Origin of the sequence: Actinomycetospora sp. TBRC 11914, from assembly GCF_012933465.1 — a bacterium.
Taxonomy (GTDB): Bacteria; Actinomycetota; Actinomycetes; order Mycobacteriales; family Pseudonocardiaceae; genus Actinomycetospora.
Window position 1 is genome coordinate 341,097 of the sequence record NZ_JABBND010000001.1, and the last position, 113,364, is coordinate 454,460.

113 protein-coding genes (2 of these 113 running past the window's edge) are annotated in these 113,364 nt (G+C 75.4%); 79 read left to right on the plus strand and 34 right to left on the minus strand.

Annotated elements, in window-relative coordinates:
• Nucleotides 1–54 carry the final stretch of an AraC family transcriptional regulator gene (locus HH311_RS01625; RefSeq protein ID WP_169181837.1) on the plus strand. Its footprint begins 810 nt before the window's first position, so only the last 54 of its 864 coding nucleotides appear in the window; the start codon falls outside the window, past its left edge; its stop codon occupies nt 52–54.
• Nucleotides 55–106: 52 nt separating this feature from the next.
• Nucleotides 107–919, plus strand: a complete 813-nt coding sequence (locus HH311_RS01630) for a methyltransferase domain-containing protein (protein ID WP_169181838.1) — start codon at nt 107–109, stop codon at nt 917–919.
• Between the two features lie 371 nt (nt 920–1,290).
• On the opposite strand, the gene HH311_RS01635 is transcribed toward HH311_RS01630, so the two are convergent.
• Both HH311_RS01635 and HH311_RS32475 read right to left on the minus strand, forming a co-directional pair.
• The gene (locus HH311_RS01635; RefSeq protein WP_169181839.1) at nt 1,291–1,437 is read right to left on the minus strand and encodes a hypothetical protein; all 147 of its coding nucleotides are present in this window, start codon (nt 1,435–1,437) and stop codon (nt 1,291–1,293) included.
• A gap of 70 nt (nt 1,438–1,507) precedes the next feature.
• The gene (locus tag HH311_RS32475; RefSeq protein ID WP_169181840.1) at nt 1,508–2,125 is read right to left on the minus strand and encodes an Lsr2 family protein; all 618 of its coding nucleotides are present in this window, start codon (nt 2,123–2,125) and stop codon (nt 1,508–1,510) included.
• Nucleotides 2,126–2,398: 273 nt separating this feature from the next.
• Here HH311_RS32475 and HH311_RS01645 point away from each other — a divergent pair, with 273 nt between their 5' ends.
• Complete coding sequence (locus HH311_RS01645) at nt 2,399–3,292, plus strand: mechanosensitive ion channel family protein (RefSeq protein ID WP_169181841.1); 894 nt, start codon at nt 2,399–2,401, stop codon at nt 3,290–3,292.
• Between the two features lie 34 nt (nt 3,293–3,326).
• Here the strand turns inward: HH311_RS01645 and HH311_RS01650 are convergent, their stop codons facing one another.
• Nucleotides 3,327–3,938 carry a TetR/AcrR family transcriptional regulator gene (locus HH311_RS01650; RefSeq protein WP_169181842.1) on the minus strand — a complete coding sequence of 204 codons (612 nt, stop codon included), beginning with the start codon at nt 3,936–3,938 and terminating at the stop codon, nt 3,327–3,329.
• 62 nt (nt 3,939–4,000) lie between these two features.
• Here HH311_RS01650 and HH311_RS01655 point away from each other — a divergent pair, with 62 nt between their 5' ends.
• On the plus strand, nt 4,001–4,777 hold the full coding sequence (locus HH311_RS01655; protein ID WP_169181843.1) for an SDR family NAD(P)-dependent oxidoreductase: 777 nt from the start codon (nt 4,001–4,003) through the stop codon (nt 4,775–4,777).
• Between the two features lie 68 nt (nt 4,778–4,845).
• Here the strand turns inward: HH311_RS01655 and HH311_RS01660 are convergent, their stop codons facing one another.
• Nucleotides 4,846–5,259, minus strand: a complete 414-nt coding sequence (locus tag HH311_RS01660; RefSeq protein WP_169181844.1) for a DUF4333 domain-containing protein — start codon at nt 5,257–5,259, stop codon at nt 4,846–4,848.
• A 287-nt stretch (nt 5,260–5,546) separates the two neighbouring features.
• Between HH311_RS01660 and HH311_RS01665 the strand changes: the two genes are divergently transcribed.
• The 11 genes from HH311_RS01665 to HH311_RS01715 all read left to right on the plus strand — a co-directional run bounded on the left by HH311_RS01665 (nt 5,547) and on the right by HH311_RS01715 (nt 14,176).
• Nucleotides 5,547–6,422, plus strand: coding sequence for a CHAD domain-containing protein (locus tag HH311_RS01665; RefSeq protein ID WP_169181845.1), 876 nt, complete (start codon nt 5,547–5,549; stop codon nt 6,420–6,422).
• Nucleotides 6,423–6,564: 142 nt separating this feature from the next.
• Entirely contained in the window at nt 6,565–7,332 is a 768-nt protein-coding gene (locus tag HH311_RS01670; RefSeq protein WP_169181846.1) for an alpha/beta fold hydrolase, read from the plus strand.
• The gene (locus tag HH311_RS01675; protein ID WP_169181847.1) at nt 7,329–7,844 is read left to right on the plus strand and encodes a hypothetical protein; all 516 of its coding nucleotides are present in this window, start codon (nt 7,329–7,331) and stop codon (nt 7,842–7,844) included. Before HH311_RS01670 ends, HH311_RS01675 begins: the two co-directional genes overlap by 4 nt.
• A gap of 93 nt (nt 7,845–7,937) precedes the next feature.
• Complete coding sequence (locus HH311_RS01680; RefSeq protein WP_169181848.1) at nt 7,938–9,548, plus strand: NAD(P)/FAD-dependent oxidoreductase; 1,611 nt, start codon at nt 7,938–7,940, stop codon at nt 9,546–9,548.
• A 366-nt stretch (nt 9,549–9,914) separates the two neighbouring features.
• Complete coding sequence (locus HH311_RS01685; RefSeq protein WP_169181849.1) at nt 9,915–10,415, plus strand: Na+/H+ antiporter subunit E; 501 nt, start codon at nt 9,915–9,917, stop codon at nt 10,413–10,415.
• Entirely contained in the window at nt 10,412–10,666 is a 255-nt protein-coding gene (locus HH311_RS01690) for a monovalent cation/H+ antiporter complex subunit F (protein WP_169181850.1), read from the plus strand. The genes HH311_RS01685 and HH311_RS01690 overlap by 4 nt, the downstream gene beginning before the upstream one ends.
• The gene (locus HH311_RS01695) at nt 10,663–10,998 is read left to right on the plus strand and encodes a hypothetical protein (RefSeq protein ID WP_169181851.1); all 336 of its coding nucleotides are present in this window, start codon (nt 10,663–10,665) and stop codon (nt 10,996–10,998) included. The genes HH311_RS01690 and HH311_RS01695 overlap by 4 nt, the downstream gene beginning before the upstream one ends.
• Nucleotides 10,995–11,264, plus strand: a complete 270-nt coding sequence (locus HH311_RS01700) for a hydrogenase subunit MbhD domain-containing protein (protein ID WP_169181852.1) — start codon at nt 10,995–10,997, stop codon at nt 11,262–11,264. Before HH311_RS01695 ends, HH311_RS01700 begins: the two co-directional genes overlap by 4 nt.
• The gene (locus HH311_RS01705) at nt 11,261–11,998 is read left to right on the plus strand and encodes an MnhB domain-containing protein (RefSeq protein ID WP_312029873.1); all 738 of its coding nucleotides are present in this window, start codon (nt 11,261–11,263) and stop codon (nt 11,996–11,998) included. The genes HH311_RS01700 and HH311_RS01705 overlap by 4 nt, the downstream gene beginning before the upstream one ends.
• The gene (locus HH311_RS01710; protein ID WP_312029874.1) at nt 11,995–12,348 is read left to right on the plus strand and encodes a sodium:proton antiporter; all 354 of its coding nucleotides are present in this window, start codon (nt 11,995–11,997) and stop codon (nt 12,346–12,348) included. The genes HH311_RS01705 and HH311_RS01710 overlap by 4 nt, the downstream gene beginning before the upstream one ends.
• Before the next feature lie 7 nt (nt 12,349–12,355).
• Complete coding sequence (locus tag HH311_RS01715) at nt 12,356–14,176, plus strand: complex I subunit 5 family protein (protein ID WP_312029875.1); 1,821 nt, start codon at nt 12,356–12,358, stop codon at nt 14,174–14,176.
• Between the two features lie 406 nt (nt 14,177–14,582).
• On the opposite strand, the gene HH311_RS01720 is transcribed toward HH311_RS01715, so the two are convergent.
• The 3 genes from HH311_RS01720 to HH311_RS01730 all read right to left on the minus strand — a co-directional run bounded on the left by HH311_RS01720 (nt 14,583) and on the right by HH311_RS01730 (nt 19,236).
• Nucleotides 14,583–14,915 carry a helix-turn-helix domain-containing protein gene (locus HH311_RS01720; protein WP_169181853.1) on the minus strand — a complete coding sequence of 111 codons (333 nt, stop codon included), beginning with the start codon at nt 14,913–14,915 and terminating at the stop codon, nt 14,583–14,585.
• A 1-nt stretch (nt 14,916) separates the two neighbouring features.
• Nucleotides 14,917–17,217: an endopeptidase La gene (gene lon, locus HH311_RS01725; RefSeq protein ID WP_169181854.1), complete on the minus strand. Its 2,301-nt coding sequence runs from the start codon at nt 17,215–17,217 to the stop codon at nt 14,917–14,919.
• Nucleotides 17,218–17,298: 81 nt separating this feature from the next.
• On the minus strand, nt 17,299–19,236 hold the full coding sequence (locus HH311_RS01730; RefSeq protein WP_312029876.1) for an APC family permease: 1,938 nt from the start codon (nt 19,234–19,236) through the stop codon (nt 17,299–17,301).
• Nucleotides 19,237–19,465: 229 nt separating this feature from the next.
• On the opposite strand from HH311_RS01730, the gene HH311_RS01735 reads away from it, so the two are divergent.
• The 6 genes from HH311_RS01735 (at nt 19,466) to HH311_RS01760 (ending at nt 27,314) form a co-directional block, all read left to right on the plus strand.
• Nucleotides 19,466–19,894, plus strand: coding sequence for a hypothetical protein (locus HH311_RS01735; protein WP_169181855.1), 429 nt, complete (start codon nt 19,466–19,468; stop codon nt 19,892–19,894).
• A gap of 163 nt (nt 19,895–20,057) precedes the next feature.
• Complete coding sequence (kdpF, locus tag HH311_RS01740; protein ID WP_169181856.1) at nt 20,058–20,147, plus strand: K(+)-transporting ATPase subunit F; 90 nt, start codon at nt 20,058–20,060, stop codon at nt 20,145–20,147.
• Entirely contained in the window at nt 20,147–21,811 is a 1,665-nt protein-coding gene (kdpA, locus tag HH311_RS01745; protein WP_169181857.1) for a potassium-transporting ATPase subunit KdpA, read from the plus strand. The genes kdpF and kdpA overlap by 1 nt, the downstream gene beginning before the upstream one ends.
• On the plus strand, nt 21,808–23,949 hold the full coding sequence (gene kdpB, locus HH311_RS01750) for a potassium-transporting ATPase subunit KdpB (RefSeq protein WP_169181858.1): 2,142 nt from the start codon (nt 21,808–21,810) through the stop codon (nt 23,947–23,949). Before kdpA ends, kdpB begins: the two co-directional genes overlap by 4 nt.
• 2 nt (nt 23,950–23,951) lie before the next feature.
• On the plus strand, nt 23,952–24,662 hold the full coding sequence (locus HH311_RS01755) for a potassium-transporting ATPase subunit C (protein ID WP_169181859.1): 711 nt from the start codon (nt 23,952–23,954) through the stop codon (nt 24,660–24,662).
• A gap of 18 nt (nt 24,663–24,680) precedes the next feature.
• Nucleotides 24,681–27,314, plus strand: coding sequence for a DUF4118 domain-containing protein (locus tag HH311_RS01760; protein WP_169181860.1), 2,634 nt, complete (start codon nt 24,681–24,683; stop codon nt 27,312–27,314).
• Between the two features lie 244 nt (nt 27,315–27,558).
• On the opposite strand, the gene HH311_RS01765 is transcribed toward HH311_RS01760, so the two are convergent.
• Complete coding sequence (locus tag HH311_RS01765; protein ID WP_312029877.1) at nt 27,559–28,446, minus strand: DUF72 domain-containing protein; 888 nt, start codon at nt 28,444–28,446, stop codon at nt 27,559–27,561.
• Between the two features lie 78 nt (nt 28,447–28,524).
• Between HH311_RS01765 and HH311_RS01770 the strand changes: the two genes are divergently transcribed.
• From HH311_RS01770 to HH311_RS01790, 5 genes are all read left to right on the plus strand, one after another.
• Nucleotides 28,525–30,267, plus strand: coding sequence for a Na+/H+ antiporter (locus tag HH311_RS01770; protein WP_169181861.1), 1,743 nt, complete (start codon nt 28,525–28,527; stop codon nt 30,265–30,267).
• A 103-nt stretch (nt 30,268–30,370) separates the two neighbouring features.
• Nucleotides 30,371–31,360, plus strand: a complete 990-nt coding sequence (locus HH311_RS01775) for an acyl-CoA dehydrogenase family protein (RefSeq protein ID WP_211189466.1) — start codon at nt 30,371–30,373, stop codon at nt 31,358–31,360.
• The gene (locus HH311_RS01780) at nt 31,357–32,205 is read left to right on the plus strand and encodes a PIG-L deacetylase family protein (RefSeq protein ID WP_169181862.1); all 849 of its coding nucleotides are present in this window, start codon (nt 31,357–31,359) and stop codon (nt 32,203–32,205) included. The genes HH311_RS01775 and HH311_RS01780 overlap by 4 nt, the downstream gene beginning before the upstream one ends.
• Nucleotides 32,202–32,840: a bifunctional 2-polyprenyl-6-hydroxyphenol methylase/3-demethylubiquinol 3-O-methyltransferase UbiG gene (locus HH311_RS01785; protein ID WP_211189467.1), complete on the plus strand. Its 639-nt coding sequence runs from the start codon at nt 32,202–32,204 to the stop codon at nt 32,838–32,840. The genes HH311_RS01780 and HH311_RS01785 overlap by 4 nt, the downstream gene beginning before the upstream one ends.
• Nucleotides 32,837–33,577, plus strand: coding sequence for a glycosyltransferase (locus tag HH311_RS01790; RefSeq protein ID WP_211189468.1), 741 nt, complete (start codon nt 32,837–32,839; stop codon nt 33,575–33,577). Before HH311_RS01785 ends, HH311_RS01790 begins: the two co-directional genes overlap by 4 nt.
• A gap of 33 nt (nt 33,578–33,610) precedes the next feature.
• Here HH311_RS01790 and HH311_RS01795 read toward each other — a convergent pair whose 3' ends face one another.
• Nucleotides 33,611–34,438 (minus strand): GAF and ANTAR domain-containing protein, encoded by an 828-nt coding sequence (locus tag HH311_RS01795; protein ID WP_169181863.1) that lies wholly within the window; start codon nt 34,436–34,438, stop codon nt 33,611–33,613.
• Nucleotides 34,439–34,765: 327 nt separating this feature from the next.
• On the opposite strand from HH311_RS01795, the gene HH311_RS01800 reads away from it, so the two are divergent.
• Both HH311_RS01800 and HH311_RS01805 read left to right on the plus strand, forming a co-directional pair.
• Nucleotides 34,766–35,557 carry a DUF1990 family protein gene (locus HH311_RS01800; RefSeq protein ID WP_312029878.1) on the plus strand — a complete coding sequence of 264 codons (792 nt, stop codon included), beginning with the start codon at nt 34,766–34,768 and terminating at the stop codon, nt 35,555–35,557.
• Between the two features lie 73 nt (nt 35,558–35,630).
• Complete coding sequence (locus tag HH311_RS01805) at nt 35,631–36,215, plus strand: type 1 glutamine amidotransferase domain-containing protein (RefSeq protein WP_169181864.1); 585 nt, start codon at nt 35,631–35,633, stop codon at nt 36,213–36,215.
• 71 nt (nt 36,216–36,286) lie between these two features.
• On the opposite strand, the gene HH311_RS33030 is transcribed toward HH311_RS01805, so the two are convergent.
• Together HH311_RS33030 and HH311_RS01815 are read right to left on the minus strand one after the other, a co-directional pair.
• Nucleotides 36,287–38,563: an FUSC family protein gene (locus HH311_RS33030; RefSeq protein ID WP_169181865.1), complete on the minus strand. Its 2,277-nt coding sequence runs from the start codon at nt 38,561–38,563 to the stop codon at nt 36,287–36,289.
• Nucleotides 38,564–38,611: 48 nt separating this feature from the next.
• Nucleotides 38,612–39,442: an IclR family transcriptional regulator gene (locus HH311_RS01815; protein ID WP_248291988.1), complete on the minus strand. Its 831-nt coding sequence runs from the start codon at nt 39,440–39,442 to the stop codon at nt 38,612–38,614.
• Nucleotides 39,443–39,489: 47 nt separating this feature from the next.
• Here HH311_RS01815 and HH311_RS01820 point away from each other — a divergent pair, with 47 nt between their 5' ends.
• The 3 genes from HH311_RS01820 to HH311_RS01830 are packed head-to-tail and all read left to right on the plus strand — an operon-like array spanning nt 39,490 to nt 42,581.
• Nucleotides 39,490–40,026, plus strand: coding sequence for a quercetin 2,3-dioxygenase (locus HH311_RS01820; RefSeq protein ID WP_169181866.1), 537 nt, complete (start codon nt 39,490–39,492; stop codon nt 40,024–40,026).
• Nucleotides 40,007–40,921, plus strand: coding sequence for an alpha/beta hydrolase (locus HH311_RS01825; RefSeq protein WP_169181867.1), 915 nt, complete (start codon nt 40,007–40,009; stop codon nt 40,919–40,921). Before HH311_RS01820 ends, HH311_RS01825 begins: the two co-directional genes overlap by 20 nt.
• A gap of 43 nt (nt 40,922–40,964) precedes the next feature.
• Nucleotides 40,965–42,581: an FAD-dependent monooxygenase gene (locus tag HH311_RS01830; RefSeq protein ID WP_169181868.1), complete on the plus strand. Its 1,617-nt coding sequence runs from the start codon at nt 40,965–40,967 to the stop codon at nt 42,579–42,581.
• Between the two features lie 62 nt (nt 42,582–42,643).
• On the opposite strand, the gene HH311_RS01835 is transcribed toward HH311_RS01830, so the two are convergent.
• A complete protein-coding gene (locus HH311_RS01835) occupies nt 42,644–42,898 on the minus strand; it encodes a hypothetical protein (protein WP_169181869.1) in 255 nt (84 codons plus the stop codon).
• Between the two features lie 125 nt (nt 42,899–43,023).
• On the opposite strand from HH311_RS01835, the gene HH311_RS01840 reads away from it, so the two are divergent.
• The 7 genes from HH311_RS01840 to HH311_RS01870 all read left to right on the plus strand — a co-directional run bounded on the left by HH311_RS01840 (nt 43,024) and on the right by HH311_RS01870 (nt 52,485).
• The gene (locus HH311_RS01840; protein ID WP_169181870.1) at nt 43,024–43,284 is read left to right on the plus strand and encodes a hypothetical protein; all 261 of its coding nucleotides are present in this window, start codon (nt 43,024–43,026) and stop codon (nt 43,282–43,284) included.
• 505 nt (nt 43,285–43,789) lie between these two features.
• Nucleotides 43,790–45,091 (plus strand): serine hydroxymethyltransferase, encoded by a 1,302-nt coding sequence (gene glyA, locus HH311_RS01845; protein WP_169181871.1) that lies wholly within the window; start codon nt 43,790–43,792, stop codon nt 45,089–45,091.
• Nucleotides 45,088–46,341 carry a sarcosine oxidase subunit beta family protein gene (locus HH311_RS01850; protein WP_396027412.1) on the plus strand — a complete coding sequence of 418 codons (1,254 nt, stop codon included), beginning with the start codon at nt 45,088–45,090 and terminating at the stop codon, nt 46,339–46,341. Before glyA ends, HH311_RS01850 begins: the two co-directional genes overlap by 4 nt.
• A 25-nt stretch (nt 46,342–46,366) precedes the next feature.
• Nucleotides 46,367–46,630 (plus strand): sarcosine oxidase subunit delta, encoded by a 264-nt coding sequence (locus HH311_RS01855; protein ID WP_169181872.1) that lies wholly within the window; start codon nt 46,367–46,369, stop codon nt 46,628–46,630.
• The gene (locus tag HH311_RS01860) at nt 46,627–49,410 is read left to right on the plus strand and encodes an FAD-dependent oxidoreductase (RefSeq protein WP_169181873.1); all 2,784 of its coding nucleotides are present in this window, start codon (nt 46,627–46,629) and stop codon (nt 49,408–49,410) included. Before HH311_RS01855 ends, HH311_RS01860 begins: the two co-directional genes overlap by 4 nt.
• Complete coding sequence (locus HH311_RS01865) at nt 49,403–50,032, plus strand: sarcosine oxidase subunit gamma (protein WP_169181874.1); 630 nt, start codon at nt 49,403–49,405, stop codon at nt 50,030–50,032. The genes HH311_RS01860 and HH311_RS01865 overlap by 8 nt, the downstream gene beginning before the upstream one ends.
• On the plus strand, nt 50,029–52,485 hold the full coding sequence (locus tag HH311_RS01870) for an FAD-dependent oxidoreductase (RefSeq protein WP_169181875.1): 2,457 nt from the start codon (nt 50,029–50,031) through the stop codon (nt 52,483–52,485). Before HH311_RS01865 ends, HH311_RS01870 begins: the two co-directional genes overlap by 4 nt.
• 276 nt (nt 52,486–52,761) lie before the next feature.
• On the opposite strand, the gene HH311_RS01875 is transcribed toward HH311_RS01870, so the two are convergent.
• Complete coding sequence (locus HH311_RS01875; RefSeq protein WP_169181876.1) at nt 52,762–52,941, minus strand: hypothetical protein; 180 nt, start codon at nt 52,939–52,941, stop codon at nt 52,762–52,764.
• A gap of 22 nt (nt 52,942–52,963) precedes the next feature.
• Nucleotides 52,964–54,133 (minus strand): SRPBCC family protein, encoded by a 1,170-nt coding sequence (locus HH311_RS01880; RefSeq protein ID WP_169181877.1) that lies wholly within the window; start codon nt 54,131–54,133, stop codon nt 52,964–52,966.
• Between the two features lie 361 nt (nt 54,134–54,494).
• Here HH311_RS01880 and HH311_RS01885 point away from each other — a divergent pair, with 361 nt between their 5' ends.
• On the plus strand, nt 54,495–54,845 hold the full coding sequence (locus HH311_RS01885) for a bifunctional 3-phenylpropionate/cinnamic acid dioxygenase ferredoxin subunit (protein ID WP_169181878.1): 351 nt from the start codon (nt 54,495–54,497) through the stop codon (nt 54,843–54,845).
• A complete protein-coding gene (locus tag HH311_RS01890) occupies nt 54,842–56,068 on the plus strand; it encodes an FAD-dependent oxidoreductase (RefSeq protein WP_169181879.1) in 1,227 nt (408 codons plus the stop codon). Before HH311_RS01885 ends, HH311_RS01890 begins: the two co-directional genes overlap by 4 nt.
• Before the next feature lie 14 nt (nt 56,069–56,082).
• Here the strand turns inward: HH311_RS01890 and HH311_RS01895 are convergent, their stop codons facing one another.
• The gene (locus HH311_RS01895) at nt 56,083–56,739 is read right to left on the minus strand and encodes a GntR family transcriptional regulator (protein ID WP_312029968.1); all 657 of its coding nucleotides are present in this window, start codon (nt 56,737–56,739) and stop codon (nt 56,083–56,085) included.
• Nucleotides 56,740–56,799: 60 nt separating this feature from the next.
• Here HH311_RS01895 and HH311_RS01900 point away from each other — a divergent pair, with 60 nt between their 5' ends.
• On the plus strand, nt 56,800–58,179 hold the full coding sequence (locus HH311_RS01900) for an L-serine ammonia-lyase (RefSeq protein ID WP_169181880.1): 1,380 nt from the start codon (nt 56,800–56,802) through the stop codon (nt 58,177–58,179).
• Here the strand turns inward: HH311_RS01900 and HH311_RS01905 are convergent.
• Nucleotides 58,176–58,634, minus strand: coding sequence for a helix-turn-helix domain-containing protein (locus HH311_RS01905; RefSeq protein WP_169181881.1), 459 nt, complete (start codon nt 58,632–58,634; stop codon nt 58,176–58,178). The genes HH311_RS01900 and HH311_RS01905 overlap by 4 nt on opposite strands.
• A gap of 91 nt (nt 58,635–58,725) precedes the next feature.
• On the opposite strand from HH311_RS01905, the gene HH311_RS01910 reads away from it, so the two are divergent.
• The 5 genes from HH311_RS01910 to HH311_RS01930 all read left to right on the plus strand — a co-directional run bounded on the left by HH311_RS01910 (nt 58,726) and on the right by HH311_RS01930 (nt 62,433).
• The gene (locus tag HH311_RS01910) at nt 58,726–59,322 is read left to right on the plus strand and encodes a dihydrofolate reductase family protein (protein ID WP_169181882.1); all 597 of its coding nucleotides are present in this window, start codon (nt 58,726–58,728) and stop codon (nt 59,320–59,322) included.
• Between the two features lie 42 nt (nt 59,323–59,364).
• On the plus strand, nt 59,365–59,748 hold the full coding sequence (locus tag HH311_RS01915; RefSeq protein ID WP_169181883.1) for a TIGR03618 family F420-dependent PPOX class oxidoreductase: 384 nt from the start codon (nt 59,365–59,367) through the stop codon (nt 59,746–59,748).
• Between the two features lie 77 nt (nt 59,749–59,825).
• On the plus strand, nt 59,826–60,524 hold the full coding sequence (locus HH311_RS01920; protein WP_169181884.1) for a response regulator transcription factor: 699 nt from the start codon (nt 59,826–59,828) through the stop codon (nt 60,522–60,524).
• Nucleotides 60,521–62,014, plus strand: a complete 1,494-nt coding sequence (locus HH311_RS01925) for a HAMP domain-containing sensor histidine kinase (protein ID WP_169181885.1) — start codon at nt 60,521–60,523, stop codon at nt 62,012–62,014. Before HH311_RS01920 ends, HH311_RS01925 begins: the two co-directional genes overlap by 4 nt.
• A 41-nt stretch (nt 62,015–62,055) precedes the next feature.
• Entirely contained in the window at nt 62,056–62,433 is a 378-nt protein-coding gene (locus tag HH311_RS01930) for a DUF1707 domain-containing protein (protein ID WP_169181886.1), read from the plus strand.
• 47 nt (nt 62,434–62,480) lie between these two features.
• Here the strand turns inward: HH311_RS01930 and HH311_RS01935 are convergent, their stop codons facing one another.
• The gene (locus tag HH311_RS01935; protein ID WP_312029879.1) at nt 62,481–64,469 is read right to left on the minus strand and encodes a glycosyltransferase family 39 protein; all 1,989 of its coding nucleotides are present in this window, start codon (nt 64,467–64,469) and stop codon (nt 62,481–62,483) included.
• 213 nt (nt 64,470–64,682) lie between these two features.
• Between HH311_RS01935 and HH311_RS01940 the strand changes: the two genes are divergently transcribed.
• The 5 genes from HH311_RS01940 to HH311_RS01960 all read left to right on the plus strand — a co-directional run bounded on the left by HH311_RS01940 (nt 64,683) and on the right by HH311_RS01960 (nt 68,594).
• Nucleotides 64,683–65,114, plus strand: a complete 432-nt coding sequence (locus HH311_RS01940; RefSeq protein WP_169181887.1) for a hypothetical protein — start codon at nt 64,683–64,685, stop codon at nt 65,112–65,114.
• A gap of 141 nt (nt 65,115–65,255) precedes the next feature.
• Nucleotides 65,256–65,882 carry a hypothetical protein gene (locus tag HH311_RS01945; RefSeq protein ID WP_169181888.1) on the plus strand — a complete coding sequence of 209 codons (627 nt, stop codon included), beginning with the start codon at nt 65,256–65,258 and terminating at the stop codon, nt 65,880–65,882.
• Nucleotides 65,879–67,300: a ferredoxin reductase family protein gene (locus HH311_RS01950; protein WP_312029880.1), complete on the plus strand. Its 1,422-nt coding sequence runs from the start codon at nt 65,879–65,881 to the stop codon at nt 67,298–67,300. The genes HH311_RS01945 and HH311_RS01950 overlap by 4 nt, the downstream gene beginning before the upstream one ends.
• An 8-nt stretch (nt 67,301–67,308) precedes the next feature.
• Complete coding sequence (locus HH311_RS01955; RefSeq protein WP_248291989.1) at nt 67,309–67,830, plus strand: FMN-binding protein; 522 nt, start codon at nt 67,309–67,311, stop codon at nt 67,828–67,830.
• Nucleotides 67,827–68,594 (plus strand): FAD:protein FMN transferase, encoded by a 768-nt coding sequence (locus HH311_RS01960; RefSeq protein ID WP_211189470.1) that lies wholly within the window; start codon nt 67,827–67,829, stop codon nt 68,592–68,594. The genes HH311_RS01955 and HH311_RS01960 overlap by 4 nt, the downstream gene beginning before the upstream one ends.
• 16 nt (nt 68,595–68,610) lie before the next feature.
• Here HH311_RS01960 and HH311_RS01965 read toward each other — a convergent pair whose 3' ends face one another.
• The 4 genes from HH311_RS01965 to HH311_RS33035 form a co-directional block, all read right to left on the minus strand.
• Entirely contained in the window at nt 68,611–69,234 is a 624-nt protein-coding gene (locus HH311_RS01965; protein ID WP_169181890.1) for an SDR family NAD(P)-dependent oxidoreductase, read from the minus strand.
• Entirely contained in the window at nt 69,231–70,445 is a 1,215-nt protein-coding gene (locus tag HH311_RS01970) for a thiolase family protein (RefSeq protein ID WP_169181891.1), read from the minus strand. The genes HH311_RS01965 and HH311_RS01970 overlap by 4 nt, the downstream gene beginning before the upstream one ends.
• 90 nt (nt 70,446–70,535) lie before the next feature.
• Complete coding sequence (locus HH311_RS01975) at nt 70,536–71,615, minus strand: putative sulfate exporter family transporter (RefSeq protein ID WP_169181892.1); 1,080 nt, start codon at nt 71,613–71,615, stop codon at nt 70,536–70,538.
• Entirely contained in the window at nt 71,612–71,791 is a 180-nt protein-coding gene (locus tag HH311_RS33035; RefSeq protein WP_169181893.1) for a hypothetical protein, read from the minus strand. The genes HH311_RS01975 and HH311_RS33035 overlap by 4 nt, the downstream gene beginning before the upstream one ends.
• Before the next feature lie 647 nt (nt 71,792–72,438).
• Here HH311_RS33035 and HH311_RS01985 point away from each other — a divergent pair.
• The 7 genes from HH311_RS01985 (at nt 72,439) to HH311_RS02015 (ending at nt 78,557) form a co-directional block, all read left to right on the plus strand.
• Nucleotides 72,439–73,368, plus strand: a complete 930-nt coding sequence (locus HH311_RS01985) for a TauD/TfdA family dioxygenase (protein WP_169181894.1) — start codon at nt 72,439–72,441, stop codon at nt 73,366–73,368.
• An 82-nt stretch (nt 73,369–73,450) separates the two neighbouring features.
• On the plus strand, nt 73,451–73,861 hold the full coding sequence (locus HH311_RS01990; RefSeq protein WP_169181895.1) for a VOC family protein: 411 nt from the start codon (nt 73,451–73,453) through the stop codon (nt 73,859–73,861).
• A gap of 52 nt (nt 73,862–73,913) precedes the next feature.
• Nucleotides 73,914–75,671 carry a dihydroxy-acid dehydratase gene (gene ilvD, locus HH311_RS01995; RefSeq protein WP_169181896.1) on the plus strand — a complete coding sequence of 586 codons (1,758 nt, stop codon included), beginning with the start codon at nt 73,914–73,916 and terminating at the stop codon, nt 75,669–75,671.
• Between the two features lie 39 nt (nt 75,672–75,710).
• Nucleotides 75,711–76,334 carry an RNA polymerase sigma factor gene (locus HH311_RS02000; protein WP_169181897.1) on the plus strand — a complete coding sequence of 208 codons (624 nt, stop codon included), beginning with the start codon at nt 75,711–75,713 and terminating at the stop codon, nt 76,332–76,334.
• Nucleotides 76,331–76,945 (plus strand): methylated-DNA--[protein]-cysteine S-methyltransferase, encoded by a 615-nt coding sequence (locus tag HH311_RS33040; protein WP_169181898.1) that lies wholly within the window; start codon nt 76,331–76,333, stop codon nt 76,943–76,945. The genes HH311_RS02000 and HH311_RS33040 overlap by 4 nt, the downstream gene beginning before the upstream one ends.
• Entirely contained in the window at nt 76,942–77,661 is a 720-nt protein-coding gene (locus HH311_RS02010) for a 2OG-Fe(II) oxygenase (protein ID WP_169181899.1), read from the plus strand. The genes HH311_RS33040 and HH311_RS02010 overlap by 4 nt, the downstream gene beginning before the upstream one ends.
• Nucleotides 77,662–78,110: 449 nt before the next feature.
• Nucleotides 78,111–78,557, plus strand: a complete 447-nt coding sequence (locus tag HH311_RS02015; RefSeq protein WP_169181900.1) for an ANTAR domain-containing protein — start codon at nt 78,111–78,113, stop codon at nt 78,555–78,557.
• On the opposite strand, the gene HH311_RS02020 is transcribed toward HH311_RS02015, so the two are convergent.
• On the minus strand, nt 78,529–78,732 hold the full coding sequence (locus tag HH311_RS02020) for a hypothetical protein (RefSeq protein ID WP_169181901.1): 204 nt from the start codon (nt 78,730–78,732) through the stop codon (nt 78,529–78,531). The genes HH311_RS02015 and HH311_RS02020 overlap by 29 nt on opposite strands.
• Nucleotides 78,733–78,959: 227 nt before the next feature.
• On the opposite strand from HH311_RS02020, the gene HH311_RS02025 reads away from it, so the two are divergent.
• Entirely contained in the window at nt 78,960–79,514 is a 555-nt protein-coding gene (locus tag HH311_RS02025; protein WP_169181902.1) for an NADPH-dependent FMN reductase, read from the plus strand.
• Between the two features lie 76 nt (nt 79,515–79,590).
• Nucleotides 79,591–81,192 carry a molybdopterin-dependent oxidoreductase gene (locus tag HH311_RS02030; protein WP_312029881.1) on the plus strand — a complete coding sequence of 534 codons (1,602 nt, stop codon included), beginning with the start codon at nt 79,591–79,593 and terminating at the stop codon, nt 81,190–81,192.
• A gap of 15 nt (nt 81,193–81,207) precedes the next feature.
• Here the strand turns inward: HH311_RS02030 and HH311_RS02035 are convergent, their stop codons facing one another.
• Together HH311_RS02035 and HH311_RS02040 are read right to left on the minus strand one after the other, a co-directional pair.
• Nucleotides 81,208–81,648, minus strand: a complete 441-nt coding sequence (locus HH311_RS02035) for an ATP-binding protein (protein ID WP_169181903.1) — start codon at nt 81,646–81,648, stop codon at nt 81,208–81,210.
• A gap of 98 nt (nt 81,649–81,746) precedes the next feature.
• Nucleotides 81,747–82,589, minus strand: coding sequence for a MerR family transcriptional regulator (locus tag HH311_RS02040; protein ID WP_312029882.1), 843 nt, complete (start codon nt 82,587–82,589; stop codon nt 81,747–81,749).
• Nucleotides 82,590–82,638: 49 nt separating this feature from the next.
• On the opposite strand from HH311_RS02040, the gene HH311_RS02045 reads away from it, so the two are divergent.
• Nucleotides 82,639–82,962: a nuclear transport factor 2 family protein gene (locus HH311_RS02045; protein WP_169181905.1), complete on the plus strand. Its 324-nt coding sequence runs from the start codon at nt 82,639–82,641 to the stop codon at nt 82,960–82,962.
• Here the strand turns inward: HH311_RS02045 and HH311_RS02050 are convergent.
• Nucleotides 82,959–83,783, minus strand: coding sequence for an SDR family oxidoreductase (locus tag HH311_RS02050; RefSeq protein ID WP_312029883.1), 825 nt, complete (start codon nt 83,781–83,783; stop codon nt 82,959–82,961). The genes HH311_RS02045 and HH311_RS02050 overlap by 4 nt on opposite strands.
• A gap of 100 nt (nt 83,784–83,883) precedes the next feature.
• On the opposite strand from HH311_RS02050, the gene HH311_RS02055 reads away from it, so the two are divergent.
• Both HH311_RS02055 and HH311_RS02060 read left to right on the plus strand, forming a co-directional pair.
• Entirely contained in the window at nt 83,884–84,081 is a 198-nt protein-coding gene (locus tag HH311_RS02055) for a hypothetical protein (RefSeq protein WP_169181906.1), read from the plus strand.
• Nucleotides 84,082–84,278: 197 nt separating this feature from the next.
• Nucleotides 84,279–84,638 carry a hypothetical protein gene (locus HH311_RS02060; protein WP_169181907.1) on the plus strand — a complete coding sequence of 120 codons (360 nt, stop codon included), beginning with the start codon at nt 84,279–84,281 and terminating at the stop codon, nt 84,636–84,638.
• 106 nt (nt 84,639–84,744) lie between these two features.
• Here HH311_RS02060 and HH311_RS02065 read toward each other — a convergent pair whose 3' ends face one another.
• The 3 genes from HH311_RS02065 to HH311_RS02075 form a co-directional block, all read right to left on the minus strand.
• A complete protein-coding gene (locus tag HH311_RS02065; protein WP_169181908.1) occupies nt 84,745–84,963 on the minus strand; it encodes a hypothetical protein in 219 nt (72 codons plus the stop codon).
• Between the two features lie 186 nt (nt 84,964–85,149).
• A complete protein-coding gene (locus HH311_RS02070; RefSeq protein ID WP_312029884.1) occupies nt 85,150–86,664 on the minus strand; it encodes an MFS transporter in 1,515 nt (504 codons plus the stop codon).
• Nucleotides 86,665–86,807: 143 nt separating this feature from the next.
• On the minus strand, nt 86,808–87,668 hold the full coding sequence (locus HH311_RS02075; protein ID WP_312029885.1) for a 3-keto-5-aminohexanoate cleavage protein: 861 nt from the start codon (nt 87,666–87,668) through the stop codon (nt 86,808–86,810).
• 277 nt (nt 87,669–87,945) lie between these two features.
• Between HH311_RS02075 and HH311_RS02080 the strand changes: the two genes are divergently transcribed.
• The gene (locus HH311_RS02080; protein ID WP_312029886.1) at nt 87,946–89,718 is read left to right on the plus strand and encodes a CocE/NonD family hydrolase; all 1,773 of its coding nucleotides are present in this window, start codon (nt 87,946–87,948) and stop codon (nt 89,716–89,718) included.
• Nucleotides 89,719–89,750: 32 nt separating this feature from the next.
• Nucleotides 89,751–90,866 carry a hypothetical protein gene (locus HH311_RS02085; protein ID WP_169181909.1) on the plus strand — a complete coding sequence of 372 codons (1,116 nt, stop codon included), beginning with the start codon at nt 89,751–89,753 and terminating at the stop codon, nt 90,864–90,866.
• Here the strand turns inward: HH311_RS02085 and HH311_RS02090 are convergent.
• Both HH311_RS02090 and HH311_RS02095 read right to left on the minus strand, forming a co-directional pair.
• Nucleotides 90,844–91,911: an acyl-CoA dehydrogenase family protein gene (locus HH311_RS02090; RefSeq protein WP_169181910.1), complete on the minus strand. Its 1,068-nt coding sequence runs from the start codon at nt 91,909–91,911 to the stop codon at nt 90,844–90,846. The two genes, HH311_RS02085 and HH311_RS02090, sit on opposite strands and share 23 nt — an antisense overlap.
• A complete protein-coding gene (locus HH311_RS02095) occupies nt 91,908–93,050 on the minus strand; it encodes an acyl-CoA dehydrogenase family protein (protein ID WP_169181911.1) in 1,143 nt (380 codons plus the stop codon). The genes HH311_RS02090 and HH311_RS02095 overlap by 4 nt, the downstream gene beginning before the upstream one ends.
• Before the next feature lie 65 nt (nt 93,051–93,115).
• On the opposite strand from HH311_RS02095, the gene HH311_RS02100 reads away from it, so the two are divergent.
• Complete coding sequence (locus HH311_RS02100; RefSeq protein WP_169181912.1) at nt 93,116–93,931, plus strand: thioesterase family protein; 816 nt, start codon at nt 93,116–93,118, stop codon at nt 93,929–93,931.
• A 574-nt stretch (nt 93,932–94,505) separates the two neighbouring features.
• Here HH311_RS02100 and HH311_RS02105 read toward each other — a convergent pair.
• Nucleotides 94,506–95,102 (minus strand): TetR family transcriptional regulator, encoded by a 597-nt coding sequence (locus HH311_RS02105; RefSeq protein ID WP_169181913.1) that lies wholly within the window; start codon nt 95,100–95,102, stop codon nt 94,506–94,508.
• Nucleotides 95,103–95,220: 118 nt separating this feature from the next.
• Between HH311_RS02105 and HH311_RS02110 the strand changes: the two genes are divergently transcribed.
• The 11 genes from HH311_RS02110 (at nt 95,221) to HH311_RS02160 (ending at nt 107,207) form a co-directional block, all read left to right on the plus strand.
• A complete protein-coding gene (locus HH311_RS02110) occupies nt 95,221–96,771 on the plus strand; it encodes an AMP-binding protein (protein WP_169181914.1) in 1,551 nt (516 codons plus the stop codon).
• Nucleotides 96,768–97,559, plus strand: a complete 792-nt coding sequence (locus HH311_RS02115) for an MBL fold metallo-hydrolase (RefSeq protein ID WP_169181915.1) — start codon at nt 96,768–96,770, stop codon at nt 97,557–97,559. The genes HH311_RS02110 and HH311_RS02115 overlap by 4 nt, the downstream gene beginning before the upstream one ends.
• A 27-nt stretch (nt 97,560–97,586) precedes the next feature.
• Nucleotides 97,587–98,351, plus strand: a complete 765-nt coding sequence (locus tag HH311_RS02120) for an SDR family NAD(P)-dependent oxidoreductase (RefSeq protein ID WP_169181916.1) — start codon at nt 97,587–97,589, stop codon at nt 98,349–98,351.
• Entirely contained in the window at nt 98,351–100,699 is a 2,349-nt protein-coding gene (locus HH311_RS02125; protein WP_169181917.1) for a xanthine dehydrogenase family protein molybdopterin-binding subunit, read from the plus strand. The genes HH311_RS02120 and HH311_RS02125 overlap by 1 nt, the downstream gene beginning before the upstream one ends.
• Nucleotides 100,696–101,514 (plus strand): xanthine dehydrogenase family protein subunit M, encoded by an 819-nt coding sequence (locus HH311_RS02130; protein WP_169181918.1) that lies wholly within the window; start codon nt 100,696–100,698, stop codon nt 101,512–101,514. The genes HH311_RS02125 and HH311_RS02130 overlap by 4 nt, the downstream gene beginning before the upstream one ends.
• The gene (locus HH311_RS02135; RefSeq protein ID WP_169181919.1) at nt 101,511–101,999 is read left to right on the plus strand and encodes a (2Fe-2S)-binding protein; all 489 of its coding nucleotides are present in this window, start codon (nt 101,511–101,513) and stop codon (nt 101,997–101,999) included. Before HH311_RS02130 ends, HH311_RS02135 begins: the two co-directional genes overlap by 4 nt.
• The gene (locus HH311_RS02140) at nt 101,983–102,873 is read left to right on the plus strand and encodes an alpha/beta hydrolase (protein ID WP_312029887.1); all 891 of its coding nucleotides are present in this window, start codon (nt 101,983–101,985) and stop codon (nt 102,871–102,873) included. Before HH311_RS02135 ends, HH311_RS02140 begins: the two co-directional genes overlap by 17 nt.
• A 9-nt stretch (nt 102,874–102,882) precedes the next feature.
• A complete protein-coding gene (gene fgd, locus HH311_RS02145; protein ID WP_169181920.1) occupies nt 102,883–103,893 on the plus strand; it encodes a glucose-6-phosphate dehydrogenase (coenzyme-F420) in 1,011 nt (336 codons plus the stop codon).
• 161 nt (nt 103,894–104,054) lie between these two features.
• Nucleotides 104,055–105,569 carry a methyltransferase domain-containing protein gene (locus HH311_RS33045; protein WP_169181921.1) on the plus strand — a complete coding sequence of 505 codons (1,515 nt, stop codon included), beginning with the start codon at nt 104,055–104,057 and terminating at the stop codon, nt 105,567–105,569.
• 13 nt (nt 105,570–105,582) lie between these two features.
• Nucleotides 105,583–106,194 (plus strand): AAA family ATPase, encoded by a 612-nt coding sequence (locus HH311_RS02155; RefSeq protein WP_169181922.1) that lies wholly within the window; start codon nt 105,583–105,585, stop codon nt 106,192–106,194.
• A 164-nt stretch (nt 106,195–106,358) separates the two neighbouring features.
• Complete coding sequence (locus HH311_RS02160) at nt 106,359–107,207, plus strand: hypothetical protein (protein ID WP_169181923.1); 849 nt, start codon at nt 106,359–106,361, stop codon at nt 107,205–107,207.
• A gap of 52 nt (nt 107,208–107,259) precedes the next feature.
• Here the strand turns inward: HH311_RS02160 and HH311_RS32490 are convergent, their stop codons facing one another.
• The gene (locus HH311_RS32490; protein ID WP_282439453.1) at nt 107,260–107,382 is read right to left on the minus strand and encodes a hypothetical protein; all 123 of its coding nucleotides are present in this window, start codon (nt 107,380–107,382) and stop codon (nt 107,260–107,262) included.
• A gap of 188 nt (nt 107,383–107,570) precedes the next feature.
• On the opposite strand from HH311_RS32490, the gene HH311_RS02165 reads away from it, so the two are divergent.
• The gene (locus tag HH311_RS02165) at nt 107,571–107,939 is read left to right on the plus strand and encodes a hypothetical protein (protein WP_169181924.1); all 369 of its coding nucleotides are present in this window, start codon (nt 107,571–107,573) and stop codon (nt 107,937–107,939) included.
• Between the two features lie 86 nt (nt 107,940–108,025).
• Here the strand turns inward: HH311_RS02165 and HH311_RS02170 are convergent, their stop codons facing one another.
• A complete protein-coding gene (locus HH311_RS02170) occupies nt 108,026–108,487 on the minus strand; it encodes a RidA family protein (RefSeq protein ID WP_248291992.1) in 462 nt (153 codons plus the stop codon).
• 266 nt (nt 108,488–108,753) lie between these two features.
• Nucleotides 108,754–112,002, minus strand: coding sequence for a hypothetical protein (locus tag HH311_RS02175; RefSeq protein WP_169181925.1), 3,249 nt, complete (start codon nt 112,000–112,002; stop codon nt 108,754–108,756).
• Nucleotides 112,003–112,650: 648 nt separating this feature from the next.
• Here HH311_RS02175 and HH311_RS02180 point away from each other — a divergent pair.
• Nucleotides 112,651–113,364, plus strand: the 5' portion of a protein-coding gene (locus HH311_RS02180) for a helix-turn-helix transcriptional regulator (RefSeq protein ID WP_169181926.1). The gene runs 186 nt beyond the window's last position; 714 of the gene's 900 nt are visible here — the first part of the coding sequence; its start codon is at nt 112,651–112,653; its stop codon lies beyond the right edge, outside the window.

The window sequence follows — 113,364 nt, forward strand, 5'->3', positions numbered from 1 at the left end:
CGGTTCCGCGCCGCCCACGGGCTCGCCCCGCAGGAGTGGCGCCGGGCCGGCTGACCGGACCCGCCGGACCTGGTGGAGCGGGCGCTCGGCCTGGAGGATCCGGCCCGTGCCCGACGACCCGGGGCCCGGCGACACCGGCTACCTCCTGCGCAACGCGCAGCCGGAGGCCGGCTCCCGCTTCGCGTCGCTCGCCGCGCTGTTCGACGACACCACGTTCCGCCACCTCGACCGGCTCGGCGTCGGGCCGGGGTGGCGCTGCTGGGAGGTCGGCGCCGGGAGCCGCGGCGTGCCGGACGGGCTCGCGGCGCGCGTCGGCCCGGACGGGCTGGTGGTCGCCACCGACCTCGACACCGCCTGGCTCGAGGGCCCCGGACCGTCGTGGCTGCGGGTACTGCGCCACGACGTCGGCGTCGACGAACCGCCCGCCACCGACCTCGACCTGGTCCACGCCCGGCTGGTGCTCACCCACGTCCCCCGCCGCGAGGAGGCCCTCGCCGCGATGGTCGCGGCCCTGCGCCCGGGCGGATGGCTGCTCGTCGAGGAGGCCGACCCCGGGCTGCAGCCGCTGCTGTGCCCCGACGAGTACGGGCCCGCCCAGGAGCTCGCGAACCGGCTGCGCCACGGCTTCCGCACCCTGATGGCCGGGCGCTCGGCCGACCTGGCGTACGGGCGGACGCTCCCCCGGCGGCTGCGGGAGCACGGCCTGCACGACGTCGGGGCGGACGCGTACTTCCCGATCACCGCGCCGGCCGCCACCGCGCTCGAGATCGCGACCGTCGAGCAGATCCGCGACCGGCTCGTCGCCGCCGGGCTCGCGTCCGACGCCGAGGTCGACCGGCACCTGCGGAACCTCGCCGACGGTGCCGTCCCCGACCTCGCGACCTCTCCGCTGGTCTCCGCCTGGGGCCGCACACCCTGATACCGCGGCCGGGTCTCGCCGGAATTCCTCGGCGGCACCGTTCGCCTGTGTCGGCGGCCCGACCACGACGGCGTCTTGTCCCGGGAACGCGACGTGGGTTACCCCGATCTGCAGCGGTTCGGTCTCGTTCACGAAACCGGAGATCGACGATCTCGCAGCGCAGCAGCATCGTCGCCCTGTTCGCACGACAGATTCCCGGGACCGGAGCGGGCGGGCTCGGCACGGATGAGCACCGCCATCGTCCCGCCGACCACGGAGAACGCGAACGACGTGACCGGGGAGAGGAGGGCGGCGTCCTCCCGGATTCGCCACGCGCGCCACGCGGGCCACCACGGAAACCGCGCCTCGTCTCCCGCGGCACGATCCGGCGGTCAGGCGTCGGGGCTCGTCGTGGCCGACGAATCGGCGTCCTCGTCGCGGGAGTCGATGGCCGGGTCCTCCTCGAGCGCGCCCTCCCAGGTCGCCGACGAGTCGCCGTCCTCCGCCTCGCTCTGGCGTCGCATCGACGTCGGGTCCATCAGCACCTCCGGAGCAGTGGTTCGGGAGGGCCGGGGCTGCCCGACGGGCGCCGACGCCACACGCGCGGACCTACCGCCGCGACTCCCACGCCCGGTAGTTGCTGATCAGGTCCTTGCGCAGCTGGCCCCGCGGCTTCACCTCGATGCCCTGCTCCACGGCCCAGGAACGAATCTGTTCCCGCTCGCTGGACGTCAGGCCGTCCCGGCCACGGGTCTCGCCGCCGTCCGCGGAGGACGCCGACGACGCGGCGGGTGCCGGTTCGGGCTCCGGGGCCGCCCCGTCCGACCCCGCCCCGTCCGACGCCGTGCCGTCCGAGCTGGGCAGCCGGGAGGGGTCGCCCGCCTCGAAGGCCTCGATGACGCGGCCGGGCAGCCGGCCGCGCTCGGCCAGCGTGACGCCGTGCTCGGCGGCCCACGTGCGGATCTGGGCGTTCGTGCTCCGCGACCGGGCGGGGGCGGCCCCGTCGGAGCCCGACGACGCCGGGCGCGGCGCGGTGCGCGCGCCCCGCCGACCACCGGTGCGCCGGGCGGCCGCCGCGTACGGCTCCAGCACGCCGCGCAGCGCCTCGGCGTGCTCGGCCGACAGGTCGATCTCGTACTCGACGCCGTCGAGGCCGAAGGAGACGCTCTCCTCGGCGGTGCTGCCGTCGACGTCGTCGACGAGGGTCACCACGGTTCGTGTCGCCATCGCGGGGTTCTGCTCCCATCGTTCGGTGAATCGGAGCGCGGGTTTGCGTGCGCCCGATCCCGGCAATGCCGTGCGGCTGGATCCCCCTCGGGCGTGATTCTTAGCAGAAGTGCCGTCGGGATGCTCCCTCGCCGTGACCGGGATCCTCGGACGGTCATCACCAGGCGTTCACGGGGAGTTCGACCGGATCGGCGCGAAAGGACGGTTCGGGCTCGCGGTGCCGCGGGAACCACCGGCGGGACCACGGCCTCCGACGCCCGAGGAGAACGATCGATGTCGACTCTGCCTGCGCAGGCACCGCCCGACGGTGGCGGCGGGTTCAACGCCCTGCAGTCGCTGCAGAACGCCTTCACGACGCTGCTGAATTACGTGCCGAACATCATCGGCGCGCTGCTGGTGCTCGTCATCGGCTACATCATCGCGCGATTGATCCGCGCGGGGATCTCGCGTCTGCTGCACCGCGTCCACGTCGACGACAAGCTCACCCACGGCCGCGGCGGCGAGTACGTCGCGCGGTTCTCCCCGAAGGGCCAGCCCTCACAGCTGGTCGGGCTGGTGGTGCAGTGGGTGCTGCTGGTGTTCGTGATCGTCTCGGCGGTCGGGACGCTGAACATCCCGGCGGTCACCGGGTTCGTGAACCAGGTGCTCTCCTACCTGCCGAACGTGCTCGCCGCCCTGCTGATCTTCCTGATCGCCGCCGCGGTCGCCGCCGCGGTCGGTGGGCTGGTGCACCGCACCATGGGTGACACTCCGACCGGGCGCGTGGTGCGCTCGGCCGCGCCGACGCTGGTCATGGCCATCGCGGTCTTCATGATCCTCAACCAGCTCGGCATCGCGCCGGTGATCGTCAACGCCACCTACATCGCGCTGATCGGTGCGGTCGCCCTCGGCGCCGCGCTCGCGTTCGGTCTCGGTGGCCGCGACGCCGCCAAGGACCTCATCGACTCGGGCTACCGCAGGGCCCAGGACGAGTCCGACCAGGTCCGCGCCGACCTCGAGGCCGGCCGCCAGCGCGGCCGCGCCGACGCCGAGCGCGCCCGCCAGTACGCCGCCGCGAACGACCCGGCGGCCCCGGCGACCCCGCCGACCGGCACCGCCGCGCCGCAGTTCGCCGACCCGGCCGAGCCGACGGTGCAGATGACGCCGCAGGAGAACGGCCGGCGCTGACCCCTCCGGGGCACGCGGCGAGGGGCCGGCAGACCTACGGGTCTGCCGGCCCTTCTCGTGTCCGGGGCGGACGGAGTGCCTCGATCCCGAGGTCGAGCGCCGCCTCGAGGTGCCGACTGCTGCCCGTGGACCGGAGCACCTGCACCCCTCCCTGGACGCCGGCCAGGAGCGCCGCGGCGTGGCGGCCGGCGTCGAGCGCGGGGTCGACCTGGTCGCGGGCCTGCATCGCCTCGATGCCCCGCCGCAGGTGGCCCTCCCACTGCCCGAGGAGGGTCGAGACCACCTCGGCGGCCCCGGGGGTCGAGTGCACCTGCCCGAGCAGGGAGCCGAGGGGGCAGTGCGCGCCCTGCGCGCGGTACCGGGCGACGACGGCGTCGCGCCAGCGCCGCCACGCCGCCCAGCTGGTGAGCGCCCCGAGGTGGGGCTGCTGGTCGTCGAGGACCCGGTCGGCCTCGAAGCGGGCGACGGCGAGCAGCAGCTCCTCCTTCCCGCCCGGGAAGTAGTGGAAGAGCTGGCCCTTGCTGGTGCCGGTGATCGCGCGGACGTCGTCGAGGGTGAGCGTCCCGGGCTCGGTGCCGCGGAGGTGGACCGCCGCGCCCTCGACGATGCGCTGCCGCGTCGCCCGGCCCTTGGTCGTGATGCCCACGATCTCAGCGTACGGCTTTCCTGGACTCGACGGTCCAGAAAATTCTCCCTAGCGTCGCCGTCGTGACCTCACTCCTCGAGGGCCGCAGCGCCCTCGTCACCGGCTCCACCAGCAACATCGGCCGCGCGATCGCGACCGCCCTCGCCGCCGAGGGCGCCCACGTGGTCGTCTCCGGACGCGACGAGGCGCGCGGCGCCGACACCGTGGCGGCGATCCGGGCGGCGGGCGGGGAGGCCGACTTCGTCGCCGCCCGGCTCGACGGCACGGCGGCGGCGAGCCACGCCCTGGCGCGGGCGGCGTCCGACGTCGCCGGCCCGCTCGACGTGCTGGTGAACAACGCGGGCATCTACCCGGCGGCCACCACGCTCTCGGCCGACGACGACCTCGCCGACCGCCTCTGGGCGGTCAACGTCAAGGCACCGTTCTTCCTGGTTCAGGCCGTGGTGCCCGGGATGGTCGAGCGCGGCTCCGGCGTCGTGGTGAACCTCGGCTCCTGGGGCGCTCGTCTCGGCCTGCCCGTCGGCTCGCTCTACGCGTCGACCAAGGGCGCCCTGGAGACTCTGACCCGGGCGTGGGCCGCGGAGTTCGGGCCGCGCGGGGTGCGCGTCAACGCCGTCTCGCCCGGGGTGATCCGCCCGCCCGGACTGGACCCGTCGGTCGAGTTCCGGGGTGAAGGGCTGATGGTCGGCACGCCGGCCGGACGTGCGGGTGATCCGAGCGCGATCGGCGCCGCGGTCGTCTACCTCGCCTCCGACGCGGCGGCCTTCACCCACGGCACCGTGCTCGACGTGGACGGCGGGCGGACGGGTGTCGCCGTGTCGGCGGTCGGGGCCGTCTGACGGTGCGCAGCCGGACGCCCCGCTACGTCGTGGTGACGGGGCGGGGCGACCGGACCGTTGCGCCGGGGTCAGTCCTGCACCGTGCCGGTGAAGTCCACCTGCGTCCCGTTCACCGACGTCGCGGTGACGAGCACGTGGTGCACGCCCTGGTCGTCGGTGCCGGTGCACGTGGTGGTGGCGCCGACCGTCGCGGGCAGGTCCTGCGTGCAGGTCACCGGGGCGCCGAACTGCGCGGAGAGCTTCTCGCCCACGGTCGCGGCGGGCACGTTCGTCGTGCCGCCGAGGAACGCGAGCACCGCGACGACGATCGCGGCGAACAGCGCGGCCACCGACGCCACGACGGCGACCACCAGCCCGGTCCGTCGGCGCCGCGGCCCCTGGCCCGGGATCCGGGGATCGCCCTGCGCGCCGGCGGACGGAGCCGACGGACCGGCCGGGGCGGAGGCGGAGGTGGGGACCGAGGGGACGGTGGGGACGGACATGGCGGGCTCCTTCGTGGGGGTGACGCCGCGGTCGGCGTCGACGGATCGAAGAGTGCTCCGCCACCGCGTCGCGGTCTGCGCCCGTCGCGACGGTCGTTGTGTCAGCGTCGCGACAGTCGGGCCCTCCCCGACCTCGAGCTCGGCATGATCACCACGACGACGAGGCGGTGGACGCGGGGCGTCCAGGAGCTCGTCGGGTCGGCGATCACGACGACCGGATCGATCCGGTCCCCCCGGCTCCTCCCCGCTGCGGTGGGATGGACGGTGTCGGGGGCCGGAGGTGGCTGATGGGTGCTGTGCCGACCGGCAGCGCGGCCGCAGTGGTGCTCGCCTACCTGCGCGAGCAGGCCGACGCGGTGCGCACCCAGGAGCCGCTGGTGCGCCGCGACGCCGAGGACGCCGTCCACCAGATGCGGGTCGCGACCCGGCGGGCGCGCAGCGCGCTGCGGACGTTCGGACGGGTGCTCGAGCGCGAGCGGACGAGAGCCCTGACCGACGAGCTCCGCTGGCTCGCCGGCGAGCTCGCCCCCGCCCGCGACGCCGAGGTGGTCCACGCCCGGCTCGCCGAGCTCCTCGCAGCGGTCCCCGAGGAGCTCGTCCCCCGCAGCCTCGGGGCCGAGCTCGACGCCGTCTTCGCCTGCCGCGGGGCGCACGCCCGGGCCCGCGCGGTCGCGGCGCTCGACAGCCCGCGGTACCGGGCGCTGCTCGACGCGCTCGACGCCCTGGTGGCCGACCCGCCGCTCGCCCGGCGCGGTACCCGGCCCGCCCGCCGGGTGCTCGACGCCGAGGTCGCCCGCGCCCGCCGCCGCCTCGTCGCCGCCGTGGCGACCGCCCTCGACGTCGCACCCGGGACGGCCCGCGACGAGGCCCTGCACGAGGCGCGCAAGGCCGCCAAGCGCCTGCGCTACGCGCGGGAGGCCGCGGGGCCGGCGCTCGGGAAGCCGGCCAAGCGCTGGCGGCGGCGGATGGCCGCGCTGCAGGACCTCCTGGGCGCCCACCAGGACTCGGTGGTCATGCGCGCGACGGTGCTGGAGCTCGCGGCCGGGCGCCTCGGGCGGGACGGGTTCGCGCTCGGGCTCGTGCACGGCGACGAGGCGCTGCGGGCCCGGGAGGTCGAGGCGGCGCTGCCCGGGGTGTGGGCGAGGTGGCCTCCGGCCCCGTGAGCACTTTCTGGTGTCATGGCACCAGAAAGTGCTCACAGGCGCGTCAGCGCACCTCCGGTTGGGGCACGACCGGGTCCGGGTAGGCCTCCGCCACCGCGGTTGATGTCGCCAGCCGTCCGTCGAGTGACTCGAGGAGGCGGCGATGATCGCGAGAGACCGGGCCGAGGGCATGGTGGTGGCCGGGATGGAGTGGCTGGGACGGGCCGCGCTGCGGGCCCTGCCCGACCCCGTCGTGGACGCGGCCGCACCGCCCGCGGCGGACCCCGCCGCCCCCGTCGTCGTGACGGGCGGGTTCGGCGCCACCGCCCCGGTCATGGCACCACTCGCCGAGGCACTCACCCGGCGCGGCCACCGGGTCACCGTGGTGGTCGACGGCGCCGGGACCGGGTGCGCCCAGCGGGCCGCCGTCGGGCTCGCCCGCCGGGTCGAGGTGCTCGCCGAGCAGAGCAGGCGCCGCGTCCACCTCGTCGGGCACAGCCGCGGCGGCCAGTTCTGCCGCGTCGTGGCCGCCCGGTCCCCACGCTCGGTGGCCTCGCTGACCACGCTCGGCGCCCCGGTCGGTCTGTACGGGCTCGGGCCGGTCGCCCTCGGGCTGAGCACCGCGGCCGCGCTCGCGGGCAGCCTCGGCGTCCCGGGGCTCGCCACGCTGACCTGCCTGCTCGGCGACTGCTGCCGGGACTACCGCGACGAGCTCGACGGCGACTGGCCCGCCGAGGTGCCGTTCACCCGGATCACCGGCACCGGGGACCGCACCGTGCCGAGCGCGGCGAACCACGAGCCGGCTGCGCGGGAGGTGGTCGTCGAGACCACCCACCTCGGGCTGCTCACCTCGCCGGACTCGCTCGCCGAGGTCGGCCGGGCGATCGACGGCGCCCCGGCCGCCGGGGAGCTCGTGGGGGCGGTCGCGTGAGCGGCACGAGCCGCGTCGTCGGGGCCCCGGCGCGCCCGTCCCGGCGGGCCCTCGGGCCGGTCGAGCTCCTGCGCGAGGCCCTGCTCGGCGCCGCGACCGGCGCCCGCAGCACCTTCGGTCCGACCGCGCTCGCCCTGCGCGCCCGGCCCGACGATCCCCGCGCCGCCGGGCGGGTCGCGCGCTGGGCGCCGGCGGTCGCGGTGGGCGCGCTCGGCGAGGTGGTCGCCGACAAGACCCCGGTGGTGCCGCCGCGGAACGGCATCGTCGGGCTCGCGCCACGGATCCTCCTCGGCGGCGCCTCGGGCCGGGTGCTCGCGACCCGCGACGGCCGCGCGGTCCCGACGTCGGGCGTGGTCGCGGCCCTGGCCGCGGTCGGCGCGGCCCTCGGCGGGGTGCGCTGGCGCGCGGCGGCCTCACGGCGGTGCGGCTCGGACCTGCCGGGCGCGCTCGCCGAGGACCTCGCCGCGGCCGCGTGCGCCTGGTGGGCCACCAGGCGCGCTGCGCGCCCGTGAGCAGGACGTGTCGCCACACCGACCTCTTCTGGTCACGAGCGCGGAGCGCACCTGGCCGTTTGCCGGGCGCGGCGTGACGGGCACGGTCCCGCCATGACCCCTCCCTCCGGCGATGCCGAGCGCGCCGACGCCGTCGTCGTCGGCGCCGGTCACAACGGGCTCGTCGCGGCCAACCTGCTCGCGGACGCGGGCTGGCGCGTGCACGTGCTCGAGGCCGCCGACGAGCCCGGAGGAGCCACCCGCAGCGCCGAGCTCGCCGCCCCCGGCTGGAGCACCGACCTCGGCAGCGCCTTCTACCCCCTCGGCGCCGCGTCGCCCGTGCTGCGCGGTCTCGACCTCGGCGCCCACGGGCTGCGCTGGTGCCACGCACCGCACCCGATGGCGCACGTGCTGCCCGACGACCGCGCCGCGCTCGTCTCGCGCGACCTCGACGTCACCGCCGAGTCGCTGGAACGGTTCGCCCCGGGCGACGGGGCCGCCTGGCGCCGGCTCGCGCGCCAGTGGCAGGAGATCCGCGAGCCGCTGCTCGAGGCGCTGCTCGCGCCGTTCCCGCCCGTGCGCCCGGCCGCCCGCCTGCTGCGCACCACCGGGACCCCGGACGCGCTGCGGCTCGCGCGCCGGCTGCTGCTGCCCGCGCAGCGCTTCGGCGAGGAGGAGTTCGACGGCGAGGGCGGCCGGGTCCTCGTCGCGGGCAACGCCATGCACGCCGACGTCCCGACGACCGCGGCCGGCAGCACCGCCTTCGGCTGGCTGCTGACGATGCTCGCCCAGGACGTCGGCTTCCCGGTGCCCGAGGGCGGGTCGAGCGCGCTCACCGGCGCCCTCGTCGCGCGGCTCCGGGCCCGCGGCGGCCGCGTCGACCGCTCCCGCCCGGTGGCGCGCGTCCTGGTCGAGGGCGGGCGCGCCGTGGGCGTCGTGGACACCGGGGGTGGCACCGTCCGGGCCGACGAGGCCGTGCTCGCCGACGTTGCCGCGCCGGTCCTCTACGGCGAGCTCGTCGGCGTCGAGCACCTTCCGTGGCGGATGCGGGAGGACCTGCAGCGGTTCCAGTGGGACCACGCGGTGCTCAAGGTCGACTGGGCGCTCTCCGGGCGGATGCCGTGGACCGCCGCCGAGGCCCACGGCGCGGGAGCGGTGCACGTCGGGGCTGACACCTCGGGGCTCGCCCACCTCGGGGGCCACCTCGCCGCGGGGCAGGTGCCGAACGACCCGTTCCTCATCCTCGGCCAGCTCACCACCGCCGACCCGTCGCGCTCGCCGGCGGGCACCGAGTCGTTGTGGGCCTACACCCGCGTCCCCCACGACCGGCTGCGCACCGCGGACGAGGTCGCGGCCCACGTCGGGCGGATGGAGGCGGTGCTCGAGCGGCACGCGCCGGGCTTCCGCGACCTCGTCGTCGGCCGCGCGGTGTCCGACCCGGACACGCTGCAGCGTCGCGACCCCAGCCTCGTCCGCGGCGCCCTCATGGGCGGCACGGCCCACCTGCACCAGCAGCTCGTGTTCCGGCCGACCCCAGGCCTCGGGCGACCCGACACCCCCGTCGACCGGCTCTTCCTCGCGGGGGCGTCCGCGCACCCCGGCGGCGCCGTGCACGGCGGGCCCGGGGCGTCGGCGGCGCGAGCCGCCCGGGCGCGGGCCGGTCGGCTCGGCCCGGCCTACGCCGCGCTCGTCCGCGGCGGGCACCGGCTCGTGCACGGGGGTTGACCTCGGCGGGTGGCTCCTGGTGCCCTGATGGGCGCACCACACGCTCGCGCTCGCGGTGTACTCCCCGCTGCCCTGCGCTCCTCGCCCGAGGAGGCCATCCACGGTGTTCGCCGACCACGCCGGAGCCGGAGTGCCCCAGGCACCCCCGGACGACTGGCTCCACGCCATCACCCGCCGGCCCGACTCGCCCCCCGAGCGGTCCCGCCCGTCCGAGGAGCGGCCCGCCCGGGAGTCCGACGCCCCGAGGTGCGCTCCGCGCTCGTGAGCACAAAGTGTCGCTATACCGACACTTTCTGCTCACGAGGCCGAAGGCCACCTCGAGGGAACCCGTTTCCGGGGTGAGCCGGGCGGGGAAGCACCCCGCCCATGGCCGACCGACAGCCCGCCCGCGTCCGCCGGGTCACCCTCGCGGCCGTCGAGCTCGTCGCCTGGGTCGTCGTGCTCACCGCCGTGTGGGTCGCCACGCTGACGAGCGTCGGGCTCCTGGAGGTCGTGGTGGCCGCCGTGGTGTCCGTGCCGATCGCGGTGCTCGCCCTGGCCGCGCGGCGCGTCCTCGATGCCCCCACGGCGCTCCCGCCGGACGGGTGGCGGTGGGCCGCCCGCCTGCCCGGCGCGGTGGTGACGGACACCGGGCGGCTCGCCGTCGCCGTGGTGCGCGCGGTGCGGTCCGGGAGGCCGCTCGGCCAGGAGCGCCGCCTGCCCCTCGCCGACCCGCCCGACGCGGTCCCCGACGCCCGCGGCTCCGTCGGCGCGGTGACGATCTCGACGACGCCCGGGGCCTACGTCGCCGACGTCCGCCGCGACGCCCTCGTCGTGCACGCGCTCTCGCCGACCCCGTCGGCGCTGGAGCGGGCGGTGGCCCGGTGAGCCCGTTCGTGCTGCTGGCGGGCGTGCTGCTGGTCGTGCTCGCCGGTCCTGGGCTCCTGCTGGCCTCGCGGGGCACCGCCGTCGCGCGCCTCGCCGGGCTGCAGCTGGCCCAGGCGGTGGCCGTCCTGCTCCTGACGGTGCTCGCCCTGGCGCTGGGACAGCCCAGCATGCTGATCGTGCCGCTGGTGACCGTGCTGCTCTCGTTCGCCGGCACGCTCGTCTTCACCCGGCTGCTGCGGGGCGTGGTGTGACCGCGCCGCCGGGAGCGCTCGGCGTCGTCGTCTGGGTGCTCTGCGCACTCGCCGCGGTCACCGTCGTCGGCGCCGCAGGCGCCGCGCTCGTGCTGGGGTCGGTCGCCGAGCGGCTGCACCTGGTGACGGTGGTGACCTCGGTGGCGGGCCCCGCGACCGGCCTGGCGTGCGCGCTCGCGCTCGGGGCCTCGACGTCGACGGCCGCCGTCGTCGTCGTGGTCGTGCTGCTCGCCGCGACGGCGCCGGTGCTGCAGACCGCGATCGCCCGCGCCGACCGGGAGGGACGCCGCGAGGCCGGCGCGCTCGACGACGAGCAGGGGGCGCCGCGGTGACCGTCCTGCTGATCATCGCCCTGCTGGCCACCGGGGTCGCCGGCACCGTCGTGGCGCTGACCCCCGACCCGCAGCGGCAGGCCGTGACGCTCTCGGTGTACGGGCTGCTCCTCGGCACCGTGTTCGTGCTGGCCGCCGCGCCCGACGTCGCGCTCTCGCAGCTGTCCGTCGGGACCGCCCTGGTGCCGCTGCTGGTGCTGCTCACCGTGCGGACCGTGCGCCGCCGCGGGGGCCGGTCCGGGGGTTCCGGGAGCGACGGCTCGTGAGCCGGCTCCGGCTCGTGCTGTTCGGGCTCGGCGCCGTCGGGCTCGCCGTGCTGTGGGTGGTGGCGACGACGGGTCTGCCCCCGGTCGGCACGGACGTGCACCCCTACCGCGACGCCGCCGTCGCCGCGGCGGCGGCGCACGCCACCGCGAACGTCGTGTCCTCGATCAACTTCGACCAGCGCACGTTCGACACCCTCGGCGAGGAGACGATCCTGCTCGCCTCGGTCGTCGCGGTCACGACGCTGCTGCGCCCGGCGGACGACGAGCGGGTCGAGCCGCCGGACCCGCCGCCCGCCGTCCTGCCGGCCACCCGGCTCGCCGGCTGGGCGCTGCTGCCGGTCACGCTGCTGGTGGGGGCCGACGTCGTGCTCCACGGGCACCTCACGCCGGGCGGCGGGTTCCAGGGCGGGGTCGTGCTCGCCACCGCGCTGCACCTGCTCTACCTCGCGGGCAGCTTCCCGGCGCTGCAGTGGGTCCGGCCGACCCGCTGGGCGCCGCTGCTCGAACCCGCGGGCAGCGGGCTGTTCGTGGTGGTCGGCCTGGCGGGGCTCGTGGTCGGCGCCGGGTTCACCGCGGAGTTCCTCCCGCCCGGCGTGCTCGGCGCTCCGTTGTCCTCCGGGACCGTCCTGCTGCTCAACGTGGTCGCGGGGGTCGGGGTCGGCGCGGCGGTCGTGTCGCTGCTCGGCCAGTTCCTCCGCCAGGAGATCGTCATCGGGCCGGGGGCGGCCCCGTGACCCTGACCGTCGTCGCGTGGACCGTCGCGGGCTGGCTCGTCCTGGTCGGCGCGCTGGGCATCGTGCGCAGCCGCGACCTCGTCCACACCGTCGTCGCCCTGTCGGTGGCACAGTCCGGCACGTACGTCCTGCTCATCGCGGCCGGCTTCCAGCGGGGCGCCACCGTCCCGATCCTCGGCGCCGGCGGCGCCGGGTCCTCCCCCGTCGTCGACCCGCTCGTCCAGGCCATGGTCCTCACCGACATCGTGGTCTCGGCGACGGTGACGGCGCTGCTGCTGGCGCTGACGATCCAGATCGCCAAGCGGCACGGCACCGTCGACCCCGACGAGCTCCGCGCGCTGCGCGGGTGAGCCCGCCGTGAACACCGTGGACGTCCTCGCCCCGGTCGCCGTCACCGGCCCGGTGCTCCTGGCGTGCCTGGTCCTCGTCGCCGGCCGGTGGCTGCCCCGGCCGGTGATCGACGCCGTCGCCCTGGCCGGCGCGGTGGGCCTCGCGGTCTGCGGCGCCCTGCTCGTGCACGCCACCCTCGCGGGCGACGCGGTGACCTGGCTCGGCGGCTGGACGCCGCCGCCGGGCGCGCACCCGGTGGGGATCGCGCTGGTCGTGGACCCCGCCGCCGGCGGCCTGGTGGTCCTCGTCGGGGTGCTGGCGGCCGGGGCGCTGCTGTTCAGCTGGCGGTACTTCGCGTCCGTCGAGGCCCGGTTCCACGGGCTGGTGCTGCTCTTCAGCGCCGGGATGACCGGCTTCGTGCTGGCCGGCGACCTCTTCACGATGCTCGTGTTCTTCGAGCTCATGGGGGCGGTGGCCTACGCGCTGGCCGCCTACAAGATCGAGGAGCCGCGCTCGCTGCAGGGTGGGCTGACGTTCGGGGTGGTCAACTCCCTGGGCGCCTACCTGGCGCTGTGCGGGATCGGGGTGCTCTACGCGCGGACCGGGCAGCTCTCCCTGGCCTACGTCGGCGAGACCCTGGCGGGCGCGCGGCCCGACGGGCCGGCCGTGGTCGGGATCGTGCTCGTCCTTGTCGGATGGCTGGTCAAGGCGGCGGCCGTGCCCTTCCACTTCTGGCTCGCCGACGCGCACGCCGTCGCCCCCACCCCGGTGTGCGTGCTCTTCTCCGGTGTGATGGCGCCGCTCGGGGTCTACGGCGTCGTGCGGGTCAGCGCGGTCGCGGCCCCGGAGGTGCCGGCGCTGCGGGGTGTCCTCGTCGTCGTCGGGGCCGTGACCGCCGTGCTCGGCGCCGTGCTGTGCGTGGTCCAGCGCAACCTCAAGCGGCTGCTCGCCTACTCGACGATCGCCCACATCGGGCTCTTCCTCGTCGGCGCCACCGACGGCGGTGCCCGCGCGTGGCTGGTCTACCTCGCCGGGCACGCCGGGGTGAAGGCGGCGCTGTTCCTGCTGGTCGGCGGGCTGCTGGCGCGGTTCGGCAGCGTGGACGAGATCGATCTGCACGGCGCCGGCCGCACCGGGGACCCCGCCGACCGCGTCGCCGCCGCGCTCTACGTCGTGGCCGCGCTCGCGCTGGCGGGGCTGCCCCCGTTCGGGGCCGGGCTCGGGAAGGCCGCGCTGGAGGAGTCGGTGCCCGGGGCGCTCGTGCCGGTGGTCGTCGGGACCTCCGTGGTCACCGCCGCGGCGGTGCTGCGCGCGGGGCTGCGGGTGTTCTACGGCGTCGGCCCGCGCCCGGAGCGCCGGGTGGACCTCGAGCGCACCAGCGGCGAGGGCGAGGAGCGGGAGACCACCGGCCGCCTGCGCCACGCGACCGCGACGATGCTCGCGGCCCCGGCCCTGCTGCTCGCCGCGGCCGCCGTCGTCGGGGTCCTCCCGCTGATCGGTCGGGTGGGCGCCCTCGCCGGGGAACGGCTCGCCGACGGCGGGGCCTACCGGGCGGCGGTGCTCGGGACCGGCGCCGTCGCGGGCGCGGTGCCCGAGCCGGTGAGCTGGCACCCGCCGGGCGTCGTCACCGGGGTGCTGACCACCGCGGCGGCGGTCGTGCTCGCGCTGCTCGTCCTGGTCTCCGGGCGGGTGCCGGCCCGACGACGGCGGCCGGTGCGGCGCGCGATCGGGCCGGTCGTGCTGGGCCTGGAGCGCCTGCACTCCGGCCACGTGGGCGACTACGTCGCCTGGTTGCTGTTCGGGGCCGCCGTCATCGGGATCGCGGTCGCGGCACCCACGCTGGGGTGAGACGGCCACCGACGCGCCGGACACACGGCGCGTCGCACCGACGTGCGGGTGTGCGACGACCGACGTGCGACGCACACGTTCTCCGCGCGCCGACGTTCGAGTGCGCCACCACCGACGCGCGGGACACACACTCGCCCCCCGCCGACCCGGCTAGGGCGTGTCTCCTGAATCTAAGCGACCACGGATCCGCGGCGGCCACGCCGTGACGGGCTCGCTCCCGCGAGGGAGTCATCGCGCGCGGGCCGGGTCCCACGCGCGAGGGGAACCCTCGGCCGCTCTAGCCGATCGAACCTTCCCCTCGCGCGACGGCGTCTCGCCGGGCGAGGGGACAATTCAGCCGCTCTAGCCGCACGAGGGTTCCCCTCGCGCGAGGACGTGCCGGCCCGGGCCGACGGGGCACCAGCCCCTAGCGACCGGCCCGCGGGGGGCCGCCGCGACCGCGGCTGCAGGTGGTGAGCGCCTCCAGCAGGGGCGCCAGCCGGCGACCCTCCGCGGAGAGCGAGTACTCGGTGCGGGGCGGCCGGGTGTCGAGCACCCGCCGCTCCAGGAGCCCGGCCCCCTCCAGGTCCGCCAGCCGCGCGGCGAGCGTGGCCGGCGGGACCTGGCCGAGGGCCTGCTCGAACTCGGAGAACCGGACCGCACCGAGGTGCGCGGCGTAGAGCACCGAGAGCGACCAGCGTCGCTCCAGCAGTGCCGTCAGCGCGCGCACCTCGGGCGGTACCGGCTCCCGCGAGCACATGTCAGGCCGCCACCCCGAGCTCGGCGGCCACCGGCTCCAGGGCGACGTCGAGGACCTCGGTGATGGTCATCGACGGGTGGAACTCGAGCTGCCCCGCGACGTCGGCGGGGACGTCGTCGAGGTCGGCCCGGTTGCGCTCCGGCACGACGATCTGCGTCAGGCCCGCCGCATGCGCGGCCAGCACCTTCTGCTTCACGCCGCCGATGGGCAGCACCCGGCCCTGCAGCGTCAGCTCCCCGGTCATCGCGACGGTGTGCCGCACCGGCCGTCCGGTCAGCAGCGACACCAGCGCGGTGGCCATCGTGACCCCGGCCGACGGACCGTCCTTCGGGATCGCGCCCGCGGGGACGTGCACGTGGAACGAGCGTCCCGTGAACGCCTCCTCGGCGATGCCCAGGTCCGCGGCGTGCGAGCGCACCCACGACAGGGCGATCCGGGCGGACTCCTTCATGACGTCGCCGAGCTGGCCGGTGAGGACCAGGCCCTCGTCCCCGGCCATCGAGGCGGCCTCGACGAAGAGGACGTCGCCGCCCGCCCCGGTCACGGCCATGCCGGTCGCGACGCCGGGCACAGCGGTCCGCTCGACGGACTCGGTGAAGACCTTCTGCCGCCCGAGGTGCTTGCGCACCACGGCGGTGTCGACGACGACCGGGTCAGAGCCCGACGCCACCTCGGTCGCGATCTTGCGGGTCAGCTTGCCCAGCGCGCGGTCGAGCTGCCGGACGCCGGACTCGCGGGTGTACTCGGACACCACGAGCCGTAGCGCCGACTCGTCGGCGGTCACGTCGTCGGTCGTCAGACCGGCGGCACGGACCTGCCGCGGCAGCAGGTGGTCGCGCGCGATGGCGACCTTCTCCTCGACGGTGTAGCCGTCGAAGGAGATGACCTCCATGCGGTCGAGCAGCGGGCCGGGGATCGTGTCGAGCTGGTTGGCCGTGGCCAGGAACACCACCTGCGAGAGGTCGATCTCGACGTCGAGGTAGTGGTCGCGGAACGCGTGGTTCTGCGCCGGGTCCAGGACCTCCAGCAGCGCGGCGGACGGGTCGCCGCGCCAGTCGGCGCCGACCTTGTCCACCTCGTCGAGCAGGATCACCGGGTTCATCGTGCCCGCGTCGCGCAGCGCCCGCACCAGACGGCCGGGCAGGGCGCCGACGTAGGTGCGCCGGTGACCGCGGATCTCGGCCTCGTCGCGGACGCCGCCGAGCGACATCCGGACGAACTCGCGACCCATCGCGCGGGCCACGGACTCGCCGATCGAGGTCTTGCCGGTGCCGGGCGGCCCGACGAGCGTGAGGATCGTGCCAGCCTTGCCGCCGTCGTCCTCGACCCCGCGGTCACGCCGCAGCTTGCGGACGGCCAGGTACTCGACGATGCGGTCCTTGACGTCCTCCAGGCCGGTGTGGTCCGCGTCGAGCACGGTGCGTGCCCCGACCGGGTCCAGCTGCTCCTCGGAGCGCTTCGCCCACGGCAGCGCCAGCAGCCAGTCCAGGTAGGTCCGGATCATCGACGACTCGCCGGACTGCTCGCCGCTGCGCTCCAGCCGGGCGAGCTCGCGCTCGGCCTGCTCGCGCACGTGGTCGGGCATGCCGGCCTCGGCGATCTTGGCGCGGTAGTCGTCGCCGGCGGCACCGTCGGGGTCGGACTCCCCGAGCTCCTTGCGGATCGCCTCCAGCTGGCGGCGCAGCACGTACTCGCGCTGCTGCTTCGCGGCGCCGGACTCGACGTCCTCGCGCAGCGTCTTGCGGACCTGCAGCTCGGCGAGCCGCTCGCGCTGCAGGCGCAGGGCCAGTTCGAGGCGCTCGCGCACGTCGAGCGTCTCGAGGACGGCCACCTTGTCCTCGTAGGAGACCTCGGGCGCCCACCCGGCGGTGTCCGCCAGGGCCCCGGGCTCGTCGATGCCGCGCAGCATCGCGCCGACGCGGCCGTCGTCACCGCGCAGCTCGAGGATCTCCTCGACCACGGCGCGGTAGGTGTTCTCCAGCTCGCGGATCCGGCCGTCTCGCTCGGTGGCGTCCGGGAACGGCGTCACGTCGACGCGCAGGTGCCCCGCGTCGTCGGCGCTGCCCGTCCCGGCCTTCCCGCGGTGCGCGCCGGTCAGCTGCACGGCGGTCACGCCGTTCGGCAGCCGGGTGCGGCCCGTGACGTCGGCGACGGTGCCGACGGCGGCGAAGCGCCCCTCGTGGCGCGGGACGAGCAGGACCTGCTCGCCCTCGGCGGCGCCGACCTCGGCGGCCGGCACCACGAGGCTCATCCCGGGGAAGATCACGTTGTCGTCGACGGGGACCAGCAACAGCTCGGTCATCTCGTCACCCCATCACTCGTGCTTGGTAGCAGCTACAAGTGTTGAAGCGGCTTCGTTATTCCTGGCACACTCCCGGCCCGGTCAGGACGCGTCGTGGACGGCGGCGACCGGGGCCACCGCCGCCGAGCGCAGGTGCCACGGCACGTCGATGACCACCACGCTGGGCTGGAAGAGCAGGCGGGCCTTGAGGCGCAGCGCGCTCTGGTTGTGCAGCAGCTGCTCCCACCAGTGCCCGACGACGTACTCGGGGATCACCACCGTGACGACGTCGCGCGGGCCCCGGCGCGGGAACTCCTTGACGTACGCGAGGATCGGCCGGGTGATCTCCCGGTAGGGCGAGTCGATCACCGTGAGCGCGACCCCGGTGTCCGCGGCGTCCCACGCGGCGCGCATCGACTCCGGGTCGTCGTCGACGGGCACCGTGATCGCCGTGAGCGTGTCGGGGCGCAGGAAGCGGGCGTACGCCAGCGCGCGCAGGGTGGGCCCGTTGACCGACGAGACGAGCACGAACACGTGGTTGCGGCTCGGCCCCAGGGGCCGGTCGGGTCCGACGGCGGTCTCGTCGGCCACCGTCGCGTAGTGCCTCGACACCGCCCGCATGAGCACGAACAGCAGCGGGACGGCGAGCACGACGATCCACGCGCCGTCGAGGAACTTGGTGACGAGCACGACGACGAGGACCGTCGCGGTGCTGACCGCGCCGACCGCGTTGATCGCCTGGGACCGGCGCATCCGGGCGCGCCCCTCGGCGCCCGGCTCGGCGAGCCGGCGCTGCCAGTGCCGCACCATGCCGAGCTGGGACAGCGTGAACGCGATGAACACGCCGACGACGTAGAGCTGGATGAGCGCGTTGACGGAGGCGTCGAACGACCAGATCAGCACGATCGCGAACAGCGCGAGCAGCACGATGCCGTTGGAGAACACCAACCGGTCCCCGCGCGTGTAGAACTGCCGCGGCAGGTAGCGGTCCCGCGCGAGGATCGAGGCGAGCACCGGGAAGCCGTTGAACGAGGTGTTCGCCGCGAGGACGAGGATCCCCGCCGTGAGGGCCTGCACGGCGTAGAAGCCGACCGTCCCGTCCCCGAACACCGCGGCCGCGACCTGCGCGAGGACGGTGCGCGGGGTGGCGCCCGCGGGCAGCCCGAGCTGGGTCGGGTCGGCGGCGGCGTGCACCCCGGAGACGACGGCGAGGACGGTGATGCCCACGCCCATGGTGACCGCCAGGGTCGCGAGCAGGCCCAGCGTGGTCGCGGCGTTGCGGGCCTTCGGCGGCTGGAACACCGGCACGCCGTTGCTGATGGCCTCGACGCCGGTGAGCGCCGTGCAGCCCTGGGCGAAGGCCCGCAGCACGAGGAACACCGCGAGCAGGCCGGTGGCGTGCTCGGTCGGCAGCACCGGCAGCCCGGCGCTCTCCGCGACGAGGTGGTGCCCCGACAGGGCGCGCACCGCCGCCCAGCCGAACATCACGAAGACGATCACGACGAAGCCGTAGGTCGGGGCCGCGAACGCCGTCCCGGTCTCGCGCAGGCCGCGCAGGTTCACCACGGTCAGCACGACGACGAGCCCGACCGCGATCGCGACGGTGTGCGGCCCCGCGGCCGGGATCGCCGAGGTGATCGCGGCCGTGCCCGCGACGACCGAGACGGCCACGGTCATCACGTAGTCGACCAGCAGCGCCGCCGCCGCGACCAGACCCGCCGACGGCCCGAGGTTCTCGTGGCTGACGATGTACGACCCGCCGCCCCGCGGGTAGGCGCGGCAGGTCTGGCGGTAGGAGGCCACGACGATCACCAGGACCGCGGCCACCACGACGGTGATCCACGGGGCGCCGGCGAAGAACGCGAGCCCGCCGGCGGAGAGCGCCACGAGGATCGACTCGGTGGCGTAGGCGACCGAGGAGAGCGCGTCGCTGCAGAAGATCGGCAGCGCGAGCTTCTTGGGCAGCAGGGTGTCGTCGAGCCGGGTCGAGGCCATCGGCCGCCCGACCAGCAGCCGCTTCGAGAACGTCGCACCCCACACGGTGGGCGAGCGTAGGAACGGCGGGCCCTCCCGATCGGGCCCGCCGCGACAAGAACGCGTCAAAACTTCCCGGCCGCGGCGGGGCGACGACGCGGACTCCGTGCCCCGGTGTCGGGAATCCTGCCGCGTTCGGCCCGGACGCCCGATTCCCGGTGCCGTCAAGGATGTGTAGACGGTTCCGCCACCGCGTAGGCGCCCGGCCACGATCCGGGCGTCGAAGGAGGACGCCGTGACCGGAGCGTCGGGCGCGGGAGCGCCGGGACCGTCCGCCGGCCTGCTCGTGCCCCCGGCCGCGGCGGTCGGGTTCGTCGCCGCCGTCGGCCTCGGGGCCCTGACCCCGGCGGGCTCGGCGTGGGCGCTCGCGGCGCTCGTCGTCGGGTGCGCGCTCACGGCGACGATCGGCACCCGGCGGGCGGCGGTCGCCATCGGGCTGCTCTGGGCCCTGTCGGCGGACGGGTTCGTGGCGCACCGCTACGGGCGGCTGGTGCCGGCCGACCCGGGCGAGCTCGCCTGGCTGGCCGCGTTCGTCGGCGCGGCGCTCTGCGGAGCCTGGTGCCGGCTCCCCCGGCGCCTCGTGGCGGACCGCGTCGAGGCCCTCCTGGCGGAGCCGTCAAAGAAGCCCACGGTGGTCGTCAACGACGCGTCAACGTCGCGCTGAGGGCGCCGGGCGCGGGCGCAGAGTCGGCTCCGACGCCCGCGGTGACCCGCCGCGGGCACCGACGCGTGAAAGGACGGCATGTGGTGGCCGACCTCCTGTATGCGGTGGTGGTGATCGCGGTGTTCGCGGTCCTGCTGCTCGCGGTCCGCGGACTGGACCGGCTGTGACCGCCGCGAACGTCGTCGGCGGCCTCGTCGCCCTGGCGCTGCTGATCTACCTGACCGTCGCCCTCGTCCGCCCGGAGAGGTTCTGATGGGCGACACGGCGGCGGGGCTGCTGCAGCTCCTGGCCCTCCTGGTCGCCCTGGGTGTGGTGTGGCGCCCGCTCGGGGACTGGATGGCCCGCGTCTACACCGCCGAGGGCCACTGGCGCGGCGAACGCCTGATCTACCGCCTCACCGGCGTCGACCCCGACTCCGACCAGCGCGCCGGCACCTACGCGGTGGCGGTCCTGGCGTTCTCGCTGCTCGGGATCGTGCTGCTGTACCTGGTCCAGCGCCTGCAGGGCGTGCTCGGGTTCGACCAGGGGCACGGCGCGGTGGACCCCGGCGTCGCGTTCAACACCGCGATCTCGTTCGTGACCAACACGAACTGGCAGTCCTACGTGCCCGAGACGACGATGGGTGCGGTCACCCAGATGATCGGGCTGACCGTCCAGAACTTCGTGTCGGCGGCGGTCGGGATGGCCGTCGCGGTGGCGCTGGTCCGCGGGTTCGTCCGGTCGCGGGCGGGCGGGCGCATCGGCAACGCCTGGGTCGACATCGTCCGGGGCTGCACCCGCATCCTGCTGCCGATCTCGGTCGTCGTCGCACTCGTGCTGCTCGCGCTCGGCGTCGTCATGAGCCTGCACGCCGGCGCCGACGTCGTCGGGGTCGACGGCCGCGCGAGCACCATCGCCCTCGCCCCGGCCGCCTCCCAGGAGGCGATCAAGGAGCTGGGCACCAACGGCGGCGGCGTCTTCAACGCCAACTCGGCGCACCCGTTCGAGAACCCGAACGGTGCCACCAACTGGATCGAGATCTTCGCGCTGCTCGTCATCCCGGTCGCGCTGACCCGGACGTTCGGGCGGATGGTCGGGAACCAGCGCCAGGGCGTGGCGCTGCTCGGCGTCATGGCGACGCTGTGGGGTGCGATGCTCGCGATCATCTGGGTCGCGGAGGCCCACGCCTCAGGGCCCGCGGCGGTCGCGGCCGGGGCGAACCTCGAGGGCAAGGAGGCCCGGTTCGGCGTCCCGTCCTCGGCGCTCTTCGCGAACTCGACGACGGCCACGTCGACCGGCGCGGTCAACTCGATGCACGACAGCTACTCGGCCTTCGGCGGCGGCGGAACCATCCTGAACATGCTGTTCAGCGAGATGACGCCGGGCGGGGTCGGGACCGGGCTCTACAGCATCCTCGTCGTCGCGATCATCGCGGTGTTCCTGGCCGGGCTGATGGTCGGGCGCACCCCCGAGTACCTGGGCAAGAAGCTGGGGCGCCGCGAGGTGACCTGCGCGGTCGTCGTCGTGCTGGCGATGCCCGCCGTCGTGCTGCTGGGGACCGGCCTCGCGATCGCGCTGCCCTCGACCGGTGACGCGCTGGGCAACTCCGGCCCGCACGGGCTCTCCGAGGTGCTCTACGCGTTCGCGTCGGCCGCGAACAACAACGGCTCGGCCTTCGCCGGGCTCACCGTCACCGGCCCGTTCTTCCAGACCGCGCTCGGCGTGGCGATGCTCCTCGGCCGGTTCCTGCCGATCGTGGCCGTCCTCGCGCTGGCCGGCCTGCTCGCGCGGCAGCCCCGGGTGCCGCCGAGCGCCGGGACGCTCGCCACCGACAAGCCACTGTTCTCGGTGCTCGTGGTCGGGACGATCGTCCTGGTCGCCGCGATCACCTTCCTCCCCGCACTCGCGCTCAGCCCCATCGCGGAGGGCCTGTCATGACCGTCCACCCCGAGACCCTGCGCCCCGTCGGCCACGGCACGGAACGGCCGCCGGACCACCAGGAGCACGTCCACGCCGAGCGCGCCGGCCGGGTCGGGGCGGGCGCGTTCCGGCCGGCCCAGCTGCTCGAGTCGCTCCCCGAGGCCCTGCGCAAGCTCGATCCCCGCGTCCAGGTCCGCAACCCCGTCATGTTCGTGGTGTGGGTCGGGTCGGTCGTCGTCACGGTGTCGGCGATCGTCTCGCCGAGCGTGTTCGCGTGGCTGATCGCGATCTGGCTGTGGTTCACCGTCGTCTTCGCGAACCTGGCCGAGGCCGTGGCCGAGGGCCGCGGACGGGCCCAGGCCGACGCGCTGCGCCGGACCCGCACCGACACCACGGCCCGGCGCCTGACCGGCGACGACTCCTCCGGCCCGCTCGAGGAGGTCCCCGCGACGACGCTGCGCCTCGACGACCGCGTGGTGGTCGAGGCCGGGCAGACGATCCCCGGCGACGGCGAGGTCGTCGAGGGCATCGCGACCGTCGACGAGTCGGCCATCACCGGCGAGTCGGCCCCGGTGGTCCGCGAGTCCGGCGGGGACTTCTCCTCGGTCACGGGCGGCACCACGGTCCTCTCGGACCGCATCGTCGTGCGGATCACCGCGAAGCCGGGCGAGTCCTTCGTCGACCGGATGATCGCGCTGGTCGAGGGCGCTCAGCGGCAGAAGACCCCCAACGAGATCGCGCTGACGATCCTGCTGGCGGCGCTGACGATCGTGTTCCTGCTCGCCGTGGTCACCCTCCAGCCGATGGCGATCTACTCCGGGGGCCCGCAGTCGCTGGTGGTGCTCGTCGCGCTGCTCGTCTGCCTCATCCCGACGACGATCGGGGCGCTGCTCTCGACGATCGGGATCGCCGGGATGGACCGGCTGGTGCAGCGCAACGTGCTGGCCACCTCGGGCCGGGCGGTCGAGGCGGCCGGCGACGTGTCGACGCTGCTGCTCGACAAGACCGGCACCATCACCTACGGCAACCGGCGCGCGACCGCGCTGCATCCCCTGCACGGCGTCGATACCGGCGAGCTGGCGCGCCAGGCGCGGCTGTCGAGCCTGGCCGACACCACCCCCGAGGGCCGCTCGGTGGTCACGCTCTGCGCCGAGCTGCACGGGCTGCCCGACGAGGCGAGCGCCGACGAGGCGGTGGCCGAGTTCGTGCCCTTCAGCGCGACCACCCGGATGTCGGGGATCGACCTCGACGGCGAGTCGGTCCGCAAGGGCGCGACGTCGTCGGTGCTGGCGTGGGTGCGCGGGCACGGCGACGACGAGTCGGCGCGCGCCCAGGTCGAGGCGATCGCCCAGGAGATCTCCGAGCGCGGAGGGACCCCGCTGCTCGTCGCCCGCCGCGGCGCCGACGGCCCCGCCCGCGCCGCGGGCCTCGTCGAGCTCTCCGACGTCGTCAAGCCCGGCATCGCCGAGCGCTTCGCCGAGCTGCGCACGATGGGCATCCGCACCGTGATGATCACCGGGGACAACCCGGTCACCGCGCGGGCCATCGCCGAGCAGTCCGGGGTCGACGACGTCCTGGCCGAGGCCACCCCCGAGGACAAGCTGGCCCTGATCCGGCGCGAGCAGTCGGGTGGGCGCCTGGTCGCCATGACCGGCGACGGCACCAACGACGCGCCGGCGCTGGCCCAGGCCGACGTCGGGGTGGCGATGAACTCCGGGACCGCCGCGGCCAAGGAGGCCGGCAACATGGTGGACCTCGACTCGGACCCGACGAAGCTCATCGGCGTCGTCGAGATCGGCAAGCAGATGCTGGTGACCCGCGGAGCGCTGACCACGTTCTCGGTGGCCAACGACCTGGCGAAGTACTTCGCGATCCTCCCCGCGATGTTCCTGGTGATCTTCCCGCAGCTCGCCGCGCTCAACGTCATGCACCTGGCGACGCCGGAGTCGGCGATCCTCTCGGCGGTCGTCTTCAACGCGCTCGTCATCGTCGCGCTCATCCCGCTCGCCCTGCGCGGCGTGCGGTTCCGGCCGATGGGCTCCGACGCGATGCTGCGGCGCAACCTGCTCGTCTACGGGCTCGGCGGCGTCGTCGTGCCCTTCGTCGGCATCTACCTCATCGACCTCGTCGTCCGGTTCATCCCGGGGATCGGCTGATCATGTCCACGCTGCGCGAGCACAGAGAACACACCGACACCACCGACGAGCCCACCCCCGTCCACCCGGTCACCGGCTCGGCGCTGCGCCGCCAGGGGCTCGCCGCCCTGCGCCTGCTCGTCGTGCTCACGATCCTGCTCGGCGTGGCCTACCCCCTCGGGATCTGGGTGGTCAGCCGGGTCCCCGGCCTGCACGACCAGGCCGAGGGGTCCCTGATGACGGCGGACGGGACCGCCACGGGGTCCTCGCTCATCGGCATCGACCCGGTCCCGGCGGACCCCTCCGGAGCCACCGACCCGTGGTTCCACACACGGCCCTCGGCCTCGGCCCCCGACAGCGCGACGGCGGGGCTGGGCCCGGCGGACCCGAGCACCTCGGGCGGGTCCAACGAGGCCGCCGACTCCGACGGCCTCGTCAAGGCCGTCGGCGAGCGGCGCGCCGCGATCGCGGCGCGGGAGGGCGTCGACCCGGCCGCGGTGCCCCCGGACGCGGTGACCGCCTCGGGCTCCGGGCTCGACCCCGACATCAGCCCGGCCTACGCCGCGCTGCAGGTCCCGCGCGTCGCCCGGGTGACGGGCCTCGGCCCGGACCGCGTCCGGGCCCTCGTCGAACAGGCCACCTCTGGGCGGACGCTCGGGTTCCTCGGCGAGCCGACGGTGAACGTGTCCGAGCTGGACGCCCTGGTCCACGGCGCCGCGCCCTCGGCCCGCTGATCGGAGGAAGCTGGGGACATGAGCAGGGAGGACGCCGCCGACGCGAGGCTCGGGTCGGGAGACCCGGCCGGCGCCGGGAGCGAGCGGCGCGGTGAGCTGCGCATCCACCTGGGTGCGGCGCCCGGCGTCGGGAAGACCTACGCCGCGCTGGCCGAGGCGCGCCGGCGGCTCGACCGGGGCACCGACGTCGTCGTCGGGCTGGTCGAGACGCACGGTCGTCCCAGGACGGCGGAGCTGCTCGACGGGCTCGAGGTCCTCCCCCGGAAGCCGGTCGAGTACCGGGGGACCGAGCTGAGCGAGCTCGACGTCGAGGGGGTCCTGGCCCGGGCCCCCGAGGTGTGCGTGGTGGACGAGCTCGCCCACACCTGCGCCCCGGGGTCCCGGCACGCCAAGCGCTGGGAGGACGTCGACGAGCTCCTCGACGCCGGCATCGACGTGATCTCGACGGTGAACGTGCAGCACCTCGAGTCCCTCGGCGACGTCGTCGAGCGCATCACCGGGGTCCGCCAGCAGGAGACGATCCCCGACGCGGTGGTCCGGGCCGCCGACCAGCTCGAGCTGGTCGACATCACCCCGGAGGCGCTGCGCCGGCGGATGGCGCACGGCAACATCTACCGGCCCGAGAAGATCGACGCGTCCCTGGCGAACTACTTCCGGACCGGCAACCTGATCGCGCTGCGGGAGCTGGCCCTGCTCTGGGTGGCCGACCAGGTCGACGTCGCCCTCCAGCGCTACCGCACCGAGTCCGACATCTCCGAGGTCTGGGAGGCCCGGGAGCGGGTCGTCGTGGCGGTCACGGGAGGACCCGAGAGCGCGACGGTGCTCAAGCGGGCGGCGCGCATCGCGCGGCGGGCGGGGTCGGCCGACCTGCTCTGTGTGCACGTACTGCGCGGCGACGGGCTGGGCCGATCAGGGGTGGGTCGATCAGGGGTGGGCGGCCCCGGCGGCGGCTCCGCCGGGGACCTGCGACGCATCGCGTCGGACCTCGGGGCCTCCTTCCACACGGTCGTCGGCGACGACGTCCCGGCGGCGCTGCTCGAGTTCGCGCGGGGGGTCAACGCGACGCAGCTGGTCCTCGGGACCTCCCGGCGCTCGCGCTGGGCCCGGCTGGTCGACCCCGGCATCGGGGCCCGCGCCGTGGCGGAGTCCGGCGCGATCGACGTGCACCTGGTGACGCACGCCGAGGCCGCCGGGCGGCGCACCGAACGGCGGAAGCTCTCGATCCCCGCGCGCCGGCGCGCCGTCGGCTGGCCGGCGGCCGTGCTCCTCCCGGCGCTGGCGACGGTGCTGGGTGTCCTGATCTCCGACCGGGTCGGGCTCTCGACCGACATCGTGGTCTTCTTCCTCGCCACCGTGGTGACCGCGCTGCTCGGCGGGCTCGGGCCGGCCCTGCTCGCCGCCGTCCTCGGCGGGCTGCTGCTCAACTTCTTCCTCACCCCGCCGGTGCACACCTTCACCGTCGCCGAGCCGGAGAACCTCGTCCAGATCGTGGCGATGGTGCTCGTCGCGGTCCTCGTGGCCCTCGTGGTGGACCGCGCGGACCGCCGCGCCGCCCAGGCCGCCCAGGCCCGCACCGAGGCGACCCTCCTGGCCTCGTTCGCCCGCGTGGTGCTGTCGCGGTCCGACCCGCTGCCCAAGCTGCTCGAGCGGGTCCGGGAGGCCTTCGGGCTCACCGCGGTGGCCCTGCTCGAACGCGGCGCCGGGGGGAAGTGGGACGTCACCGCCTGCACCGGGACGGCGCCCTGCGCCCGCCCGGAGGACGCCGACGCCGACGTCGAGGTCGACGAGGGCGTGCACCTGGTCGCCGGGGGCCGGGCGCTGACCCCCACCGAACGCTCCCTCTTCGCCACCGTGAGCGGGCAGGCGCTGCTCGCCCTGCGGAATCGGCGCATGGCCGCGGAGGCCTACGAGGCCCAGCGCCGCGCCGACGCCGCGGGCCTGCGCACGGCGCTGCTCTCGGCGGTGGGCCACGACCTGCGGACCCCGCTGGCCGCGATCAAGGCGGCGGCCTCGAGCCTGCGCGATCCGACGGTGACGATGTCGGCGACCGACCGCACGGAGCTCCTCGCGACGGTGGAGGAGTCGAGCGACCGGCTCACCACGCTGGTGGACAACCTGCTGGACTCGTCGCGCCTGGCGACCGGCGCGGTCACCCCGCAGCGGCGCCCGGTGGGCTACGACGAGATCGTGGCGATGACCCTGGCCACGGTCCCGGCCGACGACGACCGGGTCCGGGTGGAGGTCCCCGACGACCTCCCCGACGTCCTCGCCGACCCCGGGCTCGCCGAGCGGGTGGTGGCCAACCTCGTCGACAACGCCCTGCGCTACGGCGGCCCCGACCCGGTGACCCTGCGCGCGAGCGCCTACGCCGACCGCGTCGAGCTCCGGGTGGTCGACACCGGCCCCGGGCTGCCCCGCGGCCGGGCCGAGCGGCTCTTCGTGCCCTTCCAGCGCCTCCACGACCACCCGGCGGACACCGGGATCGGGCTCGGGCTCCACGTGGCGCAGGGGTTCGCCGAGGCGATGGGCGGGACGCTGGCGACCGAGGACACCCCGGGAGGCGGGCTGACCATGGTCCTGACGCTGCCCGCGGCCGAGCCCGGGACGGCGAGCGCCCCGGCCCCGTCGGCCTGGTCGGAGACGACGGCCTGACGCGCCACCGCAGTCCGACCGTCCGCCGCCGCGCGAGGGAGTCCCCACGCCTCGATCGGATCTCCACCGGACGCGCAGCGGCTCCTTGATCTTCGACCCGCTCCCCTCGCGGCTGCGCCGACCGCCCGAGTGGGTTGCTCTCGCACCAGGCGGCAACGATCGTGTGCGCGGCGCGGTGGTCCTCCGGGAGCCCATCGACGTCGCTGCCGGAGTGTGTGCGCGGCGCACACACTCCCCGCCCGCATCAGCGGCGGGCGGCCACCGCGTCCCGCAGCGCCACCGCGTCGTGCGGGGCGTGGCCCTCGGCGTCGTTGTCGAAGAAGACGAGGACCTCCCGCGGCGCGACCGGCGGCGGGGCCGAGGGCGCGATGGTGTCGCCCGAGACCGGCGCCTCCCCCGCCGCCCACGCGGTGACCTTGGCGGCCCAGCCGTCGAGCGCCGCCGCGTCGTACCCGCTGCGGTAGAGCTCGTCGTGCCCGTGCAGCCGGACGTAGACGAGGTCCGCGGTGACGTCGTCGAAGCACGGGAACTCACCCGCGCTGTCCGAGACGACGAGGGCCACGTCCTGGGCGCGCAGCAGCTCGACGGCGTCGGGGGTCCGGAAGCTCGGGTGCCGGACCTCCAGGGCGTACCGCATCGGCCGGTCCTCGTCGGTGACGGTGCAGGGGTCGGGGACGCGGTCGGTGTGGTCGGCGGCGAGCGCGGCGGCCGCACCGGTGGTGCGCGGGAGCATCGCCAGGAACTCGCCGATCCGCTCCGCGTCCCAGCCCAGGTTCGGCGGGAGCTGCCAGAGCACCGGCCCGAGCTTCGGCCCGAGCGCCAGCAGCCCGGAGGCGAGGAAGCGGCCGAGGGCCTCCTCGACGCCGCGCAGCTTGCGCATGTGGCTGATGTAGCGGCTGCCCTTGACCGCGAAGCGGAAGTCCTCCGGGGTGGCCGCGGCCCAGGTGCGGAACGACGAGGCGCGCTGCAGCGAGTAGAAGGTGCCGTTGACCTCGGCGGCGTCGAGACGCCCGGACAGGAACTCGAGGCGGCGCCGACGAGCGAGGCCGTCGGGGAAGAACGAGCCCTGCCAGGAGTCGTACGTCCAGCCCGACGTGCCGACGCGCACGAGGCCCCGCCCGGTGCCCGTCACGGCGCCCGATCGTAGTCGGCCGTCACACTCGCGGTCTCCGACGTGGGACATCGTGACGGCGACTGGCAGGATCACACGGTGATCGCAGTGGTCGCGGGCATCGTCGCGCTCGTCATCGTCACCGCCCTCGTGCGGGCCGGCGCGCGCCGCACGGGTGTCCCCGACCCGATCGCGCTGCTGGTCGTGGGCATCGGACTCTCCTGGGTGCCGGGCCTGCCGCAGTACCACATCGACCCCGACCTGGTGCTCGTCGTCGTGCTGCCGGTCCTGCTCTACTGCGCGGCGTTCGCCGCCTCGGTGCCGGCGTTCCGCATCCACCTGCGCCCGATCCTGCTGCTCTCCGTGGGCCTGACGATCGTCACCGCGCTCGCCGTCGGCGGGGTCGCCGAGGTGCTGGTGCCCGGGCTCGGGTTCGCCGCGGCCTGCGCGCTGGGGGCGGTGGTCGCGCCGCCCGACGCGGTGGCCGCCACCGCGGTGGCCCGCACCATCCGTCTCCCCCGCCGGGTGGTCGCGCTGCTCGAGGGCGAGAGCCTGTTCAACGACGCCGCGGCGCTCACCGTGCTCACCGTCGCGGTCGGCGCCGTCGCGGGCGACACCTTGTCGTTCCCGCAGGCGGTGGGCCGGTTCCTGGTGGTCAGCGTCGGCGGCCTCGTGGCCGGCGCGGTGGCGGCGCTGGTGATCGGCTGGGTCCGGCAGCGGGTGACCCACCCCTACACCGACGTCGTGGTGTTCCTCGTGGCCCCGTTCGTGTCCTACCTGCCGGCCGAGGAGCTCGGGGCGTCCGGGCTGGCCGCGGTGGTCGTCTCCGGGCTCTACCTCGGGCACCGCGCCACGACGATCATGGAGCCGGGGGCCCGCGTCGTCACCGGCGCCGTGCGCACCGCCGTGTCGTGGCTGCTCGAGGGCATGGTGTTCCTCGTCGTCGGGCTCCAGCTGCGCCAGGTCGTCGTCGGGATCAGCGGGATGGCGCCGGGCGTGGTCGCCGGGGTGACGCTGGCCGTCGTCGGGACCGTCGTCGCCGTGCGCTTCGCCTGGGTGGTGCTCGCCGAGCAGGGGCTCGCGACGCTCCTGCGGCGCCGGCACGCGTCGTGGACCGAGACGACGCTGACCGCCTGGTCGGGGATGCGGGGGGCGGTGTCCCTCGCGGCGGTGCTCACCCTGCCGGTCGCGCTGCCCGACGGGCGGGCGTTCCCGCAGCGCGACCTCGTCGTCTTCGTGACCTTCGTCGTCATCCTCGCGACCCTGCTCGGGCAGGGCGTGACGCTGCCCGCGCTCGCCCGCCGGCTGCCCGGGACGCACGGCGAGGCCGTCGAGGAGGCGCAGGAGGAGGCGCGGGCGCGCCGGCTCGCGGCCGACGCCGCCCTCGAGTGCCTCGAGCAGCTCGAGCGCGAGGAGCCGGGCCGGCGCCAGGTCGTCGAGCAGCTGCGCCGCCGGGTGCAGAACCGCATCGAGGCGGCGACCGAGGCCGAGGAGGCCGCGGAGGCGCAGGCCGACGCCGCGGGCCCGGGCTCCGCGGACGCCGACGGCGGGGAACCCGGGGAGGCGGCGCCGGAGACCCCCGAGCACGAGCTCCCCGACCCCGAGGCGGCCGGCCGCGGCGGCACGACCGAGTCGGTGGCCGCCCCCGCGTCCCACGACGACGAGGGCGACGGTGCCCACGAGTCCACCCGGGAGTCCTACCGGCGCTACGGCCAGGCGATGCTGGTCGCCGAGCGGAGCCGCCTGCTGGCCCTGCGCAACGCGGGCACGCTCGGCGAGGACGCCTTCGTCCGGATCCAGCACGAGCTCGACCTGGAACAGGCCGCGATGATCGTGCGGTGATCGGCACGGGTTTGCTTCCCGGGCGCATCGTCAACCCGGACCCGCCCCGACCATCCCGCCCCCGGTCGTCCTCCCGGAGGCGCACCCCGCCCGGGAGGAGCCAGTGACCTCGGCCGTCTCGCCGCGCCTGGTGGGCGACACGCTCGCCCGGGCCGTCGCGGCCCTCCGGCTGCACCCCACCCCCCGCGGGCACGTCCTCGCCAACTGGCGGGTGCTCGCGGAGGCCGGGGAGCACGACCTCGACGCCGCCCGCCTCGCCGAGGCCCACCTCGACGCCGCCACGATCACCGACGAGCTCGGCGGCGCGGTGGTCGAGGCCGGGTCGCTGTGGGGGGTGTGGGCGGCCGGCAGCCCCGAGACCGCGCTGCACGCGACCCCCGACGGCAGCGGCTGGTACCTCACCGGCCGCAAGCCGTGGTGCTCCGGGTCCGACCGCTGCACCCACGCGCTCGTCACCGCCACCGCCCCCGACGGCGACCGGCTGTTCGCCGTCGACCTCCGCGCCTCGGACGAGATCCGCAACGGCGACCCGTGGCGCGGCGTCGGCATGCGCGACAGCGGCACCGCCACGGTCCGCTTCACCGCGACCCGCGCGTACCCGGTCGGCGGGCCCGGCACCTACCTGGACCGGCCGGGCTTCTGGCACGGCGCCGTCGGCGTCGCCGCCGCCTGGTTCGGCGGCGCGGTCGGCGCGGCGGCCCCGCTGCGCGACCGCCTGGCGAGCGGGCGCGGCGACGAGCACGACGCGGCCCACCTCGGGCGCGTGGACGCCGCCCTCGCCGCGGCCGCCGCGGTGCTCCGGGAGGACGCAGCCGAGATCGCCGCCCCGGGCGCCCCGACCGAGCCGGTGGCGCGCGCCCGCCGTCGGGCGATCCGTGCCCGGGCGAGCGTGGAGGACGCCGTCGAGACGGTGCTGCGCAGCACCGGCCGCGCGACCGGTCCCCGCCCGCTCGCCTTCGACGCCCACCACGCGCGCCACGTCGCCGACCTCGAGGTCTTCGTCCGCCAGAGCCACGCCGAGCGGGACCTCGCGGCCCTCGGCCACCTCGCCTCCGAGGTCGACGGCGACCGCGCGGACGGGGTCCGCCTGTGACCCGGGACCTCACCGGACCGGGCACCGCCGAGGCGCGCTGGCGCGACTCGGCCTTCCTCGCCGCCCTGCCCCGCGTCGCCCCGGCCGACGTCCGGCCGTCCGGGCGGGCGGTGGTCGTCGCACCGCACCCCGACGACGAGACCCTCGGCGCGGGCGGGACCCTCGCGGCCTGGGCGTCGGGGGCCGAGCCGCTCGACCTCGTCGTGGTGGCCGTGACCGACGGCGAGGCCAGCCACCCCGACAGCCCGACCCTGGGCCGCGAGGAGCTCGCCGTGCGCCGCGACGAGGAACGACGGCGGGCGCTGGCGGCGCTGGGGCTCGACGACGCGGCGCCGGGAGACGCGGCGCCAGGGGATGTCACACCGGCAGACGCGGCGCCGCGGCGCTCGACCGTGACCGTCGTGCGCGCCGGGCTGCCCGACGGCGGCGTCGCCGGGCACCGCGGCGCGCTCACCGAGGTCCTCGACGACGTGCTGCACCCCGGGGACACCGTTCTGGCCCCGGTGACCGGGGACGGGCACCCCGACCACGACGTCGTGGCCGAGGTCGCCGCCGACGCCGCGGACCGCCACGGGGTGGCGCTGTGGCGCTACGCCATCTGGCTGTGGCACTGGGCGGACCCGCTGACGACCGACGACGCGGGCACCCCGGCGGTGCCGCACGACGACGCGGTCGCGGTGACGCTGCCGGAGGCGGCGCTGCGCGCCAAGCAGGACGCGGTCGCGTGCTTCACCACGCAGGTGCAGCCCCTCTCGGCGGACCCCCGTGACGCCTCGATCCTCCCGCCGGAGGTGCTGGCCCGGCTGCTGCGGGACGTCGAGGTGCTGTGGAGGACGGGGCCGTGACCGACGGGGTGAGCACCCGGCACACCGGCTCGGTGGGGACGGCCTACTTCGACCGGCTCTGGGGCGACGAGGACGACCCGTGGGGCCTGGAGTCGTCCTGGTACGAGGAGCGCAAGCGCGCGGTGGTGCTCGCGGCGCTCCCCGACCCCCGGTACCGCCGCGCCTTCGAGCCCGGGTGCGCCGGCGGTGCGCTCTCGGTCCTCCTCGCGCCGCGCTGCGACGAGCTGGTGTGCACCGACCTGGCGCGGGAGGCCGTCGAGCGGGCCCGCACGCGGCTGGCCGACCGGCCCCACGCCCGGGTCGAGCAGGCCGCGGTCCCGCACGCCCTGCCGGACGGGCCGTTCGACCTCGTCGTGGTCTCCGAGCTCGCCTACTACTTCGACGCCGCCGACCGCGCCGCGCTGTGGGCCGGCGTCCGCGACCGGCTCGAGCCCGGCGGGACGCTGCTCGCCGTGCACTGGATCCGGGCGGCGCCGGAGTACCCCGTCGAGGGCGACGCGGTGCACGACGAGCTCGCCCGGGTCGAGGGACTGGCCCGGGTCGCCGAGCACCGCGAGGCCGACTTCCGGCTCGACGTGCTCGCCCGCGTCCCTCCCGGGCCCCGCTCCGTCGCCCAGCGGGTGGGGCTGCGGTGACCCGACCGCTGCCCGTCCTGGGGGTCGTCGTCCCCGCCCACGACGAGGAGGACCTGCTCGGCGGGTGCCTCGACGCGCTGGCCCGCGCGACGCGCTGGGTCGCCGAGCGGGCCCTCGTGCGCACCGTCGTCGTCCTCGACGCCTGCCGGGACCGCACCGCCGACGTCGCGCGGGCGCACGGCGTCGAGACCGTGACCATCGGCGACCGGTGCGTCGGGCGGGCCCGCGACACCGGGGTCCGCGCGCTGCTCGACGGCCCCGGCCCGTCCCCGGGGTGGCTCGCCACCACCGACGCCGACTCGCGGGTGCCCCCCGACTGGCTGCTCGCCCAGCTCGAGGCGTGGGCCCGGCCGGCCGACGCGCGGGTGGGCGCGGTCTACGTCGAGGACTGGGGCGAGCAGGCGTCCGGGGCCCGGCACTGGTTCGCCGACGTCTACGACGTGGCCGGCGACCCGCACCCGCACGTCCACGGCGCCAACCTCGGGGTGCGGGCGAGCGCCTACCGCGCGTGCGGCGGGTTCCCCGCGCTGGCGTCCGGCGAGGACGTCGCGCTCGTGGCCGCCCTCGACGCCGGGGGCCGCGTGGTCCACCGCACGCGGCGCAGCCCGGTGCTCACCAGCGGGCGGCGGATCGCGCGGGCCCAGGACGGCTTCGCCCGCCGGCTCACCGAGCTCGACGGTTTCGACGGGCTGGACGGGCTGGACGGGCTCGGCCGGGGCGCCCAGTACGCGGGATGAGCCCAGTACGCGGGATGACGGGGTAGGCCCCCGTCAGAGCTCCGCGCGCCGGGTCGCGATCGTCTCCGCGATGTCGCGGATCTTGATGTTGAGGTCCTGGGAGGCGCGGCGCAGGACGTCGAAGGCCTCGTCGGCGGACGCGCCGCGGCGCTCCATGAGGATGCCCTTGGCCTGCCCGATGACGTCCCGCGACTGCAGCGCCTCGGTGAGCTGGGCGGTCCGCAGCTTCTCCGCCTCCAGGTTGCGGGCGGCGTGCAGGGCGACCGCCGCGTGCGAGGCGAGGATGAGCATCGCGTCCTCGTCGACGTCGGAGAGCCCGGCCGGACCGCGGAAGTAGTAGTTCAGCGCGCCGAGACGCGGCGGGTCGCCGCCCGGGAACATGCCGGTGGAGCACAGCGCGGTGAACCCGAGGTCGACGACCCGCGGGCCGAAGTGCGGGTAGCGCTCGTCGTGGGCGAGGTCGGTGCTGGCGGTGAACCCCGTGCTCGACGTGGCGGTGGCCTCCACGCAGGGACCCTCGCCGGTCTCGTACTGGATGCCGTCGGCGCGGGTGGCGAGCGGGTCGGTCTCGGTGGGTGTGTGGAACGTCCCGTCGGACTCCCGGAGCGTCACCGACACCATGGCGGCGGGCACGATCGCCGCCGCGCGGCGCACGACCCGCTCGAGCACGCCCACGACCCCGGTCTCCGGCGGCACCGTGAACAGGTCGCGGCTCAGCCCGACGAACTCCGCGGCCAGCGGGCCCAGGTCGGGTGTCACGTGCACCGACACCGACCCCGCGCCCCGCGCGTCGTCGCCTCCCCCGGCCTCGTGCTCGACGAAGCGCGAACGGGCTGCCTGCCACTCCTCCTCGGTCGCCATGGTCATCGCGGTACCCCCCGGACAGGCCCGTCACGCCTGCCCGGGGAAGCGTCGGGACCCCGTCACGACCCCCGGAATTCGGGATTCCACGTGTGGCCCGCGCGGTCGACCGGGTAGCTCCGGATCACCACTGGTTGCTGACCCGGGTTGGAAGCCGGTGCAGGTCCTCGCCGGTGCAGACCGGGCCGCCGGCGGGGCCGACCTCTTCGAGCTCCCCAGGAGGACACCACCGATGAGCGCGTCCACCACCCGACCGCGCCTCGCCCATCCCGCCGAGCGGCACCCGAACGCGGACGGCGCCGGCCGGTCGGCCTCCTGAGCCGCCCGGTGAGCGCTGCGGGCCTCCGGGGCGAGCACCCCCACCCCGACGCCGTCGAGCAGGCCGACCGTTCCGGACGCGCCCGGCTGCGCCTCGCCGCGCGCTGGCTCTTCGGGATGGGCGTGATGACGTGGAGCTACCTGCGTGAGCCGGTCCCCATCCGGCGTCACGAGGAGCGCGGCGACGACGGCGACCAGCCGCCGGAGGTGCCGGACGCGCTGCTCGACGGCCGGTCGCAGCCGGCGGAGAGCGGGCACGGCCCGCTCTACCACCGGCGCTTCTGGGTCTGCGTCGACCGCCCGCGGCTGGCGGCGCGGGACCTCATGGACCGGGTGCAGCGCGACCTGACGCTGCTCCTGCCCAGCGAGGTCGCGGCGGTCTCGCCGCGGCACGACCCGCCGGTCCTGCCGCGGCCCGGCGACGAGTTCGTCGTGCGGATGCCCGGCCCCTGGGACGGGCCGGTGCGGGTCGTCCACCGCGACGACCTCCGGCTGCGGCTCGCGACGCTGTCCGGGCACCTCGAGGCCGGGCAGATCGAGTTCCGTGCGGTCGACGAGGACGACGGCTCGGTGCGCTTCGAGATCGAGACGTGGGCCCGGCCAGCGACGGCGGCGGTGCGCCTGCTCTACACCGACCTGCGGGTGGCCAAGGAGATGCAGCTCTACATGTGGGTCCGGTCGTGCGAGGCGGCGGCCGGGATCGCCGGGGGCAGGGTCCACGACGGGGTCAACGTCCTGACGAGGCGGGTCGAGACCGCCCCGCACGGCCGCCGTCGGCCGTGTCCCCCGCCGCGCTCCTGAGCGCTCCCGCGCCGGTGAGGTTCGTCGCTGCGGCGGCGGCGTTTTCGCAGGCCGGGCCCGGGAAGCCCAGCGCATGAGCGACACACCGCTGCAGGGCCGCACCGTGGGCTTCCTGTGCGCCGAGGAGGGCACCGAGCAGGTCGAGCTGACCGAGCCGTGGAGGGCCGTCGAGGAGGCCGGCGGCACGCCGGTGCTCATCTCGGAGACCACCGGCTCGATCCAGGCCTTCCACCACCTCGACAAGGGCGACCGGTTCACCGTGGACGCGGTCGTGAGCCAGGTGAAGACCGACAACTACGACGCGTTCGTCCTGCCCGGCGGTGTCGCCAACCCCGATCTGCTGCGCACCATCCCGAACTTCGTGCGCCTGGTCGGCGAGGCGTTCGCGACCGGCACCCCGGTCGCCGCGATCTGCCACGCGCCGTGGCTGCTCATCGAGGCCGACGTCGTCCGCGGGCGCCGGCTGACCTCCTTCCCCAGCCTGGCGACCGACCTGCGCAACGCGGGCGCCCAGTGGGTCGACGAGGAGGTCGTGGTCGACAACGGGCTGGTCACCAGCCGCACCCCCGACGACCTCCCTGCGTTCTGCCGGACGCTCGTCGAGCAGTTCTCGCAGTCCCGCAAGGACGCCGAGGTCCATGCGGCCGAGGTCCGATAGGTGCGCTCCGCGCTGGTGAGCAGAAAGTGTCGCCATACCGACACTTTCTGCTCACGAGGCCGAAAGGCCACCTAGGCAGGGGTGAGGGGGGTCCCCGCCGGCCTCCGGGGCGGGGCGAGGCGCTCGAGGACGACGAGGTCGTCGGCGAGCCACCCGAGCCACCCCCACGCGTCGACCAGGCGCAGCACCCGCACCGGGTGCTCCGTCCGGTCCGGGAGATCGGCCACCGCGCGCAGGCCGGCGCGCACGAAGCCCGCGGGCGGGGCCGGGACCTGGTGCGGATCGTCGCCCTCGGTGCGGAGCACCACCGCCCAGCGCTGGTAGCGGTCGACGACGACGTCGACGTCGGCGCGCAGCCGGGCGGTGAGGGCGGGCCACGGCGCGGCCTCGTCGGGCCCCGGGGGCTCGGCCAGCGCACTGCGCGCGCCCCGGCTGACCCGGTGGACGACGCCGAGCACCACCAGCCAGTCGAGGTCGTGCCCGCGGGTGGGGCCGCGCTCGGAGCGGAACTGGGTGTAGGTCGCCTCGTAGCGGGCGAGCCCGACCGCCATCGTCGCGAGCCGCTGCGTCACCACGCTGCGCGGCGCCGCGCCGGCGAGCCAGTCGGTGGTGCCGTCGACGAGCTCGGCGGCGTCGGAGAGGCAGAGCGCCGCCGCGCGGCGCACCTCGCCGTGCCCGCCCCGCGGCCACACCGCGGCCCCGACGACGAGGCCGATCACCGCGCCGAGCAGCACGTCGAGGACGCGCTCCGGACCGAGCTCCCACGTCGGCGGCGACAGCTGCGCGAAGAGCACGGCGACGACGAGGGTGAAGCAGGCCTGCGCCGCGATCGCCCCCGCGATGCGCCCCGAGGCCACCGCCACCACGACGACGACCGGCACCAGGGCCGCCGTCGCGACCGGGTGGGGGCCGACGAGCAGCACGAGCCCGACCGCGAGGGCGCCGCCGATCGTCGTGCCGATCACCGCGGGGGGCAGGGCCGCCCGGGTCGAGGCCGACGAGGTGCGCATCAGCGTCAGCGTGGCCAGCAGCACCCAGAACCCGTGGGCCACGTCGAGCTCCCCGGCCACGAGCCGGGCGATCGCCAGCCCGACCCCGAGCCGCAGCGCGTTCTGCAGGTACACCGAGCGCAGCGTCAGGTGGCAGCGCAGCCGGCGCCACCACAGCAGCAGCGGTGACGCCCCGGCGTAGGAGAAGGGCCCGCGCGCCGGGTCGTCGCCCGGGGTCACCGACTCCGGGACCGGCTGCGAGGGCAGCAGCACCACGTGCGTCGCGAGCACGACGATGCGCTGCTCCTCGGCGATCTGCGAGGCCGCCACCGCCGTCTCGGCCTCCTGCACCGTCCCCTCGCCGGGACCCAGGAGCTGCACCGCGCGCAGCCGGCGGGCGGTGAAGGCGGCACGCGCGGCGTCCAGCCCCTCGAGGCCGGGCGGGACGTGGTGGCCGCCCAGGGCGGCGGCCACCTCGTGCAACGAGGCGGCGATCGCGGCGAGCAGCGCCGTCGGCGCCTCCGGGTCGGTGCCGGACGGGTCGGTCAGGGCCGCCGGCGCCAGCTCCTCGAGGGCCACGACCCGGCTGTGCAGGGCGCGCAGCGCGGCCGCGAGGTGGGTGAGCCCCCGATCGGCGGCGCCCGGACCGGTGGGGCGTTCGTCCACCGGGACGCCGGCGAGCCGGAGCCGCTCGGCGGCCCACGCCGAGTCCCGCCGGGCGCGGGCGAGCGCCGCCTCGCCGTCGGGGCCGTCGCAGTGCCGCAGGGCCTCGAGGTGCACGGCGAGCGTCCGGGCGGCGGTCGCGGTCCGCCGGGCGAACGGCAGCGGCGCGGCGGGCGGCAGGAGGAAGCGGTCGGCGAGGGCGAGCAGCCCGGTGCCGATCACCAGCCCGGCGAGGCGCAGCGGCAGCTGGTCGGGCTCGAACGGCGGGAACGACGGCAGGATGTAGAGCAGGTGCAGGCCGACCACCACGCCCGCGGCGCGGGGACCCCCGAGGGCCAGCAGGGCGACCAGGACGCCGGCGACGAGCACGCCCGCCGTCGCCGCCCACGTGTTCACCGCGAGGAGCGTGCCCACGCTGACCAGGACGAGCCCGGCGAGGCAGCAGGCCGCGATCGTCCGGGTGCGCTGGGCCGGGGTGCCGCTGATGTCGGAGAACACGCCGAAGCCGAGCACGCCGAAGACGGCGTAGACCGCCACCGTCGGCTCGTCGAACGCGTAGCGGCACACGAGGAAGCCGATCGACGCGGCGACCGCGATCCGCACCGCCCGGCGGGTGGCGGCCAGGCCGGGGTCGCGGCGCAGCAGCCAGCGCAGGAGGCGCCGCCCGGACCGGTGGCGCGCGGGAGCGTCGAGCACCCGGTCATCGTGGCGCCGGGACGGGCCTCCCCGGAAGCCCCGGGCCGCTCACCCGGTGCGGGGCGGCCGGTGACCGAGCCCCCGCGCGACGGCGAGCGCCGTCGCGCGCACCACCGGCACGTAGGCCTGCGGGGGCGCGGCGCCGGCCGGGACGACGACCGAGACGGCCGCCAGGGTCTGCCCGAGCCCGTCGCGCACCGGCGCCGCGACCGACGACACCGGGGCCGGGGACGACCGCGCGAACACCGCCACCTGCCGTCGTCGGACGTCCTCGAGCCGGCCGCGGACCCGGTCCGCGGCCGGCGGGTCCAGCCGGTCCAGCACGCGGGCGGCGACCGGGGCGGGCGCTCCGGCGAGCAGCACCAGACCGACCCCGGTGTCGTGCAGCGGCATCCGGCCGCCCACCCGGTAGTCGATCTCGACCGCGCCGCGGGAGGAGAGCCGCTCGACCAGCAGCGCCTCGTCGCTCTCACGCACGGCGAGCAGGACGTGCTGCCCGGAGACCTCGTGGAGGTCCTCGAGGTAGGGCAGCGCCACCTCGCGCAGCCCGTGGCTGCGCGGCGCGAGCGAGGCGATCTCGAACAGGCGCAGCCCGACGACGTAGCGCTCGTCGGGGTCCTTCTCCAGCGCACCCCAGGCCAGCAGGTGGCCGGCGAGCCGGAACGTCGTCGAGAGCGGGATGCCCGTCCGGCGGGCGAGGTCGGCCAGGCCCAGCGCCCGGGTGGTCGGCGTCGAACGCCGCGAGCAGGGCGAGGGCGCGCGCGACGACGGGTGCCCCGGCCGGGGGCCGCTTGCCCCGGCGCACCGGCGCGTCCATCGCGCGAGCCTGTCATGCCGGTCAATGGCATGGTCAGCCCGCGGGCGGGGTGCGGGTCCCATGCTCGGCCGTGCCGGACCGCCGTCGATCCGACCCTCCGGAGGACACGTTGACCGCAGAGTTCGCCACGCCCGGCCCGTCGCCCCTGCCGGGCACGCCGCTCCCCTACGTGCTGGAGGCCGGGGAGGGCGAGCGAGCCCACCTGTTCGACCAGCTCTTCACCGTGCTGCTCTCCGGCGACGAGACCGACGGCCAGTTCGGGGTCTTCACCATGGAGGCGCCGAAGGGCCGGGCGATCCCGGTGCACTCCCACACGGGAGTCCACGAGATCTTCTACGTGCTCGACGGCAAGGTGCGCGTCGTCGTCGAGGACGGTGACGGCGGGACGCTCGACGAGGTCCTGACGACGGGCGACTTCGGTTACGTGCCCGCCGGGCACCGGCACACGTTCCGCGTCGAGTCCCACCGGGCCCGCACCCTCGGGGTGAACACCGGCGGGTTCGAGCGGTTCTTCGGCGCCGCCGGGGAGCGCACGGCGTCGCGCATGCCCCCGGCCCGACCGGTGGTGCCCTCGCCCGAGCAGCTCGGCGAGGCCGCCCGCGCCTACCGCAACGAGTTCCACCTCGATGCCCACCTCCTCGACTGAGACGGTCCCGGCCCCGGCCGCCGCACCGCTCCCGGCGCCCGTCCGGGACGGCGGGCTGGTGACCTGGCGGGCCGTCGAGTACGCCGTCGTCCCCGGCTACCGCCCGCTGCTGCTCGACCTCGTCCGGCCCGCGTCGACGGCCGAGGTCCCGCTGGTGGTGTTCGTCCACGGCGGGGGCTGGCAGGTCGGGAGCCGGTCGGGGATGGGCCCGATGTTCGCCGACTGGTCGCCGTCGCCGTTCGCGGAGCTCGCCGCCAGCGGGTTCGCCGTCGCCTCGCTCGACTACCGGCGGCTCAGCGGGGAGGCCCGCTTCCCCGCGCCCCTCGACGACGTCCGCGCCGGCCTGACCTGGCTCGCCGCGCACCGCGGCGAGCTCGGGCTGGCCGGTCGGACCGCCCTGTGGGGCGAGTCGGCCGGCGGGCACCTCGCCGCCCTCGCCGCCCTGACCGGGTCTGCACCGACCGGGCCCGGGGTCACCGCTCGGGGCGAGGTGGCCGCCGTCGTCGACTGGTACGGCCCGGCCGACCTCACCACGATCGCCGCCGACGCCGCCGCCTCGGGCCGCTCGATCACCGACCCCGGCGCGCCCGGCTCCCGCGAGTCGCTGCTGCTCGGCGGACCGGCCGCCGAACGTCCCGACGTGGCCCGCGCCGCCAGCCCGGTCGCCCAGGTCCGGCCCGGGGCGCCGCCGTTCCTGCTCGTGCACGGCGCCGCCGACCGGTTCGTCCCGACGCGGCAGTCCGAGCGCCTCGCGGCGGCGCTGCGCGATGCGGGCGCCCCGGTCCGCCTGGAGCTCGTCGAGGGCGCGGACCACCTGTGGCTCGGCGACCCGGGCCTCGCCCGCGCCGCCTTCGACGGTGCCGTCGCCTTCCTGGCCGAGCACCTCCTCCCCTGACCTCCGCCCGGCGCGTCGTCCCCCCACGTCAGGAGACCGGTCGATGTCCGGTTACCCCGTGCTGATCGCCGGCGGCGGGCCCGCCGGGCTCGCCGCGGCGCTCGAGCTGGCCCGCGCCGGCGTGCGGTGCGCGGTGGTCGAGCCCCGCACCGAGGTGACGAGCGACCGGCCCCGCGCCAAGACCACCAGCGCCCGCACCATGGAGCTCTTCCGCCGCTGGGGCCTCGCCGACCGGGTCCGCCGGGCGACCCCGGTGCCGGTGTCGTGGGCGCAGGACGCGGTGTTCTGCACCCGCCTGACCGGCCGCGAGATCACCCGGTTCCGGAACGCGTTCGCGATGCACGACGAGCGCCGCGACGAGGTGGCCGAGTCCGGCCGCCAGATCCCGCAGCCCGTCGTCGAGCAGCTGATGCGCGACGCCGTCGCCGAGGCACCCGGCGCCGACCTGCTGCTGGGGCACCGGGTGCTCGCCGCCGACGACGGCGGCGACGGCGTCGTCGTGCGGGTCGCGACGCCGTCGGGCGGCGAGGTCGAGGTGCGCGCGGAGTACCTGCTCGGGTGCGACGGGGCCGCGGGCGTCACCCGCGACGCCGTCGGGGCGCACTACGAGGGCCGCCACGGCGAGCTGCCGAACCTCAACGTCACCTTCGACGCGCCGGGTCTGGAGGACCTCGTGTGCGCCCGCGGCGTGCACTACTGGGTGCTCGGGACCGACGCCGCCGGGATCGTCGGGCGGATGGACCTGGACGGCACGTGGTGGACCGTCGCCCAGGGGGTGCGCTCCGGCGTCGACCCCGAGGCGCTCGTGCGCCGGCTCGTCGGGCCCGCGGGTGCCGGGCTGGACCTCACGGTGCGGGCCACCGACCCGTGGTCGGCGCGGATGCTGCTCGCCGACCGGTACCGGGGCCGGCGGACGTTCCTCGTCGGGGACGCCGCGCACCTCACCCCGCCGTGGGGCGGGCACGGCTACAACACCGGCGTCGGCGACGCGGTCAACCTCGCGTGGAAGCTCGGCGCGGTCCTGCACGGCTGGGCCGGCCCGGCGCTGCTCGACACCTACGAGCCCGAGCGCCGCCCGGTCGCTGCGCGCACGATCGACGCCGCCGGCGCGCAGGACTCCCGCCTCGCCGGGTCGTTCGCCCACCCCGAGCTGGACCTCGACGGGCCGGTCGGCGAGCGGCGGCGGGCGGCGGTGGCCCGGGACGTGGCCGTGAAGCGCGGCGAGTTCCACAGCCTCGGGCTCGTCCTGGGCTACCACTACGCCGACTCCCCCGCCGTGGTCGACGACGGCTCCCCGGTCCCGCCCTCGGCATCGATCGGCTACCACGGTTCCGCCCGTCCGGGCGCCCGCCTGCCCCACCGGTGGCTGCCCGACGGGTCCTCGCTCTACGACCACCTCGGCGCCGGATTCACGCTGCTGCGCCTCGACGCGCGCGCGGACACCGGGCCGGCGCGCGTCGCCGCGGCGTCGTCCGCCGTCCCGTTCACGGTGCTCGACGGCGCGGGGCTGGGCGTGGACGACGCCGAGGCGTACGGCGCCCCGCTGCTGCTGGTCCGGCCCGACCAGCACGTCGCGTGGCGCGGCGACGACCCCGCCGCGGCGGCCGCCGCCCTCGACGTCGCCCGTGGGTGGGCTCCGCGCGCGAACGCGCTCCGCTGACCATTCCGGCGTCCGACCCACGCGGATTCGCGTGCGAATGCACGTGAATGGTCACGAGAGAATCACCTGGACGTCGTTTGTGTCGATGTGGACAGTCCGCGGTTGAGCTCCTCGAGCTCGAGTGTGCGCGCGCCCTCGGTGAGCGTGATCGACTCGATGACGCCGAAGTTCACGAGGATGATCGATTCGTCGTTCACCTGCAGACGGTGGACCTTCGCCTCCTCGACGAGGCCCTGGAGGTGGCGGGCGACCTCCTCGAGCGGCTCCTCGTACTTCAGGGTCAATGGGAACTGCGGCAGGGAGACGTACACGGTCATGCTCGCGCTCCTCGGTACAGGCCGTTCGGCGCAGAAGTTGCTCTGGTTGCGCCAAGCGGTGCGGTGGCTCCCGTGATTCTATGGGGATTGAATCTTCCTCATGGGCGCGGATCGGGGAGTGCGGCATGGAGATCGACGGCATCCCGGTGGTCGAGTCGACCGAGGAACGCGGCTACTCGTGGCGCTGGGACGACCCCCGCGGGTTCGAGTCGGAGATTCTCTGGGACCGCCAGATCGGCTATCTGACGCTCGGCACCCGCGTGCCCCCGGGCGGCTGGACGCACTCCACCCTCGACGCCGCCCGCTGGGGCCACGCCCGCAACATCATCGAGGCCCGCACCGTCGTCGAGCGCTACGTCACGCACGCCACGGCGAAGCCCGCCTGAGGCGCTGACGCCACATCCACACCGGGTCGCCCCCCCGCGCCGGCTCGCATGATCACGAGCACGCAGGGCATGACCGCGAGCCCGGAGGACTGCGCTACGTGCCCCTCGCCCGAGGGCCCCTACCCGGCTTGATGATCACGAGCACCTGAGGCTGGCCAGCGAGCCCGCCGGGCTGCCTCACGTGCCCCTCGCCGACGCCGCCCCGCCCCGGCCGCGCGCTCCGATGATCACGAGCACCTGGGGCAGGTCCGTGAGCCGGGTCGGCCGGGCCGTGCCGGGTGAGCGGCGCCGTCCTGGCGTCAGATGCCAGGAACGTGCCATTGCCGCCATCCCAGGTCCGAGGCGCCACCTGAGGCAAGCCCGCGAGCCCGCCCGGCGGCCTCGGGCAACCCTCGACGAACCCGGCGACGTCCCGCGTCCCGCACCCATTGACGCTGCCCTCCACGCGTGCCTACAGTCCGCGCCAGTTGATATATCAGTCGTCGCCGCAGTGTGGAGCAAGCCGATGTCAACGACGGTCGCCCACCCCGTGGGCCTGCACGGACCGATGGTCCTCCGCCGCTCCCTGGCCGAGACCGACCCCGAGATCCACGCCGCGATCGGGCGGGAGAACACCCGCCAGGAACGGACGCTCGAGATGATCGCGAGCGAGAACGCGGCACCGGCGGCCGTGCTCGAGGCGCAGGGCTCGGTGCTCACCAACAAGTACGCCGAGGGCTACCCCGGGCGGCGCTACTACGGCGGGTGCGAGCACGTCGACGTGGTCGAACAGCTCGCGATCGACCGGGTCACCGACCTCTTCGGCGCCGAGTACGCGAACGTCCAGCCGCACTCCGGGGCGCAGGCCAACGCGGCGGTGATGGCCGCCCTGCTCGAGCCGGGCGACCGGATCCTCGGGCTGGACCTCGCCCACGGCGGTCACCTCACCCACGGCATGCGGAACAACTTCTCCGGCCGGCTCTACGATGTCGCCGCCTATCACGTGCGCGAGTCGGACCAGCGGGTCGACATGGACGAGGTGGCCCGGCTCGCCCGGGAGCACCGGCCGAGGCTGATCGTCGCCGGCTGGTCGGCCTACCCCCGCCACCTGGACTTCGCCGCGTTCCGGCGCATCGCCGACGACGTCGGGGCCTTCCTGATGGTCGACATGGCGCACTTCGCGGGCCTCGTCGCCGCCGGCCTGCACCCCTCCCCCGTGCCGCACGCGCACGTGGTCACCTCGACGACGCACAAGACCCTCGGCGGGCCCCGCGGCGGCTTCGTCCTCGCCGCGGCGGACCTCGCGAAGAAGCTCGGTTCGGCCGTCTTCCCCGGCCAGCAGGGCGGGCCGCTCGAGCACGTGATCGCCGCCAAGGCGGTGGCGTTCAAGCTCGCGGGCGAACCGGAGTTCCGGGAGCGCGCCGAGCGCACCCTCGCCGGCGCGCGGATCGTCGCCGAGCGCCTGCTCGCCGAGGACGGGGTCGGCGTCGTCTCCGGCGGCACCGACGTGCACCTCGTGCTGGTCGACCTGCGCCACCACACCCTCGACGGCAAGCAGGCCGAGGACCGGCTGCACCGCGTCGGGATCACGGTCAACCGCAACGCCGTCCCGTTCGACCCGCGGCCCCCGATGGTCAGCTCCGGGCTGCGCATCGGCACCGCGGCCCTGGCCACCCGCGGGTTCACCGCCGACGGCTTCCGCGAGGTCGCCGAGGTCATCGCGCTCGCCCTGCGCGCGGAGGTCTCCGAGGTCGAGCTCGACGCCCTGAGCTACCGCGTCGCCGCGCTGGCCGACCGCCACCCCCTCTACCCGGAGCTGCTGCCGTGACCCCCACGACCACCCCGCAACACTTCTCCGGGCTGGGCGCCCACCTCCCCGAGCACCCCGAGCACCTCTGGCGCAACCCCGAGCCGAAGCGCTCCTACGACGTCGTCATCGTCGGTGGCGGCGGCCACGGCCTCGCCACCGCCCACTACCTGGCCCGCAACCACGGGATCACGAACGTGGCGGTGCTGGAGAAGGGCTGGCTCGCCGGCGGCAACATGGCCCGCAACACCACCCTGATCCGCTCGAACTACCTCTGGGACGAGTCCGCCGGGATCTACGAGCACGCGCTCGAGCTCTGGGAGGGCCTCGAGGAGGACCTCGGCTACCCGATCCTGTTCAGCCAGCGCGGCGTGCTCAACCTCGCCCACACCGAGCAGGACGTCCGCGACTCCGTTTGCCGCGTCGAGGCCAACCGCCTCAACGGGGTCGACGCCGAGTGGCTCGGCCCCGACGAGGTCGCGAAGGTCTGCCCGATCGTCAACGTCTCGTCCGACATCCGCTACCCGGTGCAGGGCGCGACGTTCCAGCCCCGCGCGGGCATCGCCAAGCACGACTACGTCGCCTGGGGCTTCGCCCGCCGCGCCGACCAGGCCGGGATCGACCTCCTCCAGCACTGCGAGGTCACCGGCTTCACCACCGACGGCGACCGCGTGACCGGACTGCGCACCACCCGCGGCGACATCGCCTGCGGCACCGTCGCCCTCTGCGCCGCCGGGCACACCTCGGTGCTGCTCGACCAGCTGGGCATCGCGGCCCCGTTGCAGTCGCACCCGCTGCAGGCCCTCGTCTCCGAACTGCTCGAGCCGGTGCACCCGACGATCGTCATGTCCAACGCGGTGCACGTGTACGTCTCGCAGGCCCACAAGGGCGAGCTGGTGATGGGCGCGGGCATCGACGCCGCGACCGGCTACGGCCAGCGCGGCTCCTTCTCGATCATCGAGCGCCAGATGGCCGCCGCCGTCGAGCTCTTCCCGGTGTTCGCCCGGGCGCACCTGCTGCGCAGCTGGGCCGGCGTCGTCGACGTGACCCCCGACGCCAGCCCGATCATCGGGCGCACCCCCTACGACAACGTCGTCCTCAACTGCGGCTGGGGCACCGGCGGCTTCAAGGCGACGCCGGGGCTGGGCTGGTGCCTGGCCCACACGATCGCCCACGGCGAGCCGCACCCGCTCGTCGCGCCGTTCGGCCTCGACCGCTTCACCACCGGCGCGCTCGTCGACGAGCACGGCGCCGCCGCCGTGGCCCACTGATCCGGCTGCGCACTAGGAGACTCCCGTGCAACTCATCCGCTGCCCCTGGTGCGGTCCCCGCGAGGAGACCGAGTTCCACCCCGGTGGCCCCGCCACCGTCCCCTACCCGGCCGACCCGGCCGCGCTCTCCGACGCGGACTGGGCGCGGTTCGTCTTCGTCCGCCCCAACCCGAAGGGCCCCTCCCGCGAGTGGTGGGCGCACAGCGCGGGCTGCCGCCGCTGGTTCGCCGCGGAGCGCGACACCCGCACCCACCGCTTCACCGGCCCGATGACGGCGGGTGCCCCGTGAGCCGCGTCGACAGGTACGGCTGGGCGATCGACCGCGGGCGCACGGTGACCGTCACGGTGAACGGCCGCACCCTCACCGGCCACCCCGGCGACACCCTCGCCTCGGTCCTGCTCGCCCACGACGTCGTCGCGCTCGGCACGAGCGTGAGGTACGGCCGGCCCCGCGGGATCGGCGCCGCCTGGACCGAGGACCCGACCGGCCTGGTCCAGGTCGAGGAGCCCTTCCCCGAGCCGATGCTGCTCGCGTCCACCGTCGAGCTCGCCGAGGGCCTCGTCGCCCGCGGCGTGAACGGGCGGGGGCGCCTCGCCCAGGTCCCCGACCACGCCCGCTACGACCGCCGCCACACCCACTGCGACGTGCTCGTCGTCGGTTCCGGTCCGACCGGACTGACTGCCGCCCGGCGGGCCGCCCGCGCCGGGCAGGACGTCGTGCTCGTCGACGACCGCCCCGACCCCGGCGGCACGCTCACCGGCACCGAGCGGATCGACGGGCGCGGGTCGCGCGAGTGGGTCGCCGACGTCGTCGCCGAGCTCGCGGCGCACCCCCGCGTCACCCACCTGCAGCGCACCACCGCGTTCGGCCACTACGACGACGGATTCGTCCTCGCCCTCGAGCGGCGCACCGACCACCTCGGGATGCAGGCGCCGCAGCACCGGGCCCGCCAACGGGTCCACCGGATCCGGGCCGGTCGGATCGTGCTCGCGACCGGCGCGATCGAGCGCCCGGTGGTGTTCGAGGACGCCGACCGGCCGGGCGTCATGCTCGCCTCGGCCGCGCGGGACCTGCTGCACCGCCACGGCGTGCTCGCCGGCCACGACGTCGTCGTCGCCACCACCGACGACGCCGCCTACGCCGTGGCGCTCGACCTCGCGGCCGCCGGCGCCCGGGTTGAGGTGCTCGACGCCCGCGCCGCGGTCCCGGCGGGGTGGGCCGGACGCTGTGCCGCGGCCGGCGTCGTCTTGACCCCCGCGACCACGCCCCGCGGCACCCACGGCGATCCCGACACCGGCCGCGTCACCGCGGTGCTCGCGGGCGACGACCGCCGCGAGATCCCCTGCGACCTGCTGCTCGTCTCCGGCGGCTGGACCCCGGCGGTGCACCTGTTCAGCCACGTCGGGGGCGCGCTGTCCCACGACGCGGCCCTGGGCGCCGCCGTGCCCGGCGAACGGCTCGCGGGCGTCGAGGTCGTCGGCGCCGCGAACGGCACCCTCGACCTCGCGGCCGGGCTGCGCGAGGCCGGCGGCGACACCGCACCGGTCGCCGAGGAGGAGCCACGCACGCCGCCGCTGGTGCTGTGGCGCACCGCGGGCGACCCGGCCCGCCAGTTCGTGGACCTCGCCCGCGACGCCACCGTCGCCGACATCGCCCGCGCCGTCGGTGCCGGCATGCGCCACCTCGAGCACGTCAAGCGCTACACGACGATCGGCACCGCCCACGACCAGGGCAAGACCTCGGGGGTGCTCGCGGCGGGCATCACCGCCGAGCTCACCGGGCGCCCGGTCGAGGCCCTCGGCACCACGACGTTCCGGCCGCCGTACACCCCGGTCGCCTTCGCCGCGCTCGCCGGGCGCGAGCGCGGCGATCTCTACGACCCGGTGCGCACCACCGCGATCCACGACCGCCACGTGCGGGCCGGCGCGGTGTTCGAGGACGTCGGGCAGTGGCGCCGACCGCGGTACTACCCCCGCTCCGGCGAGGACATGGCCGCGGCGGTGCTGCGCGAGTGCGCGACGGTGCGCGGCGCCGTGGGCATGCTCGACGGCTCCACCCTGGGCAAGATCGACGTCCAGGGCCCGGACGCCGCGGTGCTGCTCGACCACCTCTACACGAACCTCGTCAGCACGCTGCGCGTCGGCCGCGTCCGCTACGGCGTCATGTGCGGGCACGACGGGATGGTCGTCGACGACGGCACCGTGCTGCGGCTCGCCGAGGACCGCTTCCTGGTCACGACGACGACGGGCAACGCGGCCGCCGTCCTCGACCGCGCCGAGGAGTGGATCCAGACCGAGCGGACCGACCTGCGGGTGCGCCTCACCTCGGTGACCGACCACTGGTCGGTGTTCGCCGTCGCCGGGCCGCGCGCACGACACGTCGTCGGGCGCGCCTTCCCGGGCGTCGACATCTCGAACAGCGCGTTCGGCTTCATGAGCTGGCTCGACACCGCGCTCGACGGCGTCCCGGTACGACTGGCCCGCATCTCGTTCTCCGGGGAGCTGGCCTACGAGGTCAGCGTCGCCTCGACGCACGGGCCCGCGCTGTGGGACCGGCTCGTGGCCGCCGGCGGCCCCGAGGGCATGACGCTCTACGGCACCGAGACGATGCACGTCCTGCGCGCCGAGAAGGGCTACCCGATCATCGGGCAGGACACCGACGGCACCGTCTCGCCGCACGACCTCGGACTGGGCTGGGCGGTGTCGGCGAAGAAGGCCGACTTCGCCGGGAAGCGCTCCTTCGCCCGCGCCGCGAACACCGACCCGGCCCGCAAGCAGCTCGTCTCGCTGCTGCCCACCGACGCGGCGACGACGCTGCCCGAGGGCTCGCAGATCGTCGACTTCCGCGACGACGGGGTGCTCCCGCCGCCGCCCGTCCCGATGCTCGGCCACGTCACCTCGAGCTACCACAGCGCCGAGCTCGGCCGGCCGTTCGCGCTCGCGCTGCTCCGGGGCGGACGCGACCGCGTGGGCGAGGTGGTGCACGTGCCGGTCGGCGCGTCCCTCGTCCCGGCCCGCATCGGCGGCACCGTCCTGGTCGACCCCGAAGGAGCGCGCCGCGATGGCTGACACCCTCGTACCCACCCACCCGCTGGAGCGCTACCTCCCCGTCCTCGCCGCGCTCACCGAGGAGCTGGCCGCCGTCCCCGGCGTCGACCTCGCGCTCGGGCTCCTCCCGACGACGGCGGCCGTCGACCTGCGCCTCGACGCGCGCGAGGCGACCACGCCCGACGTCGTCGGGACCCTCGGAGGACGGCTGCCGAGCACCCCGAACACGTGGACCACGCTCGACGACGGCGAGGGCCGGGCCCTCTGGCTCGGCCCGGACGAGTGGCTGCTGGTCGCCGACCGGCCCGCCGGGCCGTGGGAGGACGCGCTGCGCGCGGTCGTCGGGCCGCGCGGTGGCGCGGCCGTCGACGTCTCCGCCCAGCGCACCGGGTTCACCCTGCGCGGCGCCGACGCCCGCGAGCTGCTCGCCCTCGGTTGCGCGCTGGACCTGCGGCCGGCGTCGTTCCCGCCCGGGTCCTGCGCCCAGACGCTGCTGGGGCAGGCCGGGGTGCTGCTCGTCGCGGTGGACACCGGCGTCGACGTCCTCGTCCGCAGGTCGTTCGCCGACTACCTCGCCGCCTGGCTCCTCGACGCCGCCGAGGAGTTCCGTCCGATCCCCGCCGGGGAGGGAGACCGAGCATGAGCACGCTGACCACGCCGCGCGTCGTCATCATCGGAGCGGGGATCGTCGGGGCGAACCTCGCCGACGAGCTCACCGCCCGCGGCTGGCACCGGGTCACCGTCCTGGACCAGGGGCCGCTGCCGCTGCCGGGCGGCTCCACCTCGCACGCCCCCGGCCTGGTGTTCCAGACCAACGCGTCGCGGACGATGAGCGCGTTCGCGAGCTACACCGTCGAGAAGTTCCTCGCGCTCGGCGGGGCGCCGTCCGACGGCGACTGGTGCTTCAACCAGGTCGGCGGCCTCGAGGTCGCGACGACGCCGGAGCGGCTCGCCGACCTGCACCGCAAGCACGGCTGGGCGATGTCGCGGGGCATCCCCGCCGAGGTGGTCGACGTCGCCGAGTGCACCCGGCTGCACCCGCTGCTCGACCCCGACCGCATCCTGGGCGGCCTCCACACCCCCACCGACGGGCTGGCCAAGGCCGCCCGTGCGGTCGCGGCGCTGATCCGGCGGGCGGAGGGCCGCGGCGCGGTGTTCCGCGGGTCGGTGCGCGTCACCGGCGTCACGCAGCACGGCGGGCGGGTCACCGGGGTGACCACCGATGCGGGCGAGGTCCCGGCCGACGTCGTCGTGACCTGCGCCGGGTTCTGGGGCCGGGAGGTCGGGGCGATGGTCGGGATGCGGGTGCCGCTGCTGCCGCTCGCGCACCAGTACGCGTTCACCGGGCAGGTATCCGAGCTGGTGGGCCGCACCGACGAGGCGGTCGAGGCCCGGCTGCCGATCCTGCGCCACCAGGACCAGGACCTGTACTACCGCGAGCACCACGACCGGCTCGGCATCGGCTCCTACGCCCACCGCCCGATCCCGGTGTCGATGGCGGAGCTGCCCGAGGTCGACGAGGTCTCGGCGGCCCGGCAGCCCTCGATGCTGCCGTTCACCGAGGACGACTTCGCGGCGTCGTGGGAGCAGAGCCGGCAGCTGCTGCCCGCGCTGGCCGACACCAAGGTCGAGACCGGTTTCAACGGCGTCTTCTCCTTCACCCCCGACGGCGGGCCGCTGATCGGCGAGTCGCCCGACGTCGCCGGGTTCTGGCTCGCCGAGGCGGTGTGGGTGACGCACTCGGCCGGTGTGGCCCGCGCCGTGGCGCAGCTGCTCGTCGACGGGCGCAGCGAGCTCGACCTGCACGGGTGCTCGGTGCACCGCTTCGACCCGTGCGAGACCACCGACGCGTTCGTCGCCGAGACCGCGCAGCAGAACTTCGTCGAGATCTACGACGTGGTGCACCCGCTGGCGCCGCGGCTCTCGCCGCGCGGGGTGCGGGTGAGCCCGTTCCACGCGCGGCAGCGGGAGCTGGGGGCGGTGTTCGGCGAGGCGCACGGCTGGGAGCGCCCGCAGTGGTTCGAGGCCAACGCCGCGCTGGTCGCCGACCCGCCGGTCGAGTGGCAGCCGCCGACGCGCGACGCCTGGTCGGCGATGTTCCACTCCCCGATCGCGGCCGTCGAGGCGTGGCGGACGCGCACCGCGGTGGCGATGTACGACATGACGTCGCTGACCCGCGTCGAGGTCACCGGGCCCGGCGCCGTCGCGTTCCTCGACCGGCTGACGACCGGGAAGGTCGACAAGTCGGTCGGGTCGGTGACCTACACGCTGCTGCTCGACGACGCGGGCGGGATACGCAGCGACGTCACGGTCGCCCGGCTCGGACCCGAGTTCTTCCAAGTCGGCGTGAACGGCCCGCTCGACGTCGACCACCTGCGGCGCGAGGCGCCGGCCGACGGCTCGGTCGGAGTCCGGGACGTCACCGGCGGCACCTGCTGCGTGGGGGTGTGGGGTCCGCTGGCCCGCGACCTCGTCGCGCCGCTCTCGGGCGACGACTTCTCGGACGAGGGCTTCGGGCGGTTCCGGTGCCGGCGGGCGGACGTCGGCGGCGTCCCGGTGGTGGCGATGCGGGTCTCCTACGTCGGCGAGCTCGGCTGGGAGCTGTCCACCGACGCGCAGTACGGGCAGCGGCTCTGGGACGTGCTGTGGGAGGCCGGCCAGGGGCTCGGGGTGGTCGCCGCGGGGCGGGCCGCGTTCTCGAGCCTGCGCCTGGAGAAGGGCTACCGCGCGTGGGGCAGCGACATGACCACCGAGCACGACCCGTACGAGGCCGGGGTCGGCTTCGCGGTGCGGCCGGCGTCGAAGGGCTGGTTCGTCGGGCGCGACGCGCTGGCCGGCCGGGACGCGTCGACGGTGACGCGGCGCCTCACCTGCCTGACCGTCGACGACGGCCGCAGCGTGGTGCTCGGCGGGGAGCCGGTGCTGGTGGACGGCTCGCCGGCGGGCTATGTCACGTCGGCCGCGTTCGGGCACACCGTCGGCCGGCCGATCGCCTACGCGTGGCTGCCCGCGGGGCTCGAGGTCGGGACGCCGGTGGACATCCGGTACTTCGGCCAGGACGTGCGGGCGACGGTGGCGGCGGAGCCGTTGGTCTGAGTCTCTCGTGTGTGCGTCCCGGCGCTCCGGGTGGACCCGTACGGCTGCCGCGAGAGCCTTGCGGGTCCACTCGGCACCGGTGCCGGCCGCGGGGTTCGACCGAGTGGGCGCCCAGGGCTGCCGCGGGAGCCGTACGGGCCCACTCGGCACCGCCGCCCCCTCGGCAGCCCACCGAGTGGACCCCCAGGGCTGCCGCGGGAACCGTACGGGCCCACTCGGCAGCGCCGCCCCCTCGGCAGCCCACCGAGTGGACCCCCGGGCCGGCCCCGCCGCGCCTCAGCCCCGGTCGAGCGCGCGAGCGAGCTCGGCCAGCAGGCGCGGGAGCCGGCCCGCGCAGGGCGGGCACACGCAGTCCGCGCCGTGCACCGCGAGCCGGTCGGCCACGCGGAAGGCCTCGTCGAGGCCCGGCGCCGCCAGGGCGTCCGGGACCGCGTCGGGCTCGTCGGGGATCGTCATCGTCTCGTCCTTCTCGTACGGGTCAGCGGGGGTGGCCGACGCGGGTGCGCACCCAGTCGTGGAACTCGCCGATGTGGTGCTCGCTGGGCACCAGCACCCCGCCACGGGCGTAGGAGCGGGAGTCCATGGAGACCTGGCAGCGCTCGCAGGCGTCGAAGTCCTGCTGGTTGACGCGGTGGAAGAGCTCCACCGAGCGGTCGAGGTCGGCGCCCGAGGCCACCACCTCGGGCAGGTAGAGCCAGTCGCAGCGCACGATCGTGCGGTCCGCCGAGACCGGGAACATGCGGTGGAACACGACGTGGTCGGGCACGAGGTTGACGAACACCTGCGGGCGCACCGTGATCGCGTAGTACCGCCGGTCCTGGTCCGGCCCGATGCCGGGGAGCCGTCCGAGCCCCGGCGACCCGTCCACGGTGAACCCCTCCACCGAGGCCCCGAACTCCGCGCCGTGGCCGACGAAGTACTGGGCGGCCAGCCCGTCGGCGAACTCCGGCAGCACCTCGGTGAGCTCGGGGTGGATCGTGCCGCAGTGGTAGCACTCCATGAAGTTCTCGACGATCTGCTTCCAGTTGGCCGCGACGTCGTAGGTGATGCGCCGGCCGAGCGCGAGGTCCGCGACCTGGTAGCCGACGATCGCGTCGGGCGAGCCGAGCCGGCCGGTCACGTCGGCCACCACGGTGTCGGAGAAGGGCGGCGGCTCGTCGGCGAGGCAGAGCCACACGTAGCCGAGCCACTCCCGCACGGCCACCCGGTGCAGGCCGAACGCGGCGCGGTCGACGTCGGGCATGTGGGCGATGTTCGGGGCCGTCACCAGCGAGCCGTCCAGACCGTAGGTCCACGCGTGGTACGTGCACTGGAAGGACCGGCGCACCGACCCCTTCTCCGCGGTGCACAGCCGCGCGCCGCGGTGGCGGCAGACGTTCAGCACCGCGTGCACGGCCCCGTCGCGCCCCCGGGTCACGATCACGCTCTCGCGGCCCACCTCGACGGTCTCGAAGTCCCCGGGCGAGGCGAGGTCGCCGGCGCGCACCGCGCAGAACCACCCGGCCTCGAAGACGAGGGCCTGCTCGGCCGCGAAGATCTCCGGGTCCGTGTACCAGCGCCCCGGCAGCGTCTCCCGCAGGCTCGCGGGCAGCTCCCCGCCCACCCCGTCCCCGGTCGCTGCGGCCGCGGTCAGCTCGCTCGTGGTCATCGCGGGGGCACTCCTCGTGAGGTGGAGCTCAACGTGTTGCTCATCGCGCAACGCAGCGCCGTATTGCGCAACCCAGACGATGGGAGAGTACATATCCGCTTGTCAACCGCCACATCGGGCCGACCGACCGTCCGGCGACCAGCGGAAACCACCGGCCGCCGACCCTTGACACGGGGAGCCGTCTCTCCCACTGTTGGCGTTGCGCATTGAGCATCGCAGTGCACATTCCGCAACGATGCTCTCGGATCATTGATGTTCTCGGGCACGCCGAGTCTCCCCGCGTGCACCCCTGTCAGTTCTGTGTCCGGACGAGGCTCGACGCCGAGGCCGCCCGTCCGCACCGCGTCTCCTGGAGAGAGACATGATCCGTCTCTGCGACATCGACGAGATCCCCGACGGCGAGGGCCTCCGCTGCACCGGACCGACCCCGGTGGCCGTGTTCCGCACCGGCGACGAGGTGTTCGTCCTCGACGACGCCTGCAGCCACCAGGGCGCCTCGCTCTCCGACGGCTACCTCGAGGAATGCTGGGTGGAGTGCCCCCTGCACGAGGCCTTCTTCTCGCTGCGCACCGGCGAACCCAGCGGCCCGCCGGCCAAGCGCCCGGTGCGCACCTACACCGTCCTCGTCGCCGACGGCGTGGTGTGGGCCGACCTCGAACCCGCGTCGAACCCCGACCCCGTCCCGGCGAGCCAGGAATGGGGCGTCGCGTGAGGACCGTCGCCGTCGTCGGCTCCTCCGTCGCCGGGACCGGGGCCGCGCGGGCGCTGCGCCGCGCGGGGTTCGACGGCCGGCTCGTGCTCGTGGGGGACGAGGCCCACGCGCCGTACGACCGCCCGCCGCTGTCCAAGGGGTTCCTCGCCGGCACGCTCGGCGAGGCCGACCTCGCCCTGCTCGATCCCGACGACGAGGCCGACCTCGCCCTCGAGCTGCACCTCGGCACGCGGGTCGACCACCTGGACCCCCGGGCTGGGCGGCTGGGGCTCGCCGACGGGCGCGAGCTCGCCGTCGACGGCGTGGTCGTGGCCACCGGGGGCCGGGCGCGCCGGCTGCCCGGGACCGGGGACACCGCCGACGGGGACACCGTCGAGACCCGGGGCGTGCACGTCCTGCGCACCCTCGACGACGCGCTCGCCCTCGGGGCGGCGCTGCGTGCCCGGCCGCGGGTGGTCGTCGTCGGCGCCGGGTTCCTCGGCGCCGAGGTCGCCTCCACCTGCCGCGGGCTGGGCTGCCCGGTGACCCTCCTCGACGCGGCGGCGCTGCCGCTCGCCCCGGTGCTCGGCGAGCGCGTCGCCCGCTGCTGCGCCGAGCAGCACGCCGACCACGGCACCGACGTCCGCCACGGCCGGTCGGTGGCCGGCCTGCACACCGCACCGTCCGGCCGGGGCCGGCGGGTCACCGGCGTCGAGCTCGACGACGCCACCGTGGTCCCCGCCGACGTCGTCGTCGTGGGCGTCGGGATCACGCCGAACACCGAGTGGCTGGCCGGGTCCGGGCTGCGGTGCCGCGACGGCGTTCGCACCGACGCGGGCCTGATGACCGACCTCCCGCAGGTGGTGGCCGTCGGCGACGTCGCCCGGCACGACGTCGAGGGCCCGGCGGGCACCGTCGGGACCTCCCGCCACGAGCACTGGACGAGCGCCGGCGAACAGGCCGACGTGGCCGCCGCGAACCTCCTCGCGGGGCGCACGCTCGTGACCTTCCGGCCCTCCGGGTACTTCTGGTCGGACCAGTACGGGCGGATGCTCCAGCTCGCGGGCCGTCCCGGACCCGGCGACCGCGTGGAGGTCGTCGACGGCGACCTCGCCGACCGGATCTTCACAGCCCGCTACCTCGACGGCGCGGGCACGACGACGGCCGTGCTCGGCCTGGGCAGCCCCCGCGCCTTCGGGAGGCTGCGCCGCGCCGAGCTCGGGAGGGTCAGGCAGCCGGCATGACCGGCATGACCGGCTCAGGTCACCGCGCGGATGGCCTTCTCGAACCCGACGACGTGCTCGTGGGCCAGCGTCGCCGCGAGCTCGCCGTCGCCGTCGGCGATCGCGCGCAGCAGGCCCACGTGCTCGCCGACGTGCCGGTCGAAGCCCGGCATGCGGTCGAGGAAGAGGCAGAAGATGCGCGTGGCCAGGTTGTCGTAGCGCACCAGGGTGTCCTCGAGGTGCGGGTTCCCGGCGGCACGGTAGATCGACCGGTGCACCCGCATGTCCCAGCGCATGAGCTCGTCGCGGGAGAGCGCGGCGACGTCGAGCCCGGCCGTGGCCTCGGCGAGCTCGGCGAGCCCCTCGCGCAGCGAGGCACCACCCGCGCCCTCGGCGGCGCGCCGTGCGGCGAGCGGCTCGAGCGCCACCCGGATCTCCGAGACGTAGGCGAGGTCGGTGATGTCGACCGCCGTCGCGAAGGTGCCCCGCCGCGGGTAGGAGACGACGAGCCGGTCGACCTCGAGCCGCTTGAGCGCCTCCCGCACCGGCGTGCGCCCGACCTCGAGGGCCTCGACCAGCGCGAGCTCGTCGACGGGGGCCATCGGCGGGATCTCGAGCATGATCAGCTTGTCCTGGATCGCCCCGTACGCCCGCTCGGCGAGCGAGGTGGGGGGCGACTCCTGCGCGGGCACCGTCACCCCGTCAGCCTACCCGCTGACTGATATATCAGCCATCTCCCGTGGGGGTGTCCCATGACCGTCTCGGTGCTCGACCTCTTCACGGTCGGGATCGGCCCGTCGAGCTCGCACACGGTGGGGCCGATGCGGGCCGCGTACCGGTTCGCCACCCGGCTCTCCGACGAGGCCCTGCTCGAGGAGACCGCCAGCGTGCGGTGCGAGCTCCACGGCTCGCTCGGGGCGACCGGGCTCGGCCACGGCAGCGTGCCCGCCGTCGTGCTCGGGCTCGCCGGGGAGCAGCCGCACCTCGTCGACCCGGCGGTCATCGACCCCGCGGTCGAGCTCGTCCGCGCCACCGGTCGCCTGCTCCTCGGCGGGAAGCGGGAGATCGGCTTCGTCGTGGACCGGGACGTCGTGCTGCGCGGGGACGTCCGACTCCCCCACCACAGCAACGGGCTCCGGTTCACCGCGACCGACGCGGCGGGCGCGGTCCTCGCCCGCCGCGACTACTTCTCCGTCGGCGGCGGCACGGTGCTCGACGAGGACGAGGTCACGACGACGACCGCCCCGGACCCCGGTCCCGACGTCCACCCCTTCCCGACCGCCGACGCCCTCCTCGCCGCGACCCGCGCCACCGGCCTGTCGATCAGCGGCGTCGTCCTCGCGAACGAGCGCGCCCGGCACGGCGAGGACGCGACCCGGGCGCACCTGCTCGCCGTCCGCTCGGCGATGCGCGGGTGCATCGCCCGCGGCACCACGACGGAGGGCGTCCTCCCGGGCGGGCTGCGGGTCCGGCGCCGGGCGGCCGCACTGCGCCGGCGCCTCGAGGAGGAGGCCCCGCCGGCCGACCCGCGGCACGCCATGGAGTGGGTGACCCTCGACGCGCTCGCCGTCAACGAGGAGAACGCCGCGGGCGGGCGGGTCGTCACCGCGCCCACCAACGGCGCCGCCGGGATCGTGCCCGCGGTGCTGCACCACGCGGCCCGCGTCGTGCCCGGCTTCGCCGCCGACCCCGACGACCACGCGGTCCGCTTCCTGCTCACCGCCGGGGCGATCGGGCTGCTGCTCAAGCGCAACGCCTCGATCTCCGGCGCCGAGGTCGGCTGTCAGGGCGAGGTCGGCTCCGCCTGCTCGATGGCGGCCGCCGGGCTCGCCGAGCTGCTGGGCGGCACCCCCGAGCAGGTCGAGAACGCCGCCGAGATCGGCATCGAGCACCACCTGGGCCTCACGTGCGACCCCGTCGGCGGCCTCGTACAGATCCCCTGCATCGAGCGCAACGGCGTCGCCGCGGTCACCGCGATCACGGCGGCGCGCATGGCCCTGCGCGGGGACGGGACCCACCGCGTCTCGCTCGACACCGCGATCCGCACGATGCGCGCCACCGGCGCGGACATGTCGACGAAGTACAAGGAGACCGCCCGCGGCGGGCTCGCCCTGACGGTGGTGGCCTGTTAGGTGCTCTCCGCGGCACCGGGCCCGGGGAGCACGTCGACGTCGCCGGCGTGCATCGGCTGCCCGCAGTGGGCGCATCGCAGGTCGACCCCGCTGATCTCGCCGCACGCGTGGTGGCGGTAGAGCACCGGGGCCCCGGCCTCGCCCGCGAGCCACTTGTCCCCCCAGCCGACCATGACCATGAGCAGGTCGACGAGCTCGGTCCCCTTCTCGGTGAGCCGGTACTCGTAGCGCGGCCGGTTGTCGTAGGCGTGTCGCTCGAGGACGCCCTGCTCGACGAGGTGGTGGAGCCGCTCGGCCAGCACCTTGCGCGAGATCCCGAGGTCGGCCTGGAGCTGGTCGAACCGGGTCATCCCGACCCAGATGTCGCGCAGCACCAGCGGCGACCACGGCTCGCCGACGACGTCGAGGGTCCGCGCGATGGAGCACGCCATGTCCCCGAAGCTCGTGCGTTGCATGGCACCACCCTACGCATCAGGGTTCCCTTAAGGAACTCCAGTGCGCTACGGTTCCCGAGTCTCTTCAAGGAACTCCGAAAGGACCATGGTGATGAGCACGGTCTTCAGTGCCCTGGCGGTGTCGGTCGACGGCTACATCACCGGGCGCGACCCGGGCGACGGCCGCGGCCTGGGCGACGGGTCGATGCTGTTCGACTGGTACTTCGACGGCGACGTGTCCAGCGCGGTCGTCGACGGGTTCCGGCTGAGCGCTCCCAGCGCCCGGGTGTTCGACGCGCTCGCGGAGCGGGTCGGCGTGTCCCTCGCGGGTCGCCACACCTACGACGACTCGGGCCGGTTCGGTGACGACGGCTCCCCGCACCCCACCGCCCCGCTGGTCGTGCTGAGCCACCGGCCCGTACCGGCGATGGGTGGCCGCCAGACGCTGGTCACGACGGGCATCCACGACGCGGTCGCGGCGGCCCGCGAGCTCGCCGGGGAGAAGGACGTCGCACTCATGGGCGGCGACGTGGTGACCCAGGCCCTGGCCGCCGGACTGGTCGACGAGCTCGTCCTGCACCAGGTGCCGATCCTGCTCGGCGCCGGCCGCCCGTTCTTCCGGGAGCTCCCCGAGCACGTCGCGCTGCGCCTGATCGAGGCCGAGCCCGCGCCCGGCGTCACCCACCTCCACTACGCCGTCGAGCGCTGACCCCACCCGCCCGCACCGCCCCCACGACACAGGAGAACCCCGATGATCGACCCCGACGTCCGCCGCCACCTCGACGCCACCCCGCTGGCCCACGTCGCCACCGTCGCACCCGACGGCGCCCCGCACTCGGTCCCGGTCTGGGTCGGAACGCACGCCGACCGGATCGCCTTCCTCACCGGGCCGCGCTCGCGCAAGGCCCGCAACCTGCGCCACGACCCGCGGGTGGCGCTGTCCCTGACCGCCACCGACGACCCGTTCACACCCGTCGTCGTCCGGGGACGCGTGGTCGAGTGGCTCGACGGTGACGCCGCCTGGGAGATCGCCGACGAGATCGCCCGGAAGTACGTCGGGGCCTCGTACCCGCGTGGCGAGGAGCGCGTCGTCGCCCTCGTCGAGCCCGAGCACCAGCGCCTCGGGGTCGGGTGAGCCCGAGGCGAGAATCCGGTGAGAATCTCGGCCTCCCGGCCCCCGTGCCCCCGGGCGGCGCACCCGGTGCGGGCACGATGGTCGTCGTGCCGCAGCGCGTCCTGGTCGCCGACGACGACCGCGCCATCCGTGAGTCCCTCGCCCGCGCCCTCGAGCTGGAGGGCTACGAGACCGTCCCCGTCGTCGACGGCGTCGAGTCGCTGACCCGGATCCGCCAGGAGTCGTTCGACGCCCTGGTCCTCGACGTGATGATGCCCGGCGTGGACGGGCTCGCCGTGTGCCGCGTCCTGCGCGCCGACGGCGACCGCACCCCGGTGCTCATGCTGACCGCGCGCCAGGAGACCGCCGACCGCGTCGCGGGCCTCGACGCCGGCGCCGACGACTACCTGCCCAAGCCCTTCGAGCTCGACGAGCTGCTCGCCCGGCTGCGCGCGCTGCTGCGGCGCGCGTCGTTCGCGGCGCCGGACGACGACCGCGGCGGGCTGCGGGTCGGACCGCTGCACGTCGACCCGGCCGCCCGGCGGGCCTGGTGGGCCGAGGAGGAGCTCGCGCTCTCGAAGACCGAGTTCGACCTGCTCGAGCTGCTCGTGCGCAACGAGGGCATCGTCCTCGACCACTCCACGGTCTACGAGCGCATCTGGGGCTACGACTTCGGCGCCGACTCGAAGAACCTCGCGGTCTACATCGGCTACCTGCGCCGCAAGCTGACGACCGCGGGTGCGCCGTCAGTCATCCACACCGTGCGCGGCGTCGGGTACACGCTGCGCCGGCCGTGAGCCTGCGCGCGCGGTTCGCGCTGGCGTTCGCGCTGGTCAGCGCGGTCGTCGCCGGGTTGGTGGGGGTGCTCAGCTACCACGCGGTCGCGGACCGGACCACGCAGGCCAACGACACCACGCTCACCGCCGCCACCACGGCCCTCGCCGCGGGCCAGACCGGTGTCCTCGGCTCCGCGACGCCCCCGGCCGACGACGACGGCGGCGGCGGACCGCCGCGCGGGGACCGGAGCCGGGGCGACACGCCCGGCCGGTTCCAGATGCTGATCGGCCGGCGGATCGCCGCCGACGGCACCGTGACGGTGCTCGGCGGGCGCCCGGTGGTGCTGCCCGTCACCGACGCCGCCCGCGGGGTGGTCGGGGCCGCGGCGGCCGGCCGGACCGACACCACCGAGCTCACCGTCGGGCGCGACGACTACCGGGTCCTGACGACGTCCCTCGGCGGCGGCACCGGCGCGCTGCAGGTGGCGATGGACGTCGACCTGTCGAACCGGCTCGTGCAGGGAATGGCCAACGAGATCACCGTCGTGAGCCTCGTCGTGCTGGTGGTCGCGGCCGCCGTCGGCTGGCTGCTGGCCGGGCGCATCACCCAGCGCCTGGTGCGGCTGACCGGGCTGGCCGAGCAGGTCAGCGCGCGCGGCGGGGTGTCGGGTCCCGACGTCGAGGCCCTCGGGACCCCCGTCGAGGGTCACGACGAGGTGGGGCGGCTCTCGGCGTCGTTCCGCACGATGGTCGAGCGGCTCGCGAGCTCGCGGGAGGCGCAGGACCGACTCGTCCAGGACGCCGCCCACGAGCTCCGCACGCCGCTCACCAGCCTGCGCACCAACGCGAGCGTGTTGCGGCGCTTCGCCGAGCTCTCCCCCGCCGCCCGCGAGCGGCTCGTCACCGACGTCCAGGGCGAGACCCGCGAGCTCTCCCAGCTCGTCGACGAGCTCGTCGACCTCGCGCTCTCCGGGCACACCGAGGAGCCCGAGGAGGCGGTGGCCCTCGCCCCGCTCGCGGAGCGGGTGGCCGACCGCGTGGCGCGCCGCAGCGGGCGGGAGATCGTCGTCGACGCCGACGACTCGGTGGTGCGCGGCTACCGGGCGAGCCTGGAGCGCGGCGTCGGGAACCTGCTCGAGAACGCCGCCAAGTTCGACGGCGACTCCGGCGAGCCGGTCGAGCTCCGCGTCCGGGCCGGCACGACGACGGTCCGCGACCACGGGCCCGGCATCCTCCCGGCCGACGCCGACCGCGTCTTCGACCGCTTCTACCGCGCCGACGCGGCCCGCGGGCTGCCCGGCTCGGGGCTCGGGCTCGCGATCGTGCGCGACGTCGCCGAGCGGCACGGCGGCGCCGCCTTCGTGACGACGCCGTCGGGCGGTGGTGCGTGCGTCGGGTTCGGGGTGGCGACCGACCGGCTCGTGGCCGACGACGCGCCGGACGGGGTCGAGGCCCCGCCGGCGCCCGAATCCTCACCGGATTCTCGTGGAGCAGGACCGCCGCGCGGGTGACGATGGCGCTGCCACCACCGTCGAGCTGCTGGGAGTCGCCGATGTCCGGACCGGATCGGGGGACGCGTGCGTCGGATGCCGAGCGGGAGGCCGTCGTCGTGCGGCTGCACGCGGCCGTGGGCGAGGGCCGGCTGACCGCCGACGAGGCCGGCGACCGCATGGCCGCGGTCTACGCCGCGCGGTACCGGGAGGAGCTGGCCGCGCCGGTGGCCGACCTCCCGGGCACCGGAGCGGCCGCGTCGGGCCCGCCGTCGTGGGAGGCGCTGTGGGCGCTGCTGCTGTGGCGGGCCCGCGTCGTGCTCGACGGCCCGCAGGCGGCGCAGCCCGGCGCGCGGCAGGAACGGGTCGTGGCGGTGCTCGCCGGGCTGGCCGTGCTGTGGACGGTTCTCTGGGTGCTGCTCGGCGCCGTCGTGGCGTGAGCACGCCCCCGGGGCGCGTGAGGCGCCCCGGGGGCGTGGTCAGCCGCTCAGGCGAGGGGCCGGCCCAGGTCGTAGACCGTGCGCCCGCCGACCGTCGTCGACGTGAAGTGGCTCGTCACCCAGGCCGTGATCTGGGCGGAGGCGCCGTCGCCGGACCGCCCGCCGCCCCCGTGGTCGTCCCCGCCGGTGACGAAGTACCGGATCTGGCCGGTCGCCACGTCGGCCTGGAACTGCGCCAGGGTGGGTGCGGGATCGCTGCCGATGAATCCGCCGACCGACATCACCGGGGTGTTCGACGCGAGCTGGAGCGGCGCGGCGCTCATCGCCCCGACCGCGGCCGCCGACCAGCGGGTCCCGGCCTGCGCGAGCAGGGCGACCAGGGCGGGCGGGGCGCTCGCCTGGTCGCCGTCGCGGTGTCCGCCGGCGTCGCCGAGCGCGATCTCGGTGCCGCCGCCGGGCCGCAGCGCGGTCTCGGCGGTCGCGGTGGTGGTCGCGCCCAGCGCCCCGACCAGCGCGACCGTCACCACGGTGGCCCCGAGCGCGCGCAGGGGCCGGCGGACGACGGCCGGGGTGAGGAGCGCGATCCCGCCCAGGACGGCGAGCCCGGCGAGCGTCCAGCCGAGGACCGGGAGCCAGTCCGACTGGCCCATGACCACCGCGCTCCAGACACCGGTCCCCGCGACGGCGAGGGCGAGCACGACCCGGGCGCCGAGCTCGGCGCGGTGGCGCCACAGGATCGAGGCGCCGCCGGCGACGGTCATCGCCAACCCGGGCGCCATGGCCACCGTGTAGTACGAGTGGATCATCCCGCTCATGAAGCTGAACACCACCGCGTGGACGAGCAGCCAGGTGCCGCCGAGCAGGAGCAGGCCCCGGGACCGGTCGGTGCGCGGTGCCCGGCGGGTCCACCACAGCCCCGCCACCAGCAGCAGCAGGGCGGCCGGCAGGAGCCACGAGGCGTTGTTCGCGAACCCGCTGGTGAACAGCCTCGTCAGCCCCGGGCTCTGGTTGGTGGGCCCGCCGCCGCCGAAGCCGCCCGCGGGGCCGCCGGCGCCGCGGAACGGCATGCCTGCGCCGGGGGCGCCGCCCGCACCGCCGCGGGGGCCGCCGCCACCCGAGCCACCCGAGCCGCCCGAGCCACCCAGGATCCGCGAGGCACCGTTGTAGCCGAACGCGAGCTGGAGCAGCGAGTTGTCGGTCGACCCGGCGATGTAGGGCCGGTCCGCGGCGGGCCAGAGCTCGACCAGCAGCACGTACCAGCCCGCGGAGACGACGAGGGCGGCCACCGCGGCGACGAGGTCGAGGATCCGCCGGCGCAGCCGGGTCGGCGCGACGACCAGGTGGACCAGGCCCAGGGCGGGCACGACGAGCATGACCTGCAGCTGCTTGGTGAGGAACCCGAACCCGACGGCGACACCGGCGGTGACGAGCCACCAGGTGCCGGCCCGGCGTCCGGCGGCCTCGACCGCGCGGGTGGTGGCGTACCCGGCGAGCACCAGGACGAGCACGAGGAGGGCATCGGGGTTGTCGTAGCGGAACATGAGCGCCGCGATGGGGGTCGCGGCCAGCAGCGCCGCGGCCCCCAGGGCGGTGCGCGGCCCGGACCAGCGCCGCACGGTGGCGTACACCAGCCCGACCGAGACCACCCCCATCAGCGCCTCGGGCACGAGCATCGACCAGGACGAGAACCCGAAGAGCCGACCCGAGAGCGCCATGACCCACATCGCCGCGGGGGGCTTGTCGACGGTGATGGTGCCGGGCGCGTCCAGTGCGCCGAACAGCCACGCCTTCCACGACTGCGTCCCGGCCTGCACCGCCGCCGCGTAGAACGTGTTGGCCCACCCGTTGCCGGCGAGGTCCCACAGGTAGGTGACCGCGGTGAGCACCAGGAGACCGAGCAGCGCGGGGCGGGCCCAGCGCGGGTCGTCGGGCCGCCCGCGCAGGAGTCGTCGGGCCCGGCCCGGGCGTGGTGGATCGGACGTCGCCGCGGCGACGCCGCGGGGAGAGGCGGGTCCGGTCTCGGTCGTGGCGGTCACGGAGGTGCTCCCGAGGGTGGGTGATCAGGTCGTCGGGCCGCGAGCGTCGGCACGTCGCCTGGCGGATTCCTCAGTGCGACCTGTGAGCGGGATGGGGAGGCGCGCCGCGGGACCCGGTTCTCACCGAGCTCTCACCCGCGCCACGTCGGACTCTGACCGAACCCGGGAAACCCGGTACTCCCTGACGCCCGTCCAGACTCCCCGGAGGACCACATGACCGACCTCGCCGCCCGTCCCCGCGCCGCCACCACCCCGGCGCTGCGCGCCGTCCAGGCCCTCGCGGTGCTGACCGTTCTCGAGCTGGCGTGGCAGTTCGCCACGGCGGGGGAGATGGTCGGGCGGTCGCACAGCCGCGGCGCCCACGAGCTGCACTCCGCGGGCGCGATCGTGCTCCACGTCCTGACCGGGCTGCTGACGATCGCGGCCGTGGCCTACTGGCGGGGGCGCGGCGCGCCGCTGTGGCCCGCCGTCCTCGCCGCCGTCGTCTTCGTCCTCACCTTCGTGCAGGCCTACCTCGGCGACGACGAGACCCTCTACCTCCACGTCCCCGGGGCGCTCGTCCTCACCGTCGGCAGCGTGTGGGTGCTGGCGTGGTCCTTCACGCCCGGTGCCCGCGTCGTCACCGGCTCGCGGCACCACACGTAGCCCGGGCGCCGTTCTTACCGATCTCCGAACCGCGCCACGTCGGTGCATTACCGGCCGCGGCGATCGTGGACCTCACCCGATCGACGACCCGCCGGCGCCCCGCCGGGCCCGGGAGGTCGACCCGCACACCCGAGGTGAGCGATGAGCCGCGAGGACGACTCCCCCACTCCCGCCGACGACGCCGCGGCGCAGGGCCGCACGGTGGCCGAGGGCCACGAGGAGGCGCCCGCGCACAGCGGTTCCCGGTGGGAGCCGCAGACCGGGACGTCCGAGGCGGCCGCGCCGGACCAGGACGGGCCGGACCAGGACGCGCCGGACCAGGACGCGCCGGACCAGGACGCGCCGGACCAGGACGGACGCACCGAGCAGGCCGTCACGGCCGAGGGCGCCCCGGCGGCCGCCGCGGGCACCACGTGGTGGCACCACGAGGCCCCCGCTCCCGCCCGGCCCCGGCGACGCGGCCTGCGGGTCGCGGCCGGCGTCGGCGCCGCGGTGGTGCTGGCCGGCGGCGGGTTCGCCGTCGGCCACGCGGTCGGCGACTCCGGGCCCGACGGCGGCCCGGACGGCGGCCCCGGTGCCTCCGTCGGGCGCCACCACGACCACGACGGCGGGCTCGGCGGCTTCGGTGGCCGGGGCCAGACGGCGCCGGGCCAGGGCCAGACCGGTCAGGGCCAGACGACGCCGAGCCAGGGCCAGACCGGGCAGGGCCAGACCGGGCAGAACACCTCCGCGAGCACGAGCGCGATCCTCGGCGGGCTGTTCACGTGACCGCCCTGACCGACCGCCCCACCGCGCGCGGGACGGTCTCCGGGACCGGCGCCGCGCACCGTCGGGACCGCCGTTCCCCGCTCGCCGCCCGGGACCGCTGGATCCGGACGGCCGCCGAGGCGCTCCTCGTCGTCGGGCTCACCCTCGTGACGTTCTGGTGGGCGACCGGCGGCGGGCTGACCGACCTCGGTGGCTGGGCCTCCGGGCTCACCTCGCTCGGCCGGCTGACCGGGCTGCTCGCGACGGTGCTGCTGCTCGCGCAGGTCCTGCTCATGGCGCGGGTCCCGGCGCTCGAGCAGGCGTTCGGGCAGGACCGCCTCGCGGCCGCGCACCGGCTCGTCGGGTTCACGTCGTTCACCGGGATGATCGCCCACGTCGGGCTCATCACCTGGGGCTACGCGGCGGGCGACCTGCTGGCCACCCCGGGCGAGCTGTGGGACCTGACCACCACCTACCCGGGCATGCTGCTCGCCGTCGCCGGGACCGCGTGCCTCGTCCTGGTCGTCGTGACGAGCGTGCGGGCGGCGCGGGTGCGGCTGCGCTACGAGTCGTGGCACCTGTTGCACCTCTACGCCTATCTCGGGGTCGGGCTCGCGCTGCCCCACCAGCTCTGGACCGGGCAGGAGTTCCTGGCCTCGACCGCGCGCACGGTGTTCTGGTGGACCGCGTGGGCACTGACGGCGGCCGCGGTGCTGGCCTTCCGCGTCGGGCTGCCGCTGTACCGCTCGCTGCGCCACCGCGTCGTCGTGACCTCGGTGGTGGGAGAGGGCGACGGCTGCGTGTCGGTCTACCTGACCGGCCGCCACCTCGACGAGCTCGGCGCCGCCGCGGGCCAGTTCCTCCAGTGGCGCTTCCTGACCCGCCGTGGCTGGTCGCGGGCGCACCCGTACTCGCTCTCGGCGGCCCCCGACGGCCGCAGCCTGCGGATCACCGTCAAGGACCTCGGCGACGGCACCGCGGAGGTCCCCGGCCTGCGCCCCGGCACCACGGTGCTCATCGAGGGTCCCTACGGCCGGCTCACGGCCCGCGCCCGTACGTCCGACCGCGTCGCCCTGATCGGCGCCGGTGTCGGGATCACCCCGCTGCGGGCGCTCGCCGAGGACCTCGACGCCGACGTGGTGGTCCTGCACCGCTTCCGCCACGAGCCGCTGTTCGCCCGCGAGTTCGCCGTCCTCGCCCGGGAGCGCCGGATCGGCCTGGTCCCCCTCCCCGGGCGGCGGCGCGGCCCCGACTCCTGGCTCGGCACCGGGGTCGGGCCGGTCGACGACCTCACCGCCCTGCGGGCCCGCGTCCCCGACATCGCCGAGCGCGACGTCTACGTCTGCGGTCCCGGGCCCTGGACCGAGCAGGTCCGGCGCACCCTCCACGCGGCCGGGACCCCCACCGACCGCATCCACACCGAGACCTTCGGATGGTGAGACCACCCATGCTCCCCGCCGGCTTCGACCGCGGCGCCCGCCGCATCGCGCTCTGGGGGCTGACGACCGTCAGCACCGTCGTCCTGCTCTTCTCCTACCGCACCTCGACGTCCTCGGCGCTCCCGACCGCGGCCGGGACACCGAGCACCGGCACCGCCACGACGGGCACCTCCGCCGCCCCGAGCACCACCAGCACGACCGGCACGACCGGCACCACCAGCAGCGGGACCGCCACGAAGAACAGCACCTACACCGGCACCGTCACCGGGGCCGCCGCCGACACCCGGTGGGGCCCGGTGCAGGTGAAGGTGACGCTCGCGAGCGGGAAGATCACCGCGGTCGACGTCGTGCAGGAGCCCGACTCCAACAACCGCGACCAGGAGATCAACGCCGAGGCGGTCCCGCAGCTGGTCTCCGAGACCCTGCAGGCCCAGAACGCGCAGATCGACATGGTCAGCGGCGCGACCTACACCTCCGAGGGCTACGTGCAGTCGCTGCAGAGCGCGCTCGACCAGGCCGGTGTCGCATGACGACGGCCGTGGTCCCGGTGGCGCGGCGGGTGGAGCACGTGATGGGGATGCCTGTCAGCCTGGCGCTGCGCGGCCTCCACACCGACGACGACGTCGCCGACGCTGCGTGGGCGGCGGTGCTGGCGAGCCTGCGCGAGACCGACCGGGTGTTCAGCACCTACCGGGACGACTCGGTCGTCGCCGCGATCCGCCGCGGCGAGCTCGCCGTCACCGACGCCCCCGCGGTCGTCGGTGAGGTCCTCGCGCTCGGCGCCCGCGCCACGCGGGCCAGCGACGGCGCGTTCTCGGTGTGGCGCCCCGGACCCGCCGGCCACCCGGTGCTCGACCCGAGCGGGGTGGTCAAGGGCTGGGCGCTCGAGCGGGCCGCCGCCGCGCTGCACGCCCTGCCCGGCACCGACTCGTGTGTCTCCGCGGGCGGGGACATGGTGTGCCGGTCACGCTCGGGGCAGCCGTGGCGGGTCGGGATCGAGGACCCCCACGACCCCACCCGGGTGCTGGCCACCGTGGAGATCACCGACGGCGCGGTGGCGACCTCCGGGGCCGCGCACCGCGGCGCGCACCTGGTGGACGCCCGCACCGGGGCCGTCCCGGGCAGCGTCGCGCAGGTGACGGTGGTGGCGTCGTCGCTGACCGACGCCGACATCGACGCCACCGCCGCCTACGCCCTGGGTGCCCGCGCCGCGCAGTGGCTCGGGCAGCGCGTCGGGCGCAGCGGCCTGGTCGTGTGGGCCGACGGCACCACCACCACGGTCCCCGCGCGCTGAGCCGTCGGGGGCCTCGTCACGGGCCGACCGGCTCCCCCACGAGCACCTCCTCGACCCCGCCCTCGACCGCGTCGAGCGCCTGCGAGGCCACGTGCTCCGCGGCGGTCGCCGGGACGTCGAGGTGCACCCCGACCACCTCGGTGCCCTGGCCGCACAGCTCGGCTCGCGCCGACCCGGTGAACGACCAGGCCGCGGCCTCGGCGGCCCGGCCCGACCCCGTGGCCGGGGAGCTGGGCCAGGACGGTGCCGGGAGCACCGTCACCGCCGCCCCGCCGCCGTTGCGGGCCAGGACCGGCGCGAAGGCCCGGAGCACCGTCACCGGTCCCCAGAAGGTGGTCTCCATCTCGGCCCGGGCCCACTCGGGATCGCCGGACAGGAGGGTGCCGTTGCCGCCGAGCCAGGCGTCGTTGACGACGAGGTCGACGTCGCCCGCGCGCTGCGCCGCGGCCCGGACGGTCGCCGGCTCGGTGACGTCGAGGAGCAGCGGCACCACCCGGGGATCCTGGTGGGCGACCGTCCGCGGGTCCCGCGCCCCGGCGTAGACGGTCGCGGCGCCCCGGGCGAGCAGCGCGTGCACCAGACCGGCCCCGAGACCGCTGGCGGCGTCGGTGACCAGCGCCGTCGCCCCCGGGATCCTCACCGGTCCAGCCGCTCGACGATGGTGGCGTTGGCGGTGCCGCCGGCCTCGCACATCGTCTGCAGGCCGTAGCGACCGCCGGTCTGCTCGAGCACGCCCAGCAGCGTCGTCGCGATCCGCGCGCCCGACGCGCCGAGCGGGTGACCGATGGAGATGGCGCCGCCGTTGATGTTGGTCCTCGCCGGGTCGGCGCCGGTCTCGGCGAGCCAGGCCAGCACGACCGACGCGAACGCCTCGTTGACCTCGAACGCGTCGATGTCGTCGATCGCCAGGCCCGCCCGGGCGAGGACCTTCGCGGTCGCCGGGATGATGCCGGTGAGCATGTAGACGGGGTCGTCGCCGGTGACGGTGGCGGTGTGGATGCGGGCGCGCGGGGTCCAGCCGCGGGCCGCGGCGATCTCGGAGGTCGTGACGAGCAGGGCCGCGGCACCGTCGTTGTAGGGGCTGGCGTTGCCGGCGGTGACGGTCCAGTCGATGTCGCCGAACCGGTCGGTCCAGCGTGTGTCGGCGAACGGGGTCGGGAGCGTCGCGAGTGCCTCGGCGCTGGTCCCGGGACGGATCGTCTCGTCGGTCTCGAGCTGCGCGACCGTGCCGTCGGCCCGCGTCGTCTTCAGCGGGGCGACCTCGGCGGCGAAGCGCCCGTCGGCCCACGCCGCCGCGGCCTTCCGGTGGCTGGACAGCGCGAACTCGTCGAGCTGGGCGCGGCCGAGGCCCCACCGGCGGGCGATGAGCTCGGCGCTCACGCCCTGCGGGACGAGGCCCGGGGTGTAGCGGTCGCGGACCGACGGGCCGGTCACGTCCTGCGCGACCCCGTTCACCTCGGTCTGGCTGCCGATGCGGATGCGCGACATCGACTCGACGCCCGAGGCGATGGCGATGTCGTACCCGCCCGCGACGACACCCTGCGCCGCGAACGACAGCGCCTGCTGGCTCGACCCGCACTGCCGGTCGACCGTCACGCCGGGGACCGACTCCGGGAAGCCGGCCGCGAGCGCGGCGAACCGCGTGGTGTTGCCGCTCTGCTCGCCGACCTGCCCGACCGCGCCGCCGATCACGTCGTCGACCTCGCCGGGCTCGAGACCGGGCACCCGCTCGACGAGGCTGCGCAGCACGTGGGCGTGCAGCTCGACGGGGTGGGTCTCGGAGTACGCCCCGCCCGGCTTGCCCTTGCCGACCGGCGTCCGGACGGCGTCGACGATCACCGCGTCCCGCATGACGACCTCCTCGCTGGGCGGACCGATCGGTCCCGGACCGCACGGTCCTCACCGTGCTCCCGTGTGGGGTCGCCGTCAAAGCGAGGTGCGTCACGTGGCGACGAGGACCAGCCCGAGGGAGCACGCCGCCACCACGACGAGCCCGGCAGCGGCCACCACCAACGGCCGCCACCCGGTCCGGGCGAGCTCACGGAGGTCGAAGTTGAGCCCCACCCCGGCGAAGCAGAGCAGGAACGCCCACTTCGAGAGGTTGCCGAGCGAGGTCTTGTCGGCGCCGGAGAAGAACCCGGCCGTCCCGAGCGCGGCGACCGCGAGGAAGCCGAGCACGAACTTCGGGAACGTCGCCCACACGAACGCGACCCGCTCCCGGCCCGTCGTCGCGATCGCGCGCCCGCCCCGGGTCGCCCAGTACGCGGCGTAGACGAGCACCACGACGCCGATGAGCGCGTTGCGGGTGTTCTTCACCGCCACGGCCACGTCCTGCGCGGCCGGCGAGAACGCCGCGCCGGTCGCGGTGGTCTCGGCGGTGTTGTCGACGGCGAGCCCCGCCCAGAGGCCGAACTGCACGTCGGACAGCCCGACGAGGTGGCCGATCGCCGGAAAGCTGAACAGCGCCACCGCGCCCAGGGCGAGGATCGCGGCGATCGAGTAGCCGGAGTCCTCGTCGTCGGCGCCGATCGCCCCGCGGCCGGCGATGATCGCCGAGACGCCGCAGATCGACGTGCCGATGGCGAGCAGCGACGAGAGCTTCCCGCCGAGCCCGAACAGTCGCCCGACCAGCAGGATCACCGTCGTCGCGACCGCCATGTCGACGAGGATCAGCACGAAGGACAGGCCGCCGAGCTTCACCAGGTCGCCGAGCAGGTAGCGCGCCCCCAGCAGGACGATGCCGATCTTCAGCCAGAACTCGTAGGTGGCCACGCCGGGCCGGAAGACCGCCGCGACGCCGACCGTGTTCCGGACGAGCAGGCCGAGCAGGATCGCCCAGAGCACGTACTCGATGTCGGGGAGGCGCGTGCCGGTCGACGCGCCGATCGCGCGCAGCCCGGCCTGCAGCCCGACCCCGACGATCCCGATCACGGCGAGCAGCAGGATGCCCGGGATCGCGCGGACGAGCCCGGAGGGACCGGCCGTGGTGGTGTCGGCGGTACCGACGTCGGTGGTGCTCACTTGATCAGGAACGGGATCGTCGGGAGCAGGCCGAGGCCGGCGAGGACGACGAGGATCCCGGCGACGATCACCGCGATCCAGTCGGCGCCGAGGCGGGCGAGGCCGCCGGGACGCTCGGCCGGGGGCGGGGAACCGGCGGCGGGCCGGGGCGCGGGTTCGGACACGGGTTCGGACACGGGGGACCTCCGGGGTGTGGGCGAGACGGATCGCTCGACACGGCGGTGCCCCGGGAGGCATTCCGGAGGACGACGGCCGAGCGGAGACGGCGCGCACGGTGGGCGCGCGGTCCCGGCGGAACGGACGTCAGCGACAGACGGCGGAGCAGACGCGGCACAGGTCGACGTGGTCACGGGTGACCAACGCGTACCGGATCGCCATGAGCCGGACACAACCACCGGAATCGTCTCCGGTCAAGTCCGTGTGAGGCGGTGCCGACCACCTCCTGGAAATGTCCGGACCATCGAGCCGCGGAATGGCGACGGCGTGATCCCGGCGGCTCCGCTTGTGCCGCCGGGCCGGACGTGCTTCGGTGACGTCGCCGGTTCGTCGAGGAAAGGCACCACGGTCCGCCATGGATTCCACCGCGCGTCGCCGCGAGGCGACCCCGGGCGCCAGCCCGGCCCCGGTGGACCCGGCCCTGACCACGCGCGTGCACATCGATCTCCTGCACACCAGCGCCGCTCTCTGTCGTCGCTGACCGCTCCCCCACGCCGTTCCCACGATTCCGCGGAATCGTCGCCGACGTAGCCCGTCGGGAATCCGCCGCGCGCCCGGGAAATGTCGGGCGCGCCCCTCTCCCGCGCATGGATGAAGGAGTTCCGTCATGACCGTCGGCCATTCCCCGGACACGCGGAAGGTCGCCGGCGCGCTCGGCGCCGAGATCACCGGTCTGCGGCTCGCGCCGGACCTGCCCGACGACGTCGTGGCCTACGTCCGGGCGGCGATCCTCGAGCACAAGGTGGTGTTCCTCCACGGCCAGGACCACCTCGACGACGCGGCCCACGCCGGGTTCGTCCGCCGCCTCGGTCCGCTGACCTCGGCGCACCCGACGATCGCCGGCGGGCTCGACGAGGCCGCGATCCTGCCCGTCGACTCCTCGCGCGGGAACAAGGCGAACGCGTGGCACACCGACGTCACCTTCGTCGACCGTCCCCCGGCGTTCACGACGCTGCGCGCGCAGGTGCTGCCGCCCTACGGGGGCGACACCGTCTTCGCGAACACCGCGCGGGCCTACGCGACGCTGCCGGCGTCGATGCGCGCGCTCGTCGACGACCTCTGGGCCGAGCACTGCAACGACTACGACTACGCGACCTCGCACGCCGTCGTCGCACCGACCGCGGCCACGGCGGAGTACCAGCAGGAGTTCACCGCGACGATCTACCGGACCCACCACCCGGTCGTGCGGGTGCACCCCGAGACCGGGGAGCCGGCGTTCGTGCTCGGACAGTTCGTCTCGCGGTTCCTGGAGGTCAACGGGCAGGACTCGCGGTCGCTGTTCGACCTGCTGCAGCGCCACATCACGCGCCTGGAGAACACGGTGCGCTGGCGCTGGTCGCCGGGCGACATCGCGCTGTGGGACAACCGCGCCACCCAGCACTACGCGGTCGACGACTACGACGACCTGCCGCGGCGCATGCACCGCGTGACGGTTGTGGGCGACGTCCCCGTCTCGCTCGCCGGGCAGCACAGCGTGGCGGTCGCGGGGGACGCGAGCGTCTACGCCGGCCGGGCCGCGGTCCCGGCGGGGGCCTGATCGCGGACGGGACCTGTCCGCCTCCCCTCCTAGCGTCCGTCTCGACGCCCCGAACCCCGGGGCCCGCCGAGAGGACCTCGCCGTGAACCTCGTGTCCGTCCGCCTGATCACCGACGACGTCGCCCGCCTCGTCGCGTTCTACGAGCGGGTCACCGGCGTGGCCGCCGACCGGGCGACCGAGGACTTCGCCGAGCTCCGGACGACGTCGGGCACGCTCGCGATCGGGAGCACCCGCACCGTCGCGCTGTTCGGGGCGGGGGTCGCCGAGGCGGCGGCGAACCGCACCGCGATCGTCGAGTTCCTGGTCGAGGACCTCGACGCCCGGTACGCGGCGCTCCGGACGGATGGCCCCCTCGAGGTCGTCCAGGAGCCGACGACGATGCCGTGGGGCAACCGGTCGCTGCTCCTGCGCGACCCCGACGGCACCCTGGTGAACCTCTTCGAGCCGGTCACCGAGGCCGCGCTCGCGAAGTTCGCCGCGACCCCGCGCTGAGGGGTGCCCGCGCGGCGGGACGCTGTCGGGCCGGCGGGTTACGGTTCCGTCCATGGCGAACCACACCGCCGGGCCCGGCTCCACCACCACTGCCTCCACCGCCCAGCAGGATTCGGCGGAGCACGACGTCAAGCCCCGCAGCCGCGACGTCACCGACGGGATGGAGCGGGCCGCCGCGCGCGGCATGCTGCGCGCGGTCGGCATGACCGACGACGACTTCTCGAAGCCCCAGATCGGCGTCGCGTCGAGCTGGAACGAGATCACCCCGTGCAACCTCTCGCTGGACCGCCTCGCGACGGCGTCCAAGGAGGGCGTGCACCACGCCGGCGGCTACCCCATGGAGTTCGGGACGATCTCGGTCTCCGACGGCATCTCGATGGGCCACGTCGGGATGCACTACTCGCTGGTCTCCCGCGAGGTCATCGCCGACTCGGTGGAGACGGTGGTGCAGGCCGAGCGCCTCGACGGCACCGTCCTGCTCGCCGGCTGCGACAAGTCGCTGCCCGGCATGCTCATGGCAGCCGCGCGTCTCGACCTCGCGAGCGTCTTCCTCTACGCGGGCTCGATCATGCCGGGCATGGTCGACGGCCGTGAGGTGTCGATCATCGACGCGTTCGAGGCGGTCGGCGCGTGCGCCCGCGGGCTGATCAGCCGGGAGAAGGTCGACGAGATCGAGCGCGCCATCTGCCCCGGTGAGGGCGCCTGCGGCGGCATGTACACCGCCAACACCATGGCCTGCGCGGCCGAGGCGATGGGCATGGCGCTGCCGGGGTCCTCGTCGCCCCCGAGCGCCGACCGCCGCCGCGACGGGTTCGCGCGGCAGTCCGGCGACGCCGTCGTCGGGATGCTCCGCCGCGGGCACACCGCCCGCGACATCATGACCCGCGAGGCGTTCGAGAACGCCATCGCGATCGTCATGGCGTTCGGCGGCTCCACCAACGCCGTGCTGCACCTGCTCGCGATCGCGCGCGAGGCCGACGTCCCGCTCGAGCTCGACGACTTCAACCGCATCGGCGACAAGGTGCCGCACCTCGCCGACGTCAAGCCGTTCGGCCGCTGGATGATGAACACGGTCGACCGCGTGGGCGGTGTCCCGGTGGTCATGAAGGCGCTGCTCGACGCCGGACTGGTGCACGGCGACTGCCTCACCGTCACCGGGCGGACGCTCGCCGAGAACCTCGAGGAGCTGGCGCCCGAGCCGCTCGACGGCGACATCCTGCGGCCGCTGTCCAACCCGATCCACCCCACCGGCGGCCTGACGATCCTGCGCGGGTCGCTGGCTCCCGACGGTGCCGTGGTCAAGTCGGCGGGCTTCGACACCGCGAGCTTCGAGGGCACCGCCCGCGTGTTCGACGGCGAGGCGGGCGCGATGGCGGCGGTCGAGTCCTCGGGCCCCGACGGGCTTGCGCCCGGCGACGTCGTCGTCATCCGCGACGAGGGCCCGCGCGGCGGCCCGGGCATGCGCGAGATGCTCGCCGTGACCGGCGCGATCAAGGGCGCCGGGCTCGGCAAGGACGTCCTGCTGCTCACCGACGGCCGGTTCTCCGGGGGGACCACGGGGCTCTGCGTCGGGCACGTCGCGCCCGAGGCCGCGCACGGCGGGCCGATCGCCTTCGTGCGCGACGGCGACCGCATCCGGCTCGACCTCACCACCCGCACGCTCGACCTGCTCATCGACGACGACGAGCTCGCCCGCCGCCGGGAGGGCTGGACCCCGCCGCCGCCCAAGCACCGCACCGGGGTGCTCGGCAAGTACTCGCGGCTGGTCGGGTCGGCGGCGCAGGGCGCCGTCGTCGGGTTCGACGAGTAGTCCTGCAACCCGCCCGGTCGGATCGGTGTTGACCGGGACATGAGCACCCCGACCGTGGACGAGGCGCTGCCGGCGTCGCGCGCGGACCCCGACGCCGAGCGGGTCGCCGCGGCGCTGGCGGCAGATCTCGACGACGGGTTCGCCGAGCTCGTCCGGACCTACCAGGGCCTCGTGTTCGCGGTGGCCCTGCGGACCACCGGGCACCGGGCCGACGCCGAGGACCTCGCCGCGGAGGCGCTGCTGCGGGCCTACCGCTCGCTGGCCGACCACCGCGCGACCGACCAGGGGGCCTCGTGGCTCCGCGGCCTGGCGGTCCGGCCGTGGCTGCTGACGATCGTCGTCAACACCCGGCGCAACCAGGTCCGCGACGCCGCCCGCCGCCCCCGCACCGACGGCGCCACGCTGCCCGAGGAGCCCGTCCCCGGCCCGAGCGTCGAGGAGCGGGCCGAGCACGCCGAGACGACCGGGCAGCTCGCGTCCCTGCTCGCCCGGCTCCCCGAGACCCAGCGCACCGCCGTCGTCCTGCGCCACGTCACCGACCTGCCCCTCGCCGAGGTCGCCGAGGTCCTCGGCTGCCCGGTGGGCACGGCGAAGTCGCACGTCTCGCGCGGGCTCGCCCGGCTCCGCACCCTGATCACCGACCCCTCCGGAGAGACGCCGTGAACGCCACCGACCCGGTGCTGGCCGGCCTCGCCGGCCTGGCCCCCACCGACACCCCCGACCTCACCGACCGCCTCTTCGACGCGTGGCTCACCGCCGACAGCCTGCTCGGGCCGGTGCGGGTGGCCAGCACCCGCGACGGGATCAGCTTCCTGCGGACCACCGCCGAGTTCTCCGAGGACGACTTCCGCGCGGCGTACCGCCGCCGGGTCGGGCGCCCGCTGCGCCCGACGGACGCGGTGCCCGACGGGCTCGAGGCCGCCCTGCACGGCGAGGCGACCGCGGCACCCCGCCTGGACCTGCTCGGCCTGACCGACTTCCAGCGCGACGTCCTCGCCGCCACCCGCACCATCCCGGCCGGCGAGACCCGGCCCTACGCCTGGGTGGCCGCCGAGGTCGGCCGGCCCCGCGCGGTCCGCGCCGCCGGCACGGTGCTGGCCACCAACCCGGTGCCGCTGCTCATCCCGTGCCACCGCGTGGTGCCCAGCGCGACCGGCGCCGGCGCCGGCATCGGGCGCTACATCTTCGGCGTCTCCGCCAAGCAGCGGCTGCTCGCCGCCGAGGGCGCCGCGATCGCCACCGCACCCGCTCCTGAGGAGGGACCTGCCCGATGACCGCCACCGACCAGGTCGCGCTGCCCGCCCTGGACGACCTCGACTGGTCCCGCGTCGCCACGGCCCTCGACACCGAGGGCTACGCGGCGCTCGGGCCGCTGCTCTCCCCCGAGCAGTGCCGGGAGATGGTCGACGTGTTCGACGACGACGGCGCCTTCCGGTCGACGATCGACATGGCCCGGCTCTCGTTCGGGGAGGGCCGCTACCGCTACTTCGCCGACCCGCTGCCCCCGCTGCTCACGGCGCTGCGCACGCGGCTCTACCCGCCGCTCGCGGCGATCGCGAACCGGTGGGCGGGGATCCTCGACGAGCCGACCTTCCCCGAGGAGCACGCCGCGCTGCGGGACCGGTGCGCGGAGGTCGGGCAGCACAGGCCGACGCCGTTGGTGCTGCGCTACGGCCCGACCGGCTACAACTGCCTGCACCAGGACGTGTACGGCGACCTCACCTTCCCGCTGCAGGTCCTGGTCATGCTCAACACCCCCGACGTCGACTTCACCGGCGGCGAGAGCGTGTTCGTCGAGCAGCGGCCGCGGCAGCAGTCCCGGCCGATGGTCGCGCGGCCGGGGCTCGGCGAGGCGATCGTCTTCCCGGTGCGCCACCGCCCGAAGCAGGGCAGCCGGGGATACCACCGGGTGCAGATGCGCCACGGCGTCTCGGCCGTCCACTCCGGGGAGCGCCACGTGCTCGGGGTGATCTTCCACGACGCCCGCTGACCCCGGGGGGACGCCAGCAATGGCGCATTCCTCGCGTCCGACGCGAGGACGGCGCCGTTCACCCGTCGCGAGCCCGGCCGGCCTGGCGGGAGCAACGGCACATTGCCGGCGTCCGACGCCAGGACGGCGCCGTTCGCCCATGGGACCGACCCCGGAGATCGGGGACCATCGAGGACATGGCGTGGGACTGGGTGGGAGGACGACGACACCCGGGCGGAGACGGCGGAGGCGCTCGCCGGCGCGTCCCCCACGGCCGGTACGTCCCCATGCCCGGCGACCACCTCTCCGCCCTCGGCGAGCCGGCCCTGCAGACCGCGATCGAGCGCTTCCCCGCCGACGACCCCGCGCCGCAATGACACGCACGCCCAGAATGTTGACTGCACTATCCAGATACCGTATGCAGTGGCCATCATCCGCAATTCGAGGCGGTGCCGATGGCGACCGATCGGTTGAGCGATCTGGAAGTCCTGCTGGTGGCGTCGGGGATTCTCATGGAGCGCCACCACCTCGGCGTTCCCCAGGCGCTGCACCGGATCACGGAAGCGGCCGTCCGCTCCGGGCGGGACTTCCGGGCCACCGCGTACGCCGTCGTGACCGGCCACGACGACGAGGAGGGCGGCGCGACCGAGCCGGAATGGGTCCGCGCGGCGGTCATCGGCGCCACCGAGCACGACGGTGCCGCAGAAGCGGCCGCCGTCGCCGTCGGGGTGCTGGTGGAACGCCACCGACTACCGTTCCCCGAAGCCGCCGCCACGTGGGCCGAGCACCTGCGCACCTCTGGGGAATCGCCCGTCGTGAGCGCCTGGCGGCTGGTGAACGGTTCGGGAGGATTCACCGAGCCCGAGATCCCGTCCCAGGGCTCCGCGGTCACCGCCGATAGAACGCCGGGACCTTGACGTCGGTGCCGCACACCGGGCAGGTCCGGCGCTCGCGGTCACCGTCCTCGATCAGCACCCCCGGCGGGAACGTCCTGCGCCGGCCGCGGCACCGGGGGCTCGGGCAGATCAGCTCCTGGTGCCACACGACGTGACCCGACGCCGGCTCGTGGCCGTGCTCGTCGGGGTCACCCATCGCTGATCAGCCCTCTCCGCCACGGCCCGCTCCCGCGCGGCGCGGTGCGTCGGTGTGCAGCCGTCAACGACCTCGGCCGACCCCGTGGTGCGGGGCCCACCGCGACACGCGGGGAGGTTGGGCCGAGCGCCGCGCCCGGACCGGCACCCGGCCGAACACCCTCGGAAGCACGCGGTACCGACCGGGCCCCTACCGGCGGCGGACGCGACCCGAGGAGGATCCCGTCCGTGGACACGTTGCTGATCTCGGGCAGCACCCGGAGCGGCTCGACGAACACCGCGGCGCTCCGGACGGTGCACGCGCTCGCGCCGCCCGAGCTCGACACCGCGATCTTCGACGGGCTCGCGGCGCTGCCCGCGTTCAACCCCGACGACGACCACGAGCCGCTGCCCGCGCCCGTCGCCCGTCTCCGGGCCGCCGTCCACGACGCGGACGCCCTGCTCTTCTGCACGCCCGAGTACGCCGGCGCCCTGCCCGGGGCGTTCAAGAACCTCCTCGACTGGACCGTCGGGGACGCCGATCCCCGGTCGATCAGCGGCAAGCCGGTCGGGTGGCTCAACGTCGCGGGGCCGGCCGCACCGAGCGGCGGCGCCGACGCGCACGCCTCCCTGGCGAGGGTGCTCGGCTACGTCGGAGCCCACGTCGTCGAGGACGCGTGCCTGCGGCTCCCACTGACCCGCGACGCGGTGGGCGACGACGGCCTCGTCGGCGACGAGGTCGCCCGGGCCGCCGCCCTCGGGGCGCTGCGGGCGCTCCGCGACGCCGCACGACCCGAGTCGTGACCCCCGCCGCCGTGGACCCGGCCGCCGTGGACCCGGCCGCCGTGAACCCGGCCGATGCCCACCACGAAGGCCCGGCGTGACCACCGACCTCGAGCCGCCGGCCGAACGGGCGCCGGAAGCCCCCGGGCCGGTCCTGTCGCGGCGGGTCGCCGCCGCCCTCGGCGTGCTCGCCGTGGCGCTCGCCCTCGGCGTCGGCGACCTCGTCGCGGCGCTCGTGTCCCCGCCGTCCTCGCCGCTCCTCGCGGTCGGCGACCAGGCGATCCGACTGACCCCGGAGTGGCTCAAGGACGCCGCGGTGGGCGCCTTCGGGGTGCACGACAAGCAGGTGCTGCTCGCCGGCATGGCCGTCGTGATCACCGGCGTCGCCGTCGCCGGCGGGCTCGCGTCCCGACGCTCCCCGTTCCCGGCCCTCGCGCTCGTCGTCGTACTCGGGCTGGTCAGCGTGACGTGCGCGCTCGCTGAGCCGTCGGTGACGCCCGCCTACCTCGTCGCCCCGTGCGCGGCCCTCGTCGCCGGAGCGGCGGCCGCCGCCGGGCTGCACGCGCTCGCCCGCCGGGCGGCCACGGCCAGGGTCACTGCAGCCACGGCCGCGACGGGCACCGCCCGGGCCGTCCGCGCCGACGATGCCCGCCGGCACCTCCTGCTCGGGATGGCGGCCGCGCTCGTCGGCGCCGGCATCACGGGGTACCTCGGGCGCCGGCTCGCCGCGGCGGCCGCCGTCGAGGCCTCCCGCGACGCCGTGGGTCCGCTGCCCACCCCGGCCGCACCGCCCGCGGGCGCCGACTTCGCGTCCTCCGGGGGCCCGCGGTGGCTCACCGCGAACGCCGACTTCTACCGGATCGACACCGCGCTGCAGGTCCCGCAGCTCTCGACGGCGGACTACCGGTTGCGGATCCACGGCCTGGTCGACCGGGAGATCGTCCTGGACTACGACGACCTCCGCCGCCGCGCCCGCCTCCAGGCGCCGGTCACGCTCACCTGCGTGTCGAACGAGGTGGGCGGCGACCTCGTCTCCAACGCCGTCTTCGTCGGCGTGCCGCTGCGCGACCTGCTGGCCGAGGCCGGGGTGCACGACGGGGGCGACCAGATCGCCTCGACCAGCGTCGACGGCTTCACGACGGGGACCCCCGTCGCAGCCTGCACCGACGGCCGCGACGCCATGCTCGCGCTCGGGATGAACGGGCAGCCGCTGCCGATCGAGCACGGCTTCCCGGTGCGGATGGTCGTGCCCGGGCTCTACGGCTACGTGTCCGCGTGCAAGTGGATCACCGACATGGAGCTCACGACCTACGACGCCTTCCAGTCCTACTGGCAGCAGCGCGGCTGGTCGGCCCGGGCCCCGATCAAGACCCAGTCCCGCATCGACGTGCCGCGCGACGGCGCCCGGGTGCCGGCCGGGCGGGTCACCGTGGCCGGCACGGCGTGGGCGCAGCACCGGGGGATCGTGCACGTCGAGGTCCGCGCCGACGCGGGGCCCTGGCAGACGGCCGAGCTCGCCACCGACGTCTCGGTCGACACCTGGCGGATGTGGCGCGCGGTGCTCGTTCTCCCGCCCGGCGCCCGCTCCCTGCAGGTCCGCGCCACCGACGCGACCGGCGCCACCCAGGACCCGACGCCGGCCCCACCCGACCCCGACGGTGCCACCGGCTGGCACACCGTCGCGGTCACCGCGGTCTGACTCACCGCCGCCTGCTCAGGCGTCCTCGGGGGAGAGCCGGGCGCGCAGGAGGACCGAGGTCCCGTCGCGGTCGTGGCGGATGGCGACCTCGTCGACGTGGGTGTTCATGAGGATGATCCCGCGGCCGTGCCGGGCCGGGCGTCCGGTCGCGTCGTGCTCGAGGTCGGTGCTCGTGGGCTCCGTCCACAGCCCGTGGTCGGCGACCGTGACGACGACGTCGCTCTCGTCGAGGACCATCGTGAGGTCGATGGTGGCGGGCCCCGTGACCGCGGCGCCCTCGGGATAGGCGTGCGCGACGACGTTGTCGATCGCCTCGCTGACCGCGAGCACCATGCCGTGCGACACGTCGTCCGGGACCTTCGAGGAGTCGAGCCACGTCCGCACGGCCTCGCGGATGTGCGCGGACTCCCCGGCGTCGGCGGGATAACTGATTCTCTCGAACTCGACGGCGTCCACCGTCTGCCTCCAGTCGGCCTGCCCTCGAAGTCGTCGGGTTTCTCGTCGTGATCGGTCCAGCAGGCCGCTCACGGTCGTGTAACCGTTCGGGACGCGGGCTACGCGCCCGGTCGGATTCCTCGGCTGTCCGGACCCGTCGCGAACACCGGCCAGCCGATCTCGGTGCGCCACGCGGCGGCGTCGTCGGTGTCGGGCGGGCCGACCAGGTAGGTCTCGTGGACCGGGCCGTCGACGACGAGCGCGTGCTCGGCGAGGTGGGCGCCGAGCGCGCCGTAGGTGAGGTCGATGTCGTCGTGCGGGCCGTGGTGCACCGTCACGGCGAGCTCGCGCGCGCCGAGGTCGACCGGGTGGACGCGCCCGGCGCGCACGTCGACGTCGGTGGGCACGAACACGACGGCGTGGCCCGCTCCGTCGGTGAACAGCGCGTTGTCGTAGAGCCCGCCGGGCGGTCCGGCGCGGTGGGCTCCGGCGGCCGCGACGGCCGCGTCGATCTCCGCCGTGGCGGCCCCGTACCAGTCCAGGACGTCGTCGAGGGCGACGTCGCCCTCGACCGCCGTCACCCGCCGGGCCGGCTCCCGCCGGTGGACGACCTCGAGCCGGGGCGGGTCGGGCGCGAGGAGCCGCTGCAGCGCGCCGACGGCGTCGGTGGTCGCGGCCAGGCGCTGCTCGAGGCGCCGGAGGTGCTCGGCGATCAGCGCGGAGCGCTCATCGACGTCACCGGTGGCGAGCAGGCGGGCGACGTCGCGCACGGGCATGTCGAGGTCGCGGAACCGGCGGATGACCTGTGCGGTCGGGACCTGCCGCGTCGAGTAGTACCGGTACCCCGAGTGCGGGTCGATCCGCTCGGGCTCGAGCAGCCCGGCCTCGTGGTAGTGGCGCAGCGTCTTCACGCTCAGGTGCGTCACCGTGGCGAACTCGCCGATGCTCAACCACGCGCTCACGACGACGAGCCTGGACCCTCCCCCGGCGGGAGACCCCAGCGTGGTCGCCATGACCACGACCCAGGACCTCGTCACCCGCTACTTCGTCCTCGCCGCCGCGGAGGACCTCGAGGCGTACTTCGCCCAGTTCGCCGACGACGCCGTCGTCGAGGACGAGGGTCACGTCCACCGCGGCATCGGAGCCGTCCGCGCCTGGCGCACGTCCGTGCCCCCGGTGACCTACGACGTCCGCGACGTCGAGCCGACCGCCGACGGCCACCGGGCCCTCGTCGTCATCAGCGGCGACTTCCCCGGCAGCCCGGTGACGCTCGCCTTCGCGTTCGGCCACGACGGCGAGCGGATCCGGACCCTGACGATCCGGCCGGTCGGCTAGAACTCGTCGACGAAGAAGTCCAGCTCGAGGTCCTCGCCGCCGCCGTAGGGCGAGAGGTCCGTCGTCCCCGCCCGGCGGAGGGCCTCGACGTCGAGGAACACCTCCCCGGTGGGGCGCTGCGGGTCGGTGAGCAGGGCGACCGCGGCATCGCCCATGATCTCCGGCGAGCGGGCCCGGCGGGAGGCGGCGTCGCCCCCGAGGAGGTTCTGCACGGCGGCGGTGGAGATCGTCGTCTGCGGCCACAGGCAGTTGGCGCGCACCCCGCGGTCGGCGAACTCGGCGGCGAAGCCGAGGGTCAGCAGCGTCATGCCGTACTTCGACAGCGCGTACGACGGGAACTTGCCCAGCCACTCCGGCGCGAGGTTGATCGGCGGCCCGAGCGTGACGATCTGCGGGTCCTCGGACGAGAACAGGTGCGGCAGCGCGGCCCGGGTGAGCTGGAAGGTGCCCTTGGAGTTGATCTGCTGCATGAGGTCGTAGCGCTTCGGGGTCAGCTCGAGCGTGCCCGTGAGGTTCAGCGCGGAGGCGTTGTTGACGACGATGTCGACGCCGCCGAAGCGCTCGGCCGCCGTCTCGACGGCGCGGGTGACGTCCTCCTCCTCGCGCACGTCCCCGACGACGGCGACCGCCTGGCCCCCCGCCTGCTCGATCTCCTCGACCGCGGTGTGGACGGTGCCGGGCAGGCGCGGGTCGGGCTGGTCGGTCTTGGCGAGCAGGACGGCGTTCGCACCGGCCCTCGCGGCCGCCAGGAGGATGGCCAGCCCGATGCCGCGGCTCCCGCCGGACATGACGATCGTGCGGCCCTTCAGCGATGCGCTCACGGCTTTCCCGCCCTATCGGTACTGTCGACGACTCTTCAGTACCGGTGACCGTACCAGCGCAGGACGGTCGAGGGGTTGTGCCTGCCCGTACGGTTCGGTCATGACGGGCGGACCGGGCATGGGCGGCGACTCGTTCACGAACTTCTCGACGGGGCGAGCGGGTCAGCGCGGTTCCGCCGCGGACCACGAACCGCCGGAACGCCTCCGCCCCTCGCAGCTGGGCGGGATCGGGACACCGGCGCTGGTCGTGGCGCTGCTCCTGCTCGCCGCCGTCGTGGTCGTCGTGCTCCTGCTCTGAAGCGACCGTCAGAAGACGCCGCGCAGCCTGACCTGGGGTCCGGCACCGGCGCACCATGACCACCGGGGCGTCATGGTCCAGCGGGCCGGGCGCCGCGACCACCACGTCCCGGTGATCTCCGGCGCAGGGAGAGCGCCCGCGCGCCCCCCTGGCCGAGGAACGGCGCGCTCCGAGGCCCACGGCGTAGCGTCGCGGACGTGAGCGCGTTCCGGCGACTGGCGGCCGCGGTGAGCACGGTGGCCCGCCCGGTGGTCGCGTCCTCGTGGGGACGCCGCCTCGTCGGGGGCACCCTCACGGTGATCACCTACCGCGGGCGCCGGTCGGGCACCGTCCACAGCCTCGTCGTCGGGTACGAGCACGAGGGCGACGAGGTCCGCCTCGGCGTCGCGCTCCCCGACCAGAAGCGGTGGTGGCGCAACTTCACCGGCGGAGGCCACCCACTGGCCATCCGGCTCGACGGCGTCGACCGCACCGGTCACGCCGTCGCCCGCCGCGGCGACGACGGCCTGGTCCACCTCACCGTGCAGCTCGACCCGGCCCAGGGCCGGGCACGCTAGGCAGTTGATCAAGGGAATCGGCACGTCGCACGATGTGCGTGAATCGATGATCAACTGCCTAGCGCCTGCAGCATGGGTCGGGTCGCGCCGGCTCCGGCGCGCCCGCTCAGTCGCCGGCGAACGCCGTCCGATGACGCTGCAGGTCGGAGCGCAGGGCCCCGAGGGCGCCGGCGACCTCGGCGGCGATGCGCTCGGCCTCGAGCTCCCAGCGCCCGGCGCCCGCGTCGACCGCGGTCACCTCGCGCTGCACGAGGGCGTCGAGATGGGTGAGGAACGTGGCGACGGCGGCGCCACGCGGGGTGAAGGACACGGACGTCTCGGACACAGGGGTCTCCTCGGAGAAGGGGGGGTGCGGTGAGCGGGCGGCGCGGCGCTCACCGACAGGAGGAGGACCAGACACGGCAGAGGTCGACGTGGTCACGCGTGACCAACGTGCCCTCCGGTGCCATAGATCGACACAACCACCCCGGGTGAGCGCCGGTCAAGCCGGTGTGACGGGCGCTCACCCTCCTCAGCGCGATTTCCCGACGGCGGGTGCCGGCCCGGGCGCGCCCTGGTGGTCCTGCACCGGGTGGGCCTCCTCCCGGTGCCGCCGCCGGCGGCGCACGAGGAGATCCACGACGCCGAGCAGGAACGACGCGGAGACGAGCCCCAGGGTCACGGTCAGCCCGACCGCGATCGCCGTCCCGTAGTCCTCGCCCGTCCCGGCGAGCGTGGCGTAGAAGACCGCCGCGACCACCGCGATGCCCAGCGAGGACATGATGCGCTGGGCCGTCTGCTGCATGCCCGCGGCCGTGCCGCCCTGGTCGGTCGGGACGTCGGCGAGGGTGAGCGTCTGGTTCGGCGTGATCACCATGCCGCTGCCGAGCCCCGCGACCAGCAGCGGCCCCGCGACGACGAGGCCGGCGTGCGGCCCCGCGTCCCCGGAGAGCAGCAGCGCGGCGGCGCCGAGACCGACGAGCATCACCACCGAGCCCGCGACCACGAGGGGACGGCCGAGCCGGGTCACCACCCGGCCGCCGATCGCCGCCGCCACCGCCGACCCGATGGCGTAGGGCATCGTCGAGAGCCCGGACTCGATCGGCGAGTAGCCGAGCCCGCGCTGGAAGAACACGGTGAGCACGAAGAAGATCGCGGTGGAGCCGCCGATGTACAGCGAGCCCAGGGCGGTGCCCAGGGCGTAGCCGGGCCGGCGCAGCACCCGCCCGGTCACCAGCGGGGTCGCCCCCCGCCGGGCGAACCGGCGCTCCCACCCGACGAAGGCCGCGAAGAGCACGGCGGCGGGCCCGAGCAGCCACCACGGCGAGCGGGACGGCCCCGAGCTCTCCGAGAGCACGATCGGCACCATCACCGCGACGACCGACAGGCCGAGCAGGAGCGCGCCCAGCGGGTCGAGGGAGGTGTGCGACCGCTGCTCGGGTGGGTCGTCGTCGGGCAGCAGCCGCCGCGCGAAGAGCAGCGCCGCGATCCCGAAGGGCAGGTTCACCAGGAAGACGAACCGCCACCCGGCGTCGGGACCCCCAAGCTGGATCAGCAGGCCGCCGATCAGCGGCCCGATCGCCGTCGACGAGGCGTTCACCGCCCCGAAGACGCCGAAGGCCTTGCCGCGCTCGCGGCCGGAGAACATCGTCTGGATCAGCCCGAGGATCTGTGGGTTGAGCGCCCCGCCGGCCGCGCCCTGCAGCAGCCGGGCGACGACGAGCACCCAGGCCGCGGGCGCCAGGCCGGCAAGCACGCTGGCCGCCGCGAACGCCACCAGCCCGGCGACGAACATCCGCTTCCGGCCGCGGGCGTCCCCGAGCCGGCCGCCCGGGACGAGCAGCAGCCCGAACGTCAGCGCGTACCCCGCGACCACCCACGACAGCTCCGCCGAGCTCGCGCCCAGCCCCTGCTGCAGCGACGGCAGCGCGACGTTGACGATGCTGACGTCGATGAAGATCATGACGCCGGCCGCCATGCAGACCGTGAGAGCCCACCACCGGCGGCGGTCGGTCGAGCTCGTCTCGGCCATCTCCTGACCCGTCACGACGCCCACCGATCGTGGGGGACGCGGAGAGGGGCTCTGCTGCGCAGCGACGCGGTGTCCATGACGAAGCCAGGCAGTACCCGCCGATCGCGAGGGCGCAATCGTGCCGTGCGGCAGCGGTCACGCCGGGCGGCCCCGGCGGCTCAGCCCCGGTGCGAGGCGCGGGACCGGCCGAAGCCGAGTCCCCCGAGCAGGCCCCGCCGGGGGCGGCGGCCGTTGTCCTCGTACCCCTCGTACCCGTCGTACCGCGGCGTCACCGGCTGGCCCAGCGCGTAGCGGACGAGCTCCTCGTTGCCGGTGGCCGACCACACGCCGTCCGGGCCGGTCAGCGTGTCCTCGAACCCGATCCGGGTGTCGAAGCCCTGGCGGCGGGCGTAGTCGAGCACCGGCCAGGCGCCGCTCTCCTCGCCGTGCAGCAGGATCGGCACCGGCATCGGACGCAGCGCCCGCAGCAGCCGGACCGCCTCGGCCACCGCCGAGTCGGGATCGGTCACCGTCACCTCGACGGTCACCCGCACCGTGTTCAGCGGCACCCCGGCGAGGCGCAGCTGGACCGCGTCGCCCGTGGTCCACACCCCGAGCTCGATGCCCAGGCCGACGGAGGCCACCGCCTCGCAGATGGTCTCCCACCCGCGCTCGTGGACGTTCACGGCGACGACGTCGGGCCGCGCGTGCTGCGGCAGGCCCGCCCACTCCTGCACCAGCTGGGTGCGGCGGAACGCGTTCGGCTCCACCCACCGGGCCAGCGGGACGCCGATCTCGAGACCGGGGGCGGCCCGCCGGATCGCCGCCACGGTGGTGCCGACGACGGCGGGGTCGAGCGACTCCCGACCCTGCGGGTCACGGGGGTGCACGTGGAAGCTCCGCACCCCGAGCGGGGCGACCGCGCCGGCGTCCCGCGCGAGCTCGTCGGGGTTGGTCGGCAGCGCCGGGGACACGCCCTCGGTGGGGCGGGTCCCGTTGGGGCAGCACTGCAGCACCACGGCCTCCCGCCCGTCCGACACGCTCTCGGATCAGTTGAACATTGTGCCTCTCACGGTACGCATGTGCAGACGCACAGCGCGGTTGATCGTTGCGCCGGGCGGGTGATGTCGGAGCCGAATTCCGCTGCGTGCCAGTCCGCTCCGTTGACGGACCGTGCCGGGAGCCGCAATTTGGGTTGATCCACCACGCCGGGCCCTCGCCGAACCGGCCCGCGACCCCCGCCCATGACATCGCCCCGAGACGCGCTGCTCACCGAGTTCCTCACCCACCCGCCCGAGCCCGAGGAGTGAGACGACCGTGGACCTGCGCATCCCGCTGAAGCCCTCGACGGCCGGACCCCAGTACGCGGGCTGGGAACCCCGCGGGTCGGTGCACTCCGGGCTGGGCTGCCGCGCCCTGCCCGGGCAGCGCGTCCCGGTCGCCGGCGGCGCCGAGCTGAACGCCGACGTCTACCTCCCGGAGACCCCGGGCCGGTACCCGGCCGTGGTGTCGTTCGGGGCCTACAGCACCGAGACCCACACGGCGGGCGTCCCGACCGGCTCGAACGAGATCGGGTCGCCGCCGGTCTTCACCGACCGCGGCTACGCCCCGGTCGTCGTCGAGCGCCGCGGGATGGGGCGCTCGACGGGCGAGCAGGTGATGTTCTTCGACCCGCAGGACGTCGACGACCACGAGGCCGTGATCGCCTGGGCGGCCGCGCAACCGTGGTGCTCCGGGGAGGTCGTGCTGTTCGGCACCTCCTACTACGGCATGACCCAACCGCTCGTCGCCGCCCGGCGGCCCCCGGCGCTCAGGGCGTTCTTCGCCAACGAGATGTGCACCGACTTCTTCCGCCACCTCGTCCAGTACGGCGGCGTGCCCGGCAGCTTCTTCCTCTCGGTGTGGATGGGCGCGAACTTCACCGCGGCGAACTACGACCGACGTCTCCCCGAGCCGGCCCGCGCGGCGATCAGCCACGTCACCAACGGCCCGCTCCACCCGCTGCTCGGGAAGCTCGTCCACCGCGAGGTGGACACGATGTTCGGGAGGTTCATGGCGGCCACCCCGGTCGAGGACGTCCGCGGGATCTACGCGCACTGGATGTTCGACGAGAAGACCCGGGCCGAGTCGTCGATCCCGGAGGGCTCCACCGGCGTGCTGGACCGGATCGAGGTGCCGTTCGCGGTCGTCCAGAACCTGTCGTACTGGAACCTGCACCAGTTCGGCAGCTACGACCTGTTCGAGAACGCGGGCACGCCGGCCGACCGGCGGTGGCTGGTCCTCGGGCCCCCGGAGTACGACCTGCCGGTCTACGCGTGGCAGGGCGAGGCGCTCGCGTTCTTCGACCACGTGGTGCACGGGCTCGACAACGGCTACGGCGAGCAGCCCCGGGTGCGGTACTGGACGGACGGGGCGGGCGAGGACGGCGCCGGGGCCTTCGGGACCGCGCACGACTTCCCGCCGCCCGAGGGCACCGTCACCCGCCTGTACCTCGGCTCCGCCGGCGCCGACCACGTCACCCACCGGCTCGCGACCGAGCCGACCGGGGCCGGGTCGAACTCCTGGGCCGCCGTCCCCCGCGGCGTCCCGGTGCTCGGCGGTCTCGACGAGCTCGCCAACCAGCTGCTGTCCTTCGAGCTCGGCGTCACCGAGCCGACCCGGCTGGTCGGGGCGGTCACCGCCCGGTTCACGTTCAGCTGCAACGAGATCGACTCCTACGTGATCGCGCGCCTGTCGCGGATCGACGCCGCCGGCGAGCGCCACCAGCTCGGGATGGGCGCGATCCGCCCGGTCGCGCGCACCGAGGACGGCGCCCGGAGCACCGCGGTGGAGATCGCCGTCGACTCGGGCCACCGCGAGCCGCTGCACCCGGATGAGCCGGTGGTCCTGCGCTTCAGCCTCACCCCGGCCCCGGTGGCGCTCGCCCCCGGCGAGCGGCTGCGCCTCGACGTGGGCAGCCGCTCCGACCTGCTGCGCAAGGGCCCGGGCGAGGGCTGGGCGCAGTTCGACCTGCCGGTCCCGCCCTATCTGTGCCGGAACACCCTCCACTTCGGGGGCGAGAGCTGGATCGAGGTCACCGCCGTCCCCTAGCGTGCGGCCGGGACGGAGACGAGGGGACATCCATGGGCGCGCTGCCGGTGGCCACGGAGACCGGCACCGCCGTGCCCGGCACCCGGCGTCGTCGCACCCCGGTGCAGCGTCCCGACGGTGCCCGCAGCCTGCGGCTGGTGGCGGTGAGCTTCGGCGTGACCGTCGTGGTCACCCGGCTCTACCTCGTCCTGACCGGCTACCCGCAGATCGGCGGCTCGGTCTACCACCTGGCCCACGCGCTGTGGGGCGGGCTGCTCCTGCTGGTCGGCGGGCTGCTCGCGCTGCTGTGGGGCAACCGGTGGGTGCACCCGCTGACCGCGGTGTGCGTGGGGGTCGGCTCGGGGCTCTTCGTCGACGAGGTCGGCAAGTTCATCACCCAGGCGAACGACTACTTCACCCCGCTCGCGGCCCCGATCATCTACGTGGTGTTCCTGGCCGTGCTCGGGCTCGCGACCCTGGCGCGGCGGACCCACCTCGACCACCCCCGCACCCGGGCCTACGCCGCCGCGGAGCGGCTCACCGACGTGGCCGACGGGCCGCTCACCCCCGCCGCCCGGGACGCGCTGCTCGCCGACCTCACCGCCCTGGCGGCCGACCAGACGCGGCCGGACCTGGCCGCGCTCGCCCGCGCGGTCCGGCCGCTGGTCGCGGCCGCACCGGTCGAGCCGCCGGGGCACCGGACCCGGGCGCTCCGCGCGGCGCTGGTCCGGGCCGAGGCCGTCCTGCTGCCGCGGTGGGCGCACCGCCTGCTGCTCATCGCGGGCGCGGCGCTGCTCGGGCTGTTCTCGCTGGTGGGGCTGGTGGTCCTCGTCGTGCTCTGGGCGGGCGGGCCGGGCTCGACGCTGGTCCTCGACGATCGCGTGGTCCCGCCGGGCTCCCGGCCGGCGATGCTCGTGGTGGCGTCGGCCGGCGAAGCGGTCGTCGGGGTGCTGCTGCTCCTGGCCGCCGTCGGGCTGGTCCTCGGGCGCGACCGGTGGGGCACCACGGTCTCCCGCGCCGCCCTGGTGATCGCCCTCGCCGGGGTCAACGTCGCGCTGGGCTACCTCGACGCCGAACTGGTGGTCTCGGCCGTCGTCGTCGAGTTCGCCCTGCTCCTGCTGGTGGAGCGCTACCGCGCGCGGTTCGTCACCGCGCCGCGCCCGGGCTGACGAGACCGCGGGACACCGTCGGCCAGAGCTCCTCCGCGCCGCCCGCGGCCAGCGCGCGACCCAGCTCGGCCGCCCACGGGCGCCCGCCGCCCCATTCGTCGCGCCAGGACCACAGCCGGCGGGTGAGCGCCCCGAGCGCGAACTCGCGGGTCATGCCCATGGCACCGGTCGCCTGGTGCGCGGCGGCCGCCACCTCGCCGGCCGCGCGGGAGGCGACGGCGGCGGCCGCGGCGACGTCGAGGCCGGCCGGCTCGCCGTCCTCCCCCGCGCTCGCGGCGGCAGCGCGGGCGGCCATCGCGACGAGCTCGGTCTGCTCGGCGATCCGGACGAGGTGGGCGGCCACCGCCGGGAACGCCGAGACCGGCCGGCCGAACTGCACGCGCTCGCCGGTGTAGCGCACCGTCAGCCCGGCCACGGCCCGCGCGGCCCCGGCGATCAGCGCGGCCCGCGAGAGCGCCCCGCGGCGGCGCAGCGCGTCGCCGGCGCCGGGCGGGGCGGGGGCGGTGGCGAGGGGGCGGACCCCGTCGAGGACGACGTGGTCGCGGGGCTCACCGGCCAGGTTCCGGCCGGGGGTGACCGCGGTCGCGGCCGGGTCGACGAGCACGACGACGGGTCCGTCCGGCGCGTCCGCGAGCACCGCGAGCGCGGCGGCCGACCGCGCCCAGGGCACCCGGGCGACGCTGCCGGCCAGCACCTCGCCGTCGAACGCCAGCCGCGGGGAGGCCGCCGTCGTCACCGGGCCCTCGGGGAGCTCCAGCCCGGCCGCGGCGAGCAGCCGACCACCGAGCAGCCCGGTCTCCGCCGCCGGGACCGGCGCGGGCGCGGCCCCGACGGCCTCGAGCACCGCGCACGCCTGCGCCACCGACCCGCCGGACCCGCCCGCCGACTCGGGCACGGACACCGTCGGGAACCCGCCCTCGGCGAGCGCCGTCCAGATCCCGGGGGCCTCGCCGTCGCGCTCGGCCGCCTCGAGGGCCTCCGGGGTGCAGCGCTCGCGGAGCACGTCGGCGACGGCGCGCCGGAGCTCCTCGCCCTCGTCGCTCACCGCGCGCCGCCCCGGGTGAGGGCCTTGGCCGCGATGCCGCGCAGGACCTCGGTGGTGCCGCCGCGCAGCGTCCAGCTCGGCGCGTTGAGGACGCACTCGGCAAGCAGCCGCTCGAACAGCGACGCCGCCTCCGGGTCGATCTCGGCCGCGGCGAGGTCGCGCATCGTCTCCACCACCTCCTGCTCGAAGACCGTCCCGACGTCCTTCACCAGCGCCGCCTCCGTCGCGGGCGCCTCGCCCTGCTCGAGCGCCCGCGCCACCGACAGCGAGAGCTGCCGGATCGACCACAGCCGCGCGGCGATCCCGCCGAACGCCTCGGCGGCCGCCTCGTCGAGGTCCTTCCCGTGCTCGGCCACGAACGCGCGCAGCAGCCCGAGCACCGAGAGGTAGCGGTCGGGGCCGGAGCGCTCGTGCGCCAGCTCGGCGGTGACCTGGGCCCAGCCCTGCCCGACCTCGCCGAGCACCCGCTCGTCGGGGACCACGACCCCGTCGAGCACCACCTCGTTGACGTGCAGCTCGCCGTCGATCAGCGGGATCGGCGACACCGTGACCCCCGGCGAGGACAGGTCGACGATCAGCTGCGAGAGCCCGGCGTGGCGGTCCTGCGCGGCCGAGGTGCGGCACAGCACGACGACGAAGTGGTTGAGGTGGGCGTTCGTCGTCCAGACCTTGGTGCCGTCGACCCGCCAGCCCTCCTCGGTGCGGGTCGCGGTGGTGCGCACCGAGGCGAGGTCGGACCCGGCGTCGGGCTCGCTCATCCCCAGCGAGAAGAAGCACTCCCCCGCCGCGATCCGCGGGAGGAACCACCGCCGCTGCTCCTCGGTGCCGAAGCGCAGCAGCGCCGGCGCGGTCTGGCGCTCGGCGATCCAGTGCGCGGCGATCGGGGCACCCGCCGCCAGCAGCTCCTCGACCACCACGAACCGCTCGACGGTGCTCGCCCCGGCGCCGCCGTACTCCCGCGGGATCGCCATCCCGACCCAGCCCTGCCCCGCGAGGGCGCGGCTGAACCCCGGGTCGTGGCGCCCGCCGAGCCCGAGACCCGGCCGGAAGTCCGCCGGGAGGGTGTCGGCGAGCCAGCGGCGCACGTCGTGGCGCAGGGCGTCCTCGTGCGGGGAGAGCGCGGTCGGCGCGAAGATCACGGCGGTGTCCCTCCGGGTCGGGGTCGCCCCATCTTCGCCCCGCGGTCCCCTGGTTGACTGCGCGGGTGATCAGCGAGCTGGAGGCCGACACCACCGGCGTCCCGGGTCCCGACGGCGGGTTCGACCTCACCCTCGCCGACCGCTGGGGCATCGGCGGCGGCCGGCTCAACGGGGGCTACCAGCTCGCCGCGGCGCTGAACCCGCTCACCACGGTCATGGCCGGGCACGGGCGGCCCGACCCGGTCGTCGCCTCCGCGACCTTCCTCCGCCCCGCCCTCGCCGGTCCCGCCCACCTGGCCACCACCGTCCACCGCGTGGGTCGCCGGGTCGCCAACGGCTCGGCGGAGCTGCACCAGCCCGGCCCGGACGGCGTGCCGCGCGAGGTGCTGCGCCTGGAGGCGAGCTTCGTCGACCTCGCCACCACCGAGCCCGACCGCTGGGACGGCGACGCCGCCCCGGCGCTCCCGCCGCCCGACGAGTGCCTCGATCTCCTCGCGGGCACCGGGATGCGCACCGACGCCCTCGTCGTCGGGCGGGTCGTGTTCCGGGTGCCCGAGCTGCCGGGCTGGCGCCGCCGCGAGCCCTCCGGCGACCCGACCGCCGAGTTCTGGGTCGGCTTCCGCGACGGCAGCGACCCGACCCTGGGCTCGCTCGCGTTCGTCGTCGACTGCGCCACGCCCGTGGTCGCCGAGCTCGGCCGTCGGACGAGCGGCACCGCGCAGCTCACCGTGCACCTGCGCGAGCACCCCGCGCCCGGCCCGCTGGCGTGCCGCGTGCGCACCCGCCACCTCGCACACGGACTGCACGAGGAGGACGTCGAGGTGTGGGACTCGGCCGGGGTCCTCTGCGCCCAGTCCCGTCAGCTGGCGCTGCTGGCGTAGGTGCTGCGCGCGCCCGTGATCAGGGGGAGCGCACGAGCGTCCGCGAAGCGCGCCTCCGCAGGATCCCCGGTTAGGACCTCCGCGCGACGCACACACCCACGCGCCGGGCGACGACGATTCCGCACCGACCACCGCGCGACGCACACACCCAGGCGCCGGGCGACGACGATTCCGCACCGACCTCCGCGCGACGCACACGTGGCGGGAGCCGGGGGGCCAGCCGTGCGCCCCACCCCCGACGGAGCACCACGAACAAGATCAGGGAGTCGCTGCGCTCTCCACGGAGATCCGGTCGACGTGGAGGGACTCCGTGATCTTCGGGGCGATCGCGTCGGCCCGCCCGCCCGCGGTCGGAGCCCACGGCGGTCCACCACCGGCGCCGGACCGTGTGCGCCACGCGTCTGTCCACCACAGCCCGCAGGCCCGCACCGCCGGAATGTGTGCGCCACGCGGCGGTCCACCCGAGCCCGCAGGCCCGCACCGCCGGAATGTGTGCGCCACGCGGCGGTCCACCACAGCCCGCAGGCCCGCACCGGCGGACCGTGTGCGCCACGCGTCGGTCCACGCGTCCTGCTCACGAGTCCGGAGCGCACCCCACGATCCGCAGCGCGAACCCCGCGTACTGGTCGGCCACCTGGTCGGCGCTCAGCGGCCCGTCCTCGGAGAACCAGCGGGCGATGCTCACGCACAGCTCGCGGATCGCGAACGACGCTAGCGCGGGCGACTCCACGTGGAACACCCCCCGCTCGACCCCCTCGGAGATCACCGCGCGCAGGGCGTGTTCGTGCTCCCGGCGGCGGGCCTGCATCGCCCCGCGCACCGGCTCGTCGAGGCTGGAGGTGTCCCGGTTGACGACGAGGGCCTCCCGACGGTGCGTCGCGTGCCGGTGGGCGTAGACCCGCGCGGCCCGGTACAGCACGTCCGGGGGCTCCCCGCCCTCGTCGTGCACCGCGTGGAAGTCCGCGAGCACGCCCGCGGTGGTGGTGTCGACGATGCTCTCGAGCAGCTCGTGCTTGGAGCGCATGTGGTTGTAGAGGCTCGGCGTCCGCACCCCGAGCGCGCCGGCGATCTCGGAGAGCGCCGTGCCGTGATAGCCGCGCTCGGCGAAGAGCGTGAGCGCGTGGTCGAGCACCCGGTGACTGGTCACGGGATCCCGGACGGTGGCGCCCACGCGGCCCACCCTAGCGACTAACGAGCGTTCGTGAGCCCCTTGTGCGACCCACCACCGTCGCCCTACGGTCACTAACGAGCGTTAGTCAGCCCAGCCGTGACGGGCGAGAGGGGACGCGGTGCTGCGGACCGAGCTGATCAGGCCGATCGGGGAGCTCCTCGACCGCCACGCCGCCGAGCGCGGCGAGGCCACCGCCTTCGTCGACGACGACCGCCGCGTCACCTACGCCGAGCTCGCGCGCACCACGGCGCGCCTCGCGGGTCGGCTCGTCGATCTCGGGGTCGCCCCGGGAGACCGGGTCGCGATGGTCATGACCAACCGGGTCGAGACCGTCGAGACCTACCTCGCGGTCCCCCGCGCCGCGGGCGTCGCCACCTGCCTCAACCCCGACGCCGCACCGGCCGAGCTCGCGTACGTGCTCGCCGACTCCGGCGCCCGCGTCGTCGTCACGGACGCCGACCACGCCGATCTGGTGGCGGGGCTCGCGGCCCCGGGGACCACCGTCGTCGTCGTGGGGGACGCCGACCGCCCGGGGTGGCACGCCTACGGCGACCTCCTCGCCACCGCGCCGCGCACGCCGGCCCCGGACCCCGCCGACCTCGACGCCACCGCCTTCATGCTCTACACCTCCGGCACCACCGGGCGTCCCAAGGGCGTCGAGCTGACGATGCGGAGCTGCCTGTGGGTGGTCGCGGCGTGCTGGGCCCCCATCGCGGGCCTCGCCGCCGGCGACGAGGTGCTCTGCGCGCTGCCGCTCTTCCACTCCTACGCGCTGGACCTCTGCGTGCTCGGGGTGGTCGCGACCGGCGCGGGCGAGCGCATCCTCCCCCGCTTCTCGCCGGCCCGGATCCTCGAACTGCTCGCGCGGGACGGGTGCACGGTGCTCCCCGGCGTCCCCACGGGGTTCTCCTACCTGGTCCAGGCCGTCGCCGGGCGCACGCCGCCACACCGGCTGCGGGTCGCGATCTCGGCCGGCGCGATCCTGCCCGCGGCACTCGACCAGGCCTTCGAGGAGTGTTTCGGGGTGCCACTGCTCGACGGCTACGGCATCACCGAGACCTCGACGATGGTGACGATGAACTGGCCGCACGGCGGCCGGCCGTACGGGTCGTGCGGGCTGCCGCTCCCCGGTCTCTCGGTGCGCCTGGTCGACCCCGCCACCGGCACCGACGCACCGCCGGGGGGCGAGGGCGAGCTGTGGGTGCGGGGCCCGAACGTCATGCGCGGCTACCACGGCAAGCCCGAGCAGACCGCCGACGTGCTCGTCGACGGCTGGTACCGCACCGGCGACCTCGCCCGCGCCGACGAGCACGGCTATCTCACGATCAGCGGCCGCACCAAGGAGATGATCATCCGCGGCGGCGAGAACATCTACCCGGCCGAGATCGAGAACGTGCTGCTCGCCGCGCCCGGGGTGTCCGACGCCGCCGTCGTCGGGCGGGCACACCCGGACCTCGGGGAGGTGCCGGTCGCCTTCGTCGTCGGCGGGGACGATCCCCCGGACGCGGAGGACCTCCTCGCGCGGTGCCGGCGCGACCTCTCCGCGTTCAAGGTGCCCGAGATCCGCTTCACGACGACGATCCCGCGCACCGGCTCCGGCAAGGTCAAGCGCTTCGAGCTGGCCCGCCTGCTCGACGAGGCCCCCGCCGACCAGAAGGTCCCGTCGTGAAGGTCGGCGAGCTGGAGATCGTGCCGATCGTCGACGGCACCGGCCGGGAGAACGCCCGCGAGGTGCTCACCGCGCCCGGCGCCGATCGGTGGGCCTGCCACCCCGAGCAGCTCGACGCCCACGGCGACCTCGTGCTCACCCTCGGCGGGTTCCTGCTGCGCACCGGCGACCGGACGGTCCTCGTCGACGCCGGGGTCGGCCGCATCCACAACGACAACTACGCGGGCGGCGGGTTCCTCGACGCGCTGGCCGCCACGGGCACGGCGCCCGAGGACGTCACCGACGTGGTCTTCACCCACCTGCACTTCGACCACGTCGGGTGGGCCACCAGCCGCGGCGAGGTCGTGTTCGCGGGCGCCACCTACCGGGTCCACGAGGCCGACTGGGCGCACTTCGTCGACGCGCCCGACGCCGACCCCGGCGCCGTCCGCAAGCTCGCCCCGCTGCGCGAGCGGCTCGAGACCTTCGACGCCGAGCGCACGCTCGCGCCCGGGCTCGACGCCCGCCCGACCCCCGGGCACACCCCCGGCTCGACCACCTACGTCGTCTCCAGCGGCGACGCGCGAGCGCTGCTCATCGGCGACGTCGCGCACTCGGTGGTCGAGCTCGCCGAGCCCGACTGGGAGGCGGTGTTCGACGTCGACCCGGTCGCGGCGCGGGAGATGCGCCGCCGGCTCGTCGACGAGGTCGCCGACACCGACGTCCTCGTCGCCCCCGGGCACCTGCCCGGCCTCGCCTTCGGCCGCGTCGTCACCGTCGGCGGCGGCCGCCGCTTCACCACCGTCTGAGTTCACCACCCTCTGAGGAGCACACGGATGGATCTGCAGCTCGCCGGCACCACGGTGCTGGTCACCGGGGCCGGCCAGGGCCTCGGTCGCGCGATCGGCGAGGCGTTCGCCGCCGAGGGCGCCCAGGTCGCCTTCGGGTTCCACACCTCGGGCGAGGGCGCCGAGCAGGCGGCCGAGGCCGCGCGGGCCGCGGGGGTGAAGGCGATCGCGGTCGGGGTCGACACCCGCGACGACGCCTCCGTCGCCCGGGCGCTCGACGCCGTCGAGTCCGAGCTCGGCCCGGTCGGGGTGCTGGTCAACAACGCGGCGCTCACCAGCCGCGGCCGCTTCCTCGAGCGCTCCGCCGACGAGTTCGCCGCCGAGATCGACGTGACCGTCACGGGCACGGTGCGCATCTCCCACGCGGTCGCGAAGCGGATGGTCGACCACGGTGGCGGCGCGATCGTCTCGCTCCTGGGCGACTCCGGGCGCGTCGGCGAGTCCGGGCTCGCGGTCACCGCCACCGCGCGGAGCTCCACCCTCGGGCTCACGAAGTCGCTGGCCAAGGAGCTCGCCCGCCACGGCATCCGCGCCAACGCCGTCTCCCTCGGGCTGGTGCAGACCGACCGGTTCTCCGAGCACGCCGGCGGGACCGACGACGAGCGCCTGCGCAAGATCACCGCGCTCTACCCGCTGCGCCGCCTGGGCCGCCCGGAGGACGTCACCCCGACGATCCTGCTGCTCGCCTCCCCGCGCTCGTCGTGGACGACGGGTCAGGTCCTGTCGGTCAACGGCGGCTTCGCGATGCCGTGATGAACACCGACCACGTCCCCGCCTCCGGCACCCCGGTGCGCCGCAAGGAGGACACGCGCCTGCTCACCGGCCGGGGCCGCTACGTCTCCGACCTGGTGCTGCCGCGGATGCGCCACGTCGCGTTCGTGCGCAGCCCGGTCGCCCACGCCCGGCTCGCCGGGATCGACACCACCGAGGCCCTCGCGGTCGACGGGGTGCACGCGGTGGTCACCGGCGAGCACCCGGCGCTGGCGTCGGTGGCGCTGCGGGCGCAGTCGGCCCTGCCCGGCTACGTCGAGACCGACCAGCCGCCGCTCGCCCGCGGGAAGGTCCGCTTCGCCGGGGAGGCCGTCGCCGCCGTCGTCGCCGACGACCGCTACCTCGCCGAGGACGGCGCCGAGGCCGTCGTCGTGGACTACGACCCGCTCGGGCCGACGGTGTGCGCCTGGGCCGACCCGGCCGGGATCACCGACCCGGTGCACGACGAGGCCCCCGACAACCTGCTGCTCTCGCGCACCTTCCGCGCGGGCGACGTCGAGGCGGCCCTCGCCGCGGCCGACGTCGTCGTCGACCGGGAGCTCACCACCAACCGGCACTCCGGGAACCCCATCGAGTGCCGCGCCGGGGTCGCCCGCTACGAGGCCGCCGACCGGCGGCTCACCTTCTGGTCGGGCACCCAGGTGCCCCACCTCGTGCGCACCCAGCTCGCCGAACTGCTCGACCTGCCCGAGGGCAACATCCGGGTCGTCGCGCCCGACGTCGGCGGCGGGTTCGGCGTCAAGGCGGTGCTCTACCCCGAGGACGTGGCGCTGTGCCTGATGGCGATCGCCATGCCCGGGATCCCGCTCAAGTGGGTCGAGGACCGCGTCGAGCACCTGCTCGCCGCGACCCACGCCCGCGACCACCGCTACGTGCTGCGCGCCGGCTTCGCCGCCGACGGCGCCCTGCTCGCGGTACGGGCCGACGTCTGGTGCAACACCGGGGCGTACTCGGTCTACCCGTGGACCGCGGGCATCGAGCCGCTCATGGCCGGCGGGCTGCTCACCGGCCCGTACAAGCTGACGGACTACGAGTGCACCGTCCGCGGCGTCGCCACCAACACCAGCCCGTCGGGGCCCTACCGCGGCGTCGCCCGCCCGGCGACGGTGTTCGCGATGGAGGCGCTGCTCGACTCCGGCGCTCGGGCGCTCGGCATGGACCCGATCGCGCTGCGGCGCCGCAACCTCATCCTGCCCGCCGACGTCCCGTACCGGATGCCCTCGCGGCTCGTCGACGACTCCGGGGCCTACGAGGCCTGCCTCGACCGGGCCGTCGAGGTGTTCGACGTCCGGCGGTGGCGGGCCGAGCAGATCCGTCGCCGGGACGCCGGGGAGCGGCCGATCGGGATCGGGGTCGCGCTCTACAACGAGCTCACCGGGCTCGGCCGTGCCGCCTCGGCCGGGCCGCGGATGCCGTTCCGCACCGGCCACGACGCGTGCACGGTGCGGGTCAACCCCGACGGCGGGGTCACCGTGTTCTCCGGCGTGACCTCCCAGGGCCAGGGGCTGGAGACGACGATGGCCCAGGTCGTCGCCGACGCGCTCGGCGTGGCCTACGACGCCGTCGACGTCCGCATCGGCGACACCGACGAGTCCCTCTGGGGCTTCGGCGCCTTCTCCTCCCGGCAGGCCGTCATCGGCGGCGGCGCCGCCCACCTGGCCGGCGGCCACGTCCGGGACAAGGTGCTCGCGCTGGCCGGGGCGCTCAAGGAGGTCGACGTCGCCGACCTCGACCTGCGCGCCGGCCAGGTCCACGTCCGCGGGCAGGAGAAGCCGATCATCTCGCTGGCCGAGGTCGCCCGGGTCGCGTACCTGCAGTCCGACCGACTGCCCGAGGGCTTCGGCCCCGGCCTGGAGGGCACCGAGTTCTACGACCCGATCCGCGGCGCGTTCGCCGCGGGGGCCCAGCTCGCCGCGATCGAGTTCGACCCGACCACCGGCGCCGTCCGCATCCTCGACTGGGTCTGCGTGGAGGACGCCGGACGGATCGTCCACCCGGTGATCGTCGACGGCCAGATCGCCGGCTCGATCGCCCAGGGCATCGGGGGCGCGATGTACGAGCACCTGGTCTACGACGAGGCCGGGAACCTCTCGACGGGCACCCTGCTCGACTACCTCATGCCCACCTCGGGCGAGATCCCCGAGCTGCGCCTCGACCACGTCAGCACGCCCGCGGCGAACCCCACCGGCGTCCGGGGTGTCGGCGAGGGCGGGACGCTCGGCCCCGCCGCGGTCGTGGCCGGCGCGCTCGGCGACGCCCTGGGCGTCGAGCTCGACGACCTGCCGGTCACCCCGGCCCGCGTCTGGGAGCTGGCGGGTGGTCGCCCGTGAAGTGCCCGCCGTTCGAGTACCACCGGGCGACCTCGGTCGACGACGCCGTCGCCGCGCTCGCCGCCGCGGAGGACAGCAAGATCCTCGCCGGGGGCCAGAGCCTCGTGCCGGTGCTGGCCCTGCGCCTGGCCCGGCCCACCGTGCTCGTCGACGTCAACCGGATCCCCGGCCTCGACGGGCTGGACGTGCGCGACGGCGTGCTCCACGCCGGCGCGCTCGTGCGCCACGCCGCGCTCGCCCGTCAGGCCCTCCACCCGCTCGCGGCGGCCGCCGCCGCGTCCATCGGGCACGCCGCGATCCGCAGCCGCGGCACCCTCGGGGGCAGCCTCGCCCACGCCGACCCGGCCGCGGAGCTGCCCGCGGTGCTGCGCGCCTGCGACGGGGCGGTGGTCGTCGCCGGGCCCGACGGCACCCGTCGAGTCGGGGCCGACGCGCTGTTCGTCGGCGCGCTGCAGACCGACCTGGCCGAGCCCGAGATGATCACCGGTGTCGAGCTCGGGGTCCCCGACGCGTGGGGCTTCGCTGAGTTCGCCCGCCGCCACGGCGACTTCGCGGTGGTGTCCGTGGCCGCGGCCCGCTTCGGTGACCGGCTGCGGGTCGTCGTCGGCGGCGTCGCCGGGGTCCCGCACCTGCTCGAGACCTCCGCGCCGTCGGGCACCGGCGCGCTCGACGAGGTGGCGGGGGCGCTCGCCGACGACGTCGACCCGTCCTCCGACCTGCACGGCAGCGCCGGCCACCGCCGCGCCCTCACCCGCGAGCTGGCCCGCCGGGCGCTGGCGGACGTCATCACGGAACCGGCCCGGGAGCCCACATGAGGATCACCCTGACGGTCAACGGGGACCGGCACCGCCTCGACGTCGAGCCCCGGCGCACCCTGGCCGACGCGCTGCGCGAGGACCTCGGGCTCACCGGTACCCACCTCGGCTGCGAGCACGGCGTCTGCGGCGCCTGCACCGTGCTCCTCGACGGCGAGCCGGTGCGGGCCTGCCTGCTGTTCGCGGTGCAGGCCGACGGCTGCGGGGTCGACACCGTCGAGGGCCTCGCCACGCCCGACGGGACGCTGCACCCGCTGCAGGAGGCCTTCTCGGTGTGCCACGGGCTGCAGTGCGGCGCGTGCACCCCGGGGATGCTCATGACGGCGGCCCACCTGCTCGCCGTCGAGCCCTCCCCCGACCGGGAGCGCATCCGCGCCGAGATGGCGGGCAACCTCTGCCGCTGCACCGGCTACGTGGGCATCGTCGACGCCGTCGCGAGCGCCGCCGGCGTGATGGCATGGAGGCCACGTGAGGATCACGACTGACGACGGTGTCGGGCTCGCGGTGTACGACCACGGCGAGCCGGCGGGCGACGCGGTCGGCGCGGTCGGGGCGGTCGGGGCGGTCGGGGCGCCGGTCCTGTTCCTCCACGAGTTCGGCGGCGACCACCGGTCGTGGGACCCGCAGGTCCGCCACCTGGCCCGGACCCGCCGCGTCGTCACCTACGACGCCCGCGGCTACCCGGACTCCGACGTCCCGACCCACCCCGCCGCCTACTCCCAGGAGCGCGCGGTGGCCGACGCCGTCGCGGTCCTGGATGCGCTGGGCATCGGGCGGGCGGTCGTCGTCGGGAACTCGATGGGCGGGTTCGCCACGCTGCACCTCGGGCTGCGCCACCCGGACCGGGCCGTGGCGCTCGTCGTCGCCGGGTGCGGCTACGGCGCCCACCCGGACCGCGCCGCCGCGTTCCGCGCCGACGCGCTCGCCCTCGCCGAGGCCTACGAGCGGGAGGGCTCCGAGGCCGTGGCGCAGGACTACGGGAACCGGCCCGCCCGGCAGCCGCTGCGGCGCCGCGACCCGGCCGCGCACGCCGAGCACCTGCGGATCCTCGCCGCCCACGACCCGGTGGGCGCCGCCCTGACGATGCGTGGGGTCCAGGCGTCGCGGCCCTCCCTCTACGACCTGCGCCACGACCTCGCGCGGATGACCGTCCCGACGCTGCTGCTCCTCGGCGACTCCGACCCCGAGGCGCTCGACGCCACGCTCATGCTGCACGCGACGCTGCCCGACGCCGGGCTCGCGGTGCTCCCCCGCGCCGGGCACCTGACCAACCTCGAGCTGCCGGAGGTCGTCACGGCCCTGATCGAGGAGTTCGTCGCCGGGGTCGACACGCCTGCAGCCCGGGGCACCCGCGCGTAGTCTCGCCCCGTGAGCGTCAAGATCGGGTACAAGGCGTCCGCCGAGCAGTTCGGCCCGCGCGATCTGGTCGAGTTCTCCGTGCTGGCCGAGCAGGTCGGCCTCGACAGCGCCTGGGTCTCGGACCACTTCCTGCCCTGGCGCCACGAGGGCGGCCACGCCCCCTCGGCGCTGGCCTGGCTCGCCGCGGTCGGGGAGCGCACCTCGCGGATGCAGCTGGGCACCAGCGTGCTCACCCCGACGTTCCGCTACAACCCCGCCGTCATCGCGCAGACGTTCGCGACGATGGCGCTGCTCACCGAGGGCCGGGTGATCCTCGGGATCGGGACCGGTGAGGCGCTCAACGAGGTCGCGGTGTCGGGCCGGGAATGGCCGGACTTCAAGGAGCGGTTCGCGCGGCTGCGCGAATCCGTGCGACTGATCCGGCAATTGTGGACCGAGGATTCCGTCAGTTTCGAGGGCGAGTACTACACGACGGTCGACGCCTCCATCTACGACCGCCCGGACACTCCGGTGCCGATCTACGTCGCGGCCGGCGGACCGCAGATGGCGCGGTACGCGGGCCGGGCCGGTGACGGGATGATCTGCACGTCGGGCAAGGGCATGGAGCTCTACACCGACAAGCTCATGCCCGCCCTCGCCGAGGGTCGCGAGAAGGCCGGGACCCCCGGCGTCGAGGGCGTCGACCGCACCATCGAGATCAAGATCTCCTACGACCGCGACGCCGACCGCGCCCTGGAGAACACCCGGTTCTGGGCGCCGCTGTCGCTGACCGCCGAGCAGAAGCAGTCGGTCACCACCGCCACCGAGATGGAGAAGCTGGCCGACGAGCTGCCCATCGAGCAGATCGCGCAGCGCTGGATCGTCACCTCGGACCCCGACGATGCGGTCGAGCAGGTCCGGCCCTACGTCGAGGCCGGCCTCGACCACCTCGTGCTCCACGGCCCGGGATCGGACCAACGACGCTTCCTCGAGCAGGTGGGCGAGGACCTCGTCCCCCGTCTGCGCGGTCTCTCGACCTGATCACGAAAATCGTGGTGCGCACCGTGACGTGATCCGGTGTCACGGATATCGGGAGACGGCCCCGAGAGGGGCGGCGGGCGGGCATCGCTACGGTGTCGCGCACGTTCGGCGTCGTCGCCGGGTGTTGCGTTGCCGCTGTCCGACTCTCGGGGGGAAACACCGTGGCCGCTTCGTCGACAGTTCCTGCGGACCCCCGGCTCGCGCCGGTCGACCTCGTCTGCCCGGAGTGCCGGGAGACCCTCGCCTTCGAGGCCTCCCGCACCCAGCCGCTCGCCGACGGCGTCTTCGGGGTCCTGTCCTGCCCGTGCAGCGACTACCCGGTGGTCGACGGCATCCCGGTGATCCGGCGCGGCCGGGTCGACGTCCAGGACCACATGACGAGCCGCGCCGAGGTCGACGGCCCGACGGTGGAGCACCTCGTCGACCTCGTCCGCGGCGACGACCCGCTCGAGGCCCTCGTCGCCCTCCTCGCCTTCCCGCCGCCCACGCCGATGAACCTCGGGGCGCGCCCGGGCATCCGGCTCCCCTTCACCCGGGGACCGTGGCCCCACCTGGCGCACGAGGCGCGGCGCGGCGAGGTCCGCGCGCTGCTCGGCGAGCTGGACACGCTGACCGCCCAGGACTGGATGGAGCTCTGCTACAACCGCTCCTCCGACCGGATCAGCGGCGAGCTCTTCCCGTACTTCTTCATCCGCTTCGGGCAGCCGCGCTTCCTGTCCTCGATCGCGTTCCTGCGGGCGCTGCCCCGCGACGGCGGGCCGATCCTGGACATGGCCTGCGGCTTCGGGCACATCATGTACCACCTCGCCGAGCGCGAGCACCCGATCACGTCGGTCGGTCTGGACCGGAACTTCTTCCAGCTCTGGGTCGGCCGCCGCTACGTCGCCCCCGGCCAGAGCTGGGTGTGCGCGGACCGGCTGGAGTCGATGCCCTTCGCCGACGACGCGTTCTCGGCCTCGGTGTGCACCGACGCGTTCCACCTCTTCCCGGTCCAGCAGCAGGCGATGGACGAGCTGCGGCGCATCGCGCGGGCGGACACCGTGCTGCTCGACCGGGTCGGCAACGCCGAGCTGGAGCCGCACGACACCGACGCCGAGCGCGACCCGGCCGGCTACGTCGACCTGGTCCGCGGCGCGCCGTGGCGCCTGACCTGCGAGGACGAGCTCTTCGCGGACTACCGGGCCGGCCACGGCGTGCAGCTCGCGACGCCGCGCCCGCCGGAGGACTTCACGGGCCGCAAGTGGCTCTCGCTGATCTCCAGCCGCGACGAGTCGCTCTTCGTGGACCACGGATCCTTCGACACCCCGCCCCACGGCGCCGGGGCGCTGCGCATCAACCCGATCTACCGCGTCGAGCGCGACGCGACGGGCGACCGCGTCCACCTGCGCTTCGAGTTCCCCTCCACCTGGTACGCCTTCGAGAACTCGATGATGATCAGCTACACCTCGGCCGGCGAGTGGCTGGACGCCACGACCTTCGACGCGCTCTGCGAGGGCCTCGCGACCGACCGGACGCCGCACTTCCTGGACCGGTTCGTCGTCCTCGGCATGCCGCCGCGCTACGCCCGCCGCCCCGGCACCCCGCCGCGGTTCGGCTCGGTCGGGGCGGGTCTGCGCCACGGTGCCCGGGAGCGGCTCGCGTCGGCCGCCCGCCTCGTGGGCGCCGGGCGCTCCTGAGCGGGACGCGCCGGTGACCGGGGCCCCCACGTCCGCGCCCGGTGCGGACGTGTGGGTCGTGGCCGGCGCGCCCGGGGCGGGCAAGAGCACCGTCGCCGACCGCCTGACCGCACTGCTCGACCCGGTCCCCGCGCTGCTCGACAAGGACACCCTCTACGGCGGCTTCGTCGCCGCCACGCTCGCCGCCGCGGGCCGGCCCGACGGCGAGCGGGAGGGCCCCTGGTACGACGAGCACGTCAAGGTCCACGAGTACGACGGCCTCACCGCGGCCGCCCGGCAGATCCGGTCCCGCGGCTGCCCGGTCCTGCTCGTCGGGCCGTTCACCGGCCGCATCCGCGACCGCGCGGCGTGGGACCGGTGGGTCGCCGAGCTCGGGGGCGACCCGGTGCGGCTCGTCTGGGTCGGCTGCGCCGCCCCGACGCTGCGCCGCCGCCTCGAGGAGCGCGGGCTCGAGCGCGACGCCGGGAAGCTCGCCGCCTTCGACGCGTTCGTCGCGCGCATGCGGCCCGCGGAGCCGCCCGAGGCGCCGCACACCGCCGTCGACAACGGCCGGGACGGCCCGGCCGGTGCGGCCGCGGTCGACGCGGCGCTGCGGCGCGCGGTCGCGGCGGCGACGGGACCCTGACGACCTCGATCCCGCCCTGACGACCTCGATCGGTGGGGCTGACCGGCCGCCCGCGACCGGTGCCCGCTCCGCCTCCGGACGGCTACGGTGTGGCGACCGCCGTCTCGGGCCGGCGGGGTGTACACCACCGCCGCTCCGCCCGGGTCGGAAGGTGGTGGTCGCCGGTGTGGTGGGGCGTCCTCGTCGCGCTCGTCGGCGCGGTGTGCTCCGGGAACGCGGCGGTCATGCAGGCCCTCGCCGCCCGGGCCGTCCCCGACGCCGGGCGGGGCGTGCACGTCCACCTGCTCTTCCACCTGGTCCGGCAGTGGCGCTTCTGGGTCGGCCTCGGGCTCGACCTCGCGAGCTTCGCCGCCACCTTCGCCGCGCTGCGCGTCAGCCCGGTGTTCCTCGTCCAGGCCGCCACCTCGGCCAACCTCGCGGTCACCGCGCTGGTCGCCCGGCGGGTGCTGGGCACCCACCTCGGGCGGGCGGAGAAGGTCGCGGTGGTCGCGGTGTGCGCCGGGCTGGTGCTGCTGGGCCTGTTCTCCGGGCGCCAGGGCCCCTCGCACGGGGACACGCTGCTGCACGTCCTCATGCTGGTCGCGGTCGGGGTGCTCGCGGTGGCGGGCGTCGTCGCCGGGCGGCTCCCCCGCCACACCGCCGGCGCGGCGCTGGGCCTGCTCGCCGGCTGCGGCTTCGGGCTGACGAGCCTGGCCAGCCGGGTGATCGACCCGTCGTCGGTCGGCGCGCTCGCCACCGACCCCGCCACCTACGTGCTGCCCACGGCGGGCTTCCTCGCGTTCCTCTTCTACGCGACGGCGCTGCAGCGCGAGTCGGTGACGGCGGCGACCGCGGGCACCGTCGTCGGGCAGACGCTGTTCCCGGGGCTCATCGGGCTGCTGGTGCTCGGTGACCAGGTCAGCTCCGGCGCGCTGGCGCTCGTCGGGTTCGTCGTGACGATCGTCGGGGCCCTCACGCTCGCGCGGTTCGGGGACGTCTCGGAGGACACCGCGACGGTCGAGCCGGTCCGCTGAGGGCCGCCCGCCGCCGTCGGCTCCCGTCAGCGGTCGTCGTCAGCGCTGGTCGTCAGCGCTCGTCGTCCGGCGTGGGGTCGGCGGCCTCGCGGTCGTCGTCCGGATCCTGGTCCGCGGGAACGGTGTCCAGCGGGCGGTCGTCGGGGTCCTCGTCGCTGGTGCCCGGGCTCGTCATCACGACCTCCTCGTCGACGGTGCCCCGGGGTGACCGGTGGACCCGGCGCCCGAACCCCCCGGTGCCGCGCGGCGCGGGCGACCCGGGTGGAGCGCCGTCCCCTCGGTTTTTCCGACACTGTTCCCGTCGTGGTCACGGATGGGTGCCCCGAGCGCGCCCGCCCGGCCGTGATGGGCCAGGATCACCCCGTGACGTTCGACGACCCGGCCGTCGCCCAGGCCCGCACCGCGACCGACGCCCTCCGCGAGCTCGAACGCTCGGGCGGGCACCTCCTCGCCGACCCGGCGGTCCGCCGCCGATGGGGCGTCGACCTGCTCGAGGAGCTGGCCCAGCTCGCGAGCGCGCTGGCCGAGGCCGTCGAGGTCGCCAGCGGGAGCGCCGGCCCGGACATCAGCGACCCGGCCTTCGAGCTCGCCGAGGCCATCCGGCGGCGTCGTGACTCCCTGGACGCGCTCGACCGGGTCACCCCGGCCCTGCCCGCCGTCGGGAACGACGAGGGCCGTGGCTCCCCCGGCCCGAAGCACCGCGCGCACCGCCACCTGCGCCCCGTGCGCTGAACGGCCCGTGGGCGGGGCGCCGGACCTGACCGACCCCGCTGTCCGCCGCCATTGCTCCCGCGGTGCCCGTCGGCGGCGGTGCCGGGCTACCGGGCCCTGACCTGGATGACAGCTTCGATCTCGACGGCGATCCCGATGGGGAGCTCGGCCATGCCGACCGCCGACCGGGCTCCCCGGCCCCGCTCTCCGAGGACCTCGACGAGCACGTCGGAACAGCCGTCGATGACCTGGGGAGTCGCGGTGAACCCCGGCGCGCAGTTGACCATGCCGAACAGCTTCACCACCCGCTCGACCCGGTCGAGGTCGCCCAGCTCGGCCTGCATCGTGGCCAGCAGTTGAAGCCCCGTCAGGCGGGCCGCGGACTGCGCGGCAGCCAGGTCCAGGCCGCCCGGGCCGATCTTGCCCAGGACCCAACCGCCCTCGGGCAACGCGGGCCCCGCGCCGGAGAGGAACAGCAGGTCCCCCACGCGCACGGCCGGGACATAGTTGCCCTGGGGCGGCCGCGGTGCCGGCAGCGGATCGCCGGTGTGCCATGCCTCCACAACCATCACCCTCTCCACGTCGAACCCGCCGCGACGCGCTGCGGCGGAGCGATTCCCGGATCGATCCGGGACCCGCTCACCTGGTCACGGTTGCTTGATGCGGCATCAGCCGATGCTGGGGCCGCGACTGACGGTACTGCCGCTGCTAGCGACGACCGTCGGGCCCGGCTCGCGTCCGGTCTGCGCGAGCAACTGCACCGAGCGGCTGCGACCGAGAACACCAGGGTCGACGCCAGGTGCGGTGGTGACGGGGTGGTCGTGGCGGGCTGCGGTCATCCGTTGCTGCCGTTGCTGCCGTTGCGGACGCTGCCGCTGCCGCCGGTCCCGCCGGAACCGCTGGGGTGACCGCCGTTGCCGCCGTTGCCGCCGTAGTAGCCGCCGTTGCCGCCGTTGCCGCCGTTGCCGCCGCCGCGACTGCCGGTGCTGCTGCCGCCGGCCCCACCGTCACCGCCGGCAGACGTGCCGGTCCCGCCGGTCCCACCGTTGCCCGCCTCGTTGGAGCTGGCGCCGCCGGCGCCGCCGGTGCCGCCGTTGCTCCCGGATCCGCCGGCGCCGCCCTGACCGCCGTCACCAATTCCGTTGGAGGACTCCCCGGCGCCGCCGGCGCCACCGGCCCCGCCGTCACCGGCCCCCGCGCTCGAGGTCCCGTAGATCTGGGCTGGACTGCCGACGGTGATGGTCGCGGTGCCCCCGGCGCCGCCGTTGCCGCCGTCGCCGCCGAGGCCGCCGACGGGGACGCTGTCGGTGGCGGGGGTGGTGGTTTCGCCAGCGTTGCCGCCGGCGCCGCCGGCGCCGCCGTTGCCGCCGTTGTGGAGGGTGAGGCCTTCGCTACCGAAGAGGTTGGGGTTGGTCACGGTGACGGAGCCGGCGTTGCCGCCGGTGCCGCCGGTGCCGCCGTTGCCGCCGAACACGATCAGGGCGCCGCCGCTGGCGGCGGCGTTGCCGCCGGTGCCGCCGGCGCCGCCGACGCCGGCGCTGCCGCCGTTGGCGGTGGCCGAGGGGCTGTTGGTTCCGGTGCCGGCGGTGGCGGTGGCCGAGCCCCCGTTTCCGCCGTTACCGCCGTTACCACCGTTGCCGCCGAGGCTGATCCGGGCGTCGCCGGGTCGGGCGTTGCCGCCGTTGCCGCCGTTGCCGCCGTTGCCGCCGTTGCCGCCGGTGGCGGTGGCCGAGCCGCCGGTGCCGTCGGTGCCGTGCCCGGTCACGGTGCCGTTGGTGGTGGCGGTGCCGCCGTTGCCGCCGTTGCCGCCGGTGGCGACCGCGTTCTGCCCGTTCCCGCCGGCCCCGCCGTTGCCGCCGTCGCCTCCGATGTCCGGCAGGTCGGGGCCGTTGGTGCCGTTGGTGCCGGGAGAGCCGTTGGCGCCGGTGGCCGTGGCGGACCCGCCGGCGCCGGCGTTGCCGGCGGTGGCCGACGCGGCGCCGAGGGCGGTGGCCGAGGCGTTGCCGCCGTTGCCACCGTTACCGCCGGTCGCGCGCACGGTGTTCATGATCGGGTCATAGACCCCGGTGAGGTCGCTGTAGCCCATGCCGCCATTGCCGCCGACCGCGGTGGCGGTGCCGTTGCCACCGTTGCTGCCCTGCCCGGTGACGACCCCGTTGGTGGTGGCGGTGCCGCCGGTGCCGCGGGTGCCGGCGGTCGCGGTGGCGTTCTGCCCGTTCCCACCGTTGGGGCTGCTCGCGGTGCCGTTGGCGCCGTTGGCGCCAGTGGCGGTGGCAGAGCCGGCGTCGCCGGCGTTCCCCGCGATCGCGATGGCGGTACCCGAGGCGGCCTGTGGGCCGGTGCCGCCGGCGCCGTAGCCGCCCTGCCCGGCGGTGGCCGACGCGTTGCCGCCGTTGCCGCCGTTGCCGCCGATCGCGGTCAGCCTGTTCGTGCCCGCGTTGTAGGTGCCGACGGTGTCGGTGTAGCCGGCTCCACCCGCTCCGCCGGTGGCGGTGGCGTTGCCACCGGCCCCGCCCTCGCCCTGCGTGGTCGTGCCGCCGGGATGGGTGGTCGTGGCGGTGCCGCCGTTGCCGCCGTTGCCGCCGACCGCGGTGGCGTCGCCACCTGCGGTGCCGTTGGGGCTGGCCGCGGTGCCGTCAGTGCCGTTGGTCCCGGTGACGGTGGTGCTGTAGCCCTTGCCGCCGTTGCCAGCGGTGGCGGTCTCGGTTCCTTGGGTGGCGTTGGTGCCGTGCCCGACCACGGTGCCGTTGACGGTGGCGGTGCCGCCGACCCCGCCGGCGCCGGCAGTCGCGGTGGCGTTCTGCCCGTTGCTGCCGTCAGGGTTGGTGGCGGTGCCGTCGGCGCCGTTGGCGCCGACGGCGGTGGCCGAGCCGCCGAGCCCGGCGTTGCCGGCGAGCGCGCTCGAGGTGTTGTTGCCGACCGCGGTGGCGTTGCCGCCGTTGCCGCCGTTGCCCCCGGCCGCGGCCACCGTGTTGGTGGCGGCGTTCAGGGTGCCGGTGGGGTCGGTGTAGCCGGCGCCGCCGGCACCGCCCACCGCGCTGGCGGTGCCCTGAGTACCGTTGGTGGTGGTGGCCCGCCGCCCGTTGACCGCGGCGGCGCCGCCGGCGCCGCCGGTGCCGGCGGTGGCGGTGGCGTCCCCACCGCTGCCGCCGTCGGGGTGGGTGGCGGTCCCGTCGGCGCCCATGGCGCCGACCGCGGAGGCGTTGCCGCCGGCGCCGCCGGTGGCAACAGTGCTGCAGGTGCCGTAACACACCGCCTGCCCGCCGGCCCCGCCCGCTCCGCCGGTCGCGCTCGCCCCACCGCTCGAGTTACCGCCGGCGCCGCCGGAGGCGACGTTGGTGCAGGTCCCGAAGCAGTACGCGGTGCCGCCCTGGCCGCCACTGCCCGCGGTGCCGCCGGTCGTGGAGCTCGTGCCCGCAGCGCCGGTGGCGACGTTGGTGCACGTGCCGATGCAGTAGGCGGTGCCGCCCTTCCCGCCGTTGACCCCGGCGATCCCGACCGCGACGTTGGTGCAGGTCCCCAGGCAGTACTCGGTGTTGGTCGCCGAGTTGGTGTACGCGATGTAGCCCGCGCCGCGGGTCACCGTGTAGCCCGACCACGACGACGGCGCCCACCCGGTCGGCATCGACCCCTTCGCCGGGAAGGTGACCTTCCCGCCGCCGGCCCCCGTCGAGGGCGAAGCCGGTTTCGTCGTGTTCGGGGTCAGCGTCGCGGTGTGCCCGCTGACGCCGGGGGCGCTGGCGGCGTGCACGACGCCGGTGCCGTGCTCGACGACCACCACGGCCGGGGCGAACCCGACCGGGGTCGAGCCGAGCGAGGACCAGGACCCGTCGCCCGAGCGCGCCAGGGTCGTGACCGTGCCGCCGCGCTGGTCGGCGGTCAGCACATGGTCCGTGGTCGGGTCGAACACGGTGGAGACGGGGCCCGCCCCGGTCGGCACCGCCTGGGTCTGGGTGTAGCCGCCGTGCCCATCCGGGCGGTACACCCGCAGCGTCGAGGTCACCGGGTCGGCCTGGAAGACCTCCGCGGAGTGCGGGTCATAGGACACCGCGCGCGCCAGCAGCGCCGCCCCCGCCGGGGACAACACCGTCGGCGTGGCCGACGCGACCGGCGCACACACCCCCAACGGCAACAACACCGCCGCCGCGGCCACCACCAACAGCCACAACCGACGCCACCGACCAGCCGACACGCTCGCCCCGCGCTCTCGCGCCACCCTTGCCGCCCCTGTGCTCGCGTCGCTCGCCCGCGACGACCCTGCGCGCCACCATCGAGTGACACCGACAGGTGACGCTAGGTCACTTCTAGTCTTTACACAGCGAGGGGACGGTAGCCCTGTCACACCTAGGAACGCAGCGAACGCAGTCACGAACACCACGGGTCACCGCGCCGGGCCGCGCTGCGACCGGCGGCGCCGATAGCGCGTTGTAGGCCGTAGCCGAAGGATGCGCCGCAGGAGGGAGGGCATGCGCCGACCTCTCGCCGAGAGTGGCGATAATGTCGCCCGTCTCTGCCCCCGGACGGGAAAGTCCCATGACTGACCCGGCTCCAGGTAAAAGGTTTGCGTCCAACCGGAGCGCTGGTTGTTCGGCGCCGCGCTCGTCTAAAGTTACCTACCGCTCCTGTTCCAAGTGTTGCCCCAGATGCCACCCAATGGCGGTGGCCCCTCTGGCGTCATGCGCACTGAATAGGGCAAGGGCCACTGACTGCGAGTGTTTCCTGGGGGGCCGGTGTGGACCGTTCGCAGCAGTTGGCGGAGTTTCTCCGTGCGCGCCGTGAGCAGGTTCGGCCGGAAGATGTCGGTCTGACCGTTGATAACCGTCGACGCGTACGCGGGCTGCGACGCGAAGAGGTCGCTAGGCGCGCGGGCCTGAGCGCGGACTACTACATGCGCCTCGAGCAGGGCCGAGACCACCAGCCCTCAGCCGCCGTACTCGCGAGCCTGGCCCGCGCCCTCCTCCTCGACCGCGACACGACCGCGCACATGTTCGCTCTCGGCGGCCACAGCGACCATCCACCGCGGTCGCTGTCGAACCTGCAGGTCTCGCCACACCTGCAGGACCTGCTCGACTCCTGGGTCACCACCCCGGCGTTCATCCACGGGCCTCGCCTCGACGTGCTAGCCGCGAACTCGCTGGCCCGGGCTCTGACGCCGGTCGCCGAACCGGGCAGGAACATGCTCCGGGAGTTCTTCCTCGACCCGCAGGGTCGCGAGCGTTACCACGATCTGGAAACCACCTGGCGCCGGGCGGTGGCCTACTTCCGTGCTCGCGTCGGGAGCTACCTCGCGTCTCCCGAAGTCGCCGAGTTGATCGAGGAACTGCAGAACGAGAGCCCGGATTTCCGTCGAATCTGGGCCCTCCACGACGTGACGTCAGTCCTGACCGGCGAAGACCCCTACTCCCACCCCGCGCAGGAATTCGCCGGGCTGCGCTACCAGACCTTC

Excerpts from the sequence above, each read along its gene's own strand:
- HH311_RS01985 (WP_169181894.1), top strand. The coding sequence starts at position 72,439 with ATGACCGTCGGCCATTCCCCGGACACGCGGAAGGTCGCCGGCGCGCTC.
- HH311_RS01930 (WP_169181886.1), top strand. The coding sequence starts at position 62,056 with ATGTCCGGACCGGATCGGGGGACGCGTGCGTCGGATGCCGAGCGGGAG.
- HH311_RS02120 (WP_169181916.1), top strand. The coding sequence starts at position 97,587 with ATGGATCTGCAGCTCGCCGGCACCACGGTGCTGGTCACCGGGGCCGGC.
- HH311_RS01865 (WP_169181874.1), top strand. The coding sequence starts at position 49,403 with ATGGCTGACACCCTCGTACCCACCCACCCGCTGGAGCGCTACCTCCCC.
- HH311_RS02045 (WP_169181905.1), top strand. The coding sequence starts at position 82,639 with ATGACCACGACCCAGGACCTCGTCACCCGCTACTTCGTCCTCGCCGCC.
- HH311_RS01905 (WP_169181881.1), bottom strand. The coding sequence starts at position 58,634 with ATGCAACGCACGAGCTTCGGGGACATGGCGTGCTCCATCGCGCGGACC.
- HH311_RS02125 (WP_169181917.1), top strand. The coding sequence starts at position 98,351 with ATGAACACCGACCACGTCCCCGCCTCCGGCACCCCGGTGCGCCGCAAG.
- HH311_RS32475 (WP_169181840.1), bottom strand. The coding sequence starts at position 2,125 with ATGGCGACACGAACCGTGGTGACCCTCGTCGACGACGTCGACGGCAGC.
- HH311_RS01840 (WP_169181870.1), top strand. The coding sequence starts at position 43,024 with ATGGAGATCGACGGCATCCCGGTGGTCGAGTCGACCGAGGAACGCGGC.
- kdpB (WP_169181858.1), top strand. The coding sequence starts at position 21,808 with ATGACCGTCCACCCCGAGACCCTGCGCCCCGTCGGCCACGGCACGGAA.
- HH311_RS01815 (WP_248291988.1), bottom strand. The coding sequence starts at position 39,442 with ATGGGACCCGCACCCCGCCCGCGGGCTGACCATGCCATTGACCGGCAT.
- HH311_RS01915 (WP_169181883.1), top strand. The coding sequence starts at position 59,365 with ATGATCGACCCCGACGTCCGCCGCCACCTCGACGCCACCCCGCTGGCC.
- HH311_RS02085 (WP_169181909.1), top strand. The coding sequence starts at position 89,751 with ATGGGCGCGCTGCCGGTGGCCACGGAGACCGGCACCGCCGTGCCCGGC.
- HH311_RS01900 (WP_169181880.1), top strand. The coding sequence starts at position 56,800 with ATGACCGTCTCGGTGCTCGACCTCTTCACGGTCGGGATCGGCCCGTCG.
- HH311_RS01805 (WP_169181864.1), top strand. The coding sequence starts at position 35,631 with ATGAGCGACACACCGCTGCAGGGCCGCACCGTGGGCTTCCTGTGCGCC.
- HH311_RS01645 (WP_169181841.1), top strand. The coding sequence starts at position 2,399 with ATGTCGACTCTGCCTGCGCAGGCACCGCCCGACGGTGGCGGCGGGTTC.
- kdpA (WP_169181857.1), top strand. The coding sequence starts at position 20,147 with ATGGGCGACACGGCGGCGGGGCTGCTGCAGCTCCTGGCCCTCCTGGTC.
- HH311_RS01955 (WP_248291989.1), top strand. The coding sequence starts at position 67,309 with ATGCTCCCCGCCGGCTTCGACCGCGGCGCCCGCCGCATCGCGCTCTGG.
- HH311_RS02020 (WP_169181901.1), bottom strand. The coding sequence starts at position 78,732 with ATGGGTGACCCCGACGAGCACGGCCACGAGCCGGCGTCGGGTCACGTC.
- HH311_RS01760 (WP_169181860.1), top strand. The coding sequence starts at position 24,681 with ATGAGCAGGGAGGACGCCGCCGACGCGAGGCTCGGGTCGGGAGACCCG.
- HH311_RS01685 (WP_169181849.1), top strand. The coding sequence starts at position 9,915 with ATGGCCGACCGACAGCCCGCCCGCGTCCGCCGGGTCACCCTCGCGGCC.
- HH311_RS01665 (WP_169181845.1), top strand. The coding sequence starts at position 5,547 with ATGGGTGCTGTGCCGACCGGCAGCGCGGCCGCAGTGGTGCTCGCCTAC.
- HH311_RS01795 (WP_169181863.1), bottom strand. The coding sequence starts at position 34,438 with ATGGCGACCGAGGAGGAGTGGCAGGCAGCCCGTTCGCGCTTCGTCGAG.
- HH311_RS01940 (WP_169181887.1), top strand. The coding sequence starts at position 64,683 with ATGACCGACCTCGCCGCCCGTCCCCGCGCCGCCACCACCCCGGCGCTG.
- HH311_RS01920 (WP_169181884.1), top strand. The coding sequence starts at position 59,826 with ATGGTCGTCGTGCCGCAGCGCGTCCTGGTCGCCGACGACGACCGCGCC.
- HH311_RS01755 (WP_169181859.1), top strand. The coding sequence starts at position 23,952 with ATGTCCACGCTGCGCGAGCACAGAGAACACACCGACACCACCGACGAG.
- HH311_RS02055 (WP_169181906.1), top strand. The coding sequence starts at position 83,884 with ATGACGGGCGGACCGGGCATGGGCGGCGACTCGTTCACGAACTTCTCG.
- HH311_RS01825 (WP_169181867.1), top strand. The coding sequence starts at position 40,007 with ATGCCCACCTCCTCGACTGAGACGGTCCCGGCCCCGGCCGCCGCACCG.
- HH311_RS01960 (WP_211189470.1), top strand. The coding sequence starts at position 67,827 with ATGACGACGGCCGTGGTCCCGGTGGCGCGGCGGGTGGAGCACGTGATG.
- HH311_RS01720 (WP_169181853.1), bottom strand. The coding sequence starts at position 14,915 with ATGTGCTCGCGGGAGCCGGTACCGCCCGAGGTGCGCGCGCTGACGGCA.
- HH311_RS02170 (WP_248291992.1), bottom strand. The coding sequence starts at position 108,487 with ATGGTTGTGGAGGCATGGCACACCGGCGATCCGCTGCCGGCACCGCGG.
- HH311_RS01835 (WP_169181869.1), bottom strand. The coding sequence starts at position 42,898 with ATGACCGTGTACGTCTCCCTGCCGCAGTTCCCATTGACCCTGAAGTAC.
- HH311_RS02000 (WP_169181897.1), top strand. The coding sequence starts at position 75,711 with ATGAGCACCCCGACCGTGGACGAGGCGCTGCCGGCGTCGCGCGCGGAC.
- lon (WP_169181854.1), bottom strand. The coding sequence starts at position 17,217 with ATGACCGAGCTGTTGCTGGTCCCCGTCGACGACAACGTGATCTTCCCC.
- HH311_RS32490 (WP_282439453.1), bottom strand. The coding sequence starts at position 107,382 with ATGACGAGCCCGGGCACCAGCGACGAGGACCCCGACGACCGCCCGCTG.
- HH311_RS01680 (WP_169181848.1), top strand. The coding sequence starts at position 7,938 with ATGACCCCTCCCTCCGGCGATGCCGAGCGCGCCGACGCCGTCGTCGTC.
- HH311_RS01875 (WP_169181876.1), bottom strand. The coding sequence starts at position 52,941 with ATGACGATCCCCGACGAGCCCGACGCGGTCCCGGACGCCCTGGCGGCG.
- HH311_RS01870 (WP_169181875.1), top strand. The coding sequence starts at position 50,029 with ATGAGCACGCTGACCACGCCGCGCGTCGTCATCATCGGAGCGGGGATC.
- glyA (WP_169181871.1), top strand. The coding sequence starts at position 43,790 with ATGTCAACGACGGTCGCCCACCCCGTGGGCCTGCACGGACCGATGGTC.
- HH311_RS01885 (WP_169181878.1), top strand. The coding sequence starts at position 54,495 with ATGATCCGTCTCTGCGACATCGACGAGATCCCCGACGGCGAGGGCCTC.
- HH311_RS01830 (WP_169181868.1), top strand. The coding sequence starts at position 40,965 with ATGTCCGGTTACCCCGTGCTGATCGCCGGCGGCGGGCCCGCCGGGCTC.
- HH311_RS01670 (WP_169181846.1), top strand. The coding sequence starts at position 6,565 with ATGATCGCGAGAGACCGGGCCGAGGGCATGGTGGTGGCCGGGATGGAG.
- HH311_RS01910 (WP_169181882.1), top strand. The coding sequence starts at position 58,726 with ATGAGCACGGTCTTCAGTGCCCTGGCGGTGTCGGTCGACGGCTACATC.
- HH311_RS02010 (WP_169181899.1), top strand. The coding sequence starts at position 76,942 with ATGACCGCCACCGACCAGGTCGCGCTGCCCGCCCTGGACGACCTCGAC.
- ilvD (WP_169181896.1), top strand. The coding sequence starts at position 73,914 with ATGGCGAACCACACCGCCGGGCCCGGCTCCACCACCACTGCCTCCACC.
- HH311_RS02135 (WP_169181919.1), top strand. The coding sequence starts at position 101,511 with ATGAGGATCACCCTGACGGTCAACGGGGACCGGCACCGCCTCGACGTC.
- HH311_RS01970 (WP_169181891.1), bottom strand. The coding sequence starts at position 70,445 with ATGCGGGACGCGGTGATCGTCGACGCCGTCCGGACGCCGGTCGGCAAG.
- HH311_RS01660 (WP_169181844.1), bottom strand. The coding sequence starts at position 5,259 with ATGTCCGTCCCCACCGTCCCCTCGGTCCCCACCTCCGCCTCCGCCCCG.
- HH311_RS01945 (WP_169181888.1), top strand. The coding sequence starts at position 65,256 with ATGAGCCGCGAGGACGACTCCCCCACTCCCGCCGACGACGCCGCGGCG.
- HH311_RS01635 (WP_169181839.1), bottom strand. The coding sequence starts at position 1,437 with ATGGACCCGACGTCGATGCGACGCCAGAGCGAGGCGGAGGACGGCGAC.
- HH311_RS01880 (WP_169181877.1), bottom strand. The coding sequence starts at position 54,133 with ATGACCACGAGCGAGCTGACCGCGGCCGCAGCGACCGGGGACGGGGTG.